Raw genomic sequence first — 112,936 nt, forward strand, 5'->3', positions numbered from 1 at the left:
GTAGGCATAGGCCGCAAACAGCCGGAGGGTTTTATTTTCAAAGTTCTCGTCCTGTTCCAGGATGTAGAACATGCCCTGCTGGGCGTTCACCACCTGGGCCAGTTCGGAGAGGATGCGGCGGGTTACCGTGTTGAGGTCTTTCTGGCCCTGCAGCATCTGGGTAAATTTCGCCAGGTTCGATTTCAGCCAGTCCTGCTGCTGGTTGAGCAGGGTGGTTTCCTTCAGGTTGGCGATCATCTGGTTGATGGTATCTTTCAGCTCTTCCACCTCGCCCTTGGCCGCCACGCGGATCATCTGCGTCAGGTCGCCCTTGGTTACCGCCGAGGCCACTTCCGAGATGGCACGTACCTGGGTGGTGAGGTTTTCCGCCAGCTGGTTCACGTTCTCGGTCAGGTTCTTCCAGGTTCCCGAGGCGCCCGGCACCGAGGCCTGTCCGCCCAGTCGTCCTTCCACACCCACCTCGCGGGCCACCGTGGTTACCTGGTCGGCAAAGGTGGCCAGGGTGTCGATCATTTCGTTGATGGTTTCGGTCAGCTGCGCCACCTCGCCCTGCGAGATGATGGAGAGCTTTTGTTTCAGGTTACCGGTCGCCACCGCGGTCACTACCTTGGCGATGCCCCGCACCTGGTTGGTGAGGTTCGAGGCCATCATGTTCACCGAGTCGGTCAGGTCCTTCCAGGTACCGGCAACGCCCTGTACCTCGGCCTGCCCGCCCAGCTTTCCTTCCGTTCCCACCTCGCGGGCCACGCGGGTCACCTCGAAGGCGAAGGAGTTCAGCTGGTCCACCATGGTGTTGATGGTATATTTAAGGTCAAGGATCTCGCCTTTTACGTCGATGGTCACTTTTTTGGAAAGGTCACCGGAGGCCACCGCCTTGGTCACCTCGGCAATGTTCCGCACCTGCGAGGTCAGGTTACCGGTCATATGGTTTACCGAGTCGGTCAGGTCCTTCCAGGTGCCGGCAACGCCCGGCACGAAGGCCTGGCCACCCAGCTTACCGTCGGTACCCACCTCCCGGGCCACCCTCGTTACTTCCGAGGCGAAGGCACGCAGCTGGTCCACCATCGTGTTGAGGGTTTCTTTCAGCTGCAGGATCTCGCCGCGTACGTCCACCGTAATTTTTTTCGACATGTCGCCGTTGGCCACCGCAATGGCCACCTCGGCGATGTTGCGCACCTGGCCGGTCAGGTTGGAGGCCATCTGGTTTACCGAGTCGGTCAGGTCCTTCCAGGTACCGCCGACACCGGGTACGTTGGCCTGGCCGCCCAGCTTCCCTTCCGTACCCACTTCCCTTGCCACACGGGTTACTTCGGAGGCGAAGGCGCGGAGCTGTTCCACCATCGTGTTGATGGTATTTTTCAGCTCGAGGATCTCGCCTTTTACGTCCACCTCGATTTTACGGGAAAGGTCACCGTTGGCCACCGCGGTGGTTACTTCGGCGATGTTCCGCACCTGGGAGGTCAGGTTCGAGGCCATTTTGTTTACCGAGTCGGTCAGGTCCTTCCAGAGGCCTTCCACGCCCGGTACGTCGGCCTGTCCGCCCAGCTGCCCTTCGGAGCCCACCTCGCGGGCCACCCGGGTTACTTCCGAGCCAAAGGAGTTCAGCTGGTCCACCATCGTGTTGATGGTGTTTTTCAATTCCAAAATTTCGCCTTTTACATCCACGGTAATTTTGCGGGAAAGGTCGCCCTTGGCCACCGCCGTAGTCACCTCGGCAATGTTCCGCACCTGGGCCGTCAGGTTCGATCCCATCTGGTTTACCGATTCGGTCAGGTCCTTCCAGGTACCGCCCACGCCTTTTACCTTGGCCTGGCCACCGAGTTTCCCCTCGGTACCCACTTCCAGGGCCACGCGGGTCACCTCGGAGGCAAAGGAGTTCAGCTGGTCCACCATCGTGTTGATGGTATTTTTCAGCTCGAGGATCTCGCCCTCTACGTTTACCGTAATTTTTTTCGACAGGTCACCGTTGGCTACCGCGGTGGTTACATCGGCGATGTTGCGCACCTGGGCCGTCAGGTTCGAGGCCATCTGGTTCACCGAGTCCGTAAGGTCCTTCCAGGTACCTCCCACACCCTGCACTTTTGCCTGGCCGCCCAGCTTTCCTTCCGTACCTACTTCGAGGGCCACACGGGTCACCTCGGAGGCGAAGGAGTTCAGCTGGTCCACCATCGTATTGATCGTATTCTTTAATTCCAGAATTTCGCCCTGCACGTCCACGGTGATCTTCTTGGAAAGGTCACCCGAGGCCACCGCCGTCGTTACGTCGGCGATGTTGCGCACCTGGGCCGTCAGGTTCGAGGCCATCTGGTTCACCGAGTCCGTAAGGTCCTTCCACACGCCCCCTACGCCTTTTACCGTTGCCTGGCCGCCCAGTTTTCCTTCCGAGCCCACTTCCCGCGCCACGCGGGTCACCTCGGCGGAGAAGGAGTTCAGCTGGTCTACCAGGGTGTTGAGGGTATTCTTCATCTCCAGGATCTCGCCTTTTACGTCCACGGTGATCTTTTTGGAAAGGTCACCGTTGGCGATGGCGGTCGTTACCTCGGCGATGTTGCGCACCTGGCCGGTGAGGTTGGAGGCCATCTGGTTCACCGAGTCGGTCAAATCCTTCCAGGTACCGCCGACGCCCTGCACCTCGGCCTGGCCACCCAGCTTACCCTCGGTACCCACCTCCCGGGCCACACGGGTCACCTCGGAGGAGAAGGAGTTCAGCTGGTCCACCATCGTGTTGATGGTGTTTTTCAGCTCGAGGATCTCGCCCTGCACGTCCACGGTGATCTTTTTGGAAAGGTCGCCCTTAGCCACCGCGGTGGTTACTTCGGCGATGTTCCGCACCTGGGCGGTCAGGTTACTACCCATCTGGTTTACCGAGTCGGTCAGGTCTTTCCACACGCCGGCCACGCCTTTTACGATGGCCTGGCCCCCCAGCTTACCTTCCGATCCCACTTCGCGGGCCACGCGGGTCACCTCGCGGGAGAAGAGGTTCAGCTGCTTCACCATGTCGTTCACCTCCGTGGCGATGCGGGCGAATTCCCCCTGCAGCTGGTGGTTGCCGATCTGGAGGGGCATTTCCTGCGACAGGTTACCCTTGGCCACGGAGTGGATCACCTGGGCGATCTCAATGGTGGGGTGTACGAGGTCGGAAATGAGGCTGTTGATGGAGTCCACGCCGGTGCGCCAGGCGCCGCGGGCGAATTTGGGGATCTCCACCCGGTGGGTGAGCTGCCCTTCCTTGCCGATGATCTTGTTGGCGCTCGTCAGCTCGAGCATCAGGATCTCGTTCAGGGCGATGATCTCGTTCAGGGTATCGCAGATCTTGCCGCTGATGCCCACCCGGTCGATGGGCATGCGCACGCCGAAGTTCCCATTCTTCACTTCGGACAATATGCTGAGCAGCTCACGGCTGTCGATCCCATGATCATAGTCTTCGTCATAGCGGGTAGCAATGACGGTTGGCGGAGCTGGCGCTTTGGCAATCGTCCCACTGGTGGGTTCCTCTATTGCCTGGCTGCCCAAATCGGTTGTCTCTGCAGGAAGCGGTGCTTCCGTTTCGTTGGCACGTCGGTGTTCGGCTTTCATGTAAAGGGTAAATTGAAGAGTTCAAACCTACTGAAAAAGATTCAAAATAAGATTAATCATAATCTAAAAATGATTAATAAGATAGCGGTATGCGGATAACAAGTGTTAAAACAGGCAGGAAGTGCCCCCTGAAACTACGGGAAAACATCAAAAAAAAATTTTCTTAAATATACAATTTGCGGCAACACAGGCAGTTGGGCAATTTCCCAGCGGCGGCTCCGGCAAGAATCTAATCCTTTTTTAATCCGGTCCTGTTTCTTTGTTTCTTCTCTTTGTGCCCAACTTAACTTGCCCATGGGTATTTTTGGTATGCCCGGGCTGCCAACAAATGAAAATTTATCACTATATATTTTTAAGTTTCCTCTTCATCCTGCTGCTGTTTGCCTTTACCACCTACATCAATTTTCGGCAATCGGAGGAGGTGAAAGAGAACGCGGAATTCTTTTCCCGGTCCACCGCCATCGCCCGGAACGCTACGCGGCTGCAGCGCAATACCCTGAACATGTCGAGCGGCCTGCGGGGCTACCTGCTGACGGGCGAGCATGATTTCATCCAGGCCTACGAATCTACGGAACAGGAAAACCAGACCATCCTGCGGGAGTTGTCGGCCCTGGTGCCCGCCGACTCGGAGCAGGGCAGGCTGCTGGCCCAGATCCAGGTGCTGCACAACAGCTGGACGGAGCAGATCGCCGAACCGCTGCGGCAGGCCAAACAACTTTCCGGCGTATCGGACAGCAGCCTGGCGGCCTTTAACAAATTATACCGCGACCGGCTGATCTCGGGCCGCGAACGGGGCATCCACCTGGAACTCCAGGACAAGCTGAAGGAATTCAGCAACAACGAATACGGGGCCCGGGACCAGAACAAGCAACGGCTGGCCCTATCGATCCAGCAAACCCGGAACCTTTCCTTTTACCTGACCTCCTTTTCCATCATCGCGGGCCTGGCGATCGCCGGCATCCTGGCCTTCAGCCTCTCGCACCGGATCACCAAAATGGTGAACATGGCCAACAGCATCGCCCGGGGCAATTACGAGGTACACATGAAGGATACGGGCCGTGACGAATTGAGCCGGCTGGCCCGCTCGCTGAACCACATGGCCAGCGTGCTGAGCGAGAACATCTCGCTGCTGAAACGGAAGAACCAGGAGCTGGACCAGTTTGCCCACGTGGTGTCGCACGACATGAAGGCGCCGCTGCGCGGCATCGGCAACGTGATCTCCTGGATCGAGGAGGACCATGCCGCCGAGATTTCTCCGAAAATGAACGAGTACCTCTCCATGATCAAGGGCCGCCTGTCACGGGGCGAGAACCTGATCCAGGGCCTGCTGTCCTATGCCCGCGTGGACCGGGAGGTAACGCTGAAGGAAGAAGTGGACGTGAATGCCCTGATCCGCGAGATCGCCGAAACCAACGGCCTGAGCCCCCACATCCGCCTGTCGGTGCAAAAGAACCTGCCCGTGCTGTACACCCACCGCTTTCCGCTGCTGCAGGTATTTTCAAACCTCATCAGCAATGCCAGCAAGCACCACGACAAGGCGGAAGGGGAGATAAAAATTTATTACAAACGGTCCGGCCAGCGCCTGGAGTTTTTCGTGGAGGACGACGGACCGGGCATCGACAAGATCTACCACCAGAAGATCTTTACCATTTTCCAGACCCTGCAGGACCGCGACAGCTTTGAAAGCACCGGCGTAGGGCTGGCCATCGTTAAAAAGATCCTCGACGAACGCAAGGAAACCATCCGACTGGAGTCGGAACCGGGCCGGGGATCCATATTTTCATTCACCTGGTCAAACGAAGCATAGCACCATGAAAGTGATTCACATCTTACTCCTCGAAGACGACAGCCTGGACATCATCGACATCCAGCGCACCCTGGACAAAATGAATATCCTCTACCGGCTGACGATCGCCAAGAACGGGGTGGAAGCCCTTGCTATTTTAGAGCGCACCAGCAACACCTATGGCGAGCGGCTGCCCGACGTGGTGCTGATCGACGTCAACATGCCGAAAATGAACGGCCTGGAGTTTTTAAGCGTGCTGCGGAACAACGAGGAGTGGAAGCACCTGAAGTGCTTTATCATCACCACCTCGGACGAAGCGGTGGACCGCACCGCCGCCCGCCAGCTGGGCGTCTCGGGCTATATCGTCAAGCCTTTTAAAATCAACAACCCCGGCTCGATCGACTCGTTCAATTTGATGATCGATTTGATGAACATGAAGGATTAGGGGTGAGGTTATACATAAGGGTAGCCTTTATGGATCAACCCTTTGGCCTTCATTTCATACCAGAATTCGCGGGGAATTTTTGCGGCCGTCAATTGCACGTTTTCGCGTACGCGCTTCGGACGGCTGGTGTTCAGGGCAATGCTTTTGACACCGGGTACCTTATAGGCAAACTGCACGCAGGCCTCGGCGGGCTTGATGCCGTAGGAGCTGCACAACTGGAAAAAATCGGCCCGCCACTGGAACAGCTCCCTGCCGCCGGGCGTATCGGGCACCACGGGCTTGTAATCGTAAAAGCTGCCGCCGACAAGGAAACCCGAATGGAAGACCGCCGCATTAATGACCACTACGCCCTTGCGGTCCAGCTCCCCGATAAAGGCCAGGAGCTCGTTGGGATGGCTCCGGAGGGTCAGGCTGTTGGCCAGCATCACCCAGTCCAGGTCCACGTCGGCCGCCAGGCGCCGGAGCACCCGCCAGTCCCGGGCACTGGCGCCCACGGCCTGCACCTTGCCCAGGCGCTTCAGCTCGTGTAACGCTGCGTATGCATCCAGGATATCATCGTAATAACGGGCGGCCTGCCGTTCGTCGGTGGCGCCGGCCAGGTAGTCGTCGGGGTCGTGCACCGACACCAGGCGGGGCGTGTAGCCGTCCAGCAGCTCGTTGCCCTGCTCGTAGCATTCCATAATGCCCGCATAACTGATCTGCTGAACGGCATCGTGCTTCAGGTCCTTCCACAGGCTGCCCTCCAGGTGCGGCCGGCCGCCTTGCAGCTCGGTACGCAGCCAGCCCAGCTTATTACTGATGACCACCTGCTCCGGCGGTACGCCTAACCGTTTCAGGCACTGCCCCAGCGACTCCAGGGCCAGGCCGGCGCCGTATTTGCCGGCCGAATCAAAAACGGTGGTGGCGTCACCCAGGTGTATGCATTCCTTGACGATGCCAAGTTTTTCGGACGCGCTCAGGGCGACAAATAAATTTCCCAATCCGCTGGTACCGAAAACGACCGGGGGAAGGTGCAACCGGTCCGATAGGGGGGCTTTGTTACTGGTTACAGAGGCTCCTAACATCCTTATCCGATTTAAGTGATGACGTCCGGGCTTAGGCTTGATCCATTCTCCTTACAAGTTAATATTTCCCTTAAAGATGAAGCTCCGCCACGGCTTACTATTTTTTTGCATGCCTGCTTTGCGAAAAATTTTCATTGCTTATTGCCCGTTGCTGATCGCTTATTTTTTCTTTCTTTCCTCAAAGGACAGGTTTTGCGAGAAAAAGCCGAGCATCTTTTGTTCGATGCGCTCCCCCACCCGGTTGATATGGTTGCCTTCGTAGATCTCGAACTGGTGCGGGATGCTGTAGACCGACAGTGAGCTGTCGAGGGCCCGTAGACCGGCGGCAATGGCCACGTCCTGGGTGCCGGCGTCGAAGCCCAGGGCCCGGAGCTGCTTCAGGTTGGGAATGTACTGGTCCAGGGTGGCCAGCGGCATGTTGGCCCACAGCTTTGTCTGCACCAGGGGCTGCAACTGGCCGTTCTGGTAAGGAAGATCGAGATAGAGCGGCGGGTTTTGCGGATTGGGCGCCCAGGCAGCAGCGGTAGCAAAGGCGGCGCGGGTGCCGAAATCGGCCTTTTCAAAGTCGGCGACGGTTTTTACCGAGTCCTGGCGGGCCAGGGCTTCGGGGCGTGGCGGGTTGTTGGGCACAGGCAGCAGGCAGCAGGGGCTTAGCAGGTATACCGAGGAAAACACTTCGGGATGCTTCTGCGCGATGCGCATGCCGCCATAACCGCCCATGGAGTGGCCGCAAAGGCCGCGGCTTTCGGGCCTTGCCAGGGTGCGGTAGCGGGCATCGATAGAGGCGACCAGCTCTTTGGACACAAAGTCCTCCCAGTTGCCGGTAGTGACCGAGTTGGAGTAAAAGCTGCCGTGGAAGCGGTTGTAGGCGTTGGGCGTGACCACGATCATTTCCCGGGCGCCGCCCCAGGCGAATACTTTGTCGAGGATCTGCGGCAGGTTGATCCAGTGTTTTTTGAAACCGTACCACTGGGCATCGTCATCGGTGAATCCGTGCAGGAAGTACACAACGGGATACCGGCGCTTCGGGTCTTTGTTATAGCCGGCGGGCAGGTATACCGACACGTCGCGGTCGGCGGGATCGCCGGCAAGGTTGCCTTCCAGGCCTTTGCCGTGCACCTTGATGCGCTCCACCCGGCCTTTCGGCTCCTGCTGGCCGTAGGTCTTTACCGAAGAAAGAAAAGGCAGGGCCAACAGGGGAAGGAAGAACAGGGAACGAAAAAATCTTTTGCTCATGGCATGCATTTGTTTAAGACCGAATTTAAGAATGAAAAACGCTACACCGTACGGGCACCATGGCGAATGCCTTCCACCAGCACGTCCAGCTCTTTGGTGGTGGTGTACACGTTGGGAGACACCCGTACGCCTTTGATGGTTTCCTGGTCGATGGCCACGGTGTGCACCTTGTAGTGGTCCATCAGGAAAGCCTCCAGCTCGCGGGGGGCTTTGCCGTCCACGCTTACCAGGCCGATGGCGCAGCCGAAGCCCGGTTTGAGGGAGGTGCCCAGCCGCACTTTCGAAAAACCTGCGACCCGCTCCATCCAATAGTTTTTCAGGTACAGCAGCCGCTCCTCCTTTCTTTGTCCGCCGATCATGTCGTGGAAGTCCACCGCCTTGCCGACGGCCTGCTCGATAAAGAAGGGGCGTGTGCCCAGGTGCTCGAACTTGCGGATATCGGTTTCGCCCTGGGCGATAGACGCAAAAAGCGGGTACAGCCTGCCGATCTTTTCCTTTTTCACGTACAGCAGGCCGGTGCCGATGGGGGCGCTGAGCCATTTATGCAGGCTGGCGCCGAAATAGTCGGCCCCGGTATCGGGCACGGCAAACTTCAGGTGGGCAAAGCTCTGGGCGCCATCCACCAGCACCTCGATGCCGCGGGCATGGGCGGCATCGGCAATGCGCTTCACCGGCAGCACCTGCCCGTTCCAGTTCACGAGGTGGGTCACCTGCACCACTTTGGTGCGGGCGGTAAAAGCGCTTGTATAGGCCTTTGCCAGGTAGTCGTTGTCTTCCGAGGGCAGCTGCAGGTTCACCCACACCAGGCGGATGCCGTCGCGTTGTTCCCGTTGCTTCCAGGCGTTGATCATGCTGGGATAATCCTGGCGGGCCAGCACCACCTCGTCGCCCTTTTGGAGGGGCAGGCCGAAGATCACCGTTTCCAGCGCTTCGGTGGCATTGCGCTGGAGAGCGATCTCCTCCGCGCCGACGCCGGCCAGGGCGGCCAGGTTGCGGCGCAGGGGTTCGCGGCCCAGGTCCAGCACGCGGGTCATGAAATAGCTGGGAGCTTCATTGGAAAGATCGTGGTAGCGCTTCATAGCTTCCTGTACCACCTTTGGCGCGGGGGCCATGCCGGCATTGTTCAAATTGACCAGGGCCGCCGACACGGTATATGCCTGTTGCACATAGCGCCAGAAATCCTCGTCGGAGGCCAGCGACGCGGGGGGCGTGTCGGCCGCCTGCTGCAAGGCCCGTTGCAAATCGCGGCTCCAGGCCGGCTGCAGCCAGGGACCGAAAAGGGCGGCCAGTGAAAAGCTTCCGGCCTTCTGAAGAAAGGAACGGCGGGGGAACATGTAAGAAAGTTAGGAAATAGTTTTTTCCTAAAACATCAGTTGTGCATTGCTCTCGGGTTTTATGACGCCTAATATGCGGGTGATCATAAATGATTTGCGGGTTTCCATGAAGTTGGCGCTGTAGGAGTAGGTGGTGCGGAGCAGCACCTGCAGCGAATCGCCGGGGTCGATATCGATCTCGCGGCGGTGGTAGGCTTCCAGCCAGGCCTTTTCCTCGATCTTGATCTCCTCGGTCCGGCCGTTCAGGATGAACTCCCACTTGGAGTCGCCTACGAAGTCCACTTTCTTGGGCTTCACCACTTCACGGGTTTCGCTGCTTTCGGTGCGCTGTCCCAGTTCGGCCAGTATTTTCGGGCGGTTGATGACGATGCCCCCTTTTACCACGGCCTCACCAAAGGCGGAGCGGTAGCGGAAGGCTTCCTTGCGGGGGAGGCGGTTGACCTCCCGGGCGATGTCGTCCAGGGCATTGAGCACGGCATGGGGCGAAACGGTATGCACGATGGAGTGCGACAGGCGGCCCACTTCGGAAATGACTTTGTTGATCTCGCCGGCCAGGGCTTCCACGGGCGCCTTGGAGTCGATGGTGGCGGCGCCGCTCAACTTATACAGCAGCCACAGCTTGCTGCGCAGCAGCAGGGTGTCGAGCAGGGGCGGCACCTCGGGGTACAGGAGCAGGAAGTCGGGTACGCCCTTCAGCACCTGGGTTACACGGGTGCGTATAGGGTCGCAGGCGACGGATTCCAGGCGATATTCGGTCTTCATTTCGGGGTGGATGTTCTGGAGCAGGAAGGCGTCGAAGTCGTGCAGCAGGCGGTAGAAGTTTTTGAGGTTTTCGAAAACGGTAAAAACGTCTTTACCGCCTTCAAAATGGTAGTCGAGGTCGAAGGTAGGATGTTGCGCTGTGCCCATAAGGCGATAAATGTAGAATGTAAAATGTAAAATATGAAATGTAGAATGGCGGACAGCTTTACATTTCATATTTTTCCTTTATGAAGAAAATCTTGCTGTTCCTGCTGGGAATGGGCTTTTTGCTGCCGGGGCGCAGCCAGGACAAACCCGCCTACGTGCTGTACACCGCCAAGGGCAAAAAGGTGCGGTATGCGAAAATGATCAAGGTGCTCCGGGAAAAAGATATCGTGCTTTTCGGCGAGCTGCACAACAACCCCATTGCCCACTGGCTGGAGCTGGAGCTGGCCAAGGACTTCTTCGGCCGCCGCCCGCTGGCACTGGGCGCCGAAATGCTCGAACGCGACAACCAGGAGGCCCTCGAGGAATACCTGCAAGGCAAGATCGACGGGCCTGCCTTTGCTTCCAAAGCCCGCCTCTGGAACAACTTTTCCACCGATTACGCCCCGCTGGTGACCTTTGCCCGCGAACAGCGCCTCTCCTTCGCCGCCACCAACATCCCGCGCCGCTACGCCGCCCTGGTGGCCCGCGGCGGCTTTGAAGCCCTGGACACCCTGCCCGCGGCGGAAAAGGCCTGGATAGCGCCCCTGCCCATCGCCTACGACCCCGAACTCCCGGGCTATAAAAACATGCTGCAGATGATGCCGGGCCACGGCGGCGCCAACTTCCCCAAGGCACAGGCCATCAAAGACGCCACCATGGCGCACTTTATCCTGCACCACTACAAAAGCGGCAGCCTTTTTCTCCACTACAGCGGCGCCTACCACATCGAGAACTACGAGGGCATCCTGTGGTACCTGAAAAAAAGCCGGCCCGACCTCAAATATGCCACCATCACCACCGTCTCCCAGAAAGACCCCGGCAAGCTGCTCCCCGAAAACCGCCGCAAAGCCGACTTCATTATTTGCGTGGATGAGGATATGACCACGACTTTTTAGAGTTCCTGAGTTCTTACCGGAGTTACGACAACTCAGGAACTCAGGAACTTTATTTCACCCGGAAATAATCAAAATCCGCAAACGCCCTTGTTCCTGTAAGATTAGGACTGAGGCAGAAGATGCCGGTTTTGGCGCCGATCCAGGTGCCTTTTTCTATTTTGTAGCGGTCGCCGATGTGGGTGAAGGTGGCGCCACCGTCGAGGCTGTAGGCGTAGGAGCAGGTGGCATTGTCGTAGACCTGGACCTTGAAGGTGGCGGTGGTAGCCGATACTTCCTGGTGGAGCAGCTCACGGGGAGGCAGGTAGGTGCGGCCTTCGCGTTTTCCTTCGTACAGCACCAGGCGGTGACCGGCGGCGGTTTTTTCCAGGCAGAGGCAGGTGTAGTAGTTGCCCATGGTCACCAGGCCGGCCCGCTCGCCCGGAAGGGAGGCGTGCAGCGTTAGCTGCGTGGTGGCGGTAAAAGCCGGGGCCGCAAACTTTTGCAGCAGCAGGTTGCCGGCATAAAAAAGGCTGCCGCCGTCGGTGGGTGCTACCACTGCCTGCAGGCGAATGGTTCCGTCCTTCAGTCGGTACCAGTCCTTTTGGGGGGCGGCGTGCCACTGCCACTGGAGGCCCAGGGCGGAGGCGGTGAATTCGTCGGAGGTTTGCGGAACGGTGACGGGGTATACCTTTCCTACATCCGGCTTTTTGTAGGTAAGGACAGGTTCGCCGGTACCGTCGCCGTCCTCGTCCACGCCCATAACGGGCCAGCCGTCCTTCCAGCGCACGGGCTGCAGGTGCACGATGCGGCCGTAGGCATCCTTGTCCTGGAAGTGCAGGAACCACCATTCGCCCTTTTGGGTTTGCACCAGCCCGCCCTGGTGGGGACCGTTGACGGGGGTCTTTCCCTGCTGCAGCACGACTTTATCCTCGTAGGGGCCGTAAATATTTTTGGAGCGGAAGACCGACTGCCAGCCCACGGGCACGCCGCCGGCAGGAGCAGAGAAATAATAGTAGCCGTCCCGCTTTTCCATAAACTTGAAACCTTCCAGCACGGGCTGGCGCTTGTCGTCCTGGAAGATGACGGTACCGTTGTCGAGCAGCCGTTTGCCGTCGGGCGACATTTTGTGCAGCACGGCCGGGCCGGCGCCGACTTTGCCGCGGAGCAGGTAGGCCTGGCCGTCCTCATCCCAGAAAGGGCAGGGGTCTTCCCAGTTGGCTACGTTCTGCACCAGGTGCAGGTCCCATTTGCCCCCGGGATCGGTAGCGGAGGCCATGAACAGGCCGTCTTCGGGGGTACAGAAGTACACGTAGAAGCGGCCATTGTGGTAGCGGATCGAAGGGGCCCAGGAGCCCTGGCCGTGCTGGGGCTTTTTGTAGCGCTCCAGCGGCAACGAGGTGTACACGTGGTTGATAAGAGTCCAGTTGACCAGGTCTTTGGAATGCAGCACGGGCACGCCCGGCTGGCAGGTAAAGGAGGAAGCGACCATGTAGTAGTCGTCGCCCTGGCGAATGACGTCGGGATCGGAATAATCGGCATAGAGCACCGGGTTCTTGTAGGTGCCGTCGCCGTTATCAGCCACCCAGCCCTGGGCCGGGGCTATTTGGAAAAAAAGGGTGCCCAGCAAAGCGGCAAGCAATCTTCTCATGCTTTTCCCCTAAAAATAGGGCAATGAGCTTTGATAGTTTGCAAAGCTTACATTAACTTCGTTGCTCATCTGTTATTGAAAGGGTTTCAATAACAAAACCAAAACAACTATACCTTATGAAGCGTTCTCCCGCCCGTACGCAGCCGGCTGCTTTCCGCCTGCGTCTTTCCCCGATGACCACCTCCGTGCTGCTCCTGTTCGTGCTGTTCACCGCCAGCAGTTGCTATACTGCCAAGAAAATGGACAAATGGATCGACAAGCAATACGGCGAAGTACCCCAAAAGATCAAAAGCAACGACTATATTCATATCAATACCGGCAGCCTGCCGGTCAGCGACCGCCTGTCGGATACGCGTAAAGGGGACCGGAAACTGATTCCCGCCCTGGTTTACTACAAATGGGATTATTCCACCGTTTCTACCCTGAACCCGCAAATTCCCGCCAGCCACCTGAGTGCGGCCCTGCTGCCTTATGCCAACACCAAGGGATTGCGGAAAAAGCTGAACGGGCAAACGCTGGAACTCACCCTGGAAAAAATGCCTTCTGTATTTTCCTTCAGGGACAAGGGGGTGATGATCTTCCTGCTGCTGGCGTACACCGGTTGGGAGCAGATCTCCATTGAACCGAAACAGGAGGAAATGGTAGTTTCCTACCGGCTGTTGAAGGACGGTAAAGAAACCCGCAAGGGCACGATCAGCATTCCCAACAGGGACCGGCCCGTGACGCAACGGGTGCTGCAATCGACCCGGAAGATGACCGGCCTATACCTGGAGCAGTACAACAACAACATCCGCTCCATGAGCAAGGAACTGGTGGACCGCCTGCTCCTCGAAGTACAGCTTCAGGAAAACTATGCTTCCCAATAAACCAGGAAACCTTTAAAACCCATCCTCCCAACTCAGGAACTCAGGAACGAACGCGTAAACTTGTAAACCCGTAAACTCCGGAACGCTCACACTCCGTAATGGAACAGCGTCACTTCCGCCCGTGCACCGAAGCGGAAGGGAAGGGCGGTGGTGCCGAAACCCCGGGAGACATACAGGTAGGGAGCCTGGCGGTTGTACCAGCCATTGACATAATTGCCCGAATATTTGGGCAATACGGGCACGTAACCGGGCAGCCGCACCTGGCCGCCGTGGTTGTGGCCGGCAAAGATGTAGCCGATGTTCAGGCGCCGGTCGGCGCTCCGGGTCTCATTGATCCGCCGGAGTTCCTTTAGTACGCCTTCCTGTTGCAGCGGGCTGTGCACCAGCAGGATATGATGGTCTTCGCAGACCACCTCTTTGACCGCCTCGGTAAAGGAAGGACAGCCCTCGATAAAGTCATCGACGCCGGTCACGGTCAGGCGTACGCCGTCGATTTCGAAGCATTTGGAGTCGTTGACCAGCAGGTGGCAGTTATGCTTGTGAAAGACGCTTTTCAATCGCTCCAGGCTGTCCGGCTCCAGGTGGTCGTGGTTGCCCAGGATGGCGGCTTTTGGCAGGTGGGGATGCAGCAGCCCGAAAAAACGGTCGGCGGTGGCGGCCTTGCCGGTGGTGTCCACGGTATCGCCGGAGATGAGGATCAGGTCGGGCGCCAGCTGGTTGATCTTCCGGGCCAGGCGGGAATGGAAGGGCCAGACGGAATCTTTTAAATGCAGGTCCGTCAGCAACAGCAGCCGCAGCTTCCTGCGGCTTTCTTTGTTGCCGATGTGAATCTTCTTGAGCTGGAAAAAATACCGCTCCAATACCAGGGCATCCAGCAGCGCCGCTCCCACAACCGCAGCCCCTGCGGCTGCACCCCACTTCCAGTATACAGGCTTCATAACATACAGATTTTACGCACGCTTTTTTCTGCAAAGAGGCTGCCAGTTACGGCAGCGGCCACAGCAACGAACATGATGCCTGCGCTTATATGCATTTTATTACTAACATTATTCTAATCCTTGTGGCCGGCCGCTTCCTGCCGATCTGCGTATCTTGGCGGCCATGAACCGTGTATTTTGCTTTCTGGCGGCCGTTGTCTTTTCCCTTACCTGTTCGGCCCAGGTGGTGGTCAACATCGAATCGCAGCGCATGCCCTCCGATACCACGGGCTGGAAGGGCGGCATGGGCACCTCCTTTTCCTTTACCCGCAACATCCAGCAGATCCTCAACATCAACGCCAATGCGCATCTGCAATATAAAAGGGAAAAAGACCTGTACCTGCTGGTAGCCAACTACAACCTGCTGAAAACCTTTAACCAAAAACTGTCGAACAACATGTTCTACCACCTGCGCTACAACCGCAAGGTCAACGAATGGCTGCGGTGGGAGGCCTTCAACCAGTGGCAGCAGGACGTGCTGGCCAACATCAACCTGCGGGTGCTGGCCGGTACCGGGCCCCGTTTCAAGGTGCACGACAAGCCCCGCCTGAAGCTTTATGCCGCCACCCTGGCCATGTTCGAGCACGAAAAGGAAAAGACCAAGCCCCCGGTGGTCCACAACGATATCCGCAGCAGCAGCTACCTCTCCCTTACCTGGAAGCCTACGGAGCAGATCCAGGTGGTGAGCACCGCCTTTTACCAGCCCCTGTTCCGGCAGCTCAGCGACTTCCGGTTCCTGCACCAGCTGAACCTGAACGTAAAAGCCACGAAGCATTTTTCCATTACCACCGCCTGGAATTACCTCTACGATGCCGCCCCCGCCGCCGGCGCCCCCAACATAAACCTGAGCATCAGCAACGGCTTTGCCTATAATTTTTAAGGAGGGGCAGGACAGTACAGGAAGGTAAGAGCATCTACCTAACGATAATACAAACCATTATGTATTTATAAGATTTATAATTTAATAGCCTTTACCATTTGTACTGCCGGGCTTAATTTTGCGCATCGTTTTTCCCGAAGGGCTTAAAACGATCACCCTTTACCATACGCAGACCAAGAATTATCCTATAAATCCTATCCATGAAAATCCCAAAAACCCTATGGGCCGCCGCCGCCTTGCTGTGCCTGGCCGCCTGCTCCAAATCGTCCGACAACCTTGAAACCGGCACCGGCACTACCGCCACCCGCGTGGATTCAGTAGTGAGCACCACCACTACGGATACCAGCAGGACTACTGACCCTACAGATACCAGCAGAACTACCGCTACGGATACGGTTGCAGCAACTACGACCACAGCCACCCCTGCTACCGGCACGACCACGTACACCGCTCCTGCCGTAGCTACCGGCTATACGCTGTACACCATCAAGGCCGGGCAGCACTATTGCGATAAGAACAGCTTTAAGCCCGTTACCCTGGCGGAACAAAAGTTCTCCGTCCGCTTCGACAGCTCCGGCATTTATAAAACCATCGACCCCGTCAACCAGTACGACATCAATAAGCTGTACGGCTTTTCCGAAGGGCTGAACCACGAATACAACAGCGCCCGTATCGGCTGGTCCTGGACCAACGGTGCGATGCGCCTGTATGCCTATTCTTATAAAAATAGCGTACGCCAGTCAAAAGAGATCACGGCGGTTCCCCTGAACCAGGAGATCGCCTGCAGCATCAAGGTGTCGGGTTATAACTACATCTTTACGGTAAACGGTGTTTCGGTAACCCTCTCCCGGGCGAAAAATACCGCTACCGCCAGCGGCTACCAGCTGTTCCCCTACTTCGGGGGCGATGAGGCAGCGCCACACGACGTTTTCATCCAGATCAAGAGCCTCTAAAGAAGAAAACGGAAACCCTTTTCAGCAACAAGCCCCCGCACAAACGGGGGCTTGTTGCTGAAAAACCGTTCAGGCAAGCAGCCAGTAAGCCGTACGCAGCGAGCAGGGTTTTTGAATGGGGCAGGCCGCCGACACCGGAACAGGGGATGCGGGGCCGTTTCGGGACAGGGAGCGGCGGCAATAGAAGGCAAACGGCCTGGCTTAACTTTTATGCATCGTTCTTTCAGAAGGGAGCTGAACGGCTGCCCTTTATCCAACGTCCACCCGATATTATCCTAAAAACCAATTACCATGAAAAGCCGCAACATCCTATGGGGAGCATCTGCCCTGTTTTTCCTGGCTGCCTGTACCAAGCAAGCCGACTATAGAGAAATCATCACTGCCAGCGCCGTCGCCAGCAAAGCCAACATCGCTTCCGCTACCACCCGGGCCACCGGCACCACCACTTCCACCGCCCCTGTCGTAGCCGCCGGCTATACGCTGTACACCATCCTGGCGGGCCAGCATTATTGCGATAAAAGCACCTTCAAGTTCCTGACCCTGTCGACACAAAAGTTCTCCGTTCGCTTCGACAGCTCCGGTGTCTATAAGACCATCGACCCCGTCAACCAGTACGATATCAATAAGTTGTACGGCTTTTCGGAGGGACTCAATCACGAATACAACAGCGCCCGCATTGGCTGGGCGTACAACAACGGCGCCCTGCGCCTGTATGCTTACGCCTACAAAAACGGCCTGCGCCAGTCGAAAGAGATCACGACGGTCCCGCTGAACCAGGAGATCGCCTGCAGCATCAAGGTCTCCGGCTACAGCTACATCTTCACCGCAAAGGGCGTTTCGGTTACCCTGCCCCGGGCAAAAAATACCGCCACCGCCAGCGGTTACCAGCTCTATCCTTATTTCGGGGGGGATGAAGTAGCGCCAAAGACTATTTTTATCCAGATTAAACCCCTGTAATAAAAAGCCCTCCCGCTGCTGCAGGAGGGCTTTTGCTATTGAATCATCATACTTCTATTTTTCTTTGCCGGCTCCCTGCAGCAGCCGTTCTTCGATCACCTGCTTGAAGGCCGATTTCGGCAGCGCCCCGCGTTGCAGCATCGGCGCTCCCTCCACGGGAATGAACAGGAAGGTGGGGATGCTGCTGATGGCAAAAAGGCTGGAAAGCTCCTCCTCCTTGTCGGTGTCGATCTTGTAAATATCCAGGCGGCCTTCGTACTCTTTGGAAAGCTCATCCAGTACGGGAGCCACTGCTTTGCAGGGACCGCACCAGTCGGCGTAAAAATCAATAATGGCAGGCACCTGTCCTTTGAATTGCCATTCCTCGCCCTCCGTATAATCGAAGATCTTGTCTTTAAAATCCTGTGCGGTCATTTGAATCGTTGCCATAACATGCTGATTTTGTGGAAAATTAGGAGCAGGGGAACGGAAAGAAATGAAGGGGCGAAGAATATGCCAAAAAGGCGGCGGCTATGCCCCTCCCTGCGAATGGCTGGAGCCGATTCCCCCGATCTTGATCTCGTTCGTATTCCCCGGCCGCAGGGGCACAATATACATCCCCTTTTGGGCATCCCAGGTGCCGGCATGACGCCCGTTCAGCAATACCGACCGGGGGCGGGAGGTGAGCTTGATATGAAAGGCCGCATTGCCCGCAATGGGCGGCACCAGCAGCAGGAGCTGCCCGTCGGCTATGGTGGCGTGGATGGGCTTTTCCTTGTTGCCGTCGCGGGCATCCACATAGTCAAAGGAGGCGTCGCCCGTGCCGGTGGAGCCGGGGAAATAATAGAACACCAGGTTGCCGGGCCGGTTGTCCCACTGGGCCGAGCTGCCTTTTTCCAGCAGGCCCTCCGCCCAGATGGCATTGGCCCGCACAAAGACGGGGATCTCGTCCAGGGGTTTTTGCACCTGGATGGTGCGGCCGCCCTCGTAGCGCTGGTCGGGATGGTAATAGTCGAACCACTCGCCGGCCGGCAGGTACACGCTGCGGCTGCCGGTGGAATCGAGCATCGGCGCCACCAGGAAGGCGTCGGTAAACAGGTACTGGTCCCAGAGGCCGTAGGTGGCGGTGTCGGTGGGATAGGTGTAGGCCAGGGGCTTCATCACCACGCCGTTGCGGTACGAGGTGTTGGCCGCCGAGAACACCGTGGGCAGCAGCCGCAGGCGCTGGTTGGTGTATTTGCGGAAAATGCTTTGCAGGGCCTCGCTGTACTTCCAGGGCGCCCGGTCCTCGCCGCGGCCGCCGGCATCGTCGATCTTGATCTCGTACAGGCCGTTCCAGGCGCCCCACTGCAGCCAGCGGGCATAAAGCTTTTCGGAAATCCGACCGCCCAGGTAGCCGCCTACGTCGGAGCCCCAGACGGGGAAGCCCATAAAGCCGCAGCGCACGGCGTTGGCCAGGTTGGCCGCCATGCCGTCCCACGAGCTGCGCGAGTCGCCGCCCCAGACCGCCGACAGGTAGGGCTGGCAGCGGTGGTAGGCCCCGCGGGCAAAGTTGAACTGGGCGTCCTTGTAGGCGCTGCGCAAAAAGCTGTCGGTTACTTTCGAGTAGAGGTACAGGTACTTGGCCCGCCGCTGGGGCCAGGGGGTACCGTCGGCCCAGGGTGACATGGCGGGAAAGTCTTCCTCCGCCCGGTCCATCTTGTGCCCGCGTACGTTAGCGCTGTACTGGTGGGCCGCCAGGCGGCGGCCGAACTCCCGCACGCCGGCGGAGTCGGACAGGTCGATGTAGCCTTTGAAGTTGGGCAGCAGGCCGGGAAAGGCCGTATCGCCGAAGGTCATCGGGCCGATCCAGGTGATAAACTGCGCCCCATAGCGGGTATTGAGCTCTTTGATCCAGGCCGCCGGGTTGGCAAAGCGCTGGCTGAAATTCATTTTGGACCACTCGTGGGTGCCTTCGCTGTAGGGGCGGTCCACCATCCAGCCAGTAAAGGGGATTTTGAGGTCGGTCATTTTGCGGGCGTCGGCCAGGATCTCGTCCTTGCCGCCCTTGTTCTCGTCGCGCCAGATGATGGGTCCGCAGGCCCAGAGCGGCACGAACTTCGGCCGGCCGATAATGGAAAAGTAGTCTTTCAGCACCGCATCGCCGTTGGGGCCCGTGATCAGGTACCAGTCGAGCGAGCCGGTCTGGTGGTACAGTTCGGTGCTGCCGTTGATGCCCAGCCGGTATTTGCCCTTGGCCCAGCTGTCAAAAAAAGAAGCGTAGCCTTTATTGGTCATGAAGAAGGCCGACCATACGGAAGCGTAGTTTTCGTGGTACTGGCTGCCGGTACCCACGGGGTCTACGTCCACCACCTCGCCGCGCAGGTCGGGGCTTTTGCGGTTGGCGGGGTAGAGGCCCTCCACGAGGCCGAAAAAGTGTTCGCCGTTGTCGGCCAGCCGGATGGAGGTATGCTCGGCCCAGTCGGGCTTCCCGGAAAAATGCACCGAATTGCCGCTGACGGTAACGGCGATGTCGGCGGAGAGGGGACCGGTTTCATTGCCGTAGCGGGCGAAGGCGGGGTACCGCATCCGCAGCAGGAAGGTATCGGGCGTGTTCTTCACCACCGATACCGACAGGGGCTCCTGGAAGTTGAAGGAGATGGCGGCGATCCGCAGCATGGGCTGGGCGTTGCGGGCAACCACCAGCTCTTTGCCGGAAAGCTGCACCGTCAGCAGTTGTTTCGTCCATGATAAAGCCTCCTGCGCCAGCGCGGAAACGGACAACATGCAGGCAAGCGCCAGGGAGAAAAGGGTCTTTTTTCTTTTCATGAAGAAATAGGTTAGGCGTCTAAGATAGGAAGTCTGCCCGGGGATTCGGGTGGACAAGCAGGATTAACGGGAAATTAGGGAAATGCAGGAGGGACGCCGCCCGCCGCCGTTCTATTCTATTAAAAAAACTTTTATGGAATCGCTGACGGCCGTCCGCGTTATGGACCGCGGTTTGTAACTTGCAGGCATGACCCACCAAAACAGCATTGCCATATCCAGCGACGACCTGGACTTTTTGTTGGACGGTAACTGGGCAGCCTTCAACCAACTAACGAAAAACTGCTCCTGCACTTATTGCAGCCCCGACTTCAACTGCACCCTCACCCAATATTCCATCCGCCTGAACGAATCCTACGACCTGGAGCTGAACGGGCTTTGCGCCGCCAGCGGGCACAAGATCACCCGCTATTTGGAAATGAGTGCCGACGAGGCGTTCGTGGGCCGGGCCCAGGCGCTGTTCTCCACCCGTTCCGTCCTGTTGCAGTCGAGCATCCGGAAGCCGGTAATAGCCGAACGCTCGGACAACCTGAGCCGCAAGGACAAGAAAATCCTCCGCCAGGCCATCGACAAGGGCCTCCAGAAAGAATACGGCAATGCCATTGCGCAACTGCACGACATCATCGGCCAGTGGAAGGAGGGCACCCTCGACAACCGCGACGCCTACCTGCACCTCTACCAGTCGCTGCGCCGCTCCGACAAGCAGATCGCCCACCGCTACGACAACCAAAGCGGCTCCGAATACATCTTCATCGTCGCCGCCCAGTTGCGCGACGGCCTGGTATCGGCCGAGGACCTGCAGGAGCTGTCCGAAGACGTGCTGCGGCGGATCCTTTTTTTGCAGGGGCTTTAAAGAATAGTTTACGAGTTTACAAGTTTACGGGTTTACGAGTTGCTGGCGCCCGTCCGGAAGAAACTACAAAAGTCTTCAAGAATTTTGTAGTTTGTCGTTCTGCCAGAATGTTCCTGCCGGAGTTACGCCAACTCGTAAACTTGTAAACCCGTAAACTCGTAAACTTGCCCGTTAGAACAGCCGCGAATACATGCGCTGTACTTCAATGAACTCTTTCAGCTCCGCCGGTGTGCGGATCATTTTAATCTCCTGTTCGATTTCTTTCAGTTCGCGTTTGATCTCCCGCAGCTCCCGCTTTACGTCTGCTTCGGGGTCCAAATGCTTTTCTTTTCCGCCCACGTCGCCAAAGAGCATGAATTCCAGGTTTTCCATGGAAAACTTGTACTGCTTTTCGTCGAGCCTTTCCTTTAGTTCCTTGTTGTAGCGCTTTAGTTGTTCCAGCGTATAGGTGGCGTCCTTCGGCTCCTGTCCGGAGGCAGTCCGGAAGCGCTGCGCTTTGGAGCGGATCAGCAGCAGGGCATGCAGGTCGCGGTTGTTGCGGGCCTGCACCAGCTCTTTCATCAGGTGCTCTTTTTCGGTGCGGATCGTTTCGTCCTGTTCCAGGTCGGGGTGCAGCAGCTTGGCCAGCTCGCGGTAGAGGGCGTTGATGTCGGCATGCTCGAGGGCCGCCTTTTTACTTTCCAGGTGGGCTTCCTTTCGTTCCTCGAACGCCTCTTCATGCGCCCGGGCAAAACGTTCTTCGAATTGCTGCTTTCCCTCTTCCCATTTTTTCCGGCTGTCGAAGCCTTTGGTAAACCCGGGCCCGAAGCCTTCTTCCTCCATCAGGCGGTCGAGTTGTTCCTTTTCCCTTTTGGGCATCAGCTGCACCTTCAGGTTCGTGTAGTGGTGCAGCAGCTCGGTGGCTTCGGGCAGGTATTCCACGATCTCCTGGAGCATCGTTGCGGCCACGTGCACAAAGGCCCGCTGCTCGTCCTTGGTGAACTTGCCTTCTTTGAAGATGGGATGGGCGGTTTGCAAAAAACGGTACTTGGCCGCCGCCAGCCTGGCCAGCTCGGGCACCACCTTTTGCCGGTACAGCTGTTCGTAGCGCTCCTCGGCTTCCTTTTCCCGGGCCGCGGCGGCTTCCTGCTCCTGAAGTTGTTTTACCAGGCGGTTGAAGCGCCGGATCTCCTTTTCCAGGGGCGAATCGGCCTTCGACGCTTTTTTGCTGGCCAGCGGGATCAGGGGCAAGGCCGACTCATCGATTTCGGGTGGCGTTTCCTTCTTCGGCTTTGCCGCCTTTACCGTCGCTTTCCTTTTCTGTGCTTTTGCCATACGCTGAATTTGGGGGTCAATGAAAATCGAAAATAAGGAACGGTGGATAACGGGCCAACTCCCGGGTTCTTTATTCCTGTCTCAGGGGATGCCCTCACTCCCGGAAGCCTTTTGTAGAAAAAAATCCTAGCAGGCTGCTGAGCTGGTGCTTTCCCTGCGGGTAGTTTTTACGTACGTACCCGGCCCTTTAAAAGCGCTGAAAGTCAAGCCCATCAAAGCCGCCGGCTCCTTATGGCCCTGCTTTCCCCGGCGCTGGCAAGAATATTGAACACCCGTCGAAGGTTCGTAAACTGTTTTTCACCGCTGAAGTGCACGCCGGCAGGGGGTTTATACAGGCCGCCTCAGCTCCTCGCCTCCAAGGTGCGCCGGCAACCCGCTTCAGCATTTTCTAAAAACCATTTTTGATGAATACTACCGTGTATCCGGGCTCGCCCTTCCCCCTTGGAGCCACCTGGGATGGCTATGGCGTCAACTTTTCGCTGTATGCCGAGAACGCCCGGGGCGTTGACCTCTGCCTGTTCACTTCCCAGGAAGATGAAATCGAAGACGTAAAGATCCGCATCAACGAAGTGTCGCACCACGTATGGCACGTGTACGTGCCCGACCTGCAGCCCGGCCAGCTGTACGGCTACCGCGTCTATGGCGACTATGACCCGCAGAACGGGCACCGCTTCAACCCCAACAAGCTCCTGATCGACCCCTACGCTAAAGCCATCGCCGGCACCATCCAGTGGCACGACTCGCTCTTCGGCTACGAGATCGGCCATCCCGAGGGCGACCTGAGCTTCAGCGACCTGGACAGCGCCCCCTATATTCCCAAATCGGTAGTTATTGACCACCGCTTCGACTGGCAGGGCACCCGGCCGCCCAAGATCCCTTATCACCAAAGCATTATCTACGAAGCCCACGTCAAGGGCTTTACCCAGCAGCATCCCGACATTCCCGAAAAGCTCCGGGGCACTTATGCCGGCATCGCCCACCCCGTCACCATCAGCTACCTCAAGGAACTGGGCGTGACCGCCATCGAGCTCATGCCCGTCCACCACTTCGTGGCCGACCGGCACCTGAAGGAACGCGGCCTGACCAACTACTGGGGCTACAACACCATCGGCTTTTTCGCCCCCGATGCGCGCCTCGCCTCCAGCGGCGTCATGGGAGAGCAGGTGATCGAGTTCAAGACCATGGTGCGCGAGCTGCACCGCGCCGGCATCGAAGTGATCCTCGACGTGGTGTACAACCATACCGCCGAAGGCAACCATATGGGCCCCACCCTTTCGTTCCGCGGCGTGGACAACAGCACCTACTACCGCCTGACCGGCGAAGGCGATAAACGCTACTACATGGACTATACCGGCACGGGCAATACCCTCAACGCCCAGATGCCGGCCGTGCTGCGCCTGGTCATGGACAGCCTGCGCTACTGGATCGTGGACATGCAGGTCGACGGCTTCCGCTTCGACCTGGCCTCGGCCCTGGCCCGCGAGCTCCACGAGGTGGACCGCCTGGGCTCGTTCTTCGACATCATCCACCAGGACCCCACCATCTCGCAGGTAAAGCTCATCGCCGAACCCTGGGACATCGGCGAGGGCGGCTACCAGGTGGGCAAGTTCCCGCCCGGCTGGGCCGAATGGAACGGCAAGTACCGCGACTGCCTCCGCGACTTCTGGCGGGGCGCCGACAGCATGCTGGGCGAATTCGCCGAACGCTTTACCGGCTCCTCCGACCTGTATAAGAACGACTACCGCCGCCCCACCGCCAGCATCAACTTCATTACCGCCCACGACGGCTTTACCCTGCACGACCTGGTGTCGTACAACGAAAAGCACAACGAGGCCAACGGCGAGAACAACCAGGACGGCGAAAGCCACAACCGCTCCTGGAACTGCGGCGTGGAAGGCCCCTCCGAAGACCCGCTGGTAGTGGAGCTGCGCCAGCGCCAGAAACGCAACTTCCTCACCACCCTCTTCCTGTCGCAGGGCGTGCCCATGCTGCTGGCCGGCGACGAGCTGGGCCGCACCCAGCAGGGCAACAACAACGCCTACTGCCAGGACAACGAGGTTTCCTGGATCGACTGGGCCAACGCCGACCAGGACCTGCTGGCGTTCACCCGCAAGCTCATTCACTTCTATAAAAACCACCCGGTATTCAGCCGGCGCCGCTGGTTCCAGGGACTGCCCATCAAAGGCATCGGCCTGGAAGACATCGCCTGGTTCCTGCCCGACGGCAGCGAAATGTCGGAAGAACACTGGCAGGTGGACTTCGCCAAATCGCTGGCCGTCTTTCTCAACGGCCAGGGCATCCGCTCTTCGGGCCCCATGGGCGAGCACATTGTGGATGATAGTTTCTACATCATCTTCAATGCTTCCCACCTGCCCCTTACCTATACGCTGCCCCCCAAAAAGTACGGCAGCTACTGGGTGAAAGTGCTGGATACCATCGAGAACGGCGAAGTGGCCGACAAAACCTATAAACCCCGCGAAGCCGTCAAGGTGGAAGGCCGCTCCATCCTGCTGCTGAAGAGCCCCCTGCAGCAGGCGCCGCCCGCCGTGCCGGAAAAGAAACGGGGATAACAAATTGGCAATAAGCAATGGGCAACAGGCAATAAAAAAAAGATCAATTGCCCATTGCATATTGCTTATTGCTTATTGACTCCTGACGAACAAACAACCATCATGAACGTTGTAGATATTCACCGCAGAAGAATAGGCCTTTCCTTCGCCGGCAGCGGCAGCGCCGAGGTGCTGTTGTGGGCGCCGGGGGCGCAAAAAGTGCAGGTGGCCCTGCCCGGTAACGAGCTGGTGCCGCTGGAGAAAAAAGAAGGGGGCTACTGGAAAGCCACCACCGGGAAAATAAAACCCGGCGACCGCTACGGCTTCCTGCTGAACGACGGACCGCCCCGGCCCGACCCGGCCTCCCTGTCGCAACCCGACGGGGTCCACGGGCCGTCGCAGGCGCTCGACCTCACGGCCTTCCCCTGGACCGACGGCGGCTGGAACAACCTGCCCCTGGAAGAATATATCCTGTACGAGCTGCATACCGGCACCTTTACCCCCGAAGGCACCTTTGCCGCCATCGAGGAAAAGCTGGACCACCTGGTCGAGCTGGGCGTCAACGCCATCGAGATCATGCCCGTGGCCCAGTTCCCGGGCGACCGCAACTGGGGCTACGACGGCGTGCTGCCCTTTGCCGTGCAGCACTCCTATGGCGGGGCCGCCGCCCTGCAGCAGCTGGTGAATGCCTGCCACCGCAAAGGACTGGCCGTGGTGCTCGACGTGGTGTACAACCACTTTGGTCCCGAGGGCGCCTACTTTGGCGACTTCGGCCCTTATTATACCGATAAATACCACACCCCCTGGGGCAACGCCCTCAACTTCGACGACGCCTGGTGCGACGGGGTGCGGCAATACTTTATCGAAAACGCCCTCATGTGGTTCCGCGACTTCCATATCGACGCCCTGCGCCTCGATGCCGTCCACGCCATCAAGGACTTCAGCCCCGTGCACATCCTGCGGGAGATCCGCGGATACGTAGACCAGCTGATGGCCGAAACCGGCCGCCGCCACTACCTGGTGGTGGAAATGGACCTGAACGACACCCGCTTTATCGGCTCCCCCGAAAAAGGAGGCTACGGCATGGACGCCCAATGGATCGACGAGTTCCACCATGCCCTGCGGGTAACGGCAGGGGGTGACCGCAGCGGCTACTATTCCGACTTCGAAGGCATCAGCCACCTGGCCAAGGCCTATAAGGACGCCTACGTGTACGACGGGCAGTTTTCGCCCCACCGCAAAAAGCGGTTCGGCCAGAAGGCCAGGCCCGAGGAGTTCAGCGGCCGCCAGTTCGTGGCCTTTTCGCAAAACCACGACCAGGTGGGCAACCGCATGCTGGGCGAACGCACCAGCCAGCTGGTGTCTTTCGAAATGCAAAAACTGCTGGCCGGCGCCGTGCTGGTGAGCCCCTTCCTGCCGATGCTGTTCATGGGCGAGGAATGGGCCGAGCCCCATCCCTTCCTGTATTTCGTCAGCCATACCGACCCCGAACTCGCCGAAGCGGTGCGCAAGGGCCGCAAGGCGGAATTCGCCGCCTTCCATGCCGAAGGCGAAGCCCCCGACCCGGTGGCGGAGGAAACTTTTCTGGAGTCGAAGCTGCAATGGCAGCTGCCGCAGCAGGAACCCCATGCCACGATGCTCCGCTACTACCAGGCGCTGATCCGCCTGCGCCAGGAGTACCCGGCCCTGCACCAGCTGGACCGCAAGCTGCTGGAGGCCACCGCCGACGAAGGCCGCCGCCTGCTGCTGCTGCACCGCTGGCACGGGGCGCAGCACCTGCTGTGCTACCTCAACTTCTCGGACGCGCTTCAGCCCGTGACCCTGCCCCCCGGCAGCCGCTCCTGGGAAAAGCTGTTCGACTCGGCCGACCCCTTCTGGAACGGCCCCGCCGCCGCCCCGGCCACGCTGCCCGCCGCCTCCGGCTTTGTTCTCCAACCCCAGTCGATCACGATCTATACCAACAACCATGTATAATCCCATTGCCACCTATCGCCTGCAATTTCATAAAGAATTCACCTTCGCCGATTTCGAGCAGATCATTCCCTACCTGCAGCAACTGGGGATCGGCACCGTCTATGCCTCGCCGATCTTCGAATCGACGGCCGGCAGCACCCATGGCTATGACGGGCTGAACCCGGACCGCATCGACCCGGAGATCGGCACCGAAGAACAGCTGAAGGAACTGAGCCGCCGCCTGAAGGAGGCCGGCATCGGCTGGCTGCAGGATATCGTGCCCAACCACATGGCCTTCCATCCCGGCAACACCTGGCTGATGGACGTGCTGGAAAAAGGACCCCAGTCGGTCTATGCCCGCTTTTTCGACATCGCCTGGACCAGCACCCTGCACCAGGGACGGCTGATGGTGCCTTTCCTCGGCGCCCCCCTGGACGAAGTGATCGCCAACGGCGAGCTGAAACTGGCCTTCCGCGACGGCCGGCTGGTGCTGGCCTACTTCGACAACGCCTATCCCCTGATGCCCCGGTCCTATGTCGGCATCCTGGAGGCGCCTACCGGCAGGCCGCCCCAGGCCATCGAACAGTTGCTGGAGCAGATGGCTGCCCTCAAGGAAGTGGAGGAGGCTAAAATGTATTCCGAACAATGGCACGAACTGCTGCTGCAGCTGACCAGCCTGATGAAGAACGAAAAAGTACGCGCCTATGTGGAGGCCGCCCTCGAAGCCATCAACAACAGCCCCGAAAGCCTCCGCGCCCTGGCCGATGAACAGTCGTACAACCTGTGTCCCTGGCAGGAAACCGACAAGCGGATCAACTACCGCCGCTTTTTCACCGTCAACGGCCTTATCTGCCTCAACATCCAGGACGAAGAAGTTTTTCGCGAACACCACCGCTACCTGAAGTCGCTGGTGGACGAAGGCGTGTTCCAGGGACTGCGGGTAGACCATATCGACGGCCTGTACGACCCCACCGGCTACCTCGAACGCCTGCGCGAGCTGGCGGGACCCGAAGCCTACCTGGGCGTGGAGAAGATCCTCGAAGCCGGCGAGCGGCTGCCCTCCCGGTGGCCGGTGCAGGGCAATACCGGCTACGACTTTATCACCCTCACCAACAACCTGCTCACCCGCCGGGAAAGCGAAGAGGCGTTCACGGATTTTTACGAGGAGCTGATACAGGCGGGCACGAACATCCCCTACGACATCCGCCAGAAGAAGGCCCATATCCTGTACCAGCACATGGGCGGCGAGCTGGAAAACCTCTACCGCCTGTTCATGGAGCTGAACCTGGTGGAAAAACGGGCCTTCGCCTCCTTCCGCAAAGACGACCTGAAGGCCGCCATCGGTGAATTCCTGATCCAGTGCCCGGTTTACCGGTATTATGCCGGCAGTTTCCCGCTGCAGGAGGCCGAAGCCGCCGCCGTCCAGGAAATCTTCCACCGCATCCGCCGCACCGACCGCGACCTGGGCGCCGCCGTGGGCCTGCTGGAGACCGCCCTGCTGCGCCGCCCGCAGCCCGGGGCCGACGACTACAACAGCCGGGCCCTCCGCTTTTACCGGCGCTGCATGCAGTTTACCGGTCCCCTGATGGCCAAGGGACTGGAAGACACCATGATGTACACCTTTAACCGCTGTATCGGCCTCAACGAAGTCGGCGGCTCGCCGGAAATGTTCGGCCTGAGCGTCGAGGAATTCCACCAGAAGATGCAGGAACGGCAGGAGCAGTGGCCGCTTTCGCTCAATGCCACCGCCACCCACGATACCAAGAGGGGGGAAGATGCCCGCGCCCGCCTGGCTGTGCTTACCGACCTGCCCGACGAATGGATCGCCCTCGTACGGCAGTGGCGGGAGCTGAACGCCCCGCACAAGCAGGGCGGCTTCCCCGACGCCAACGACGAATATTTTATCTACCAGTCCCTGGTGGGCGCCTACCCCATGCCCGGGGAAAAGGAAGAAGACTTTGCCGGTCGCCTGGAGGCTTATCTGGAAAAAGCCCTGCGCGAAGCCAAGCGCTTTTCCAACTGGTCGCAGCCCAACGAGGCCTACGAGACGGCCACCAAGGCGTTTGCCCACCACCTGCTGAGCAAACGGTCGAAATTCTGGAAAAGCTTCCAGCCCTTTTTCGAAAAAGTGGCCGACTTCGGCATCCTCAACTCGCTGACGCAGGTGGTGCTGAAAGCCACCTGCCCCGGCGTACCCGATATTTACCAGGGCACCGAGCTCTGGGACCTGAGCTTTGTGGATCCCGACAACCGCCGCCCCGTCGACTATGCCCAGCGGCAGCGCTGGCTGGAGCAGCTGGCCGAAGGCGACGAATTCCGGGAAGGCCAGATGCAGGAACTCTGGGAGCACCGCCACGACGGCCGCATCAAGCTGTGGCTGCAGACCACCCTGCTTCACCTGTCCCGCCAGGTGCCGGAGGTCTTTGCCCAGGGCGAGTACCATCCCCTGAAGGTGGAAGGGGCCTGCAAGGACCATGTGCTGGCCTTTGGCCGCAAGTACCGCCGCCTGGTGTACATCGTGGCCGTGCCCCTGCACCTGGCCCGGCTGTGCGCCGAACAGGGAAAGGGTGTTACCGCACTGGACTGGAAAGACACCCGCATTATCCTGCCCAACGACGCCCGGGGCGAGTGGGAGCACCAGCTGCTGCGCACCCGGGGTACGGCAGACAGGGATATTTTGCTGAAAAACATATTCGGGCCGCTGCCCTTTGCGGTGATCCGGGGCAAACGCGAGATCAATGTCCGCGGCGCCGGCCTCCTGCTGCACCTGACCTCGCTTCCGTCGCGCTTCGGCATCGGCGACATGGGTCCTGAAGCCTATGCCTTTGCCCACTTCCTGGAGCGCAGCCGCCAGAAGTTCTGGCAGCTGCTGCCGCTGAACCCCACCGAAGGCGGGCAGGGCCACTCGCCCTACAGCGCCATCTCGAGCCGGGCGGGCAACGTGCTGCTGATCAGTCCCGAGATCCTGGCCAAAGAAGGCCTGCTCGACCCCCATAGCCTGTCGCAATCCTACCTGCCGCCCGAAAGCCTGGTGAATTACGAGGCCGTGGAAAAAATCAAAGGCGAGCTGTACCGCAAAGCCTATGACGCTTTCTGCAAAGGAGAACATGAAGGGCTCCGCCAGCAGTTCGAACAATTCTGCGAAAAAGAAGCCGACTGGCTCCACGACTTCGCCCTGTACCTGGCGCTGAAAAAAATGCACGGCGGCAAGCCCTGGTACGAATGGCCCGAGCCCTACAAGCAACGCACGCCCGAAGCCCTCGGGAGCCTGGAAGAGCAGCATGCCGCCGAACTGGAACAGATCAAGTGGCTGCAGTTCATTTTCGACCGGCAATACTCCGCCCTGAAGACCTACTGCAACGCACACGACATCCAGCTGCTCGGCGACCTGCCCATCTACGTGAGCTATGATTCGGCCGACGTATGGTCGCACCGCGACATCTTCAGCCTGGACGAAGAGGGGGCCCGCCTGGGCATCGCCGGCGTGCCGCCCGACGCCTTCAGCGACGACGGCCAGCTCTGGGGCATGCCGGTCTACTGCTGGGACGTGCTGAAGCAACGGAACTACGACTGGTGGGTGGAGCGCTTCCGCCGCAACCGCGAGCTGTTCGACCTGGTGCGCCTCGACCACTTCCGCGCTTTTGCCGACTACTGGGAAGTGCCCGCCCACGAGCAGACCGCCCGCCACGGCCAGTGGAAACGGGGACCGGGAGAGGACTTCTTCCGCTCCATCGAGGAGCAGCTGGGCGAGCTGCCCTTTGTGGCCGAGGACCTGGGCGAGATCAACGACGACGTGTTCCACCTGCGCGACGCCTTCCGCCTGCCGGGCATGAAGGTGCTGCAGTTCGCCTTCGATGAAAACATTTCGAAGAACGACTACATCCCCCACAACTATACCCGCAACTTCATTGCCTATACCGGCACCCACGACAACAATACCACCCGGGGCTGGTACCGCCAGGACATCGGCGAGGTGCAACGCCGCAACATCAACCGCTACGTGGGCCGCGAGGTGCGCGAGGACGAGGTGCACCTGGTGCTGGGACGCCTGGCCTATGCCTCGGTGGCGGACATTGCCATCCTGCCGGTGCAGGACCTGCTGGGCCTCGACGAATCGGCCCGCATGAATACGCCGGCCTCCGGCGATAACAACTGGCGCTGGCGCCTGCTGCCCGGACAACTGAACACGCAGGCGGAGCATGTACTGCAGGAGTGGACGTGGCTGTACAACCGGCAATAGTTTACGAGTTCGGGGAGGAGGGGCTTAGGTGTTTAAAAGCGTGAATGAATAGTTGTTTCTCTTTAAGTTGGGTGACGGGTCTTCCGGTAAGGAAGGCCCATCGCTTTCTCGCAGGCATCATCAATAAATTTTAAATACATGTGGAAAAAAATTCATACCGACGAGCAATCAGTACTTCTGAAGATCGGCACCATAGTGATTGAATACCCGGTATCGGGGAGCCCGGTGGAGGAAATCGATTTTCACGATGTCAACAACCTCAACTCTTACCAGGTGGTTTTGGTAAACCCCATGACCGGCGAGATCGACCTGTCCATACCGGCCATGTCCGACTCCAGCCAGGCGTTGATGACGGAGGGGCTGAATGCCGGCGGGCTTACGGAAAACCCGCCCATTATCCATAAGTTTTTCGGGGACCTGAAAGAGGAAGGCGTCTGGTGGATTGAAGAAGAGGAACCGGGCAGGAGGCAGGAGGAGGAAGCCATGGATCCCGAGCGGAGCGAACGGGATGCAATAGACAATATGTAACAGGCATGGGGCCGCCAGGTCCGGGCGCCACACAATTCTATGCCGGCAGCAGCACCTGGAAGCTGGCCCCTTTTCCCAATTCGCTTTTAGCCAGAACAGAGCCATGGTGGTTCGCCACCACCTTTTGCACAATGGCAAGCCCCACTCCGGTCCCCTCGTAATCCAGGCGTCCGTGCAGCCGCTGGAAGATCTGGAAGATCTTTTGGGCATATTCCTGCTCGAAGCCGATGCCGTTGTCCGTCACCTCTATCAGGTAATAAGAGCCGCCACCGTCCGCGGCAAACTCCCGGAGCGTCGCTTCCCCTTCCCGGACCACCTTGCTGCGCACCCAGATTTCCGGGGTCGTGTCCTCCCTTCGGTACTTGAGTGCATTACTGATCAGGTTTTGAAATAACAGCCGCAGTTGCGTCGGGTCTCCCAGGATTCTGGGCAGTTGCTCCACGTGTACCTCGGCCGCTGAGTGGTGGAGGGAATCCTTAAGATCTTCCAGCACCTCCTGCACCACAGCTTGCAAACGAACCCTTACCCGCAGTTGGGGTGGTTCGCTCACTTTTGAGTACATCAACAGGTCGTCGATCACTTTTCGCATCCAGCTGGCCGCGCTTACCATGCGCTCGAGCATCCGGATGCTTTCCGCGACCGGAGTGGTGGTCAGCCCCTTTTTCAGGCGCTCTGAAAAGTACTGGATCTTCCGCAGGGGCTCATGAAGGTCGTGCGAGGCGGCATAGGTAAACTCCTCCAGGCTGGTGTTGGAACGTTTCAGCGCCTGCACCGAATGCTCCAGGTCGAGTTGGGCTTCTTTAAGCGAGGTAATGTCCGTTAGCACGGCAATCAACTGGCCGGGGTCCAACCGGAAAAGGGAAACCTCCAGCCACTTTCCGGTGGGTTCGCAGAAGAGCTCCGTATGCCTGGGTTTACCGGTCTGCAACACCCGGATACACCACTGTAAATAGGAGGGCTTCCAGTATAGGGGGACCAGCAGGGTGAGGGGCCGTGACAGGTACACTTCTTTGGGAATGCCCGTCAGCGTTACGGCGGCATCGTTGACCACCAGGGTTTCCACATCTGTTATCCTGCCTTGCCGGTCCAGGATCGCTTCACTCACCGAAATGCCGCTGTAAGAATGCTTCAGGATATTCTCCAGCAGGCTTAGTTGCTCCGCGATGGTGCGGGCGGAACGTTTTTGCTGGCTAATGTCGGTAAAAGTGGCCAGGAGGCCATCGTCCAGCTTTACAAAGGAAACCTGGATCCAGGTGTCGCGGTGCCCTTCCCGGTAGTGGACTTCCATGCGGTCCGGGATACCGGTTTGAAAAACACGGCGGTGCACGTCCAGGGCCCTGGCTTGCATCTCGGCGGGGAAAATGCCGAAAGAGGACGTTTGAAGGACCTGCTCTTCCGACAGCGGGAACATCCGGAAAAAAGCCGGGTTGACCCGCTCGACGAGGAAGTCCATCACCCTGCCTTCCTGGTCGTGCACGGCACGGGCAATCAATAGAGCGTTTGGGGAAGCCGACAGGAGGCTGTCGGCCAGTACCCTTTGGCGGTCCAGTTCCCTGAGGGGGGAGGCCTCTTCTGCGACCTCCGCAAATACGTTTAATACGCCGCCCCGGAAGCGGGTAAACCGGGCCTGAAATCGCCGGTTGCTCCCGGTATGGAAGATCGAGGTTTGGGACTCTTCCCCGGTTTGATATACCCGGATCATATCCTGAAGGATCGTATCCTTCAGCTCCCCGGCCAGGGCAGGGATGTTGGAAATGCAGCGGCCCGCGAGCTCCTGCTGTGATAAAAGGAAGGGCTTGCAGCCTGCTTTGTTGCAGTAAACCAACTGAAAATCGACAGGAGCCCCGTTCCTGTCGGTAAAAATGGGCCGCGCCCAAAAAAGGCCCTGGGACTGAGCATCGAAGAGCTCGGAAAAGAATTGCGGATCGTACAGGATGTCTTCCATTTTCTTTGGATTGCTACAATTTACGATGTTTGTCTAATCAGCCTTTCCTTATTTCAAAAGGGCATGCGTCCCACTTTCCCGTCCCGTTATTTTTCCTTGGCCCTCCCGGTTCGAAGTTTATGGAGGATACGATTCCAGCGTTTTTGCCACACCACCCCAATATGCTCTGCCGGCACTTCATCTCCCAACAGCAGGCCCCAGGGCTTCAATCCATCGATGCGGTCAAAAACTATTTTCAGCACTGCAATAAAAGGTATGGAAAGAAACATGCCGAACAACCCCCACAAAGCACTACCCAGCAGTATGGTGATCAATGAAATAAGCGCATTGATCTGTACTTTGGAGGATACGATCCGGGGAACCAACAGGTTGTTATCAATGAGCTGGATGAAAACATAGGAAGCGATAATTATCAGTTGCGTGGAAAACCCGGTGCTATTCAAGGTACCAGCCAGTATAGACAGCAGCATGGCTATCAAACCACCTATATAGGGCAGTATGTTTAATATGCCGCCGATCACACCAATGACGATGGCATAGGGCACCCCTATGATTAACAGCGCAATGCTGTACAGCACACATACGATTACCGTTTCCGTAAACAACCCGATCATATAACTTTGTATGGCGCTTTTTACCTGGCTCAATATTTCGGCAACACGCAGCGAGTATTTTTCCAGGAACACCAGGAACAAAAAATTCAGGATCAAAGGTTTGTAATACAAAAGAAGGACGACATATACCGGGATCAGCACAACGATGCCCAGCGTCCCCAATATGGTGCCCAGCGTATTGGTCAACAAGCGCTGGCTGTTATTCACGGCATTTTTTACTACATGAACCTGGCTTTCTATGGACAATCCGAAATGCCGCAGTACCCATTGCTGTAAATCGGCAAGCAGGATGGCAAACCTCTGCTGGAGCAGCGGAAGGCTTTTGCTGAACATATAGATCTGCGAAGAAAGAAAGTAAAGCATACCCCCAATGGCAAGAAAGGCCAGCAACATAGTGATCAGTATGGACACCATCCTGGGGAGCCTGCGCTGCAGCCTGTTGTTTAACGGGTTGAGCAGGATAGCGATCAATGCGGCCATGGCTAAGGGCACCAGCACAGCTGCCAACACGTCTAAAATATATACAAAAAGGATCAGCCCAAATAAAACAACGGTAATTCTAATGTAAAAGGGATGACCGTTTACATCACTCTTTTGTTCCATTCCCTGCTATTTTACCAAAGTTCCGGCAATTTTCCGGTTCCTTAAGTGCCCCTGCTGCATAGTGCATAGACATAACTAACCGGGAAGCAGCTTCAAGGGAAACGTTCCTCATTTTCCTTCACCCCAATCAGGTGCCGGCGACTCAGCGGGAACCCCGCAGGAAATATTAATGGCAGGCTATTGAAAAAAGTCGTACATTACAGTTATTCAAAAAGCATCTTGTATTCATTCCTCCCCGCTGCTGCTGCCCGGTTTCAATCCTTACATCTGCTTTTCATTGGACACTTTCGCTTTTAAAAAAATGATTATGAAAAGATCTTTCATGTTAGGCGCCTGCCTGTTATGCGCCGGATTTGTTTTTGGCCAGGCAGAAGACGGCACGGTAGTCTATAATAAGACAGCCCAGCCGGCGGCGGTTCTCTCCTTACCTTATTCCGCGGAGCTGGTAAATGCGGCTATGGAGGATTACCTTTCCAAAAAAGGTTCCAGGGCAGGTGACCTGAAAGGATTCAAAACCTTTAGAAACACACAACTGGCCCAGGGAGACTCCCTGAATGCGGACCTGTATTTTAAAGTAACGCGGAAAAGCAGAAGCGAAAAGGACGCCTCCACGGTGTACTTATTGGTGGGCATCCCTCCTGAAGCCACGGCAACACCCATGCGCGAAACGTACCTTACCCGCGAGCAGGCGAAGACGTTTCTGAACGGCCTGGTTCCCGTTATAGAAGCCTATAACCTGGAAACCCTGATCCGGGCGCAAAACGAGGTGGTGATTAAAGAAGAAAAAAAATACAGGAGCTTACAGGAAGAAGGCAATGACCTGGAAAAAAGAAAAACGGATATGGAGCGGAAAATAACGGCCAACAAACAGGACCAGGAGGCGCAAAATACGGAAGTGGAAAGACAAAAACAGGCATTGGCCCAATTGGCAGGTCAACGAAAGCCCTGATCGCAACTGAAAAAAGCATTAAAAAACTAAAAAACAAATATATGATACCCCTGCAGGAATTAAGAATCGGCAACTGGATCCTGGATGATACTTCCGGCGAAGTCTATCAGATAAGAAAAGGCATGGACATCGACAGCCATTCCAATGGTTTTTCCCCTATTCCTATTACGCCCGAACTGCTGGCAAAATGCGGTTTTACCTTTCATGATTACTTTAAAATCTGGCAGAAAAACAAGCCGGAACCCGGCACCGGTCCCGATATGGAACTGGACCCGGACTTCTGGGTGCTTGATTTTTCCAAACACCGCATCGGCGTGGAGTTAAAAGGATTGCATCAGTTACAAAACCTGTATTTCTTATTGAAAGGCAGCGAACTGAAGATAGCGGAATAATCGATCCCTCATTTTGGTGCGGCAGGGCCCGCCATTAAACTGACTTTAGGGTGAAAATTTCGGTCGCCTGGTTTTTTGTTTCTTCCTTAAAGACGGCGGCAGGCTATATGCGGCTACATATGAAACGTCTTGTGGAGGCTGCGGCCTTTCCGTAACCGGAAATGCACGAACAGCAGCACCAGAACAACGGGAAAAAGGCAGGCCATCACAATAAGGCTCCACCACAAATGAAACGAACCGTTTTTAAATAAGGACAGGAGGCCTTCGATGCAGGTACAGAGAAATGCTGCCGCAATAAAAGCATAGGCAATGAGGTTCATCCCCTTGTATCTCGCTGCCCTGAAAACGGCAAGCAGCAGTATCAGCACCAGGTTAACGGCAAAAAGCAAGGGAATACCCAATCCTATTGCCCAATTCATTCCGTCTTTGAGCGCATCGATGAGCAATAAAAAAGCCGAAGAAAGGAGAAAGCCGGCCGCTATATCCACTATGGTCCTTTGATTCCAGAAGGCAAAACAGGAAACATAGGAAAAGATGATCAGGCAGATGGCTATTGGGTATTCCGACCAGGTAATGTGCCTGTTCATGGCAAAGTCGATAATAAAGGAGGTGGTGATGCCGGAAAAAAGAATAAGGGAAATAATCTCCCAGGTAAGCCTTTTCTGTGGCCGGTCCATTTTTCCGTGCCCGTAAGGAGCAATCCCCGGATCAGCCGGGACCGTCCCGTGCTCCTGTTCCACCCGGGGGTTCGCCGAAGCAGCTTCGCCGCATAAAGGGCAATGCCTCATGTCCTCCTCCAGCTCTACGCCGCAACGATTACAATAAACCATGATCCTGAGTTTTAGTTCTTGATAAGTTTTACCGGGATGCCCTGCCTGGTTAAAAAACTGAAAAACCTTCGTTCCAGCTCCGTGGAGCCGGTAATATTGCCGAAAGTCAGCACTAATTGATTGCCAAATCCGACCGCTCCGCAATTGACCTTTAAGGTCTTATTGGGCGGCGGGGGAATAAAGGCGAACCTGTTGATCAGTCCGTCGGTTTCCGGGCCAAAACTTATTTTTCCCAGGTTGGTCACGACCCCGCTGTATTGCCTGGTTCCAAGGGCGTAGAGCCGGGACAGGACCAATGATTTGAAAAAGAGCGGGATGCCTCTCAGGAAAGGATTTTTTTCACCGCTGACATTGCGGGAGAGCATTTTTCCGATCAGCTTTTTGTCGGTTTCCAACTGCATCAGGTGGTAAACCGTCTTCACGACCTCCTCAAACGTATAGTGGCCCAGCCGCAGGTCTATGCCGGGGATTACATAAAGGGAAAAGTTTCTCATGGATTGGGTCGGATATATTTTCCGCAGGTTAACCGGCACTTCTATCCGGATGATTTTGTTGCTGCTGCGTTTTCGAAACGGCGGCAGTTGCTCATAGATACCCTGGAGCGCATACAGGTAAACCGCGGTAAGGTATTCCGTCAGGCTCACCTCGTGCTCTTTTGCCTTTTTCAGAATCACATCCAGCGGAATAACGGCGGTCAATACATGGAACCCGAGCGGCTTCTGCACCGGGAACGGCAGATGAAAAGCCCTGGGTAGCTTTACCAGCGCCGCCTTCTGTCGTTTGAAATACCTGCTATAGGCATCTTCAAACTCCTCCGCTGCAGGCGTTTCGCCGGGATGAAAGAAAGGAACGCCGGCAGGCGCCGGTATACCGCACTTTTCAAAATAGGTAAACACAAGGGTTTTCAAAAACTCGAATGCCCCTGTGGCGTCGGTTAAAATATGGGAGAATTCCACGCTGATTTTCTTTTCCCTGACCAGTACCCTGAACATGAGCTCGTTCTTTTCAAACGCCCTGCAGGGCAGTTCCTCATCCACTTCCACGGCAATCGGCCAGTCACGAGGTTCCAGGTAGTACCAGAAGAACCCTGCGTTCAGCTTTACTTTGTAGTAGGGAAACCGGTTTTCCACGAAATGAACGGCTTCCAGGAATTGTTTTGCCTTTACACGTTCCTTTAATGCCACCTCCACCCTGAAAACAGAAGTCAGTTGCCGGTCTTGTACGGCCGGGTAAATTTTGGCGGCATTATCCAGGCGCAGCCAAAACTCACCGGCAGGCTTGCTGTCTTGACTATTTTTCTTCATTGCCTTACAATTTAAGGGTTAAACGCCAGGTAGTGTCATGGACCGGTAAAGGTAATTTATAAAGGAGGTACGGGTTTATCGCTTGGTTACAGCTAACTTTGCCGCGGTTCGAACTTGCTGCCGGCAAGCGGGCTGCAACACTTTCCGCTTGCCTGAAAGCCGCATCCGCATAGATCATTGAGGGTTCCTGCTTTTTTTCAGCAGACAGGATCATCGTTTTCTTTACCATTCTAAAATTTAGATAGTGGCAAGCAACCGGAGCAAGTTATTCTATTTCTTCCTGAGGCTGATTAACAAGAAGCGCTTCCTGAAGCGGCAGTTTTCCCTGGGCAGGTTTGACTTTTTTACCTGTCCAAAGCCCCCTTCGGAAGTTTTCGCTTCCTGCAGGGTCACCGAAACCCGGCTCAACGGCCAAAGCGTTTTTACCTTAACTCCCCAACAGAACGGCAGCGACAAGCATATCCTGTATTTACACGGCGGGGCCTACGTGATGGGCTTTGTGAAACAGCACTGGAGGTTTTTGGCCCTGCTGGTGGAACAACTGAAATGCACCATAACCGCCCCGGATTACCCGCTGGCGCCAAAATTCACCTACAGCGAATCGTTCGCCATGGTCGTTCCGCTGTACAAGGAACTGGTGGCAAAGGTGGGGACCGGCAACTTTATTCTCATGGGCGATTCGGCGGGAGGAGGCTTTGCGCTGGCACTGGCCCAGAAAATGAGGGAGGAACGGGTGGCCCAGCCGGACCAGGTCATTTTACTTTCGCCCTGGCTCGACATTACTTTGACCAACCCGGACATCAACGCTATTGATCCCCTGGATCCATTTTTAGGAATAGAAGGCCTGCAGCGGGCCGGAAAAGCATATGCCGGAAGTGCACAACCGGATCACTATTTACTGAGCCCGGTTAACGGGCCGTTGGAAGGACTGGGAAAAATATCCCTGTTCATCGGCTCCCGGGAAATCCTGGCAGCAGATGCACGGAAGCTGAAACAGCGGGCCGAATCACAGGGAATTCACCTGAACTATTACGAGTATGAAGAAATGTTCCATGTATGGATGCTGTTAAACCTTCCGGAATCAAGGAAAGCCCGGCGGCAGATCATGGAATTGATCCGGGGAGGGTCTATTCCTTAGCTTTTTCCACCAAAACATTCAGCCGCATTTCCTCCACGTCTAATTCCCGTTCTATTTTTCTTATGGCCGTATCGCTAAAGCGGCCTTCCTTGTGCAGCTTTATCAGCAGGTGCCGTTGGAACCGCGCTATCTCCCTTTGTGCCGACAGCAGCTGGCTGAGCGGCGAGAATAACAGGGGGCCTTCCTCGTTACCGCTTTTTTTCAAATGGATTATTTCCCTGGAAAGCTGGTCCGCTATCTGTTCATACCGGCTTTTCATTTGCCCCTTTAACTTATCGTCCAATGGCCCGGGGAAGTCCTGCTCGATAAAATGGATGACGCTGGTGACGATCACCAATAACAATTCCTTGCTTTCCTGGTCCGTATCCTCTTTCGGCTTTACGCCCAACAGCCGGATGAGCAGGGGCAGGGAAACCCCCTGCACCACCAGGGTGACAAAAATGACCACAAAACCCAGGAATAAAATAATCCCCCTTTGGGGAAAGGCACTCCCGTCCTGTAACGTTAACGGCAGCGCCATCGCTGTTGCCAGGGACACCACGCCCCTGGTGCCCACCCAGGCGATGATCATAACATTTTTCCAGGCAATTTCCGGCTCCTCCTGGGCTGCCGGCAGGCCGGATGCCAGCTTTTTTGTGGTGAACAGCAGCGGGTAATACGCTCCGGAAAACACCCAGGCAATGCGGATGGCTATGGTTACCGCGCTGATCATGGCTCCATAGCCGATCAGTTCTGCCGGCGTGTAGGCCACCAGGCCCTTTAAGATGGCTGGCAGCTGAAGGCCTATGAGGATAAAGACAAACCCATTGAGCAAAAAGATGAGCGTGTCCCAAACCGCCCGGTTGCGCATCCGGGTCTGGTAGGTAAACACCTCGGTGGCATGCCTCGAAACCAGCAAGCCGGCACTGACCACCGCCAGTACCCCGGAGGTATGCACATGCTCGGCCGACAGGTAGGAAACAAAAGGGGTTAACAGCGATAAGCTGGTCTCCACCAGGGAATTGTGCTTGATTTGTTTATGGATCAATACGAACACCTGGCCAATCAGCAGGCCCACGATGATGCCACCGCCGGCTACGTATAAAAACTGCAACCCGGCCTGCCAGAAAATAAAAGCCCCTGTGGAGACCGCCGCCAGGGCATAGCGATAGGCGATGAGGGCGGACGCATCATTGACCAGGCTTTCGCCTTCCAGGATGGTAAGAATCTTTTTGTTCAGGCCAAGATTCTTGATGATGCTGGTGGCCGCTACGGCATCGGGAGGGGAAACGATAGCGCCCAACAAAAAAGACAAGGGCCAGCTAAAGCCGGGGATAACGTAATGGGCCGCCACGGCAACGGCCGTAGCCGTAAAAAAGACCAGGGTAATGGCCAGCGCCGATATCGGCTTTATCGAGGTCTTGAAATCCTGCCAGGAAGTTTTGGACGCTGCATCATAGAGCAGCGGGGGAAGAAACATCAGGAAAACGATGTCCGGATCCAAGGCAAGGTCGGGCAGAAAGGGGACAAACCCAATGAACAATCCTACCGACACCAGCAGTATGGGATAAGGCAGCTTAAGCTTATCAGCAATTGCCGACAGGCTGATAAGAATTACCATTAAAAAAATAACAATTTCAAAGTTGCCCATACGCTTCATTCTGTACGAACCGGGGCACCGGCCGCCCCCGGCAAACATAGACAGACTCCTTACCATTCGCAAAACAAATACCGGTGAACCGGCAGGCGGACCTCCGAACCGCCTGAATTTACCGGGGCGGCCTGGGCAAGGAAACGTTTTTTCAATGGCCGTGTACGCGGTTTCCATTGGCAGGATGCCGCCAAATTTGGCCCGGTATTCCCTTTCATTGTAGAAGCAAGGCCTGGGTTCGTTTGCCGGCAGCCCGATGCAGTTGCGGCGCACGCTGCCCCGGCCGGGCAAAATACCATAGCGTATGGCATACAAATTCATGGCAATGATGCTGCTTTCCGCGCTGCTGGCAGCCTGCGGCAAATGGAAGGTGTTTAAAACACCGAGCAACCCCGACAACAAGGAAACCCGGCATGCGGCCTGCTACATTTACCTAAACAGCCCCGACAGCATCCACCTCCAAATTATTTTTGCCGACAACGGGATTAAAGGCACCCTGCTGTACGGCACCCCCGGCAGGGAAGGCCAGGGGGGCTTTTTCAGCGGTTACATAAAGGGAGACACCCTGTTTGCCGAATACACCTTTAAAGCAAACGGGCGTACAGGCGTACGCGAAGTGGCTTTCCTCCGAACGATGAACGGCCTGCTGGAAGGCACGGGGCCTACCGAAACCAGGGATGGGAAAACAGTGTATTCCCATCCCTCCGCCCTTACCTTCCCGGAAGAGCGCCTCCTGAAAGTAGTAACCTGCCCGGGAACAAATAGGAAATAGTCCCTGGATGGCCCTGAAGCCAGGAGGTATAAAGCTTTCAAAACCATTAAGACCGTCCTCCGGATTCCTGCCGGCAAACCGGGCTTCGCTACCATACCCTTGTTTTACCCACCCATTTTTATCAAGAACCTTATTTTTCTATTCCTTGCCGGATAAAATTTGGAAGGAATTAAAAACAATTAATATCTTTCTAGCTCATCAAAATGGTGAAATAAAGTAATAAATGCCGCGCAAGAAATTCCGGGCAGTAGATCAGCATTACCGGTCAGGGGAGGTAATGCCCGGGAGAGCCAGGAGGGAAGGACTACTTTATTGCCGCGAAACCGCCTAAAACAAGGAGAAACATATCATGGCAATGCAAACTGTGGAATTCCACTTTATCACCGGCTTAAGACGACCCCTCTTCCAAAACGCCCGCTTACGGGGCAGTTGGGACAACGAAGGCCGGTTTTCCAATGACTGGACCGAGCACCCGATGCAGGAAACTACCGGCGAGGACGGCTGCCCGGTTTTCACGGCCTCCGTGTCCCTGGACCTGGCCGACGAAGGAAAGTTCTTCAAGTGGGGCGTGGTGATCGACGGACCGCAGTTCACCAACTTCTGGGGCATTCCCACCGAACTGCAGGATACCCGCAACACCGACCGCTACCGGCAATTCCAGCTCATTGCCGACGGACCCGCCCCCCGCGTGGAGCGGTATTTTCTTACTTATTGCCGGCGGCTGGGCGCCAACAAGCGCTATCGCCCCGACAGCCCCGTCCCCAGCCTGCACTTTGCCGTCTGGGCGCCCAATGCACAACAGGTGGACGTGGTCTTCGGCGAGCGCAACAACGGCTACATCTCCGATACCGGCGAAGGGATCGATCCCACCATGCCCGTCATCCCCCTGAGCCTCCGGCTGGATGGCATCTGGGAAGGCGATGCGCCGGGAACGTTTGCCACCTACATGAGCCTTCCGTACATGTACCGCATCCTGACCGCCCAGGGCCAGACCGTTTACCGCACCGATATCTTTTCCCGCCACCAGATCGGCGAGGGCTGCATCAACCCCAATGACCCCAATACCGGCACCTGGACCGGCACCGTGGAAACCCTGGACGGCACCGTTAGCTGCAGCGTGGTGACCGACCCCGATGTGGTGCGCCGCAAATTTGCCTCCACCCGGCCGGGACTCACCCCGGACCTGATCCCCGCCGAAGAATTCTGGGCCACCGAATTCACCGCCGGCCTGCCGGTGCCCACCCGCATCGAAGACCTGGTCATTTACGAGCTGCACGTCGGATCGCTGGGATTCGGCAAGGAAACCGCCGGCGACCTGGGCGACGCCATCGCGTTCCTCGACCACCTGGTGGAGCTGGGCGTCAATGCGGTGGAACTGCTGCCCATGGCCGAATTTTCGGGCAACGTGTCCTGGGGCTACGGCGACAGCCACCATTTCTGCGTGGAAGGCAGCGCCGGGGGAAGGGACAAGTACCGCCATTTTGTGCGGGAGTGCCACCGCAGAGGCATCGCCGTCATCCAGGACGTGGTGTACAACCATTACGACCCCAATGCCGCCCGGGCGCAATGGAAGTACGACTCGGACAACGACGAACAAAATATCTACTACTGGTTCGAAGGCCACCCGTCCGACTACCGGTTCCCCGACGGCAGGCCCTTCCCGACCGGGGGCTACATCGACAACGGCTCCACGGGCTATACGCCCCGGTTCTGGGAAGAAGCGGTGCGCCAGCAGTTTATCAGCAGCGCCGCTTTCCTCCTGGAAGAAATGCATGTGGACGGCCTGCGGGTGGACCTTACCCAGGCCATCCACCGCGACAACGTGCTGCATGCCGACGGCCGCCCGGTGGGCAGCGCCAACATCTTCGGCCAGAAGTTTTTACGCGAGTGGAGCCGTACCCTGAACATGATCCATCCTACGGTGATGCTGTTCGCGGAGGACCATACCGGCTGGGAAGGCGTCACCCGACCGCCGGCACAGGGCGGGCTGGGCTTTGATTATACCTGGGATGCCGAATTCTACCACAACCTGGTCGGCGACGCCGATGCGGCCGGCGGCAAGGCGCGCCTGCTGAAACAGGCCGGCACGGGCGGCAACGAACCCCTGCCGATGGACCGCTTCTCCGGCTCCCTTTTCGCCAGCCAGTTCAACCGGGTGGTCTTTCACGAGTCGCACGACGAGGCGGGCAATGCCCAGGGCTCGGTCCGCACCCTGGTAGTGGCCGCTAATTATGCCCCCCTGGTAGGCGCCACCCGCATCGCGGCGGAAAACCGCGCCCGCCTGGCGGCCGGCCTCTCGCTGCTTTCCGCCGGCACGCCCATGTTCTTCATGGGTGAGGAGGTGGGGGCGCAGAAGCCCTACACCTTCGACAAATTCATTTACAACCGCGAGGATATCCTGGTCGAAAAGCAGGAAAGCGGCAAAACCCTTTTTCGCTTTTACCAGGATATCATCAGCCTCAGTCGCCGCCTTCCCTCCATCCGCACGCAGAATATCGACATCCTGCATGTTTCCAATACCAACAGGGTGCTGGTGTTCAAACGCTGGAAGGGAGCGGAGGAGGTGATCATTGCGGCCAGCTTCAACAACACGCCTTTCGCCAACGGCTATGTGGTTCAAAAGGATTTTTTGGGCATTCCCAATGCCGGCTGGAAGGAAGTATTCAACAGCGATGCCGCCCTTTATGGCGGCCGCAATATCGGCAATGGAGGCGGCACGCTCTTTTCCTCCCAGGCCCGCCTGAACGTGGTGATCCCCGCCAACGGCTTCGTGGTGCTGGTAAAGCAATAGGCGGCCAGCCTCCCCCTCCGGTGGAGGGGGAGGCGCCGTTATTCTTCCTCCTCCACGATTTCACCTTCCGGCAGTAAGGCTTTAGCTTCACTGTCGCTGAGGGCTTCTACGCTTTTGAGCTTGCGCTGGATGGCGCGGGTACGGACGCCGACGACGTCTTCCAGCTGGTTGAGGCCCGTTTGAATGTTGTGCTGTGCCTTTTGCAGCAGGCCGGCGAAATTCTGGAATTCCTTCTTCACGGCGCCCAGGGTGGACCATACCTCGCTGCTGCGCCGCTGGATGGCCAGGGTGCGGAAGCCCATTTGCAGGCTGTTGAGGATGGCGGCCAGGGTGGTGGGACCGGTAATGACCACCTTGCACTGGCGCTGGATCTCTTCGAGCAGGCTGGCCTTGCGAACTACTTCGGCATAGATGCCTTCGAAGGGCAGGAACATGATGGCGAAGTCGGTGGTATTCGGCGGGTCGAGGTATTTATCGCAAATGTCGCGGGCCATTTTGCGGATGGCCGCCTCCAGCAGCTTTTGGGCGGCCTCCACGGCCACGGGGTCGCCGGCCTCGTAGGCGTTTTGCAGGTATTCGTAGGGCTCGCGGGGGAACTTGGCATCGATGGGCAGCCATACATACTGCCGGTCGCCGTCGCGGTTGGGGAACTTGATGGCGAACTCCACGTTGTCGCTGCTGCCGGCCTTTGTCTTCACGTTCGCTTCGTACTGGTCGGGCGCCAGCACGTTCTCCAGCAGCATTTCCAGCTGCACCTCACCGAAGCCGCCACGCATCTTGACGTTGCTCAGCACCCTTTTCAGTCCGCCCACGTCCTGCGCCAGCGTCTGCATTTCGCCCAGGCCCTTCTGCACTTTTTCCAGTTGGTTGCTCACCAGCTCGAACGACTGGCCCAGCCGCTCGTTGAGGGTTTTCTGCAGCTTCTCGTCCACTGTTTCGCGCATTTTTTCCAGCTTTTCCTCGGTCTTCTGCACCAGCTCGGCCTGGCGGGCCTCCAGTTGGCCGAACTTCTCGCGCTGCAGGCCGTTCATGGATTCCACGCTCTGGGTGAAGGTCTCACGGAAACCCTTGAACGAAGCTTCCAGCGTTTGCCGCATCAGGTGGCCGTCGGTTTTCGCCTGTTCGTTCATGTGGGTAAGGCGTTCTTCCACCTTGGCGGTGATCTTTTCCAGCTGCAGCAGGGTGCGGGTGGCCAGTTCCTTTTGTTCGGCCTTCAGTTCGTCGAACTTCAGGCGCTGGTCCAGGGAGAATTCTTTGAGGCTGGCGGTGATGGTATCGCGGTTGGCGCGGTTGTTCGCCTCCACCTTGTCCACCAGGGCGGAGATCTTTTCCTCCAGGGTGCGGTTCACCAGTTCCGCCGCCCGGGCGTTCTGTTCGGTGATGGCCCGCAGGGTGCCCGCCATTTCGGATTTGAAGACCAGGAGCGTATCGTTCAGCTCGCGCCGGTTCTCCTTGGCCAGGGCGGCGCTTTCCTCACGGTTTGCCTTAAAATCCTCGCGGAGGTTGGCGCTGATCTTGTCCAGGGCCCCGAACAGCGTGTCGAGCTTGGTGGAAAGCACAAAGAGGTTGTTGTTCGGCCGCGGCCGGAACTGGTAGATCAGCGCGATGGCGACCAGCACGAGTCCGCACAGCACCAGGAGGATTACCTGCATAGTGATTGATTTTGGTGTTGAAGGGGGCTAACATAGCAAAAAAGCCAATATCCTTAGGCAAAGTTTGCTAAAAATATTTGCAACGGGGCTATGGAAGGGGCAATTGCGCGTTATTTCCTATTTTGCTTGCAGGCGTCTTTACCAAAACCCACCTCCATGCTACCCGATTTTGACCAGGAAGGCCACCGCGGCTGCCGGGGCCTGATGCCCGAAAATACGCTCCCTGCTTTTTTGCATGCCCTCCAGCTGGGCGTTACCACCCTGGAGATGGATGCGGTGATTACCCGGGACGGGCAGGTGGTGCTGTCGCACGAACCCTTCTTGAGCCATGAGATTACCACCAAACCCGGCGGCGGGTTTATTCCTGAAGCCGAAGAAAGGCAGTACAACATTTACCGCATGACCTACGACGAGGTCAGCCGCTACGATGTAGGCCTGAAGCCGCATCCCCGTTTTCCGGGGCAGCAGAAGCTCGCGGCTGTAAAACCCCTGCTGGCCACCGTGATCGACAACGTGGAAGCCCGGCTGCAGCTGAGCGGCGGAACGGTCGGATACAACATCGAAACCAAGTGCACGCCGGCAGGCGACGGCCTGTTTCATCCTGGCCCGGCCATCTTTACCGACCTGCTCATGCAGGTGATCGAAGCAAAAGGGATTACCGATAGGGTCATTATCCAGTCGTTTGACGGGCGTACGCTGCAACACCTGCACCGGCAGTATCCCTCGGTAAAAACGTCTTTGCTGGTGGAAGAACCCGACCGGGCTACACCAGAGGAGCAGTTTAAAAAGCTGGGCTTTGTTCCCCACATTTACAGCCCCGAATACACGCTGGTGGACGGGTCGGTGGTGGCCGCCTGCCACCGGATGGGTGTTCGCGTACTTCCCTGGACGGTGAACGAGCTGCCGCAAATGAGGGCCCTGAAAAAGATGGGCGTGGATGGGCTGATCACGGACTACCCCGACCTATTTGCGGCCCTGGAACAGGAAGACGAACCATAAATCTGGAGCTGTACCGCCCCATACATGGCCGGAAATTAGTATATTTTATATGGAACAATCCTATGCCAACATGATACTGCAACAACCCTTCCCGCTGACCTTGCCGGCCGCCCGCTGGCGGTTTCCGCTGATTGCGGGGTTCATTGTTTTCCTGATCATCTACCTCTACCGGCCTTTTGAACTGAGTACCGTAAAGACGCCTTACTTTTTCCTGCATGCCTTGTGTTACGGGCTGGGCACCTTTGCCACCGCCGCCCTGAACGCCTACCTGCTGCCGGTGGTCTTTCCCAGGTGGTTCGTGGAGGAGCGCTGGACCCTGGGCCGGGAGCTGCTGCTGATGGCCTGGCAGGTTTTCTCCATCAGCTTTACCAACATGGCCATCACCTACCTGCTGTACCGCGGCAATATGTCTTTCCTGACCATTTTTGACTTTTTGTATGATACCACGGTCGTCGGCCTCTTCCCGGTAACGATCATCGTGCTGATTAAATATATCCTGCTCCTGCGCCGCAACCAGACCGATGCCCTGGTGATGGACCTGGACCTGAAGGACGCACCGCCGGTGGCGGCACAGGAAGGAACCTTCGTCACCCTCACCGGCGACAACCAGAACGACGTGCTGAAGGTGCCCGTGGACAGCATCTACTTTATTTCCTCGGCCGACAACTATATTAAGGTGTTTTTCGAGGTCCATGACCGGCTGGCATCAAAGGTGTTGAGGGGTACGTTGAAGAAAGCAAAGGAGGCCCTGGACGACTACCCGCAGTTTTTCCGGTGCCACCGCTCGTACCTGGTGAACCTGAAACGGGTGGAACGTGTCAGCGGCAATGCGCAGGGCCTGAAGCTGCACCTTCAGCATGCCGAAGAAACGGTGCCGGTTTCGCGCAACCTGAACGACGCCCTCCGCTTTCACCTGCAGCAGCAGAAGAGCCCTGCCGTACAGCCCGGGGCCCTGTAAACGGTCCCTTTGCCCTGCCATTCGCCCCTTGGGCGGGCAGTTCGTCCCTTCTGTTTGGAGCAGGCCTGCTGCCATCGGCATCTTTGTGCGGACACCCATATTTTGTTTTCTCCGCACAAAAAATCGATCATGGCCACCCTTACCTCCACCCTGCTGCTGCTCCATATTGTTTCGGGCTTCCTGGCCCTGGTTACCGGCTTCCTGTCTATGGGGAACCGCAAAGGCGGCCGCCGGCACCGCCTGACCGGCAAACTGTTTTTCGCCGGTATGACCGGCGTATTCCTGACGGCTACCGCTCTTTCGCTGGTCAAACAAATTCCTTTCCTGTTCATGGTAGGCTTTTTCAGCTACTTCCTGGCGTGCTCGGGTTACCGGGCGCTCTACCGCAAGCAGGCGCACCTGGGACAAAAGGCCAAAGGCCTCGACTGGCTGATCAGCGGCTCGGGCGTGCTGTTCGGGCTGGGCTTGCTCCTCTTCAGCCTCGGCTGGTTTCAGCAGCGGGGCGCCTGGGGCCTGGTGCCGTTCACTTTCGGCTCCGTCTGCCTGGCCCACGGGCTGATGGACATCTGGGGCTATTTTGTACGCCCGGGGGACAAACAGCATTGGCTGCTGACCCATGGCGCCCGCATGGGCGGGTCCTTTGCCGCTGCGCTGACGGCCTTTATCGTCGTAAATTTTTCCCTGGGCAGCTTTACGTGGGTGCTGTGGATCCTTCCCGGCCTGCTGGTGGGCGTGTGGATCGGGCGGCTGCTGAAGCCTTACAAAAGGAAAAAGAAACAGGAAACACCGGCGCTTCCTGCAGAAGCAATCAGGTGATGTAATGCGCCGCCACCCCGGCAAAAGCGGTTACCTGTGCCTGTTGCCAGTCGGGAGGACGTTCCAGTTCGGCCGCCATGAGCGCCGCCACCCGGGGCGCCGCTTCCAGGGCGGCACGGGCGTCGAGGAACAGCAGGCGCAGGCGGCGGGCCAGCACATCCTCTACCGTGCGGGCCATTTCGTGGCGCACCGCCCATATCACTTCGGCTTCCGTATACGGCAGGCGCTCCACCAGGCGCCGGCGCAGCGGGGGCTGTATTTCCATTAAGGCCTGCACGGCAGTGGCATCGCTCCCGTAAAGCTCCAGGTGGCCTTCGGCCGGGGCGGCAGCAGCGCCGTGTAGCCGCAATTTCTGGGTGGTGCACTTCCGTGGGGGAAGGGCGCCGGTTTTCGCCACCACGTCCACCGCGTCCTGGGCCATGCGCCGGTAGGTGGTCCATTTGCCTCCGGTGATGGTGACGAGTCCCGAAGGGCTGAGGCTGATGCGGTGCTCCCGCGAAATATTTTTGGTCACATCCTTTCCTTTTTGGGGGGAGGCCAGGGGGCGCAGGCCGGCAAACACGCTGAGGATATCGGTGCGGCAGGGCCGCCGTTCCAGGTAGGGGGCCACCGTTTCCAGGATAAAGTCGATCTCTTCGGGCAGGGCCACGGGCTCGCTGGAAAAGTGCAGCAGCGGCGTATCGGTGGTGCCCACCAGCAGCCGGCCGTGCCAGGGAACGGCAAATACCACGCGGCCGTCGGGGGTTTTGGGAATGAGCAGGGCGTCCTGTTCGCCCAGGAACGAAAGGGGAAGCACCAGGTGCACGCCCTGGCTGGGCTTTACCAGCGGGGCGCGGCCCGGCTCGTCCAGCTCCAGCAGGTCGCCGGCAAACACGCCGGTGGCATTGATCACCACCCGGGCCTTTATTTCATATTCCCTTTCTTCTTCACGGTCGCGGGCTACCACGCCGGAGACCTTGCCCACGCTGTCTTTCAGCAGGCGCTGTACGGGGCAGTAGTTGAGCAGGACGCCGCCCCGGTCGGCGCAGGTCTGCGCCAGGCTGATGGCCAGGCGGGCATCGTCGAACTGCGCGTCGTAATACACCACGCCGCCCCGGAGGCCGGCGGCGCTGATGTTGGGCAGGCGCCGCTTTACTTCCCTTTTTCCGATATAGTGCGAGGCCCCCAGGCTGCGGCGGCCCGACAGCCAGTCGTACAGCTTTAAGCCGGCATAATATTGCACTACGTCCCACCGGCGGTAACAGGGGATGATGAACCGCTGCCGCCGCACCAGGTGGGGGGCATTGTGCAGCAGCAGGCCTCTTTCGGACAGGGCTTCGTATACCAGGGGGATATTGCCCTGGGCGAGGTAGCGTACGCCGCCATGAATGAGCTTGGTGCTGCGGCTGGAGGTGCCCTTGGCAAAGTCCTCGGCTTCCAGCAGCAGGGTGGCGTACCCCCGGGCGGCCGCATCCACGGCGATGCCCAGGCCGGTGGCCCCGCCGCCAATGACCAGCACATCCCAGGCTTTCTCCTGGGAAAGGCGCTCAAGAAAGGCGTGACGCTGGAAGGTGGCTGGGCTGTTCATAAAGATTAGCCGCTCTGGAGCAGCTCTTCAGAAATAAGAAAAATATCAGGCCAGAAAATACCGATATCCTGTTTCCCGTCTTCCTAAAGCTTTTGATTGAATAAAAAAGGTATTTACCGGTAACAGACGTTGGCGTGTTCTGATATACTTTCATAAGCGCTTCCTCATACTTTATCCGTCCCCATTGATCCTCAGGACGCCCGGTAAACGCCTGCGCCATTGACGGCCGGCAGCCCATGTGTCCCCTTCCGTTGTCAACCAACCCTTCTTCCCATTTTCCATCAATGTTTAAATCATAGGCTATGTCTAAAAGCATCTTCCGCATTTTCAGCTTTGACGAATTCAACAGGTACCTCCGCCAGACCGCCTTCCGGCGTAGGATCACCTTCGTGCAGAACCACCACACCTGGAGGCCCGACTACACCCATTTTAACCATAAGGCTCCCCAGTACATGACCCTGCTGGAAAACATGCGTCATGCGCATATACATACCCGTGGCTGGCAGGATATCGGGCAGAACATTACCATATTTCCCGATGGAATGGTCGGACTTTGCCGGGCCCTGGACCTCACGCCTGCCGGCATATACGGAGCCAATACAGGTGCCATCTGTATCGAGAGCCTGGGAAACTTCGACGAAGGCGGCGACCAGATGACCCCTGAACAAAAAGACGCGATCGTTAAAACCAATGCCGCTTTATGCATCAAGTTCGGGTTACAACCGGTTCCCCACCAGGTGGTCTATCACCATTGGTACGATACCAAAGGCAGGCGTTTTTCACCTGTGGACATTGACAACGGCAGGGTGCTACGTCATAATTTACAGAAAACCTGTCCCGGAACGAATTTCTTCAGGGGTGCGGGTGCGCCGCGAGGCAATACCATTCAATCTGCCACCACCTATTTTTATCCCCTCATCACCCAGGCAATGCAGGCGCTGCAGCGCAGTCCCGTCTCCCCGGTGCAGCCGCAGCGAAAAAGAGTAACCGCCGACAAACTGAACGTACGCGCCGGAAGCGGCGCCAACTTCCGGGTAGTACGACAGCTGTTCCAGGGCACGGAAGTGCAAGTATTCGATACCGCCAGCAACTGGTCGCGTATCAGCCTGAATGCCGAGGAGTGGGTCAGCACCAAGTTCATCGCCTAACCATTTTCCCAACCTAAAACCTCTGTTTATGAACCACGAAACTAAACCCGTTGCACCAGCAGCTTTCATGGAATTTAAAAAATACCGGGAACACGAATGGTTCCGGCTCCTGTTTATTTTTCTCACGGCCCTTGGCCTTCTTTACATTTATTCGCATGTAGTGATCCATAAGGATGCCGGTTATGAATACGAACGGCTGGACAAAGGGCAACTGCAACACATCAACACCATCTACCTGGACTCGGTGAACCAGGCGGAAGAAGCCCCCGACGGCATCCTGCGCCGGAAAAGCGAAAAGGTGATTTCCTATATTCAAAACCAATTCAACAACAAGGTTGATCCACTGCAGATAAGCAGAATACGTCCTGACTTGTACGCCGCCCGACAGCTGGAGGCTATCAGCTACCTGGGCACCCTTCGTTTGAGGGTACAGTCGTACTTCTGGCTCGTTGGCCCCGAGGTGTATTTCGAGATCATCTTCTGGTCGCTATTTGGCGTGCTGGCCAGCATTTTATTCAACCTGGGAATGGTAGGGCGCAACAGTACTACGGAGCCGGGAAATGCCCGTACCATTTTCGACAGCAGCGAGATTCCTTACCAGTTTGCCAAGCTTCTGTATGCACCGCTCTGCACCCTTTCCATCGTGCTGGGATACAACTTTTTTAATGATCAGAACATTGTGGACATCAGTTCCAGCAAGGGGGTGATCGTTTTTGCCTTTCTCGGCGGCTTTTACTCTTCCCGGCTGATCGCCTTCATGGACCGCCTCAAGGAAGTGATCCTCCCGGTCAGCGGCACCACCGATCTGCAGGTGAACAAACAGACCGCGCCTGTATTGCTACGAAATATCACCCTGGACCTCCAGCCCGATCCGGCCACACTGCCGGCAGAACAACTCAGCAGCATTGCCGAAATAGGGCTTGGCAGCGCCACCGTTGTTTTGGAGCATGAAGAAACCGGGGAAGTGGTACCGGCAGAAAGAGCAGGTGAAGACCAGGCAGCGATCTTTTCGGTGACCAGCCTGAAGCCGGGGAAATATACCATCAAAGCCTCCTGGTCAAAAGAAGTGGACGAAGAGCCCCTGACCCTGGAGGCAGAACAGCGGGAAGAAATCAAAAACGGGGATATGACCCTGGTAGTCCTCATGAAGAGAGCCCCCGGCGAAGGATAGTAGCCGCGCCCGGGGCCACCTGTATCCCGGCAACCTTCCTAAAGCCCCCGATCCTGGGAAAAGGCGAAAGGTCTTCTGCTTTCTTTTCCTCATTCATCAAACCTTTTATTATGACCAGAATATTTTTATTTATTGCTTTTGCACTGTGGAGCACCTACGCCCAAGGCCAGGGTCACCTGGCTCCTGACTCCGCAGGACTTAAAAACGCTGATAATGATCCGGCCAAAGAAGAAATCCGCGAATTATATTACGAGGTATTGCCTCTTTCCGGTAAATTACCCGTGCAGCTGAAGGTCTTCCGGAATACAAATGGCTACTTTAACATTCACCTGGCCTATACCCACCCCGCAGGTGAATTCCCCGACTCCACCTATACCGTAAAATCGGTCATCAACCTGAACGAGCATTTCAGCTTCGCGGAATTTGACGTTATTGTAAAGCAACTGGTGGCCGGCATCCCTGCGGCACAGGACCAAAAACAGATCGCCGATTATAGGCTGTCGGATCTGTATATGAGCATTATGCAAAAAATAAAGAACAAAAACAGCCCTGAGCTCATTGATTTGCGCAGCCGGCTGGACGCCTATGAACAAATGGATGAACGGCAGGCCATCGGCGGGGTATTCAAATTGAAAAACGACACGGTGAGCACCTACAGGACCCTGCAAGCGATCCGGCCGCTCCGGAACATTTGGCTGAAAGCACGCCGGCAAATGATTCGGGGCACCCTGCGTCCGGATACGGCGGCACCCGCCGGCTGGATTGCACAACCGGGCCGGAAGGAAGAAAACTACGAACGCGTACGAAATGAAGTGGTCCGCTACCAGAAAAGGCTGAATCCGGCCGCTGACAGCAACGCCGGGGAAACCCGTAGAACCGCTTTACTTGCCGTATCGGCGCACCTACCTACGGCACTTTCCAACCGCCTGGCGGGGCCATCTGCAGTGCCCGACGCCAACAGCTCCGATCCGGATCAGATCCGCCGGCAACCTGTGCAGCCGCTTACGCTACGGGACAGCCTGATCCATATGGTCGCCGAAAAAGACCCCTACCTGATCGCCTGGCGAAAAAGAAGGTCATTCAAAAAACTGGTCATGGCCCATTTAACGGAAAAAACAAAAGGGGCCTTTATACTCGACTCCGCGTTTTTTAAATTTTTCAACAATGCTGTGGATAAAATGGCCATCTACGGCACCTATTACAGCGATACCGCCAACGGAAAAAGGCCCGGACGCAGAATAGCACACAATCATCCCATTCGGGCGCATAACAACAGCTTTGGGCTGAGGGCGCTGAACGTCCGGACCAACCAGCATTTCGTGGTCAATTCCGGTTCGGTCAACCAGTATTCCATCCGGCTGTCAGATCTTTTTGAATACGTGCCCCAGAACGAAAACTTCAGCTACATCGTCAAAGACCAGTCCTTTATGCTACGGGCCGGGGGGCCGCAACAAAACCAGGCCCAGGCATTGCGACGCCGGTCGCTGTACGACTACCTGACGGCAATTACCTTCCTGGACTTCCTGGGCCTGAACAACAACCTGAACAACAATTTCATCCAGCTGGAGGGAAGAAGCCGCTTTCCCCTGCGGTTGTCCACGGCCGAGCGGCCCGCCTGGATGGCCAACACCATCTGGTTGCCGATGTTTGAAGCCTACCTGAACGCCTCTTTTGTAAACGGGAACAACATCAACGGAGCCAAGTCGCAGGTATTCGCCCAGAATAAGGATACGCTTTTTTACGACTATTTCGACCTGGTGCGGAATTACAATATAAAGACGGGTTTCAGCCTCGGGCTGGCCGCCTTCCAGTTCAAATCCATCCATTCGAGGATTTACGTCAACTGGGAAGGGAAAATGTACCGGACCGCCTTTTCCTATACCAGCATTTCGGAGCGCGCCGACAGCATTTATGACACCAACATTTTTTCCTTATCACAGGGCTTGTCGCTGCTGTTTGAATACCGGCCCGACTTTAACATAGGAGCGGACCTGCGCCTGTCCTGGGAGCCGGGGGTAAGGCCGCTTTCCAATAAAAACAACACACTGAAATACATTGCCGGGCAAGGGCCCGTATTTAAGGATGCCGCCTATAAGTTCCAGCCGCTGGGAAGAAAGGAAAAGGGCGTGCTCGGCCTCGAACTGAACGCCTACACCTTCATCAATCCATTAAAGGAAAAGAATGACGGCCTGTTTTTCCGCCTGGCAGCTTATACCAATAGGAGCCTGACCCAGATCAGCCCTTACCTGCTCATTGGTTATGCTACCAGCCTGAAAGGCCTGGTCAAGAAAAACAGCGAAGCGGGTAAAATTCCATAAACCGGGATCTTGCATAAATACCCATCAGGCGGCTCATGGAAATATGGAAGAAAATCAGGATATTGACCACCGGAAAAGGATGAGGCCGTCCTTTTCCGGTTCCAATCGTTCCAGGAGCAACCCGGGGGGGTGCGGCTTTTCGGTGAAGAAGGGAGCTCCGGAGGAAAAATGGACGCTTTTGGTTTCCCTGGTACCGCCAAAAGCCGACTATATACAGGGAAGTTCCCGGAATTCAATCGCGCAAAACAACCCCATATGAATACCTCCTCTCTCAACCCCAAAACCCTGCTCCTGCCGGAGTACGACAAGGAAACCTCGCAGCATGCCGTCGGCTGGGTAAAGCACAATACCGCCATCATGGTCGTCCACGGCATCGGCCACCAGCAACCCCTGGAAACCCTCGACCAGTTTGCCCGCGGCCTCGTGGAAAGCTACCAGCAGCTGTTCCCGGGCTGCATCTCCACCGCCCATAAGGTGCAGACCATCGAGCGGGACGGCGAGGTAGCCTTCCAGAACGTGCTGCAGATAAGCCATTCTGACTATCCCGGCCGCACCATCGACCTTTACGAATACTACTGGGCCTACTGCACCCAGGACAAGGCCGGCCTGACCGACATCAACCTCTGGCTGCAGGGAGTGGCAAAAGGTGCCAAGAAACACTACCGCCACCTCAACGAAGACCTGGGTATCCGCTTCCAGGACGAAAGCCTGTTTTTTAAAAACGGCAAGTTCGTGGCCTGGAAATACGACCTGTTCCTGAACTTCGTGGTGAAAGCCGCTATCCTGCTCAACTTCATCATCGAGCTGGTGCTGAAAGTGATCGGCCTGGTCCCCTTCGTGGGCAACATCGCCCAGTCGCTGCTGAAAAAGCACTTTGAAAACCGGATCCACAAATTATCGAACCTGGTGGGAGATATCGTGATCTATAACGTCACGGATGAAAAATCCAGGTTCTTCCCGGTACGGAAAAAGATCCTGGACGGCGCCACCCAAACGCTGCAGGAGCTGCTGGAAAGAACCGAGGACAACGAGCTTTGCTATCCTTCGGTGGTGGTGGCCGGCCACTCGCTGGGCAGCGAGATCGCCTACGACGCCATCAACCGCCTGAACCTGCTGGCCAATACCGGCAAGCTGAAATACTATGACCAGGACGGATTGGCCAAACAGGGCTTTTTGGAAAAAGGCGTTCCCGCCTGCCTGTCGGAGCAATTGAACGGCTTTATCACCTTCGGCAGCCCGCTGGATAAGATCGCCTTCTTCCTGCGGCAGGTGGTGCCGGAAAATTTCTATCTCTGGCAGCAGATCGTCGACCATTACCACTGCTTCAAGCAGGGCGCCTGGACCCAGACCGCTGCGGCGCATAAGCTGACCGGCTCGTCCATCAAACGCCTGTTGGACGATATCCGGTGGAACAACTATTACGACAGCGACGATATGGTCAGCGGCCGGCTGGATTACTACGTCAACCTGACCAACGTGGAATGCCGCTTCAACTGCCTCAGCCAGTTCTCTCCCAAACCCTCGAAGTTTACCCACAGCCACTACTGGCAGTGCGCCTACTTTTACGAGGACATTATCCGGAACTTTTTATCACCTAAAAACAGGGAATCTGAAAATATACAGGCAGCCTAACGCCTGGCATCCGTCACCGTACATCAACACCCGGGTAGCCGGCAGCCCTTACCAAACGGGGGCGCCGGCCTGCCTGCACGCTTTCCAAAGACGTCTAAAAAACTAACGCTATGCCGAAAAGTATCTTCCGCCTCTTTACGTTCGATGACTTCAACAGGTATCTTCGCCAGACTACCTTTCAACGCAAGGTTACCTTTATCCAGAACCACCACACCTGGAGGCCCAACTACACCCACTTCAACCGGGAAAACCCACGACATATGGATCTGCTGGAAAACATGAGGAACGACCATATGAATGCACGGAAGTGGAACGATATCGGCCAGAACATTACCATCTTCCCCGATGGCCTCATTGGCCTGTGCCGCAACCTGGACACCACGCCGGCCGGGATACTCGGAGCCAATACAGGAGCTATTTGCATAGAAAGCCTGGGCAACTTCGACGAAGGCGGAGACGCGATGACCCCGGAACAAAAAGACGCCATCGTAAACACCAATGCAGCCTTATGCATCAAATTCGGGCTGAAGCCCATTGCCCAGCAGGTGGTGTATCACCATTGGTATGATTCCGCAGGCAAGCGTTTTCGCCATACTGACATAGACTCAGGCAAGGTGCTGCGCAGCAAATTGCAGAAAACCTGTCCCGGAACGAATTTTTTTAAAGCCCCCGGTTTGCAGGGCAATTCCGTCCAATCTGCCACCACCCATTTTTACCCGCTCATTACCGCAGCCATGAACCACCTGCAACAGGGTCCGGCCGCCCCGCAGCCACACTTCAAAACAGTGATTGCCGATACACTAAATGTGCGTGCCGGCAGAGCTATTAGCTTCCGGGTCGTCCGGCAGCTTTCCCGGGGCGAGCAGGTAGAGGTATACGATAGCCGGGACAACTGGTCGCGTATCAGTCCGGCCGCAGAAGAATGGGTGCGCTCCAAATTTCTTGCCTGATCCTTTCATTCCCTGAGTCCCCTGGATGAACCAGGAGGCGGCAGGTATTTTTTATTTCACCACAGTTGCTTTACTTTATCCACTCAAAAAAACGTTCAACCGAAACTTTAGTCATGCTCCCGTTCGACTTTTCCATTGATCTTCATTGCCATCCCACGTACAAGCCTTTAGGCAAATCCTTCAACCGCCAGCCGGGTGCCCCTTCGTCCGACCCCGGCGACCGTACCAGCATGTGGCATTACAACCCGCCCACGGTCGGCGACAAGCTGTTCAACTTCCTGGGCGGCCTGACCAAGTTCTCGCAGGCCAACCTCACCGCCGCCGCCCATGGCCGCGTGTGGGTGCTGGTGACTTCGCTGGGCAGCATCGAAAAATGGTTTTTCAACAACAAGATGGGGACGAAGTTTTTCAGCGACCTGGCCCAGAACTTCGCCACCGGCCTGGGCGACAAGCGGGTGGACGCCATCCAGGGCATGAACGACTACTTTGCCGACCTCGACCTGGAGTACCGCTTCCTGGAGGCCCGGGACAACCACCCGGTAACCATCGACCGGAAAACCTATACTTACCGCATCGTCCACAATTTTTCGGAACTCAAAGAAGTGATGGTGGCCAACGAAAAGGTGGTCAACGACCCGGAGGAAGGCGACGATCCCATCACCCTGGCGCTGATCCCCTCCATCGAGGGCCTGCATGTGCTGAACTGCGGCCTGTCGGGCGACTGCACGCCCCAGGACATTATCAACAACGTGCACCGGCTGAAGCAGCACCGCCACCGTCCCTGGTTCGTCACCTTTTCGCACCATTTTTATAATGAGCTGTGCGGACACTCCAGGAGCCTGGGCGGAGTAACCGCCAAAAATTGCGACCAGAGCCACGGGCTGAGCACCGGCTTTACGGAATTGGGTAAAAAGGTGCTGGATCTTTTGCTGGACAACAAGGACGGTAAGCGGATCTTCATCGACGTAAAGCACCTGAGTCCCCAGGCCCGCAACGAGTTTTACCAGCAGCGCCGCACCCGCTACGGCAATGTGCCGGTGATCATCAGCCATGGCGCCTGCAATGGCCTGCCGCACTTCGGGGCCGAGAAGTCTGCCTTCCCGCTCCTGGGCGACACCATGAGCCGGGGCGAGATCAATTTTTACGACAACGAGATCATCGAGATGGTGCGATCGCAGGGCATCCTGGGCCTGCAGCTCGACGAGCGACGGATCGCCAGCGAGGAAAAGCTGAAGCAAACCAAGAATTCGGTGTTTCGCAACCGCATCATGCACTACCGCAGCGAGCTGCTGTGGAACCAGGTACAGTACATCGCCGAGTTGCTCGACCACCACGGCCTGCCCGCCTGGGACAACCTGGCCATGGGATCGGACTACGACGGCATTGTAGACCCGCTGAATGCCTTCTGGACCCTGGAGGAATACAGTGACCTGAAGCAATACCTCGAACGCCACGCCCATAATTACATGAAGGAAAAAGGCCACCTGCTCAAAAACGCCTTCAATAAAGTGGAAGCCGATGTGATCGTGCAGAATATTTTCCAGAACAACGCCTGGAGGTTTTTCGAACGCTGGTTTTAAAATAAGCATTCCCTTGCCCGTGTACTTACGGGCAAGGGAGTATTTTTAGACAGCTGGAACCGTTTTAAAAAATTTTACAATCGCTTATCCGCTTATGAAAACCAGCTTGCTACTTATCGCAGGGTTCCTTCCGACCTTATGCATGGGACAAATTAATAGGATGGATATCGATTCATTTGAACGGATCAGATCCTCCAAACAAATAGGCGTAAAACAACTGAAGCGCGATGATAGCGTGATCCACAGGAACCTTATTGGAGCCTGGCGGGATCAGAATTCTTCCTTTACGTTTGATAAGAAAGGCATCATGACCACGTATTTTGATGACCCGAAAGAAAGTACCCGCCACAAATGGACCGTAAAAAACCGGGTACTTTACCTGAACCCGTCAGGAATTGAGCCGGGATCCCTGTTCGCCTACAAAATGAAATACTTCATTATTTACAGTTCCCCCAAAGATTTAGAGTTCAGGTACATTGATAAAAAAGCCGACTCTACTGTCTGGATCGCACGGAAACAACCGTTACAAAAAAGATGAGGCCGCACCTGCAGGTGCTACGGATGCATCATCAGCTACCAACCCCCTAAAGCTCAAAAACCGGTGCGACAAATTTTTACCTTATTTACGGCTCTTTTCTGCTCGACAACTGTAATTGCTCAAAAGGTTTCTGTAACCTCGGAATTACTTACACTTAAACAGGTGGCCGAATTGTTCCCGGACAGCGTTCGTAAGCGCCTGGACATTCCTTTTCCGGTTCTTCGGGTTTATAAGTATGCTGACAAGACGGGACAATACTATTGCCTACTGACCGAAAGCAGGAACGAAACTACGGCAAACAAAGACGCTCAGGGTCACAAGATCAGAGCAGTCAACGTAACGACCGACAAGAAGGGTTCATTTATCAAAGTTTGGGAAATCAACGACCATATTGTTAAGAACGACAATGGTGAAAACTCTATTTGGTTCTGGACAAAGTACATTGACTTCAAAGATTATGACGAGGACGGATTAGCTGATCCTATTATCGTTTATGGGACGTCTGGAATAAATAATTATGATGACGGAAGAATAAAACTTATCATTTACTACAAACGACAAAAAACTGCGATCAGACATCAAAATGGCGTACTGGACTATGACCGGGAAACACAAGTTGACAAGGCCTTTTACGACTTGCCGCAATCATTGCAAGCTGGCATCCATCAAAAAATGGAATTGATGATGAAGAACAACCAGGCAATCTTTCCGTCAGGTTGGCAGACCGCAATGAAAAACAAGAAGGCTGTATTCAATGAAAGACGACAATGAGCCGCCTATTCACCTTTGAGCATTTTAATTAAATAGGCACAGCGCCGCGAGCCGGCGATGATGTGGTCCACCCTTTCTACGGAGACGCCCTCGCCAAAAATTTCGCGAAAGGTGTTCATCTCGGCGTCGCAAAGGTCGGGGCAGCGCTGGGCCGCCGCGCAGATGGGGCAGTGGTTTTCTACCAGGACGAAGCCTTCGAGGGTCTTGTCCCACTCGGCCAGGTAGCCGTCGCTGTTGCGCAGCTCGGCCAGGCGGCGGATCTTTTCTTCGAGGTTAGGAATGTCTTTGAGGGCGGAAATGTATTTACTGGCAGCCTTGCGCTCCCGCACGGCAATCACCTGGTCCAGGGTTTCCTGGCCCAGCACTTCCTTAATGGATTCGATCAGCTGGGTGCTGAACTCGCCGTGGTTGTCGGGGAAACGGCCGTTGCCCTGCTCGGTCAGGCGCCAGACCTGCGCCGGCCGGCCCACCCCCCGGGATTCGGAAGCGGCCTGCACCAACCCCTCCTCCGCCAGTTTTAACAACTGCAAACGGGCACCCTCGCCGGTCATTCCCAACTCCTTGGCAATGACGGACGTAGACAGGGGTCCGCGCACTTTCAGCAGCCGCAAAAACTTATCGACAGTGGCCGTTACAGGTTTCTTATAATTTTCCAAGTATTTACTTGCTTTATACAAATATCGTAACTTTGCCCCGCTTTCCGGGCTGTCGGAGATATTTTTGCAAAATGTTGTTGAACAGAGGGGCAATAAAATCCGGCGCATCCACTGCCTATAAAGTAATTTTGCACGGCCGTTGGAGCTTCGAAAGCCTTTTCTACACAAAAAATTATATATAAAAAAGTAATTACTATGATTACTGTTTCCGAAAAAGCAAAGGACTACATTTCCCAACTGATGCAGGATCAGAACGAAGCCCCCGGCTCCTTCGTACGCGTAGGCGTCAAAGGCGGCGGCTGCTCCGGCCTGGAATACCAGATGAAATTCGACAGCGAAATCAAACAGGGCGACGAGGTGTACGAAGACAAGGGAATCAAGATTGTAGTGGACTTCAAAAGCCTGCTGTACCTCTATGGAACCGAGCTCGACTACTCGGGCGGTCTCAACGGCAAGGGCCTGACCTTCAACAACCCCAACGCCACCAAAACCTGTAGCTGCGGCGAAAGTTTTTCCGTTTAACCACCGGCCCCACTTTCCTGCAACACAGAAACTATAAAATAGCGCAAAACGATATTGTAATCATGGAAAATCAAAGCAACGAAATCATTGAACAGATAGCCGAAAAGGAGTACGAGTTTGGCTTTGTGACCGACATTGAGATGGATGTGGTACCTCCCGGCCTCAATGAGGACGTCATCCGGTTCATTTCCCAGAAGAAAAACGAACCGGAATGGATGCTGGAATGGCGCCTTAAAGGCTACAACGCCTTCCTGAAGGAGCCTACCCCCACCTGGCAGAACTTCGAAATGCCGGAGATCGACTACCAGGCCATCTCTTATTATGCGGCCCCCAAGACCAAAAAGAAACTCGAAAGCCTCGACGAGGTGGACCCCGAGCTGCTGGCGACCTTCGAAAAACTGGGCATCCCCCTGAACGAACAGAAGGCCCTGGCCGGCGTGGCCGTGGACGCCGTCTTCGACTCCGTTTCCGTAGCCACTACCTATAAAGAGAAATTAAAGGAACTGGGCATCATCTTCTGCTCCTTCTCCGAAGCGGTGCAGGAACACCCCGAGCTGGTACGCAAGTACGTAGGCTCCGTGGTACCCCATTCCGACAACATATTCGCGGCCCTGAACACCGCTGCCTTCTCCGACGGCTCGTTCGTGTACGTTCCCAAAGGCGTTCGCTGCCCCATGGAACTGTCCACCTACTTCCGCATCAACACCCAGGGTACCGGCCAGTTCGAGCGCACCCTGATCATTGCCGACGAAGGCGCTTACGTGAGCTACCTCGAAGGCTGTACCGCTCCCCAGCGTGACGAGAACCAGCTCCACGCCGCCGTGGTGGAAATCATCGCGCTGAAAGACGCCGAAGTGAAATACTCCACGGTACAGAACTGGTACCCCGGCGACAAGGACGGCAAGGGCGGTATCTACAACTTCGTAACCAAGCGCGGTGTCTGCCGCGGCGCCAACGCCAAGATCTCCTGGACCCAGGTGGAAACCGGCTCGGCCATCACCTGGAAATACCCCAGCGTCATCCTGCAGGGCGATAACTCTACCGGCGAATTCTACTCCGTAGCCGTTACCCGCAACAAGCAGATCGCCGATACCGGCACCAAGATGTACCACCTGGGCAAAAACACCCGGAGCCGGATCATCTCCAAGGGGATTTCTGCCGGCCGCAGCCACAACAGCTACCGCGGCCTGGTGCACGTAGGCGCGAAGGCCGACAACGCCCGCAACTTTACCCAGTGCGACTCGCTGCTGATCGGCGACCGCTGCGGCGCCCATACCTTCCCCTACATCGAGACGAAGAACAACAGCGCCATGGTAGAGCACGAAGCCACTACCTCCAAGATCGGCGAAGACCAGATCTTTTACCTCAACCAGCGCGGCCTGGATACCGAAAAAGCGGTGGCCCTGATCGTGAACGGTTATGTGAAGGAAGTACTGAACCAGCTGCCCATGGAATTTGCCGTGGAAGCTCAAAAATTATTATCCATTACCCTTGAAGGTAGTGTTGGTTAAAACTTAAACTAGTATAGAGAATGCTGACTATCAAAAATTTGCATGCAGGAGTAGAAGATAAACAAATCCTCAAAGGTATCAACCTGGAGGTGAAAGCCGGCGAAGTACACGCCATCATGGGTCCCAACGGATCGGGCAAAAGCTCCCTTTCCGCCGTGCTGGCCGGCCGCGAAAACTACGAAGTGACCGACGGCTCCGTAGACTTCGACGGTAAAGACCTGCTGGAAATGTCGCCCGAAGACCGCGCCCGCGAAGGCCTGTTCCTGGCCTTCCAATACCCCGTAGAGATCCCCGGTGTTTCCAACATCAACTTCCTGCGCACGGCCCTGAACGAGATCCGCGCCTACCGCAACCTGGCCCCCCTGGACGCCAAGGAGTTTTTGAAACTGAGCAAAGAGCGCCAGAAACTGGTGGAATTCGACGCCAAGCTGGTGAACCGCTCCCTGAACGAAGGTTTCTCCGGCGGTGAGAAAAAACGCAACGAGATCTTCCAGCTGGCCATGCTCGAACCGAAGCTGTCCATCCTCGACGAAACAGATTCCGGCCTGGACATCGACGCCCTGCGCATCGTTTCCAACGGCGTGAACAAGCTGCGCTCCGAAAACAACGCCTTCATCCTCATCACCCACTACCAGCGCCTGCTCGATTACATCGTGCCCGACTTCGTACACGTACTGTACAACGGCCGCATCGTGAAATCCGGCACCAAGGAACTGGCCCTGGAACTGGAAGAAAAAGGCTACGACTGGCTGAAAGAGCTGCACGTTGAAGAATCTGTTTAGTTTAATTAAAAACAACAATGGCGAATCAAGTTTCCATACCATTATACGAAGAATTAGTCGGCAGCTTTGAAGAAGTGCTGGCCACGGCCGAACAAAGCACCGCCGTGCAACAGGCCAGAAGGCAGGGCATCGAAAACTTCAAAAAGATGGGTTTTCCCAGCCGCCGCAACGAAGAATGGAAGTACACCAACCTCCTCCCTTTTTTGCAGGAAGGCTACAGCACCGACGGCCGCACCTCCGTGGCCGCTGATGCCGAACTGATCGCGGAGGCCCAGGTGCCGCACCTCGACAGCTACCAGCTGGTGTTCGTCAACGGCGAACTGCAGCCCGCTACGGAGGCCGTTCCGGCCTTTATCCGCGTGATGCCTTTCGAAGACGCGCTGACCGACGAGCAGTTCGCGGCCCATTTTTCCAAAAATACCGACATCGACCAGTTCCCCATGGCGGCCCTGAACACCGCCCTGTTCTCGCACGGCCTGTTCATCGAGATCAGCCCGAACGCGGTGCTGGACAAGCCGCTGCACATCGTGCATACGTACACCGCCACGGCCAACCTGTTTGTGCAGCCGCGCCTGCTGGTGGTGGCCCGCCGCGGCGCCAACCTGAGCATCATTGAAACCATCGTTTCCAAAAGCACCGACAACAAGCTGTTCATCAACAGCCTGACCGAGGTGTTCGTGGAAGAAAACGCGATCTGCGACCACTACGTGCTGCAGACCGCCAAGGCCGGCACCCGCCTGGTCACCAATACCGAGGTAAGCCAGCTGCGCGACAGCGTTTATAGCAACTACACCTTTTCGCTGCCGGGAGCCGAGCTGATCCGCAACAACCTCCACCTGTCGCTGGACGAGTCGAATACCGAAAGCCACCTGTACGGCCTGTACCTGGGCGCCGACAACCAGCTGATCGACAACCACTCGCTGGTGAACCACCGCATGCCCCATTGCCAGAGCAATGAAATTTACAAGGGCGTGCTGCTGGACAACGCCACCGGCGTGTTCAACGGGAAGATCTTCGTACAGGAAGACGCCCAGAAGACCAACGCGTTCCAGCAGAACAACAACCTGCTGCTGAGCGATAAGGCCACCATCAACTCCAAGCCGCAGCTGGAGATCTTCGCCGACGACGTAAAATGCAGCCACGGCTCCACCGTAGGCCAGCTGAGCAAGGAAGCGATGTTCTACCTGCAATCCAGGGGTATCGGCGAACAAAAGGCCCGGGCGCTGCTCGTCAACGCCTTTGCCTTCGACGTAACCGAAAAGATCAAGCTCGAAGAGCTGGAAGACCACATCAACCACCTCATCCAGAGCCACATCCCCCTGAGCGAATCTGTTATTGACGAAACCGTTATAGACGAAACTGTTATCGATGCTGAATAGTGCCACCATATCCCGTGTAGGTGAGCTGAACATAGAACAGGTACGAAGCGAGTTCCCGTTACTCCAACAAAAGGTGTACGGGAACCCGCTGGTTTACCTCGACAATGCCGCCACCACCCAAAAGCCCGAATCCGTGATCCGGGCGATGGACGATTATTACCGCCAGTACAACGCCAACGTACACCGCGGCGTGCACCACCTGAGCCAGGTGGCCACCGATGCGTACGAAGTGGTGCGGAAGAAAGTGGCGGCCTACATCAACGCCGCCCACGAGCATGAAGTAATTTTCACCCGGGGCACCACCGACGGGATCAACCTGGTAGCACACAGTTTTGGCAAAAAGTTTATCAAGGAAGGCGACACCATCATCATCTCGGCGCTGGAGCACCACTCCAACATCGTTCCCTGGCAGATCGTCTGCGAGGACAAAGGCGCCACCCTGAAGGTCATCCCCATGAACGAAAAGGGCGAGCTGCTGATGGACGAATTCGACAAGTTGCTGGACGAAACGGTAAAACTGGTGTCGGTGACCTATGTGTCCAACGCCCTGGGTACCGTGAACCCGGTCCGCGAGATCATCGCCAGGGCCCATGCCGTGGGCGCCGCCGTGCTCATCGACGCGGCCCAGGCCATCCAGCACCTCCCCCTCGACGTGCAGGAGCTGGACGCCGACTTCGTGGCCTGCTCGGGCCACAAGATGTACGGCCCTACCGGTATCGGCTTCCTCTACGGCAAGGAAGACTGGCTCAACGCCATGCCTCCCTACCAGGGCGGCGGCGACATGATCAAAACCGTGACGTTCAAAAAGACGATGTACAACGACCTGCCCTTCAAGTTTGAAGCAGGCACGCCCAGCATTACCGAGACCATCGGCCTGGGCGAAGCGGTGGAGTATATCAACCGCATCGGCATCCACAACATCGAGCGCCGCGAACAGGAGCTGTTTGCCTACGCGGTGGCCGCCCTGCAAACGGTGGAAGGGCTGCGCTTTATCGGCGAAGCCGGGAACCGGGCGGCCTCCCTGTCGTTCCTGATCGGCGACCTGCACCCCTTCGACGTGGGCGAGCTGCTGGACAAGCAAAGCATTGCCGTCCGTACCGGCCACCACTGCACCCAGCCCATCATGGATTTCTTCAACATCCCCGGTACCGTAAGGGCTTCGCTGGCTTTTTACAATACCGAAGAAGAGATCGACAAGCTGGTAAAAGGCCTCAAAAAGGCCATCACCTTATTAAGCTAGGTAGTATGACGATTCATGAAAAACAACAAGCGATCGTCGAAGACTTCGAGTTGTTCGGCGACTGGATGGAGAAATACGAATACATCATCCAGCTGGGCAAGGACCTGCCGCTGATCGACGAGCAGTACAAGAAGGATGAAAACCTCATCCGCGGCTGCCAGTCGAAAGTATGGCTGCATGCCGACTACAAGGACGGCATCCTGTCCTTTACCGCCGACAGCGACGCCCTGATCACCAAAGGACTGGTGAGCATGGTGGTGCAGGTGCTCTCAGGCCATGCGCCCAAGGACATCGCCGAGGCCGACGTGTATTTTATCGACGCCATCGGCCTGCGCAACCACCTGTCGCCCACCCGCTCCAACGGGCTGTTGTCGATGCTGAAGCAGATCAAGCTCTACGCCGTAGCCTATCTTTCCAAAACCCTTCAACAAAATTGATTATGGAGCTGAGAGACCAGATTGAAGAAGTGCTGCGTACCGTACACGACCCCGAGATCCCGGTGAACATCATGGAGCTGGGACTGGTGTACGAGATCAAGATCGACGCCGCTACCGGCAAGGTAAAGATCGTGATGACGCTGACAGCCCCTGCCTGTCCCGTGGCCGGCGACATCATCAACGAGGTGGAAACCAAGGTGCGCGCCCTCGAAGGCGTGACCGACGTGCATGTGCACCTGACCTTCGACCCGCCCTGGAACCGGGAAATGATGAGCGAAGAAGCCAAGCTCGAGCTGGGTTTCCTGTAGCTAAGAGATAAAGAGGGAAAGAAGAAAAGTTTTCTTTCCTCCAAGAAACAACAAAGGCGATCGTGGTAAGTTACCCGGATCGCCTTTGTTGTTTTTGGGCTGGCCGTGGAGGCCGGCTTTACTGGCTTATTTTAACCGTTAAGGGAAGGAAGCCGTTGTCATAAATGGCGATCAGGCCCCGGAAGGTTTCGCCCACCTGGATCTCACGTTCCAGCAGGGAATGATCGATCAGCTCCTGCCGGAAGCGTTTATTGGCGGTGGCTGCAACGGCCATGTTGCCGGCGGCGATGGCGGGCCCGATGACCAGCCCGATGGGCGTGGAGCTGGACTTGGTTTCGGTGCTGATGTTGAGGCGCAGGGGCGTCAGCAGCAGGTACAGCAGGTAAGAGGGCACGGATTGTTTTATCGAAGCCGCGGCAGTTGCTGGGTCCAGCAGGGTCACTTCCGAGCTGCCGGAATAAATGCGGAAGTTCTGCTGGTATTTCAGGGGCCTGCCGGTATTATTGATCAGCTGCACGGCCACGATCTGCATATTACGCTTTACTTCTTTCTTCGCCAGCTTCCGGTTACCCGCCGCCTTCAGCACGTTGTACTTGTAGGAAAAGTTGCTTTTCTCGATAACGGGATAGGAAAGGGAAGAAGGATTGATCTTTTTGTAGGTGGCGGCGCAGGAGGCCATCAAAAAAAGGATACCCAGGCACAGTACCAGGTTCAGTACGGATCTCATTACAGGGAGTTTTGGTGAAAAATAAAGCGCAAATATAGGAAGGGTACCCCTATTTTCTGCGCCCGTCAAAGCCGCTCATCACGGAGATGGCGGTCAACCGGCCCTGCCGGCCGGCCACGGGCGCCAAAAAATAATCATCCTACAGGTCTCTTTTTTCATTCTTCGGTTCTCCCTGCTGCCGCTTCGGTTCTGCCGCCTGCGGGCAGGGATCCTCTTCACCGGTTCCGGCCGCCTGCCACTGGTAGATATTCCCTTTTCCACCGCTGCCGCAGCGCCTAATTTGGTCCTCAGACAAACCATAAAACCATCGCATATGAAAAAGATCCTGTTTGCCCTTGCCCTGATGATCGGTACCAGCACCTTCGCCGCCGACCTCCCTGTCAATGAAAAGGTAGCGAAGATGTTTAGCGAAACCTTTCCCCAGGCCGAAAAAGTAAAATGGTACGAAAAGGACCAAGCCTACGAAGTACTTTTTGAGAACAACGGCATTACCTGCCGGGCCACCTACGAAGCCGACGGCAGCATGACCACCCTGAGAAGGGATTATTCCGGCAAAGACCTGCCGGTCTATATCAAAGCCAAACTGAAGGAAAAGCACCCCGATAAAATGGTGTTCGGCGTTACCGAAATGAATTCCTCCGACGGCGTCTCCTACACCATCACCCTCGAAAACGATAAAAACTGGGTGACCGTAAAGGCCACCGATGCCGGCGACATGACCGTCCTTCAAAAGTTGAAGAAGGCATCCTGAGAAAGTTTACAAGTTTACGGGGTTACCAATTTACGGGTTCAGAGAGTGGCAGGTTCGTTGTTGATTTGCCACTTTTTTTTGTGGATAACTGCCTGTATAACGCTGAAAGAGACGTGTACCGAATGGAAGAAAATTTTGCGGCAAATGTCCGCCTCTTCCCGGTTGTGAAATCGTCCACAGTTATCCCACCGGTATTCACATTTACTATTTCGGCATCTTTGGAAAGAGTTATTCGTGGCCGGATATCCACATTTATGTGGAAAAACACCCAACGCTACCAATATTCAATCCCCCGATGGTGAAAAAACGGGGATATCGTGTGCATAAACCCCAAGTGAATTCACCGCTCTATCCCCGCCGGAATTTTTTTCCACCAGTCCACACCCGTAATAGTAATAGGTTTTTTCTAAAAATTTAGATACTACTAGTACTATTATGCGTGTGGATTGCTGTTAGTAACTTTCAAAAACGCATTTTTTTGCGATAAGGGGCGGCAGAGGCAATAGGCGGCAACAGGGTTCGGAACCCTTTCCCGGGGCGGCCGTTTTCAGATGACTGGCGTCCCGGCTTCTGAACTGCTTCTGACAAGCAGGGAAAGTCGCTGCAATCAAGTTGTCATGCCGAACGCAGTGAGGCATCCCCTCGGGGCACGAAAAGTCTTTTTCAGAGACAGGAAAGCCCTCCTTCGAATAGAAGCCTTCCTTCCCTCCCGAGGGGATGCCTCACTGCGTTCGGCATGACAGTCTCAAAGGTTGCCATCAGCAATAATTCATTGAGTGGCGTTCACAGCTCCGCCATCCACTTTTTGAATTCGGGGGCGGTTTCCTGGCTGATAATGAGGAAGGTGTCGGGGAGGGCCAGCTCCACTTTCAGTTTTACCCGCTCGTAGGTTTTATAGGATTTGATGTAGGCGATGTTGACAATGTGCTGGCGGTTGGCACGGAAAAAGGTTTTGGGGTCCAGCTCCGCCTCCAGGTCCGAAAGGTTTTTGTCGGTGAGCAGGCGGCGGCCGCTTTTGTCCAGCGCATAGACCACCTTGTTTTCCGAAAGAAAAAGCGCTACGTCCTCCAGCGGCAGCGAAATATGCTCCTGCCCCTTCTTCACCACCAGGCGGGTGCGCTTCGGCCGGGCCGTCTCCTGCAGGAAATTGCGGAAAAACGCATGCTGCCCCGTAAAATGCTGTTCCAGCTTTTTGTACTTCACCAGCGCCTTTTGCAGGTCTTCGCGGCAAACGGGCTTTAGCAGGTAATCGATGCTGTTGTACTCAAAAGCCCGGATCATGAACTGGTCGAAACCCGTTATAAACACAATGGGCGTGGACAGGTTCAGCCCGCCGAAAATTTCGAACGACAGGCCGTCGGTCAGCTGGACATCGCTGAAGATGATATCCGCGGAAGGAGCGTCCTTAAAATACGTCCGGCCTTCCTCCACGCTGGTCAGCACCGCCTTTATTTCCAGGGAGGGGTGCAGCTCCAGGAGGAGGCCAACCAGGGAGGCGGCAGCCGCCTTTTCGTCTTCGATGATTATGGCCGTTTTCATAAGCTGTTTTGCCTGATTAAGGGAAGTTGTACCCGGAACATATCGTCGTTGCGGTGCACATTAATGTTCTTGTTGCTGTACACCCGGTAGCGGTCATTGAGGTTGGCCAGCCCTGTTTTGGTGGATTCAAGGGCGTAGGGCTTCGGGCGAACATTGTTCTCCACGCTCACGTAATCGCCGGTAACCATGATGCTGATGTGCAATGGGTCGTTTTCGGTAAACCGGTTGTGTTTTACGGCGTTCTCGATCAACAGCTGCAGGGTGCAGGGCAAGACCATGGCCGTATCTTTCAGGCTGTGCACGCGGAAGGTAAGCTGCAGCTTCTCTTCATACCTTATCCGCAACAGGTAGAAATAATCCTCCACGAACTGGAATTCCTCTTCCAAAGAAATCAGCTCGCGGTCTTTGTTGATTAAAAAATACCGGAATACGCGGGCCAGTTTTTGGGTAAACACCTGCGCCTTGTCGGGATCGGCAGCGATCAGGTGCGAAACGGTGGTGAGGGAATTGAACAGGAAGTGCGGGTCGAGCTCCCGTTTGAGCGCCTTCATTTCGGCGCCGGCGCGCTCATGATCCAGCTGGTCCACGATCTTTTCATCCAGTTCCCGCTCCTTGGAAAGAAAAAGGGTCTCGTACAGAAGCGTCAGGAACAGGACGAAGGCGGCGCTCAGGAGGCCGCAGGTGAGAATAGTGCCCGGCTGCAGGCTGCCGGTAAAAATCTTCTGCCACAGGAAGGCGGACGTGCCGGTAAGGGCAAAGCCATAAGCAGCGGTGCAGGTACACAGTACGAACATTTTCAGAAAAACCCGTTGCCGAAAGGGCTTCCAGCGCCGCACGCCCAGCACGATTTTGACGGCTCCCTGCCACACCAGGTAAGAGGCAGTGATAAAGAAGACATTGGCGGCCAGCACCTCCACGGCGCTGAACTGCCCATACCGGGCCAGGCCCGAAAGCAAAGGAATGATGATGCCCAGCAGGGGGATGCAAAAAGCCTTGAATAGGGTGTCCTTGATCATTGATTCCGCTTTTCCGGTGAGTGCCACGATGTTCTTCGTAATTCAAATCTATCCACTACCGGCCGCTATCGCCACCCATTTATGTCCGGTGGACGTATGCTTTTATGAAAGGCATCCGGGAAATCCAGGGAATTGGTTAATTGGTTAATTTGGATATTAGGAAGGGAGCGGCTCGGTCCTATAACTTCTAACTCAGGAACATAGGAACTTAGAAACTCAGAAACTAACTGGTAAACTTGTAAACCCGTAAACTCGTAAACTCAACGAAATGACCTGGGCTGAAAACCTGTATCGTTATTATTCGGAGCTGGAGCCGCCGAAGGAGCTGCCAAACAATATCCAGTGGCTGTTTCCGCAGCAGGATAAGGCCGTTCTGGACGTGGTCCGGCGGTTCCTGGACAAGTATTACAACGATTCCGAAAGGCGGACCCTGCTGTTGGGGATCAATCCCGGCCGGTTCGGGGCCGGCATTACCGGGGTGAACTTTACTGCTTCCCGCCAACTGGAGGAGGTGCTGCAGATGGACCATCCGTTTAAAAAAGGTACGGAGCTGTCCGCCGAGTTCATTTATCGCGTGATAGAGGCTTACGGGGGCCCCGGGCCCTTTTACCAAAATTTCTTTATCGGCTCGGTCTGCCCCCTGGGCTTTGTTCAAAATGGGAAAAACCTGAATTATTATGACGACAAGGAACTGCTGCGCACCATTGAGCCCTTCCTGGTGCAAAGCATTTCCCGCCTGGTGTCGTTTGGCGTGGACCAGCGCCGCTGCCTGGTGATCGGCGGGGCGGAAAACTTCCGCTACCTGTCGGCCCTGAACGGGCGCTACCGGTGGTTCGAACACCTGGAGCCCCTGCCGCACCCCCGCTTCGTGATGCAATACAAGCGCAAAAGCCTGCCCGCCTACGTGGACCTTTACCTGGAAAAACTATCCGCTGCCGGCGACGCCTCCTAAGCCTGCTGCGGACAAATGGTACAAAATTTATACAGGTAAGGTTTTCCCCCAACGGGCAGAGCACCAGTATGACCAACAATACCATTGATTCAAACCTTTTACGGCAGATTTTCTTTATCCTCCTGATTCTTTTCCTGGGTGTGATCCTGTTCCGGGAGCTGCGCTTTTTTTTCCCTGCCTTCCTGGGGTCGGTGACCTTTTATGTCATCATGCGGAACCGTATGTTTTACCTGGCGGAGGTGCGGGGATGGAAACGCCCCGCTGCCGCCTGGATCCTGATGCTGCTGTCCTTTTTCGTTATCCTGGTGCCGATCGGGCTGCTGGCCAATATCCTTTATTCGCGGATCAGCTATATCGTCCTGCACTCCACGGAGCTGGTGGTATCGCTGCGAAAGGCCGCCACCAATGTCCGGGAACGCCTCGGCGTTGAGATCATTAAGCCCGAAGACATCCAGGACCTGGGCCTCTATTTGTCGCAGCTGTTGCCGCGGATCCTGGATATTACCTTCAATACCGTAACACTGATCGTGGCCATGTACTTTATCCTGTACTTCATGCTGGTGAACGGTCGCCGGATGGAGAATATTCTTTACGAATACATTCCCCTGGACAATACCAACGTGGACCGGATCGGCGACGAGATCACCCGGATCGTGCGGGCCAGCGCCATCGGCATTCCCCTGATCGCCCTGATCCAGGGGATCGTGGGCCTGGTCGGCTACCTCGTTATCGGCGTTTCCGACCCCTTTCTCTGGTTCATTGCCACCTGCCTGACGTCGATGATCCCGCTGGTGGGGGCGTCGCTGGTGTACGTGCCGCTGACGGTAATGCTGCTGGTGCAGGGCGAGATCGGGAAAGGCATTGCCATGGCGGTCTGGGGCTTCGGGCTGATCGGGCTCGTGGACAACCTGTTCCGGTTTATCCTCAACCGGCGGCTGGGCCAGATCCACCCGATGATCACGGCGTTTGGGGTGATTGCGGGCATCCAGCTGTTCGGGTTTATCGGCCTCATCTTCGGCCCCCTGCTTATTTCCATGTTCATCCTGCTGCTGCGGATCTATTTTTCGGAATTCCTGGTAAAAAAAAGGGAGCCCAAGCGGCTCCCGTAATGATTTAAGGCATTCGTACTGCTCACTTCCTTTACATCACCCAATAGGCCACCAATTGGGCGATAATGCCCAGCACCAGGCCCAGGTATACTTCAAAAGTGCTGTGGTCGTCGTTGATCAGGCGGGCGGTGCACACGAGGCCGGCCAGCAGGAAGGCGGCCGAAATGTAAAAGCCGAAGTTGACATCGGTCATGAAGGCAAACAGCAGCAGGAAGGTACACGCCACGCCCATGGAAATGGTGTGCATGCTGACCTTGACGAAGCTGTTGACCGTCAGGCCCGCCGAGGAGGCCAGGAAGATGGCCAGGCTCAGCATCACCAGGTGGCGCGGGAACTCGGGCTGGTTCTTCAGCACGTACCACATCCAGAAGTAATACAGGCCGCAGGCGACGTAGGGAATGATGCGGTCGCGCTGGGTTTTCAGTAAAATGGAATCGATAAAGCCGAGACCCTTGGCGATCAGCACGGTCACCAGCGGGAAAATGGTGTACATGACCAGGAAGCGAATCAGCAGCAGCAGCTTGGCGCCCGCGCTAAAGGCCGGGAACAGGGGGTTCACATAGATCAGGAACCACGACAGGTAAACCGGGATAAAGAGCGGGTGAAAGAGAATGGAGAGGACGCGGGCTGCGATGCGGATAACAGAAGGGAAAGGCGCCCCGTGGTCCGAAGCGCCTTCCAAAGATGGTTTGGACACGTTCATAATAATGCTTATAGTTCCTTCCGCAGCCGGGCGACAGGAATATTCAACTGTTCGCGGTATTTGGCCACGGTTCGGCGTGCAATATTATAACCTTTTTCCTGAAGCAGCTCCGTTAATCGCTCGTCGCTCAGGGGTTTCTTCTTGTTTTCGTACTCGATCAGGTCGCTCAGGATCTTTTTCACTTCGCGGGTGGATACTTCCTCGCCCGTATCGGTGGTCAGCGATTCGCTGAAGAAGAACTTCAGGCGGTAGGTACCGAACTCGGTTTGTACGAACTTGCTGTTGGCCACCCGGCTGACGGTGGAGATGTCCAGGCCGGTTTTTTCGGCGATGTCCTTCAGGATCATGGGCTTCAGCGTGGTTTCGTCGCCGGTGAGGAAGAAGTCGTACTGGTGGTTCATGATGGCCGTCATGGTGCTGAGCAGGGTATGCTGGCGCTGCTTGATGGCGTCGATGAACCACTTGGCGGCGTCGATCTTTTGCTTGATGAACAGCACCGCCTCTTTCTGCCGCCGGTCCTTTTTGGAACCGCGGTCGTATTCCTTCAGCATGTCGCGATAGCCTTCGCTAATGCGCAGCTCCGGGGCGTTCTTGGAGTTCAGGGTCAGTTCGAGCTTGCCGCCGTTGTTGAGGATGAAGAAGTCGGGCACTACGTAGCTTTCGGCTTTGTTCAGCTCGCCGATATTGCCGCCCGGCTTGGGGTTGAGGCGGGTGATCTGGTGCATCACCTCGCGCAGCTCGTCGTCGGTCAGGTTCAGGCCACGCTGGATCTTTTCGTAATGCTTTTTGGTAAATTCGTCGAAGTAGCGGGAGAGGGCGGCAATGGCCACTTCCACCTCCTTGCCTTCTTCCTTCTGGCGAAAGAGCTGCAGCAGGAGGCATTCCTGGAGGTTGCGGGCGGCGACGCCGCAGGGGTCGAAGCGCTGGATGCGCTTGATGATCCGTTCCACGTCCTCTTCGGAGGTAAAGACGTTCTGGCGGAAGGCCAGGTCGTCCACGATAGCGCCGGTATCGCGGCGCAGGTAGCCGTCCTCGTCGATGCTGCCGATGATCTGTTCGGCGATCTTGGACTCGGTCTCATCGAGGTTGAGCATGCCCAGCTGGCTTTCCAGGATTTCGTAAAAGCTGGTTTCCACTTTATAAGGCATGGTCTGCTTTTCTTCCTGGTCGCCGTAATTATCGTCCCGCAGCTTATAGTCTGCTATCTCGTCATCGCCTTCGTGTACGTACTCCGATATATCGATGTTCTCGTAGGCGTCCTCCGCACTGTCCTCGCTGCTTTCCTCGTAATCAGAGTCTTTTTCGGCAAACTCGTCTTTCATTTCATCGCCGAAGTTCTCGTCGAACCCTTCTTCGGTCAGTTCCAAAGCCGGGTTTTCCTCGAGTTCTTCTTTGATGCGCTCTTCCAGGTTAGCCGTAGGAACCTGCAGCAACTTCATGAGCTGGATTTGCTGGGGCGATAGCTTTTGAAGGAGTTTCTGTTGTAAACTTTGGTTAAGGGTCATTTAGGGATTTCCTTTTTTTTACGGCAAAAAGCCGCGGTTTGCACAAAAATCGAGCCGTAAATTTACATCAAATATCAAACCTATGCACATTAAGCGCACATGTTTTGGTCTTTTTCTGGCACTGGGTAGCCTGAAAGCCGCGTCACAGCTCAGTTTCCCCAAAAAGGCCGACAGCCTGCGAACAGCAAGCTTAACAAAGCTTTTGCCGTCAAACTTCTACAATCAGCACAAAGGGTTCTTCTGTAAAAAAGAAGACCAGTTGCAGAAACGCACTGGTCTTCCGCTCTTTATCCGGTTGGGCAATAAAGAGTATGTGGATAAAATGGAAAAAAGGCGGTGAGCGGGGCGTGCCCCGACGCACCCCTGACTATGCTTTTTGCATCGAGCCTTGCAGCACGCGGCGCACGACGGCCACGATCTTTTCGCCTTTTTCTTTGATCTGTTCTTCGGTCCACAGCAGGCTGATGGAAGTGCAGATGCAGCGGCTCAGCACGGCATCGCTGGCCGAAAAATCCTGGTGGTTCAGCCGCTCCAGGGCCTGCTGCTGGTCGGCCGCCAGGCGGTGCAGCGAAAGGGCGCCCTTCAGGTGGTCCCACTTGCGGATGTAGTGCCAGTTGTTGTTGAACCAGTAAAAGTTGCCGCCCAGGATGCCTTCGGCCCGCAGGCCTTCCACCACGCTTTCTGCCAGGGTGGCATCGGGCAGGAACCAGCACAGGAAGCTGCCACTGTCGCCCGAAGGGTCGGGCAGGGAGCGGAAGCTGATCTCCGGAACGGCGGACAGGATCTCCTTGAGGGCTGCATGGTTCTTTTTCTGGGTGGCCAGGAACTCGTGCACGCGGCGCACCTGGGCCAGGCCCACGGCGGCATGCAGTTCGGAAATGCGGTAGTTGTAGCCCAGGAAGGGGTGCAGGTCGGCGCCGCGGTCTACGCCTTTATGGTCGTGGCCGTGGTCGGTATAGGCATCGCATTTAATATAGGTATCCTCGCTGTTGGTGAGCACCACGCCGCCTTCGCCGCAGGTGATGGTTTTGACGAAGTCGAACGAAAAGGTGCCCGCATCGCCGATGGTGCCCAGGTATTTGCCCTTGTAGGTGGCGCCGATGCTCTGGCAGGCGTCCTCGAGCAGCAGCAGGTTGTGCTCGCGGCAGATGGCCACCAGCGCATCCATGTCGGCCATGCTGCCGCACATGTGCACCGGCATGATGCATTTGGTCTTGGGAGTAAGGGCTTTGCGCACGGCCTCGGGATTCAGGGTGAGGGTGTCGTCCACGTCCACCAGCACCGGCAGGGCGCCGACGCTGAGCACGGCTTCAAAGGAGGCGACAAACGTAAAGGCGGGCATGATCACTTCGTCGCCGGCGCCGATCCCCAGCGCGGCCATCGCCGTGGTCAGGGCGGCCGTGCCGCTGGAGGCCAGCTGGGCGTAGCCCGAACCAAAGGTGTGGCAAATGGCTTCTTCCAGTTCTTTGGCTTTCCAGATCCCTTTGCGGGCTCCGTCGAAGCCGTAACGCATCAGGATACCGGTTTCCAGTACGTCGGACACCTCCTTGCGTTCGGCATCGCTCCACAATTCAAATCCAGGCATGATTCAATAAATTATTAGTGATGAATATGAGTTTACAGTTGACAGGGCGCAAAGGTCGGGAAAGAATAGGCAACGGGCAATAGGCAATAAGCAAGGGGAATTAGGAAATTGGGATATTAGAAGATTAGGGTTCCGGTATCAGGGGCACCCTGGAAAACGGGCATAAAAAAAAGCCCCGTTCGGGGAAGAACGGGGCAGTTGATATTCAGAAACAGGAAATTCTGTCAGATTAATACGGCCAGGCTCCGGATCACGGCGCCCAGGCGCACGGCATCCAGGATGCGCTGCTTGGCGGTGCCCTGACCGACCAGGGTCTTTTCGTGCGAGGTGACGCACAGCTCGCAGCCGTTGAGGGCGCTGACCACCAGGCTCACCAGCTCGAAGAATTCCTTGCCCAGGATGGGGTTGGCCATAATGCTCATGCGGATGCCCGCCTGCGCATTGTCGTAGAATTCGTCGTGCATGAAGTGACGGAAGCGGTAATAAACGTTGTTGGCGTTCAGCAGGCTCATACAGCTCAGCACCTCGGCCACTTCCTTGTCGGTAGCGCCTTCCTTTTCGGCAAACTGCCCGAAAGCTTCCTGCAGCACGGTATTCTTTTCGTTGGCGGCTACGGCCAGGGCCAGCAGGTACGCTTCTTTGCGGGTCAGCGAAGCGGCGCCCAGCACATTGCCCACATTGATCTTCAGGTCGCGCAGGTACCGGGCATCGGCGGCAGCCAGGGCCTTCAAATTAGCCGACAACTGCTCTTCGCCCAGGCCCAGGTCCTTCAGCAGGGCCAGTGCACTATTGCTTTCGTTTACGATTCCAAACATGGTTGATTCATTTAATAGGTGATGGAAAACGTGCCTCGATTAGGCAACCAGGGTAGCTTCGCCTTTCTGCCAGTTGCAGGGGCACAGCTCGTCGGTCTGCAGGGCGTCCAGCACACGCAGCACTTCTTTCACATTGCGGCCTACGTTCAGGTCGTAGAGCGATACCCAGCGGATCACGCCCTGGGGGTCAACGATAAAGGTAGCGCGGTAGGCCACTTTCTCGTTTTGCTCCAGGATGCCCAGCTCTTCGGCCAGCGACTTGGAGGTATCCGCCAGCATGGGGAACTGCAGGTGACGCAGGTCGTCGTGGTTCCTTCTCCAGGCAGCGTGAACAAACTCGCTGTCGGTAGAGGCACCGATCAGGATGGCTTCGCGGTCGGAGAAATCCTGGAAATGGGTATTGAACTCGGCGATCTCGGTGGGACATACGAAGGTGAAATCTTTCGGCCACCAGAACATCACCATCCACTTGCCGCTGGATTTGATCTCTTCGTACGACAGGTCATAGAATTCTTTTCCTTTTTCGGTAGAAACAACTGCCTTTTTCTGAAACTCGGGGAATTGGGCTCCCAGGGATAACGTCTTATTGCTCATATCTTCTTTTATTTTTATTTTTTTTGACGGGGCAAAAGTCGGTCGGAATGCCTTATCAAATTCATTGATTGTTTCTATGCCTTCATAGACAATCCCTATAATACAGGCCCTGCGGCCATGGCGCAGTTTTGGATGCGGTTTTATTGCCGGGCTTTGTCCGGACGTACCCGGGCACGGGTGTTGTATTCCTTACTCCAATCTTATCGCATATGAAACAGCTCCTGCTTTCCATAGCCGCCATCAGCGCCACTACGTTTGCCGTCTACCTGCAGTCGGCCGGGGAGCCCGGCAGTGCCCGGGGGTATAAAATGGAGAAAGCCGTACCGGTGCATGCGGTCCGAACCATCGTCCTGGACACGGTGCTGACCCTGCCTTCCACCGGTGAGCGCATCCGCTTCCGGGGTACCGGCGCTTACGAGACCAACGGCACGTTAAAGAAAAACCAGGTGACCACCCTGAGCCGGCTGGAGATGAAGGGCATTTCGGGCGTGGGCACCCGCACCGGTCACACGTATGCCGGCAACGGACATGTCGTGGACTGGTCGCAGGCGGCGCTCCAAGGCGGCACCGCTGCGTGGACGGAACAGCAGGAATTTCGGATGCAACCCAACGGCGGGGGCGCCCCGTTCACCCTGGTGGCTACCGTGCGCGTATCGGTGGTAGCGGGCGAACCGGAAGGCATGGCCCTGGAGTCGTTCCGGATAAAAAAGTAGCGGGAGGTGGGACTATTTTAGAAATTACCGGCGCTGATCGGGGCATCGGCAGGTTGGGCGCCTTCTGCTCCGAGGGCGGGAGTTTCGGGGCAGGAAGGCGGGCACCGGAGCTTGTCCAGCAAATTGCTTAACAGCCGGGCCTCTTCATCGGTAAGGTTGCTCATCATCTCGTCCATCTGGTCCAGCACTTTTTCCAACACCTTCAGCAGGGCCACGCCTTTGGGGGTGATGGTCACATCCACCAGGCGGCGGTCTTTGGCGGAAACTTCTTTCCGCACCAGCTCCTTGGCCACCAGGCGGTCCACGATACGGCTGGTATCGCTCATTTTATCGATCATCCGCTCCCGGATCCGCATGGTGGACAGGGGTTCGGGCAGGCTGCGGCTCAGGATGCGCAGGATGTTGAATTGCTGCGGGGTGATGTCCTCGTGCGCCAGGAAGTTCTTGATCCGCTCCATGATCCAGCCATACGAAAACAGCACGTTGATCATGGCCTTCTGGTGAATGCTTACAAACGTATCCTGATGAATGTCTTTTTCTATACCCATACCAGCTTGTTTACCCTTTGATGTAAGAGGTTTAAGCTACAAACGATTTGCAACAAACCAAAATTTAAGAAAGGGAAGCGCTTATCCCCAAACCTTGACACCTTCCGAGCAGTTGGCGCAGATGTCTATATTTTTTCTACCCCGCAAAATCTTCGCCCGGAATTCGCGATACGCCTGGTTATTCCAGATTTCTTTAAAACTTTGGTCCCTCAGGTTGCCCATTTGGTGCTGCGCATCCTTATCGAAGCAGCAGGGGACCACCGCCCCGTCCCAGGTGATCACGGGATCGTGGTGCAGGCGCCAGCAATGATCGTGGCCGCTGCCGCCCTTGAAGCGCATGATCCCCTCCTTATCCTTTTTGTAGCGGCTGTATTTTCCATTAACGGGGATCAGGCCGTTGGGATCGTTCTCGAAGTCGTACACCTGCGCGGTCTTCAGCCGCACATCGTCCACGCCGATCTCGCGGGCCAGCCGCCGGACGTCGTCGACCTGGTGCTCGTTGTGGCGCACCACCAGGAACTGGAAGATAACATAAGGCGTTTTACTGCCCAATTCCCTTTTCCACTTCACGATGTTGGCGGCGCCCTCCAGCACTTTCGACAGCTTGCCGCCCACGCGGTACTGCTGGTAGGTTTCCTGGGTGGTGCCGTCGATGGAAATGATCAGGCGGTCCAGGCCGCTTTCCACGGTCTTGCGGGCATTCGCCTCGGTGAGGTAGTGCCCGTTGGTGGAAGTGGCCGTATAGATCTTCCGGTCGGCGGCATACCGCACCATCTCCAAAAAGGCCGGGTTGAGGTAAGGCTCGCCCTGGAAGTAAAAGATCAGGTACAGCAGCTCGCGGGACAACTGGTCGATGGTCTGGCGGAAAAAATCCTTTTGCAGCATGCCGGTAGGCCGCGAGAAGGCCCGCAGGCCGCTGGGGCATTCGGGGCAGCGCAGGTTGCAGGAGGTGGTAGGCTCGAAGGAAACCGAAACCGGCAGCCCCCACTGCACGCTTCTTTTCAGCCACCGCGTCAACCGGTAGCTGCTGTACACCCGGACCATATTCCACAGCCGGGGTGCGGTGAGCTTGGAAAGGAAATTGACGCTGTCGTTCCAGTTAAATGCAGGCATGAGAACAAAAAAAGTTTACAAGTTTACAAGTTTACGGGTTTATGAGTTGGTTCCTGAGTTCCTGAGTTCAGTAAAGCCGGTTAAAACCATCAAAACTATAATATAAAACGTTATATAGGGAGCGCTGCCTCCACCCAAACAACTCGTAAACCCGTAAACTTGTAAACTTGTGAACTATTTTTGCGCCCATGCCGCCGAAAATAAAGAAGAACGGGACCGGGAACGGGAAAGGAACCGGGACGGGTAGAGGTGCCGGGACCGTTAAAAAAGGGAAGGGAAAAGGGAATCCTGCCCTGAAACCCTTTCTGTATGTGATGCTGGCTGCTTCCGCAGCCTTCCTGGGCTACCTGGCCTTTTTGTGGTGGCAAAGCCGGCAGCTGCATTTTGTGCGCTACCGCGAGTTCGGCATCCCCATGCCGGTGAACTACGAGATCCACGGCATCGATGTCTCGCGCTACCAGCAGCGCATTTCCTGGGAGGCGGTCAAGGCCATGCAGGTAAAGGATATCCGGCTGGGCTTTGCCTTCATCAAGGCCACGGAGGGCAACGGCAATCTGGACCCCTACTTCCGGCGCAACTGGAAAAAAGCCAAGGAGGCCGGCATCGTCCGCGGCGCCTACCACTTTTTTATTGCCTCCAAGGACGGCCACCGGCAGGCCCAGAACTTTATCAGCAAGGTCGAGCTCGAAAGCGGCGACCTCCCACCCGTGCTGGATGTGGAGCAGACCCACCGGGCCTCCGCCGAAGAGATCCGGCGGGAAGTGAAAAAATGGCTCGAGGCCCTGGAAGAGCACTACAACATAAAGCCCATCATCTATACCAACGTGGTTTTTTACGACACTTACCTCAAAGGCTATTTCGACGATTACCCCCTCTGGGTGGCGCATTACCTGCAGCCCCAGCGCCCGCGCATCCGGCGCGACTGGGTGTTCTGGCAGCACAGCGAAGCCGGCAGGGTCAACGGCATCCTGTCGCGGGTCGATTTCAATGTTTTTAATGGAGATTCCGCCGCCTTCAAATCATTATTGGTACCTTAAAGCGTTCTAATTATAAAGAGCGAAATGGACCCTGAAGTACTCAAATATTTCAAGAAGATCGTCTTCTCCTTCAGCCTGGGCTTCTTTTGGCTGTTCAGCATGGCCACCCTGGGCATTTACTTCCAATTGGGCCTGCCCGAAGGCGGCCTGCACTGGTACAACCTGCTGTTTTACGGCTGCGTGGTGTTCAGCCTGCTGGCGCTGCTTTTTTATTATGTGCGGCTTTGGCGGAGCTGAAAAGGGTTTGTAGCTTGTGGTTTGTAGTTTGTGGTTGGCGTAACTCCGGCGGAGATAGTCGGAACAGGGAACCTTTATAATTCGTTAAGACCATTGCGCCTTTCACGACAACTACGAACCACAAACCACAAACTACAAACCGAATCAATAACTTTGCGGCTTATGTCACGCAAGCGTATTTTTTATATTATATTTTTTACTATCCTTACTATTGGCTTCTTTATGGGCCTTTCCGCGGTGATCCCGGGCTTTGGCAATCCTACCCTTCCGCCCATCGGCCATGTGGCTTCGTTTTCATTTACCAACCAGGACGGCAATACGGTAACGGAAAAGAACATCGAAGGCAAAGTGGTGGCCGCCGAATACTTTTTTACCACCTGCAAGGGCATCTGCCCCCGCCTGAACAAAAACATGCGGACCGTGTACGACGAGTTCCAGGGCGAAAACAACTTCCTGATCCTGTCGCATACCAGCGATCCCGAAACCGATTCGGCCGCCCGCCTGAAGCGCTATGCCGACTCCATGGGGGTCAACACCGCCCGCTGGATCTTCCTGACCGGCCGCAAGGACAGCCTGTACCGGATGGCCCGCCAGAGCTATAAGATCGACGACCCCGCCAATAACCTGCAAAAAATAGAGGACGACTTTTTGCATACCCAGTTCATTGCCCTGGTCAATAAAAAGGGCGAGGTGGTGAAGATCTACGATGGCCTGAAACCCAGTGAAATGAAGGAGATGTCGAAAGAGATCAAAAAGCTTTTAACCGACTAATGCCGTTGACGCTATGGACCTGACCAAATCAATCGAAAAAAGAGCGGGCGATCTCCTGCGCCGCAAGCACCTGAGTATTACGGACAGCCGGAAGAGGATCCTGTTCCTGTTCCTGAGCCAGAAGGATGCCCTTACCCATAGCGACATCGAGAAAAAGGCCGGCGAAAAATTCGACCGCGTAACGGTTTACCGCACCCTGCAAACTTTTGTGGAAAAGGGCATCGTCCATACCATTCCCACCGCCGACAACACCATCCTGTACGCCCTTTGCCGCGACTGCAGCGAAGAGCACCACCACGACAACCACGTGCACTTCGTCTGCCGCAACTGCAACACCACCACCTGCCTGGACGACGTGCTGCTGCCCGACATCCAGTTGCCCGAGGGCTATAAAGCCGAAGACGTGCAGGTGCTGATCAACGGCATCTGCCCCGACTGCTCGCCGGAATCCGCCGAGGGCAAGGCCAAATAACATCCGCTCACCAACGTGGCTTAAAATTCGCTGACCCATAAGGAGAGACAGAAAATGAACCTTATGGAAGAATTCATGCATCCCAATTATGGCCTTTCCAAAAGCAGGGACGAGGCCGTGGCCGAAGAAACGTTTACCAACCCCCTGCCCCGGGCCGTCATCCGCTCCAACACTTTTGTGCTGCTGGACGGCGAATGGAACTTCTCGCTCGACCTCGACGACCGGGGGCTGCAGGAGGCCTGGCACCTGGGCCACCCTTACGAAAAAACGGCCCAATGGCCGGGCTCCATCGAAGAGCACATGGCCGAAGCCCGCGAACAACAGCACCACAGCTACTGGACCGATAAAGTGATTGCCTGGTACGAACGGGAATTTCCCCTGCCGCAGATGGACGGCCATCCGCACTCCATGCTCCAGCTTACCTTCGGCGCCTGCGGCTACGAAACCCAGGTATGGCTGAACGGCTTCCTGCTGCGGACCATCGAGGGCGAGGACGTGCACGTGGGCGAATACACCTCCTTTTCCTACGAGCTGGATACAAAGATCCTCCGCGAGGTCAACCGGCTGACGGTGCGGGTGGCCGACACCATGGACGCCGACCAGCCCCGGGGCAAGCAGGAGTCGCACGTGTACAAACGCGGCGGCATCTGGTACCAGACCTATACCGGGGCGGTGCGCAGCGTATGGCTGGAGATGGTGGAACGCAACCGCCTGCGTTCGCGCCTGGGCGTCATCAGCATCGTGGAGGACCAGCTCGTACGGTTTAACGTCACTACCCGCATCCACGATCCCGGCTCATACACCCTGCGGCTGAAGGTGTACGAACGCAAGCAGCAGTCGTCCGAACCCCTTGCCGTCTCCGACTACCCCCTGCGGCTGGCGGCCGGCCAGAAGCAGCAGCGCGTGACCCTGGAAGTACCCGGCGCCCAGCTCTGGTCGCCGGAATCGCCGCACCTCTACCGGCTGGTGGCCCAGCTGATCGACAGCGAGGGCTATATCTCCGAGATCGAGGCCCAGTTCGGCCTGCGGAAAATCGAAGCCCGCGGCTCCTGGGTGTACCTGAACAACAAACCGGTTTACCTCGACGGCATCCTGTACCAGCCCGGCACCTCCAGCTACGAACAGATCAAGAAGCATATGCATGCCATGAAGGAGCTGGGCTGCAACCTGGTACGCATCCACATTGCCGGGGTGGACCCGCGCATCTACAACCTGGCCGACAAGCTGGGCCTGCTGCTGTGGGTGGAAGTGCCCAGCCCGCACCGGTCGAGCTATCGCAGCCGTCTCAACCACCGCGAGGAGCTGATGCGCATGCTGGCCCTGATCGAGACGCACCCCTCGGTAGTGATCTGGAGCCTGTACAACGAGGATTGGGGCGCCCAGGATATCGCCACCAACGTGGAAACCCGCAACTACATTACCGACATGTACCACTACATGCACATCAACCACCCGCAGTTCCTGGTGGTGGACAACGACGGCTGGCAGCATATTTCGCTGGAAGGCCGCCTGAGGTCCGACCTGATGACCGCCCACCTGTACACCCCCGACCTCGAGCGGTGGCGCCAGGTACTGGACAGCCTGGTTCGGGGCGATCTGGAGGGGGTAGCTGCCTTCCCGCTGGTAGTGGGCGATCCCTTCTTTTACCGGCGGCAGGTACCCCTGGTCGTAAGCGAGTGGGGCGGCTTTGGTTTCCCCGACTATGGCGGTCCCGTAGATGCCGAAAGCAGGGCGCAGCAGATCGCCCTGTACAAGCAGGAGCTGCGCAACCGGTCCATTGCCGGTGATGTATATACGCAGGCCACCAACATTGAAGACGAGCGCAACGGCCTGATCGACGCCGAAACCGGCGAACTGAAAGTGCCTGCCGGCCTGCTCAATTCGCATACGCTGCAAAAGCTGGAACCGAAAGGAAAAACAGAAGAAAACCAGGAGGGATAGATAAGTGAAGATAATAGGGGCTCCCATGGGAGCCCCTATTTATAGAAAAGTTACAGTTATCATCGCTTATCCCTTACCGGCAGGCAATCAGCAGGCCGCGGCTGGAGAGGTTGACCAGGCGGTCGAGGTTACGCACAAAGGCGTCGGACAGGAACGACAGGTCGCGCAGCTTCCACAGCACCTGCGCATTCACGAAGGCCGTATCGCGGGCTTTGGTAATGCTCCACAGCGCTGCATTGTCGTCCAGCATTTCGAGACCTTCATCCATGGCGCCGATGATGCCGGTGGACAGGAACAGCTTTACGGTTTCGAATATGCCTTGCAGAATGGTGTTCACCAGGCGGAAGTCGTGGTGCTCCTTGCTGCCCTGCATGGGAACAATCGCAAACTCCTCGCAGGTCTTTACCAGCGCCAGCGACAGGTCGTGGTTGATATGGGCGTTCATGCCCGCGAGGGCGAACTGCACCCGGAAAATATTTTCCCTGGTCCGTACGGCAAACAGCGGGGCCCAGGAGCGGGAGAGGCTTTTAGGGTCTTTCTGCCAGTCCAGGATGGCGCTGAAGTAGTAGCCGGCAAAGATGACGGTCAGCCGCTCCAGGAATTTTTTGCTTTGCCAGGCGCCGTCTGCAGGCCCGGCCTGTACCGCTTCCGTGGTACGGAGGTACATGAGGTTGAACCACTTCAGACCGTCGTTTTCGGGCAGAAGTGCGTCGAGGCCCTGCATCACATGGACCACGTCGGCCACGGTTTCCCTTTTCGAAGAGGAGATCAGTACGGCCATTCCTTTGTCGATCGCCGCCAGGGAAGAAGTCTTTTGCATCATCGCTACACTTTGGCTAAAAGTAGGACTTTTCGCAAAATCACCTCTTTTTTTAGCTTTAATAACCGTAAAATGCCGGCCGCGCCCCCACCGACAATTCCCAATGAACCAATGAACAAATTCCTATTTCACCGCTTTCGGCTGCTCCCTTCTTTCCCCTACCTGCTGGCGCCACATGGCGTAATAAAGTCCTTTCTGTTCCAGCAGGCCGGCATGCGTGCCCGTTTCCACGATGCGGCCGCGCTCCAGCACGTAGATGGTGTCGGCATGCAGGATGGTGGACAGCCGGTGGGCAATCAGGATGGTGATCTGCTCACGGGTAGCCGAAATATCGCGGATGGTGGCCGAAATGGCCTCCTCGGTCAGCGAGTCGAGGGCCGAAGTGGCCTCGTCGAAGATCAGCAGGCGGGGGTGCCGCAGCAGGGCCCGGGCAATGGAGATGCGCTGCTTTTCGCCTCCCGACAGCTTCATGCCCCCTTCGCCCAGCACCGTGTACAGGCCATGGTCCGAGCGGGCCAGCAGGGGCTGGCAGGCCGCCTTGTGCAGGGCCTCGGTGATCTCCTCGTTGGTGGCCTCGGGCTTTACAAACAGCAGGTTGTCGCGGATGGTACCGGCAAACAACTGGGTATCCTGGGTCACAAACCCCAGTTGCCGGCGCAGCTGGTTGTAGCGGATCTGGCTGCTTTTCTGTTCGTTGAAATAAATGCAGCCGCTGTTGGGCTTGTACAGGCCCACCAGCAGCTTTACCAGGGTGGACTTGCCCGAGCCCGAAGGCCCCACGAAGGCAATGGTCTCGCCGGTCCTGACACCGAAGGAAATGCCGTCGATGGCATTGTGCAGGGAGGTTTTGTGGTGAAAGACCACGTTTTCGAACCGCAGGTTCTGCAGGTCGCCAATGTCCACCGGCGTTTCGGGACGCTGCTCTATGGGCTGGTGCATCAACGTATCGAAGGCATGGATGGAGGCATCCACCTCGCGGTACTGTACAATGATGTTGCCCACATCCTGCAGGGGACCGAAGATGGAGGTGGAAATGAACTGCATGGTGATGAGCTCGCCGGTGGTGAGCACGTGCCGGAAGATCAGCCACAGCAGGATAAACAGGATGGACTGCCGCAGCAGGTTGAGGGTGACGCCCTGCAAAAACCCCAGGGTGCGCACCTTCTTTACCTTCAGCATTTCCAGCTCGTAGATCTTTTTGGTCTGGTCGCGCAGGCGCTGCACTTCCTGGAAGGTGAGGCCGAGGCTTTTTACCAGCTCGATGTTGCGCAGGCTTTCGGTAATAACGCCGGACAGCTTGTTGGTTTCGCGGTTGATGGTGCGCTGCACCGTCTTTATTTTTTTGGAAAGCATGCCCGTAAGACCGCCGAGCACCAGGATGCCCACCACGAAAACAGGGATCAGCATCCAGTTCTTGGTGACCGAATACCACACCAGGAAGCCGACGCCCACTACCGAGGAAAACAGCACGTTGATGAAGGAATTGATAAAGCGTTCGGTGTCGGTTTTTACCTTTTGCAGCACCGACAGGGTTTCGCCGCTGCGCTGGTCTTCGAACTCCTGGAAGTTCAGGCGCAGGGTTTGTTTGAGCCCGTCGTTGAAGATCTGCATGCCGAAGCGGGCCACCGCCAGGCGGGTGGTATAGTCCTGGAAGGCTTTGGCCAGCCGTGCGGCCACGGCCACGATGATGGCGATGCCCAGCCACTGCAGCACGCCGCGGATCAGCTCCTGCTCGGGGCGGCTGCCCGGGGCGGTCGCATAATCATCAATGATGATCCCGAAGATCAGCGGGTCGATCAGGGAAAGCAATTGCGCCACTGCGGCCAGGAAAAGGGAAAAAAGCACCCACCAGCGCTGGGGCTTCAGGTATTTCCAAAGAATCTGCATGGTTTGCACGAGGCAAAAAGCAGACCTAAAGAAAATAGGCAATGAGCAATGGGCAATGGGCAAAATTGCAATCAGTAATAGCCCGGTGTGAAGCGACAGGGAACAGGAGTTAAGGGATTGGGATAATGGGAATCAGGAATTGGGGCCTTGATTTTTGATGTTGCCTATCGCCTATTGATTTTTTTCCTTGCCAATTGCTTCTTGTCCATTGCCTCTTGTCTATTGCCCATTGCCTATTCCCGCCTCGTACCTGCTCCCTGCCTTCACTGCTATGACAGAAAGAATTAATGGCCGGTGCCGCCGCCGGCAGAGGTATCGGTGGTCGGACGGTTGGAGGTGGTATCCATGCCGGTGGAGGGATCCATGTTCAGCGAGGTATCGCCGACAGGGGCAGAACTCTGTTCCACAGGAGTGCTGAAGTTCGTGGTATCGGTAGTGGCGTCGCCGTCATTGGCGCCACCACAACTATAAAGTGCGATCGTCAGGGCCGCTGCAAAAACTATTTTTTTCATAGTGGATGCTTTTAGGATTTAATGGGAAAGTTTCATTCAATACAAATCACCGGCCAATAAAAAGGCGGTATCTCTACATTTGTACCTTAATTTTTTCCACTATGCGCTTACCGTTCACGTTGCTCTGCCTGTTTTCCGGCGCCTGCCTTTATGCACAGCAAACCACCGATACGCTGCACCTGCCGGAGCAGGAAATGGAAGAGGTAACGGTCACCTCTACCCGCAGTAAGCGCCACATCGACGATATTCCCACCCGGGTGGAGGTGGTGAGTGGTGAAGAGCTTGCCGAAAAGGCCGTGATGCAGCCCGGCAACGTACGCATGCTGCTGTCGGAGACCACCGGTATCCAAACCCAGCAGACCTCCGCAACCTCGGCCGCCAGCTCCATCCGCATCCATGGCCTCGACGGCCGGTACACCCTGCTGCTGAAAGACGGCTTCCCCCTCTACAGCGGCTTTTCCGGAGGCCTGAGCGTACTGCAGGTGCCGCCCCTCGACCTGAAGCGGGTAGAGCTGATCAAAGGCTCCTCTTCCACGCTCTACGGCGGCGGCGCCATCGCCGGCCTAGTCAACTTTATCTCCAAAGAGCCCGGAGCCAAGCCCGAAAATTCCGTTCTGTTCAATACCAACCAGACCGGCGCCCTGGATGCCAGCGCCTTTCACAGCCACCGCTCCGGCCGTTGGGGCACCACGGTTTATGCCGCCTACAACGGGCAACGGGAATACGACAACAACGACGACGGCCTTTCCGACATCCCTCACTTCCGCCGCTTCTCGCTGAACCCCAAAATTTTTTACTATGCGCCGCACACCACCTGGCAGCTGGGCGTCAACGGCACCATCGAGGACCGCAAGGGCGGCGACCTGCAGGTGCTGCGGGGAAAAGCCGACGCGGCGCACCAGTATTTCGAAGAAAATGACAGCCGGCGGTGGTCCTCGCAGTTCAAGGTGGAGCGGAGCTTTGGCAAAAATTTCCTTACGGTGAAGAACAGTGTCGCTTCTTTTTCCCGCCGCCTGCAGCAGCCGGGCTATCGGTTCGAAGGCGACCAGTTGAGCACCTTTACCGAGGTGGCCCTGCAGTTGCCGCGCCCCCTGGCGGAGTGGACCGGCGGGCTCAACCTGTATTCGGACAACTTCCGGCAGCGCCGGTCGCCTGCGCCCCTAGACGAAAAGCAACTCATCGCCGGCGCCTTTGTCCAGAACAACCTCAAATTCGCCAAAAAGCTTTCCGCCGAGGCGGGCCTCCGGGGCGACTATGCCGACGGCCACGGCTGGCTGGTGCTGCCGCGGCTGTCGCTGCTCTACAAGCTGTCGCCGGCGGTCACCTCGCGGCTGGGTGGCGGGCTGGGCTACAAGCTGCCGACGGTGTTTACGGAAAACGCAGAGGAACGGGGCCTCCGCAACCTGGCGCCCATCGGCGGCAGTGTGCGGGCCGAAACCTCCGAAGGCCTGACCTGGGACGTCAACTACCGTACCTCCCTAAGCGAAGAAGTAAAGCTGTCGGTGAACCAGCTGTTTTTCATTACCCGCCTGCACCGGCCCGTGGTGCTGCTGGAAGGGGCGGGCGGGGCGCCGGCTTTTTACGCCAATGCCCCCGGCCGTTTTTTGTCCCGGGGCATGGAAAGCAACCTGCGGCTGTCCGTCGAGCCCCTTTCGTTTTCCATCGGCTATTCCCTTATCGACGCCCGCATGGACACCGCCGGGCTAACGACGCAGGCATTGCTGACGGCCCGCCATCGTATTTATTTTACCAGCATGTACGAAGTGGAAGAAAAGCTGCGCATTGCCTTCGAAGCGTTTTATACCGGCCGGCAGTACACCACGCCTGCGGACCGCAAGCCCGCTTACTGGGTCATGGGCCTGTCGGCCGAAAGGAGGTGGGAACATTTCAGCCTGTTTGCCAATGCCGAAAACTTTACCGACCGGCGGCAGTCGCGCTCCGAAAGCCTTTACACCGGCAACCTCCTGCGTCCCGAATTCAAACCCATCTGGGCGCCCACCGAAGGCATTATCTTTAACGGCGGATTCAGGATCTTTTTCTAAGTACGAGGTGTGAGGTAAGGAATCCGATACCATCAATTAAACAACCATTCATCCATGTTCGACGACGAATATTTTATGAAGCAGGCGCTGCGGCAGGCACAGCAGGCCTTTGACGAGGACGAGGTGCCGGTGGGCGCCGTAGTGGTATTGAACAATAAGATCATCTCCCGCGGCTACAACCAGGTGGAGAAGCTGAACGACCCCACGGCCCATGCGGAGGTGATTGCCCTTACCTCGGCCTTTAATTACCTGGGCAGCAAGTACCTGCCCGAAGCGACCCTGTATGTAACCGTTGAACCCTGCGTCATGTGCGCCGGCGCCCTGTACTGGAGCAAGATCGGCCGGGTGGTGTACGGCGCCTCCGACGAAAAGAACGGCTTCAGCCGCCTCAGGCCCGCCGTTTCGCCCTTCCACCCCAAAACGGAAGTGGTGACCGGCGTGCTCCAGGAACAGTGCGCCGAGCTGATGAAGAACTTTTTCCGCAGCAAAAGGAACTTCTGATGCCGCTTGTAAGAACTACCAACACCTAACGACAAACCACAAACTCCTTTCCCCGTTATTAACAGCTTTCAATACATTTGTGTCCCCTTAAGGATATATTGAATATAAAACGTAAAATTTAAATTGTAAATCGTTATGGCATTTACTCTTCCCGCGTTACCGTATGCACACGATGCATTGGAACCCAACATTGATTCGCAGACGATGCAGATCCACCACGGCAAGCACCACCAGGCTTATGTTGACAACCTGAACAAAGCCATTGCCGGTACCGAGCACGAAAACAAGAGCCTGGAAGAACTCGTTGCCAATGCCGGCAAGATTTCTCCCGCCGTGCGCAACAATGGCGGTGGTCACTGGAACCACTCCTTCTTTTGGGAGATCCTCGGCCCCAACGCCGGCGGACAGCCTACCGGCGCTATCGCCGATGCCATCAACCAGACTTTCGGTTCTTTCGATGCCTTCAAAGAGAAGTTCAACGCCGCCGGCGCTACCCGTTTCGGCAGCGGCTGGGCATGGCTGATCGTTCGCGACGGCAAACTGGAAGTAACTTCCACCCCCAACCAGGACAACCCCCTGATGGACGTGGCTGAAGTGAAAGGTACCCCGGTACTGGGCGTTGACGTTTGGGAACACGCTTACTACCTGAAATACCAGAATCGCCGCCCCGAATACCTGGGCGCCGTATGGAACGCCATCAACTGGAGCAAGGTGAACGAGCGCTACGCAGCTGCTATCAAATAACCTTCCCGGTAACTATAAAAGAAAAAGCGGTGCCTTTGCGCCGCTTTTTCTTTTTAAAAGATTATCCCTTCCCAATATCCCAATTAACCAATTCCTTCCCCTCACGGAACCGGGTCATAGCCGTGACCACCCCAGGGATGGCAGCGGCTGATGCGTTTGACGGTCAGCCAGAAGCCTTTGATCAGGCCGTACTTTTTAAAGGCCTCCAGCCCGTAATGCGAGCAGGAGGGCGTATACCGGCACTTGGGCCCCAGCCAGGGCGAGAGCACCAACTGGTAGATCCTGATCAGGAGAATGAACGGCAGCGCCAGGAGCTTAAGAAGGGTTTTCATGCGTTTGCTGTGCTTTTTTTTGAAGGGTTCTCAGGCATTTGCCCATAGTTTGAAATACGGTCGCATAGGGTGGAAGGGTTTTATCGACGTACAGGAAAAAGACAAAACCTTTCAATCCCTCCTTTTCCAGGTGCGCCAGCAGGTCCTTTTTTTGCAGCCGGTAGGCTTCGCGCAGCAGCCGCTTGATGCGGTTGCGGTCCACCGCCCGCTTGAAATTCCGCTTGCTGGCCGACACGCCTACCTGCAGGCCGGCCCTCTCGCCTTCGCCCACGGGCAGGAACCGGTACGATACCCGGATGGGGAAGACCCCCACACTTTTTCCATTTGCAAAGAGGATACCGACCTCTTTGCGGCTCTTCAGCTTCTCTTCCTTGCCCAACGAGAATTCCTTCATAGCGAACCTAAATTAGCATACATACAAAAAAGCCCCGGTAAACCAGGGCTTAAATAATCTTTAATCTTCTTCGGATAAATCCTATTTCAATTTCCGCTCGTCAGATACAGTCAGTTTCTTGCGGCCTTTAGCACGACGGCTTGCCAGCACTTTTCTTCCATTAGCCGTTTCCATGCGCTTACGGAAACCGTGTACGGTTTTACGACGTCTGCGGTGGGGTTGAAATGTACGTTTCATTTTAAATTAAGTTTTTTTTCACATTTTACGAAAGAGCCTGTGGAGAGCCAGGCCGGTTTCAAACATAACCACAGGTCACCACACCCGTTGGTTTTGTGAAAGGACCGCAAAGGTAAGGGAAAAGAAAAAATGTAAAATGTAAAATGCAAAATATAAAATGTAAAATATGGAAGGAGGCCAGTAAAACAGGTCGTAAACGCTACTCTTTCAGCTTCTGAAAAAGGGTTTGAAGGGTTTCATTGCGTACGGGCCGGCTGTTTTTGCAGTCGGGGCTGGCCTGGATGTTCCGGATCCGCTTGTCCAGGTCGGGGTGGCTGCTCATCCACTCGGCCGTTTTGGGGCCGGCAGTTTCCTTTTGCAGCGCCCGGAACAGGCGCACAAAGCCGATGCAGTCGATCCCGTGCCGGGTCATCAGGCGGGCGCCTTCCTCGTCGGCCTCCTTCTCCAGGCTGCGGCTGTAGGAAAGGTTCTTCAGCCGGTCGGCATTGCCCAGCAGAATGGCGCTGACCGCGTCGACATCGCCGATCAGGAACACCAGCAGCAGGTGGGCGCCCGCCTTTCGGAACAGGCTGCGCAGGGTGTGGCGGTGCTCCACGTGGATCAGCTCGTGGGCCAGCAGGGCGGCCAGCTCCTCGTAGGAACCGATGCCCTCCAGGATCTTGTCGTGCACTACGATGCGGCCGCCGGGAAGGGCAAAGGCATTGGGCTCCTCGTTTTTGATGACCGTAATGCGGATATTGTACTGGTGCGGGAAATGGAGTTCCCGGAAAAAGTCGTTGATATAAGCCGATTTGCGCCCGTCGACCTCGAAGCCGCCCTTCATGGAGGCATAGGCGCCTTCGCCCAGGTCTTTTTCGTACTTCACCGGGAAGCTGCCCACCAGGGCGGCCGCCAGCCAGGGGATCAGCACAAAATAAGACAGCAGCAAAAACAGCAGGAAGCCAAGCAGCAATTTGACAAAAGGCACCGACTTGCTGCCGATCACCTTTTGTTTGCTTCTTTCCACCTTTTCTGTTATTGCTGCTGCCAGCTCGCGGTCGAGCACCGTCAGCGACTGGAGGGGGTAGCCGGGATAATAGAACATGCTGCTGCCCGGCTCCTTCCGCACCTGGTCGAAATACCAGTAGACTTCGCTGGCGCCTTCATTGATGACAATGGACAGCCTTTGCTTCTGCAGGGATACCCGGGCAGGCGACTCGCTGGCATTGTAATAATATGTGGCGTTGTAGGAACTCATTAAATCATTTCACCTCCGAAATAGGGATGCAGGGCCGGCGGCAGTAAGATGCCGTTTTCCGTCTGGTTGTTTTCCAGCAGGCAGGCCAGGATCCGGGGCAGGGCCAGGGAGCTGCCGTTGAGCGAATGCACCAGCTGGGCTTTGCCGCCGTCCTTGAAGCGAATCTTCATGCGGTTGGTCTGGAAGGTTTCGAAGTTGGAAACCGAGCTCACCTCCAGCCAGCGGTCCTGGGCGGCGCTGTACACTTCAAAGTCGTAGGTCAGGGCCGAGGCGAAGCTCATGTCGCCGCCGCACAGGCGCAGGATGCGGTAGGGCAGGCCCAGGGACTGTACCAGCTTTTCTACATGCAGCACCATTTCTTCCAGGGCTTCGTAGCTTTTGTCGGGGTGTACCAGCTGCACGATCTCCACCTTGTCGAACTGGTGCAGGCGGTTGAGGCCGCGTACATCCTTGCCGTAGCTGCCGGCCTCGCGGCGGAAGCAGGGGGTGTAGGCCGTCATGCGTACCGGCAGCTCACTGCCCGGCAGCACCTCGTCGCGGTAAATATTGGTCACTGGCACCTCGGCGGTGGGGATCAGGTACAGGTCGTCGGCCGGGGCGTAATACATCTGGCCTTCCTTGTCGGGCAGCTGTCCGGTACCGTAACCGCTGGCGGCATTGACCATCAGCGGCGGCATATACTCGGTATAGCCCGCGGCGGTATTGTAGTCGAGAAAATACTGGATGAGGGCCCGCTGCAGTTTGGCGCCGTTGTTTTTATACACGGGGAAACCGCTGCCGGTGATCTTGTTGCCCAGCTCAAAATCAATGAGGTTGTATTTTTTGGCCAGGTCCCAGTGGGGAACCGAGCCTGCGGGCAGTTCGGGCTTGGAGCCGCCGGTGCGTACCACTTCGTTGTCGGCGGGTGTTTTGCCGGCCGGCACTTTATCGGAAGGCAGGTTGGGCAGGCGTACCAGCAGGTCGTTCAACTGCTTTTCGGTGGCATCCAATTGCTGCTGGATGGGTGAAAGCTGATCTTTAAGCGTTTCTACATCCCTTTTCTTCGCTTCGGCATCGGCCTTGGCGCCTTTGCCCATCAGCATGCCGATTTCCTTGGAGGCGGCATTGATGCGGGCTTTGGTTTCGTCAAACTGGTAGTTCAGCTTTTTGCGTTCGTCGTCCAGGGAAATGATTTCGTCCACCAATTGGAGGTCGCTAAAATGCTTTATGGCTAATCGTCTTTTTACGTCTTCTGCGTTTTGCTTGATCAGGTTCACTTGCAGCATTGAAAAAATTTTGCCCAAAGATAGCAGTTGAGGGAAAGTTCCTGAGTTCCTAAGTTCCTAAGTTCCTGAGTTCATTATAACAGACAGATTATCAAACAACAGGAACAAACTTATAAAGAACGTAACTGCCCACAGATAAACTCAGGAACTTAGGAACTCAGAAACTCAGGAACTAGTTTATCCTACCTCGGACTCGCCCGGCGCTACCAAAAACTCGGCCTGGGTGCCGGGGTTCTCGATATCCAGCTGGGGAGCTTTGCGGGGCGGCTTTTCTTCGTGCCGGTGCCTGTTTTTCAGGAGCACGACAGCGGTGGCGGCAATTGCCAGCAGTCCGCTGATGCCGATCAGCCATTTGCGTTTATTTTCCATAACAACAGATTGAATAATGAGCGTTTTTAAAGTGTTTGTTTTTGAAACCCTTCCTTATAAAGGTAATCAACAATAAACAGAGGGTTGCATTATTCGTGCCTGTGGACAGGAAAGCGGGCCCTAACTTTATAAGATGAAGGAAAATCTCCCCACCCTTTGCGTCTGCGGCGCCGGCACGATGGGCAGCGGCATTGCCCAGGTGGCGGCCACCGCCGGCTGTCCCACGATCCTGTACGACGTGGCCGAAGAACGGCTGCAACAAGCGAAAGCCCGGATCGAAAATGACCTGGGAAAGCTCGTGGCCAAACAAAAAATGACGGAAGAAGAAAAGGAGGCTGCCCTGCAGCGCCTGGTATATACTACCGATATGGAGCAGTGCGTGGCCCAGGTGGTGATCGAAGCCATCGTGGAGGAGCTGGAGGCAAAGGTGTCGCTTTTGGCCCGGCTGGCCCAGATCAATGGTGTGCAGACCCTCCTGGCCAGCAATACCTCTTCCCTTTCTCTTTTACAGATCGCCCGGCAGGTACCGAATTCCCAGCGGGTGGTGGGCCTGCATTTTTTCAACCCCGCCCCGCTGATGAAGCTGGTGGAAGTGGTCTATACGGAATTTACCACCACCGGCATTCTTGAACAAGCTACGGACCTGGTGCGGCTGCTCCAAAAAACGCCGGTGGTGTGTAAAGACGCCCCGGGCTTTATCGTCAACCGGGTGGCGCGGCCCTACTACCTTGAAGCCCTGCGGCTGGCCGAGGAGGGGGTGGGGGACTACGAGACGATTGACCGGCTGCTGGAGGGCGCCGGCTTTAAAATGGGACCCTTCCGGCTGATGGACCTGATCGGCAACGACATCAATTATACCGTTAGCTGCTCGGTTTACGAGCAACTGCGGCGGCCCGGCCGGCTCCGGCCCTCGGCCCTGCAGCAGCAGAAGGTGGAAAAGGGCGAGCTGGGCCGCAAGAGCGGCAGGGGTTATTATCATTATGAATAACGATTTTAGCCCTACTTTTGGGCCGCAATCGAAAAAGCTGTTGCTCACTCAAAAATCGAAACGCGCACTTTGTAAATGATCTTGATAACGGGAGGAACTGGTTTTATTGGCGCCTACATCATTAAAAACCTGGTAGGGAAAGGACATGCGGTCCGTGCCCTCCGGCGTTCTGCCAAAACCCCTTTTTTCCTTCCGAAGCCCGTGCTGGACAAGGTGGAATGGGTGGAAGGCGAAGTGCTCGACGTGGTGTCGCTCTGCGATGCCATGCAGGGCGTTACCGGTGTGATCCATGCCGCTGCCGTCGTTTCCTTTTCCCAGTCCAACCGCCAGCAGATGTACCAGACCAACATCGAAGGCACGGCCAACGTGGTCAATGCCGCCCTGGAAGCGGGCGTGGAGCGGCTGGTGCACGTGAGCTCGGTGGCGGCCCTGGGCCGGAGCGGCGGCTCCGAACTGCTGTCCGAGCAGAAAAAATGGGAGGAAAACGGCCACAACACCCATTATGCCATCACCAAGCACAAAGCGGAGCTGGAAGTATGGCGCGGCTTTGCCGAAGGCCTGCCCGGGGCGATCATCAACCCCAGCACCGTACTGGGCTATGGCGACTGGCACCAGTCGTCCTGCGCTATTTTTAAAAATGTTTACCGCGAGTTTCCCTGGTACACCCAGGGTATTAATGGTTTTGTAGGGGTGGAAGACGTGGCCGAAGCGGCTGTGCAGCTGCTGCTGTCGAACATTACCGAAAAACGCTTCGTGGTCAATGCCGACAATATTCCCTTCCGGCAGCTCTTCAACACTATTGCCGACGGGTTCGGCAAGCGCCCGCCCCACCGCGAAGCCACGCCCCTGCTGGGCGAGCTTGCCTGGCGTGTGGAAGCCGTCAAAACCTTTTTCACGCGGCAAAAGCCCCTGCTGACCCGCGAGACGGCCAAAGTAGCCCACAGCCTCAACCGCTTCGACAATTCCGCTTTGCTCAAGGCCCTGCCTGGCTTTTCCTATACTCCCCTGGACAACGTGATCCGCTGCGCCTGCTCCCAATACCTGGAAGGAATTAAAAGCGGCCAACTGGTTCCGTAAGCTTATACGCCTTCCTGCAGCAGGCTGCTGTAGACATCCAGGTAGGCACGGGCCGCGGCCGGCCATTTGAATTGGGCAGACCATTGGCGGATGGCGGCGGCATGGGTTTCCGTATGTTCTGAAAGGGCTTTTTGGGCTACCGCATGGATGTGCTCCGGCTCAAAATGGTCAAAGTAATGGGCATGGCGGCCGCCGATCTCGGGCAGGGAAGTGGCGTTGGCCAGCAGCAGCGGCTTGCCGAAATGCATGGCCTCCACCACCGGCAGGCCAAACCCCTCCGAAATAGACGGGAAGGCAAAGGCTGTACAGTTTTTCAGGTACCACTGCTTGTCGTTTTCGCTGATGCTGCCCGTAAACAGCACCCGCTCCTCCACACCCAGCCTTTTAGCCTCATGGATGATCTTGTTTTTATAGTCCTCGCTCTGCGTAATGCCCGCAATCACCAGCTGCAGGTCGTTTTGCAGCAGCAGGGCCGGCAATACGTGAAAGTTTTTCTTGGCCACGATGGTGCCGATAGTGAAAAAGAAAGGGGCCGATGGCTGCAACTGGGGCGGCTGCAGGCTGGTAATCTCTTCAATGTTGCTGCCGTTATGAATGACACTGCAGGGCTTATCGCCCAGGTCAATATGCCGCCGGAGGTCGTTGAGAGTGAATTGCGAGATGGCGACCACATGATCCGCCCGGTCAATCCTGGCTTTCAGGCCGGAGAGGTAGCGCTGTTTTTTGGCGTCCGTCTTCGAGCGGTCGTACAGCCAGTTCAGGTCATGGACCGTCAGCAGCACTTTCATCTTTCTGCGCCAGGGGTAGTAATCGCTGGCCTGGTGGGTACTGTGCCACAGCTGGAAATGCGGCTTGCGGGGCAGGAGGAACTTGTGCAGGCTGCGTTGCGGCACATAGCAGGCCTGCGGGCCAAAGGCCGGTCCGGCCGAAGGGGGCAAATAAAAGCACAGGTCCAGGCCGGGACGGGCCTCCTGCAGCAGGCTTTTGCCCAGGTGCTGGCAGTAATAATACAATCCCGTAAAAGGATATTTCATCCGTTCGCAGTCGAACAATACACGATGGGGAGAGGTGCTCATGGTGGGTTTCCGGGGATTGCCTTTGTTATTGGGAAAAAGTATGAATAAACTGGTACAGGTTAAAGGGGCCGTCCAGGGCCGCCTGTTGAATGGCCTCTTTCAACCGGGCTTTGCTGACGTCCTGCATCCGGGCTTTCTGGATCAGCTGGTAGGCCCTTTCGGCCAGCAGCCAGAAGTGGCGGTCGTTTTGCCGGCCGGCCTGCAGCTGCCCGCGGATGGCGGCGAACAATTCCGGCAGGCCCTGACCTTCGGAGGCTACCGTTTTGATCACCGGGATATCGGCCCGGTGGCCCTGGAAGGCCGGCGCCAGCATCAGGCGCAGGTTACCCACATAGGCATCGGCCCCCGGCCGGTCGCTTTTGTTCACTACGAAAATGTTTCCGATCTCCATGAGTCCCGCCTTCATGGTCTGCACTTCGTCGCCTCCTTCGGGCACCAGCGCCACCACCGTCACATCGGCCAGGCCGGCAATTTCCACTTCGCTCTGCCCCACGCCTACCGTTTCCACTAAAATATAGTCGAAGGCGGCGGCCTGCAGCAGGCCGGTGAGCTCCAGGATCTTCGGGTGCAGCCCGCCCAGGGCGCCGCGGCTGGCCAGCGAACGGATAAATACCTGCGGGTGGGTGTACCATTGACTCATCCGGATGCGGTCGCCCAGGACGGCACCCAGGTGAAAGGGAGAGGAAGGGTCCACGCACAGCACGGCCACCGTTTTGCCCTCTTTCGTAATTTGAGCAATCAAACCATCTACGATGGTGCTTTTACCGGCGCCGGGAGGTCCCGTAAGACCGATAACGGGAGCGGTCTTCAGGGGCAGGGACGCCAGGAACTGCAGGTATCCTTCCCGCTCGTTCTCCACCAGGGAAATACTCCTGGCCAGCGCTTTCCGGTTCCCGGCCGTTAACTCCCGGAGCAGTTCCTGCCACATTGCTGTTTCTTTGATGGGGTGCAAAAATAGCAGGAATCGCAGACAAAAATTTTTCCCCGCCCGCCTGTGACCGGCAAAAAACAAAGGAGCCTGAAAATCAATAAAGAGCAGGAAACCTGGCGCTTCATTTTTAACAACGGTTACTCATGGTTTGTGCACCAAATTTGCATGAGATTAGCTTATGACCAACTTCATCCCGATATTTCCTTTAGGCATCGTCGTGTACCCCGGCGAAAATCTGAACATGCATATTTTCGAACCCCGGTACAAGCAACTGATCACCGAATGCCAGGAAACGGGCAAGCTGTTTGGCATTCCTTCGGTGATCAATAACCGGCTGCAGGAATTTGGCACCCTTATCCGGGTCAATGAGATCACTACGGTCCATCCCAATGGCGAAATGGACATCAAAACCAGGGGAGAAAAGATCTTCCGCATCCTCGAAGTGATCACAGAGATCCCTGAAAAGCTGTACAGCGGCGCCATCGTCACCTACCCTGAAAACTACGAGCGGGGCAACCCCGAGGTCATGCGCCGCATGATCAACAGCATCCGCGAGCTCCACAAACTGCTGAACGTTCAAAAGGACTTTAAGAAACACGATACTGAGCTGAACAGTTACGACCTGGCCCACCACATCGGCCTGTCACTGGAAGAAGAATACGAGCTGCTGCACCTGATGGACGAGCGCCAGCGGCAGGAATACCTGAAGCGCCACCTGACGAAGGTTATCCCCATGGTGGCCGAAATGGAGCAGCTGAAAGAAAAGATCAAACTGAACGGCCACTTCCGCAACCTCTCCAGCTTCAACTTCGATAAGTAGGAGGATCCATGGTGAAGGGTCAAAAAGCCCTGATGGCTGGTAAAGCCCTATTTTCGCACCGGCATTCAGCTTTATTCACCATGCACCATTTACCATGACCCCCACCCTCTGCCTCGATTTCGGCAATACCCGCCTGAAGGGGGCTGTATTTTACGGCGACCGGCTGGAACAGACGATCCTGTTCCCGGAAGAGGTGTTACCGGCACTGGAAGAGGTGTTGCAGCAATACCGTCCCGCCCGGTCCATCCTGGCCTCCGTGGTTGACCATCCCGCCGAAGTGGAACGCCTCCTCTCCGGCAGCACGCAATTCCATAAGCTGACCCACGAATCGAAGCTCCCCTTCCGGCTGGGCGTATCGAAGCCCCAGAGTACGGGCACCGACCGGCTGGCCCTTGTGGCCGCGGCCGTGCAGCTCTTCCCGGGCCAGCACAACCTGGCCATCGGCCTGGGCTCGTGCATCACCTACAACTTTGTCAATAAATACAATGAGTACCTGGGCGGGGCCATTTCGCCCGGCATGGAAATGCGCCTGAAGGCCCTTAACCATTATACGGCAAAGCTGCCGCTGGTGCCGGCCGATTGGAATGTACCGCTTATCGGTTACGATACCCCTACCAATATCCAGTCGGGTGTGGTGCTGGGCATGGCCAAAGAAATCGACGGAATTATAAGTGAATACCGGGAAAGGTATGGGAACTTTAACGCCCTTTTAACCGGGGGGGATATAGCCTTTTTTGGCCCCCATTTGAAAAGTAAGATATTTGCAAACCCTGATTTAATTTTTAATGGATTGTATGCGATCAGCAAAGTCAACAATGTGTAAGAAAAATTGGATTTCCACCGCTAAAACCCTTTGTACAGTTCTTCTTCTCTCCTCTGTTCAAGCTGTTTTCGCTCAAGACAATTCACCTTATTCCCGCTATGGCCTCGGCAACGTGGTGCCCAATACCAATATCGTTAACCGCGGTATGGGCGGGGTATCGGCCGCTTATTCGGACGTGTTGTCCATCAACTTTGCCAACCCGGCCTCTTATTCCCGCTTCCAGACTTTTTTGGAAGAAAAATCCAAAAAGGTAAGCTCGGGCCGTGTGCTGCTGGACGCCGGCATCAACTTCGACAGCCGGACCCTGAGCAACCCCAACCAGCCCGAAAAATTCAACTCGCCTAACCTGGGCTTTTCGTACCTGCAGATCGGCATGCCACTCACCCGCAACTGGGGTCTGAGCTTCGGCCTGCGCCCGGTGACCCGCATCCGCTACAAGATCAACCAGTCCAGCGCGCTGCATAACCCGAACGGCAGCCGCATCGACAGCATCATGGACCAGTACGAGGGCAGCGGCGGTGCCTTCCTGCCCACCATCGGCAGCGGCATTGCGCTGAAGAACTTCAGCATCGGCGCCAACATTGGCTACCTGTTCGGCAAAAAAGAATACAACTCCACCCGCAACTTCCTGAACGATAGCATCGGGTACAGCGATACCCGCTATACCACCAACTCTTCCTTCGGCGGCCTGTTCTTCAACGCCGGGGCGCAATACCGCATCAAGCTGAAGGATGCCAGCTCCAAACGCACCTACCTGAACCTGGGCGTTTCGGGCAACTGGGAACAAAAGATCAGCGCACAACAGGATGTGCTCCGCCTGAGCTTCGATCCGAGCGGCACTACCGATACCATCAGCAAAAACCTGGGGGCCGAGGGCAAAATGGTCTACCCGGCTTCTTATACCGCCGGCCTGGCCCTGGAGCATACCGGCGCTAAAGGCAACGGCTGGATGCTGGGCACCGACCTGGTACAAACCAAATGGAACAACTACCGCTTCTTTAACGCCGTCGACTCCGTACAGGACAACTGGGAGCTGCGGGTGGGCGGTAACTTCCGGCCCCAATCGGGACGCAACTACTTCAGCAACGTTATTTACCGGGCCGGCTTTTTCCTCGGCTCCGATTACATCCGGCATTCGCAGGAGCTGCCCGTGTTCGGCGTAAGCCTGGGCCTGGGCCTTCCCATCGCCAACTTCAACCGCCTGAGCCCCGGCCAGTTTACAGTGATCAACCTGGGCCTGGAATATGCGCGCCGTGGCAACGACGACAACCTGCTCCGCGAAAATATTTTCCGCCTTGCACTGGGTTTGAACTTCAGCGATCTTTGGTTTTCGAAACGCAAATATGACTAATCAGTTTTTCCTTCATAACCGCATTTTCCTTCAAGCAGCTATCTTAGGTAGCTGCTTGTTTGTTTGGGGCTGCGAAAACGACCCGGCCGAAGTAAATGCCTGGAACGAGAAAAAGGTCATGCTCGAGGAGGCGAAAAAAGTAGAAGCCATCTTCAGCCAGGAGGGTAACCTGAAGGCACAGCTGACGGCTCCCCGCATGCTGCGCTACCAGGCCGATACGGTCTACGTGGAATTTCCCAACACGCTCCATGTGAACTTCTACGACAGCTCGGGCAAGCTCGAAAGCCAGCTCGACGCCCGCTACGGCAAGTATTTTGAAAGCCGCAACCGGGTGTTCCTCCGCGATAGCGTAGTGGCCTATAACATCAAAGGCGACACGGTGCGCAGCCCCGAGCTCTGGTGGGACCAGAACACCAAAAAGTTTTATACCGACAAAACCGTACGCATCACCCAGGCCGACAAGCGCATCGTCGGTGGCAAAGGTTTTGAAGCCGAGCAGGACATGAGCGCTTATGACATCATGGAGCCGACAGGTACGGTAGTGGCCCCGGAAGGCTTTGCGCCCTAGGGGCAGGGAATTAGGAATTAGTGAATTGGGAATTAGGAGAGAAACACTCAATATTCAATACGCAATGCTCAAGGGAAAACAGCCTATGACTAATGACGATTGACCATTGTTTAATGACCTACGAACCGTAAATAAAATTGAACCATGGAATACAGGAGAATGGGAAAGAGCGGGCTGCAGCTGAGCGTGCTTTCTTTTGGCAGCTGGGTCACCTTTCACAAGCAAATAGACGATTCGATAGCCGACGAGCTGATGGGCATTGCCTACGACAGCGGCATCAACTTTTTCGACAATGCCGAAGTGTACGCCCGGGGCGAGAGCGAAAGGCTTATGGGACGGGTGCTGAAAAAGAAGGACTGGGACCGTACCTCTTATACCCTCAGCAGCAAGGCCTACTTCGGCTCGCGGGGACCGGCCAATAAACCCAACCAGACGGGCCTGAGCCGCAAACACCTCATCGAAGCCTGCCACGAAGCCCTCCAGCGCCTGCAAACCGACTACCTCGACCTGTACTTCTGCCACCGCCCCGACAAGAACGTACCCATCGAAGAAGTGGTCTGGACCATGAACCTGCTGATCCAGCAGGGAAAAGTGCTGTACTGGGGCACCAGCGAATGGAGCGCCCCGGAGATCATGGAAGCCCATGCTGTTGCCCGGGAATACCGCCTCATCGGCCCTTCGGTGGAGCAGCCGCAATACAACCTGCTGGAACGCCGCAAAATGGAAACCGAGTTTCCCCACGTGTTCCAGGCTACCGGCATCGGCACCACCATCTGGAGCCCCCTGGCCTCCGGCCTGCTGACGGGCAAATACAACGACGGTATCCCGATGGACAGCCGCTTTGCCCTCGAAGGCTTCGACTGGCTGAAAGACCAGTGGATGACCCAGGAAAAGCTGGACCGTGTCCGGAACCTGACGGCCTTTGCCGGTGAGCTGGGCGTTTCCCTAGCTACCCTGGCCATCGCCTGGACCCTGAAAAATCCCCACGTAACCACGGCCATTCTCGGCGCTACCCGGAAGGAACAGTTGGAAGAAAACCTCAAAACTCTGGAGGTACTGCCCCTGCTCACCCCCGAGGTGCTGCAAAAGATCGAAGAGATCATGAACGCGCCTGCGGCCGGCTAAACCGGATTCCGTATCTTAAGGCTAAAAGCGTATATGAGCCATAGCCAAACACGATTGTTCGATAAGGCGTCCGGCCGTACTCCCACGGTCTTCATTACCGGCGCCAGCCGCGGCATCGGCAAAGCCATTGCCCTGCGGCTGGCGGCGGAAGGCGCCAACATCGCCCTGGCCGCCAAAACGGCCGAGCCGCACCCCCGGCTCGAAGGCACCATCTACTCCGCCGCGGAAGAAATGGAAGCCCTTGGCGCCAAAGCGCTGCCGCTGCAAACCGACATCCGCTTCGAAGAGCAGGTCAAAGCCGCCGTGGAAGAAACGGTAAAGACCTTTGGCGGCATCGACATCCTGATCAACAATGCCAGCGCCATCAGCCTTACCGATACCGAACATACCTCCGCCAAACAGTTCGACCTGATGCACGGCATCAATGTACGGGGCACCTTCCTGGTGTGCCAGCAGTGCATTCCGTACCTGAAGCAGGCGCCGAACCCCCACATCCTCAACCTCTCCCCCCCGCTGAACCTCTCGCCCAACTGGTTTGCCCCGCACCTGGCCTATACCATGAGCAAATACGGCATGAGCATGATCGTGCTGGGACTGGCCGGGGAACTGAAGGCGCACAACATTGCCGTCAACGCCCTCTGGCCCCGGACCACTATTGCCACCGCCGCCGTCAGGAACCTGCTGGGCGGCGATTTCCTGATGCAGAAAAGCCGCACCCCGGAGATCGTGGCCGAGGCGGCCTTCCACATCCTGCGCCGGCCGTCCGCCGACTGCACCGGCAACTTCTTTATCGACGAGGAGGTGCTGCGGCAGGAAGGCATTACCGACCTGGATAAATATGCCGTCAACCCGCAGCAATCGCTGATGCCGGATCTTTTCCTGGAATAAAAAAAGGGCGGTGATCACACCGCCCTTTTTTTTATTCGGGGTTATACGACAATATAATTCTTGTAATCGAAAAACCGCCGGCCAGTTAGTTTTTCCAGCAGGTTCTTCAGGCGGTCCTTCAGGGTAAATTTATTGTACGACAGGTCGTAATCGAACTTCCAGTTCATGCGGCGGATCCACGCCTGCATGACGGCGGGATGGGTGCCGGTGAATTTTTCCAGGGCATCCACCTGGCCGTAATCGTACGTGCCGGTGTACACCTTAGCCTCCGCTCCATAGAACTGCCGCTCGAAATCGCCTTTCTTTTTCTCCATCACCTCCGGTTCGCGCACCCAGCCATAATGGTGGATATAGGCGTTGAGCGGCTTCACCCGCAGCTTTTCATTCTTTCCTTTACGGAAGCCCTGGGCATCGCGGTAGGAGTAAATGTTCTTATCGTTCTTCACCACCCGGATCTCGTTGCGGTACCAGCCGGAGGAGGCCCCCAGGTAGTCGAATGAGCCGTAAAAGTGCCGGTAGCGGAACAGCAGGCCGTCCACGCCCTTGTCGTCCTTCCAGCGCTCCATGGCGGCCCGCACTTCGGCATGGCCGTCCTCGTGCATCACCTCGTCGCCCTGGATGTAAATGCACCAGTCGCTGTCGGCGCCGATGGCCCGGAGGGCCTTGTCGGTTTCCAGGGCCAGCACGCGGCCGCCTTCCTTCTGGCTGTCGTCCCAAACGGTGTCGATGATGCGGATCTTCGGGTCGAGGGCGGCTACCAGCTCCCGGGTGTTGTCGTCCGAATGACCAACGGCCACCACCACCTCGTCGCAAAGCGGCAGGATCGAGCGCAGCGCTTCCTCGATGGGGTACTGGTACGTTACCGCGTTCCGGATAAAAGAGAATCCCGTTACTTTCATGCCTGCTTATTCGTTCACCTCGTAGATGGTCTTGTCTTCGGCGGTGGCTTCGAACTTCTCGGGGCGCATTTGCGGGAACAGCAGCACGTCCTGAATGGAAGGCTGGTTGGTCAGCAGCATGCACAGGCGGTCGATACCGAAGCCGATACCCGAGGTGGGGGGCATACCGTATTCCAGGGAACGCAGGAAGTCGTAGTCGATGAACATGGCTTCCTCGTCGCCGCGCTCCATCAGTTTTACCTGGTCTTCGAAGCGTTCGCGCTGGTCGATCGGGTCGTTCAGCTCGGTGTAGGCGTTGGCGATCTCCTTGCCGTTGACGATCAGCTCGAAGCGTTCCACCAGTCCGGGTTTGCTGCGGTGCTTCTTGGTCAGCGGGCTCATTTCCACGGGGTAGTCCGTAATGAAGGTGGGCTGCACGTAGTGGTGCTCGCACTTTTCGCCGAAAAGCTCGTCGATCAGTTTGCCCTTACCCATGGAAGGCTCTACCTCGATGTGCAGCTTGCGGCAGACGTCGCGCAGGCCGTCTTCGTCCAGGGCGCTTACGTCGAAGCCGGTATGTTCTTTAATGGCATCGTAAATGCTGACGCGTTGGTACGGAGCTTTGAAGCTGATGGTTTGGGCTCCTGCCTGCACGTCGGTAGTGCCGTTCACGGCCAGGGCGGCGCCTTCCAGCAGTTGCTCGGTGGTTTCCATCATCCAGATATAATCCTTATAGGCCACATAGAACTCCAGGACGGTGAACTCGGGGTTGTGGGTCCGGTCCATGCCTTCGTTGCGGAAGTTGCGGCTGAACTCGTATACCCAGTCGAAGCCGCCGACGATCAGGCGCTTCAGGTACAGCTCGTTGGCAATGCGCAGGTAAAACGGCACATCCAGGGCGTTGTGGTGCGTAATGAAGGGGCGGGCGGCCGCACCGCCGGGAATGCTCTGCAGCACCGGCGTATCCACTTCCAGGGCGCCCTGCTGGTTCAGGAAATCGCGGATGGAGGTGATCAGCTTCGACCGCTTCACGAAGGTTTCCTTCAGGGCCGGGTTGATCACCAGGTCGGCATAGCGCTGACGATATTTAAATTCGGGGTCGGTAACGGCATCGTAGGTAACGCCTTCGGCTTCTTTCACCACCGGCAGCGGGCGCAGCGACTTGGCCAGCACGGTCAGCTCTTTCACGTGGATCGAGATCTCGCCGGTCTTGGTACGGAACACAAAGCCTTTGATGCCGATAAAGTCGCCGATGTCCAGGAGCTTTTTCCAAACCTGGTCGTACAGGCTGGCGTCCTCGCCCTGGAGCAGGTCGTTGCGGCGGACGTACACCTGGATACGGCCCTTGCTGTCCTGCAGAACGGCAAAGGAGGCTTTTCCCATGTCGCGGACGCTCATGATGCGGCCGGCGAGGCATACTTCGGAAAATTCTTCGGCGGCTTCGTCGCGGAAGGAGCTTTTAATATCTGCGGAATAATGACTTACCGGATATAAAGCGGCAGGATAGGGATCGATACCCAACTTTTGCAGTTCGGCCAATTTTTCCCGCCGAACTACTTCCTGCTCAGATAAATGCGGTGCATGCATAACTTAAAAAAAATATTGCGCAAAAGTAAGGACACGAAAGGGACGAATGGCAAGAAGAAACCGGATTACCCAAATTTGGCTTGGATTTTTTGCCCGGAGGGCTTTTCTTCGCGGCGGTTTTCCGCGGAAGCGCTTCCGGAGGAGCTTTGTCTTTGGCAGCAATTTTGACAAAAGAAAACCGACTAAAAGCTAAACAATAATGAAAAAATATATCCTGGCCGTGCTCCTGGGGACGGTTCTTGTTTCCTGCGATACCTTATCCAACCTGCCTACGGGCATTACCATTCCCACGGGCATTACCCAAACCGAAGCGGCCCAGGGCATCCGCGAGGCCCTGGACCAGGGCGTGGGCCGGGGCATTACCTTACTGAATAAAAAGGACGGCTTTTTCGGCAACGAGGCGTATAAGCTGTTCCTGCCCCCCGATGCCCAGCGCATCGAAACCACCCTGCGCCAGCTGGGCATGGGCGGCATGGTGGACCGGGCCATCCAGCAGATCAACCTGGCCGCCGAAGACGCGGTAGGTCATGCCCGCCCGATCTTTGCCGACGCCATCCGCGAAATGACCATCGCCGACGCCCTGTCCATCATCAAGGGCCCAAACGACGCAGCCACCCAGTATTTCCGCCAGAAGACCACTACCAAGCTGACCGCCGCCTTCTCGCCGGTGATCAAAAGCTCGCTGGACAAGTTCTCGGCGACAAAATATTATACCGACGTGGTGAGCACCTACAACAACTTTCCCACCACCATCAAAAAGATCAATCCCGACCTGCCCTCCTACGTGGTGGATAAGGCCGTGAGCGCCCTGTTCGACCAGATCGCCCAGGAAGAAGCCAACATCCGCGCCAACCCGAAGGCCCGTGCCACCGAGATCCTCAAAAAGGTCTTTGGCTATGCCTCGGTGAACAGGAATTAGGCCATTGGGAATTGGTTAATTGGTTAATTTGTTCATTGGGAGGGGCAGCTTTACAGGGCTGCCCTTCCTGTTTTTAGCTCCATATATCCTGGAACAGCAGGTCGAAAGAGCAGGAGGAGAGGGAAAATGAAAAGGGCACTGACTGGTTCAGTTCCTGGAGTTCATATTCACTATGTTTCAGACGGTACACTTCTACGCTTCTTTTTTCCGTATCCACAATAATGTAGTAAGGTATACCTTCAGACTGGTAAATGTCGTACTTGGTATGGCGATCCTTGAGGGCAGTAGACGGCGATAATATTTCGGCTACAATATCCGGTGGAAAATCCAAGTACTGGCCAGTTATGGGCCTGCACACAACCAGAACGTCCGGGTTCAGGACGGTATCCTCCGAAACCTTGTAATCAATGGGCTGGTAAACAGTACAGCCACACCCGGCCTTCTTTTGTGCCATTCTGAGTTCTGAAGCCAAATTTGTGGCAACAGCCTGGTATTCCGGTCGGGGCATTGGGCTCATGGCATAAGGAATCCCTTCGATGATTTCCCATTTGCCTTCCCAATGGCAGTAATCATCATACGTGTAGTGCGGTAATATCTTAAAAGCTGAACGCATCACCTAAATTACGCTATATTTTCCGATGCCAGGAGTACCTGCCAGGCCTCGTGGACGGCGCCGCGGTCCAATAGTTGGGCGGCATAGCGGTGCACTTCCTTTTCCATTTCTTCGGGGTTGATGGAAAAATACTGGACAATATTCTTTAAATGCTCGTCGTCGAAGGAGGGCTGCACCAGGGGCATCTCGGATACGTTGGCGAGCTGCGCCAGTTGGTTGCCCGTAAGGATGCGGCTGTGGCGTACGCCCTGCGGCAGGGCATCCATGCCGATCCCCAGCTGCGTGTTGGGCTTGGCCACCCGGAACAGGTTTTCCGGCCCTACCTTGCAGTACCAGTCGCCGCCCAGGCGGGCCGCCAGGTTCAGCCGCTGCTGGTCGAACTTCTTGTCCTCCGTCAGCAGCGAATCGTCCAGGTGCAGGCAGAGCACCTCGCAGATCACCAGGTTGCCGGCCCCGCCCTCGATGCCCAGGTGCTTTACCTCCAGCACCCTGCATTCCAGCTTTACCTTGCTTTCTTTTACCATGGGCGGACGTACCAGCGTAGCCGGCTCCTTCGTAAACCCCGCCTTGTAAAACTCATCCACTCCCTTAGGATACTCGCAGCTGGCAAGTGATACCTGTTGCACCAGGTCATACGTCACAATATTGATTACCACCTCGGGCACTTCCAGCACATTTTCCAAAGTATGCTTGGTGGTATTGTCGCGTACCCGCCTCGAGGGCGAAAAGATCACCACCGGCGGCTGGGACGAAAACATATTGAAAAAGCTGAACGGGCTCAAATTCACCTTCCCTTCCTTATCGACAGTAGAGGCAAAGCAAATGGGCCGGGGCGCCACCACGTGTTGCAAGTAATATTGCTTTTCTACGGTGGTCAGTTCGTTTAAATGCAGCAGCATGCGTTTTTAGGAGTTTACGAGTTTACAAGTTTACGAGTTTACGAGTTGCTGGCGCCCGAAAGGAACTCGTAAACTTGTAAACCCGTAAACTCCTAAACTATTTATTGAGGAGACTCCAATCCGAAGATTCGGCCTCAACCGTATTGGAAAGAACGCCAAGCTGGTCGATTTCGAGTTCGATAAGGTCGCCGGCCCGGAGCCATTGTTCGGGGTATGAGGGGTTGGTGAGTTTGCCCGTACCGTTCAGCTCGAGGAAGCAGCCGGTGCCGACGGTGCCGCTGCCGATAACGTCGCCGGGGTAGAGGTCCACGCCGTAGGAGGCCCGCTCGATCAGTTCGGCAAAGCTCCAGTCCATGTCGGCCAGGCTGCCTTCGCTGACCTGGATGCCGTTGACACGGGCCGTCATTTTAAGGTTCCAGTTGCTGCCGGCATGGCCTTCCTTGGCGGCGGTTTCAAAGGCTTCCAGCTCGTCCAGGGTCACCAGCCAGGGGCCTATGGCGGTGGCAAAGTCCTTGCCCTTGGCGGGTCCCAGGTTCAGCAGCATTTCATCCATCTGGAGCTTGCGGGCGCTAAAATCATTCATGATCATCAGTCCGCCGATATAGTCGCGGGCATCTGCGGCCCGGATATTCCGTCCCTGGCGGCAAATGACGATGGCGGCTTCCAGCTCGAAGTCGAGTTTTTCCAGGTGGTCGGGCATGCACCGCACCGGGCCCGGGCCTTTAATGGTTTGGTGGTTGGTGAAATAAAATACGGGGTACTCGTCGAACTGGGGGATCATTTCCACTTTGCGGTTGCGGCGGGCGGCGGCCACGTGCTGGCGGAAGGCGTAGCCGTCGCGGCAGGAAGTGGGGTAGGGCACCGGGGCCAGCAGGTGCAGGGATTCCAGGGGCACCCCTTTTTCGGGCCGGATCTTGCCTTCGCTGATCAGCTTTACCCCAGCAGACGCCACCGGGAAAGCCTCTTCCCAATACGCTAAAAACAGGCCCATGGTCGTAGGCAGATCGGGATGGAGCGTTTCCATGTCATACACCTTTCCCTCATACAGCACGCCCAGGGAATCATGCTCATCTTTCAAGTAGGAAACCAGTTTCATGATGTGCTAATTTAGATTCAAATGTAAGCAGCGCTGCCGCTTTATGGCCTACCCGTTAGCCATAAGCGTAATCTTTGGAATTCCGGCACCATCTTTTCAACAAGCTCAGGGATATGGTGACAGAACCCCGCCGGGAATTTCTTTCAAACCGTACTTTTGTCCTGTAAAAGATTCCATTATGAAATTTGAAAAAATACATAACAAGGGACAGGCACAGTTGTTTCAGAACCCGCTTCTGGAAATGCTGACTAAAACCCACCCTCTTGTTATCTGGGGACTTTATCTTCCGGTGATCACCGGCTTTCCTTATTTTGCGGCGCAGCGGTTCGAATTCACCCTGCTGCGCATGGCCCTGTTGTTTATTGGCGGCGGCTTCTTCTGGACCTTTTTCGAATACTTGATGCACCGCTGGGTCTTTCACATGGCTGCCGAAAGCGAAAGGGCCCGGAAATTTATTTATATCCTGCACGGCAACCACCACCATTTTCCCCGCGACAAGGAACGGCTGTTCATGCCGCCGGTGCCGAGCCTGATCCTGGCATCCGCCATCTTTGCCCTGCAATACCTGGCGCTGGGCGCAAATGCCTTTTTGTTCTTCCCGGGCTTCCTGCTGGGATACCTGATGTATGGCACCATGCACTATGCCATCCATGCCTGGAACCCGCCCTTTAAATGGATGAAGGGCCTCTGGCGCAATCACCACCTGCATCATTACAAAGACGACCATAAAGGCTTTGGCGTTTCTTCCACCTTCTGGGACCATGTATTCGGAACCATGTTCGACCTGAACAAGGAAAAGGAAGACAAGGAAAAGGTCAAGGACCTTATGTTCAAAAGCTAATCTTCCTATTTTACGGTCAATTCATTTATAACCTGATTTGCTGCCTGTGGAAGGCAGCAGGGTTCGGAACCCTGGAAGGTCGATGGTAACAGAAAATTCTTTTCCAGGGTTCCGAACCCTTTTTATTTTTTCCTCTTTATCTCTTAGCTTATGGGTCAGAAAAAATTACAGCGCTTTGCCGAACTGCTTACGTTTTCGAATGTGTTGCAGTACCCCGAAAACATGAAAGGGGCCTGGAACGGCTTTTTTAAAAACGACCATCCCATCGTCCTGGAGCTGGCCTGCGGTAAAGGCGAGTATGCCGTGGGGCTGGCGCAAC

General features: G+C 56.4%; 106 protein-coding genes (2 of these 106 only partly in view). 59 read left to right on the plus strand and 47 right to left on the minus strand.

The features are described from left to right. Both V9K67_RS09240 and V9K67_RS09245 read right to left on the minus strand, forming a co-directional pair. Positions 1 to 3,576: the 5' portion of a HAMP domain-containing protein gene (locus V9K67_RS09240; protein ID WP_336721709.1), read on the minus strand. Its footprint begins 2,577 nt before the window's first position; 3,576 of the gene's 6,153 nt are visible here — the first part of the coding sequence; the start codon lies at positions 3,574 to 3,576; its stop codon lies beyond the left edge, outside the window. A 134-nt stretch (positions 3,577 to 3,710) separates the two neighbouring features. After that, complete coding sequence (locus tag V9K67_RS09245) at positions 3,711 to 3,872, minus strand: hypothetical protein (RefSeq protein WP_336721711.1); 162 nt, start codon at positions 3,870 to 3,872, stop codon at positions 3,711 to 3,713. 32 nt (positions 3,873 to 3,904) lie between these two features. On the opposite strand from V9K67_RS09245, the gene V9K67_RS09250 reads away from it, so the two are divergent. Further along, a complete protein-coding gene (locus tag V9K67_RS09250) occupies positions 3,905 to 5,383 on the plus strand; it encodes a sensor histidine kinase (RefSeq protein WP_336721712.1) in 1,479 nt (492 codons plus the stop codon). A 4-nt stretch (positions 5,384 to 5,387) separates the two neighbouring features. Beyond that, a complete protein-coding gene (locus tag V9K67_RS09255) occupies positions 5,388 to 5,807 on the plus strand; it encodes a response regulator (RefSeq protein ID WP_336721713.1) in 420 nt (139 codons plus the stop codon). 8 nt (positions 5,808 to 5,815) lie between these two features. Here the strand turns inward: V9K67_RS09255 and V9K67_RS09260 are convergent, their stop codons facing one another. The 4 genes from V9K67_RS09260 to V9K67_RS09275 all read right to left on the minus strand — a co-directional run bounded on the left by V9K67_RS09260 (position 5,816) and on the right by V9K67_RS09275 (position 10,350). Beyond that, positions 5,816 to 6,871, minus strand: a complete 1,056-nt coding sequence (locus tag V9K67_RS09260) for an aldo/keto reductase (RefSeq protein ID WP_336721714.1) — start codon at positions 6,869 to 6,871, stop codon at positions 5,816 to 5,818. A gap of 159 nt (positions 6,872 to 7,030) precedes the next feature. Continuing rightward, the gene (locus V9K67_RS09265) at positions 7,031 to 8,107 is read right to left on the minus strand and encodes an alpha/beta hydrolase (RefSeq protein WP_336721715.1); all 1,077 of its coding nucleotides are present in this window, start codon (positions 8,105 to 8,107) and stop codon (positions 7,031 to 7,033) included. Between the two features lie 41 nt (positions 8,108 to 8,148). After that, complete coding sequence (locus V9K67_RS09270; RefSeq protein WP_336721716.1) at positions 8,149 to 9,441, minus strand: aminotransferase class V-fold PLP-dependent enzyme; 1,293 nt, start codon at positions 9,439 to 9,441, stop codon at positions 8,149 to 8,151. Between the two features lie 27 nt (positions 9,442 to 9,468). Further along, a complete protein-coding gene (locus tag V9K67_RS09275) occupies positions 9,469 to 10,350 on the minus strand; it encodes a hypothetical protein (protein WP_336721718.1) in 882 nt (293 codons plus the stop codon). Positions 10,351 to 10,430: 80 nt separating this feature from the next. Here V9K67_RS09275 and V9K67_RS09280 point away from each other — a divergent pair, with 80 nt between their 5' ends. Continuing rightward, positions 10,431 to 11,285 carry a ChaN family lipoprotein gene (locus V9K67_RS09280; protein WP_336721720.1) on the plus strand — a complete coding sequence of 285 codons (855 nt, stop codon included), beginning with the start codon at positions 10,431 to 10,433 and terminating at the stop codon, positions 11,283 to 11,285. A 49-nt stretch (positions 11,286 to 11,334) separates the two neighbouring features. On the opposite strand, the gene V9K67_RS09285 is transcribed toward V9K67_RS09280, so the two are convergent. Further along, positions 11,335 to 12,912, minus strand: a complete 1,578-nt coding sequence (locus V9K67_RS09285) for a glycoside hydrolase family 43 protein (protein ID WP_336721721.1) — start codon at positions 12,910 to 12,912, stop codon at positions 11,335 to 11,337. 116 nt (positions 12,913 to 13,028) lie between these two features. Here V9K67_RS09285 and V9K67_RS09290 point away from each other — a divergent pair, with 116 nt between their 5' ends. Further along, positions 13,029 to 13,778, plus strand: a complete 750-nt coding sequence (locus V9K67_RS09290; protein ID WP_336721722.1) for a hypothetical protein — start codon at positions 13,029 to 13,031, stop codon at positions 13,776 to 13,778. A gap of 86 nt (positions 13,779 to 13,864) precedes the next feature. Here V9K67_RS09290 and V9K67_RS09295 read toward each other — a convergent pair whose 3' ends face one another. Further along, a complete protein-coding gene (locus V9K67_RS09295; protein WP_336721723.1) occupies positions 13,865 to 14,716 on the minus strand; it encodes a metallophosphoesterase in 852 nt (283 codons plus the stop codon). 163 nt (positions 14,717 to 14,879) lie between these two features. Here V9K67_RS09295 and V9K67_RS09300 point away from each other — a divergent pair, with 163 nt between their 5' ends. The 3 genes from V9K67_RS09300 to V9K67_RS09310 all read left to right on the plus strand — a co-directional run bounded on the left by V9K67_RS09300 (position 14,880) and on the right by V9K67_RS09310 (position 17,545). Then, complete coding sequence (locus V9K67_RS09300; protein WP_336721724.1) at positions 14,880 to 15,635, plus strand: DUF481 domain-containing protein; 756 nt, start codon at positions 14,880 to 14,882, stop codon at positions 15,633 to 15,635. A 200-nt stretch (positions 15,636 to 15,835) separates the two neighbouring features. Then, a complete protein-coding gene (locus V9K67_RS09305) occupies positions 15,836 to 16,588 on the plus strand; it encodes a hypothetical protein (protein WP_336721725.1) in 753 nt (250 codons plus the stop codon). Between the two features lie 291 nt (positions 16,589 to 16,879). Then, the gene (locus V9K67_RS09310; RefSeq protein WP_336721727.1) at positions 16,880 to 17,545 is read left to right on the plus strand and encodes a hypothetical protein; all 666 of its coding nucleotides are present in this window, start codon (positions 16,880 to 16,882) and stop codon (positions 17,543 to 17,545) included. Positions 17,546 to 17,599: 54 nt separating this feature from the next. On the opposite strand, the gene trxA is transcribed toward V9K67_RS09310, so the two are convergent. Together trxA and V9K67_RS09320 are read right to left on the minus strand one after the other, a co-directional pair. Next, a complete protein-coding gene (trxA, locus tag V9K67_RS09315; RefSeq protein ID WP_336721728.1) occupies positions 17,600 to 17,974 on the minus strand; it encodes a thioredoxin in 375 nt (124 codons plus the stop codon). 81 nt (positions 17,975 to 18,055) lie between these two features. Beyond that, positions 18,056 to 20,332, minus strand: coding sequence for a TIM-barrel domain-containing protein (locus tag V9K67_RS09320; protein ID WP_336721729.1), 2,277 nt, complete (start codon positions 20,330 to 20,332; stop codon positions 18,056 to 18,058). 187 nt (positions 20,333 to 20,519) lie between these two features. Between V9K67_RS09320 and V9K67_RS09325 the strand changes: the two genes are divergently transcribed. Beyond that, entirely contained in the window at positions 20,520 to 21,182 is a 663-nt protein-coding gene (locus tag V9K67_RS09325; RefSeq protein ID WP_336721730.1) for a hypothetical protein, read from the plus strand. 171 nt (positions 21,183 to 21,353) lie between these two features. Here V9K67_RS09325 and V9K67_RS09330 read toward each other — a convergent pair whose 3' ends face one another. After that, the gene (locus V9K67_RS09330; protein WP_336721732.1) at positions 21,354 to 22,496 is read right to left on the minus strand and encodes a V-type ATP synthase subunit I domain-containing protein; all 1,143 of its coding nucleotides are present in this window, start codon (positions 22,494 to 22,496) and stop codon (positions 21,354 to 21,356) included. 404 nt (positions 22,497 to 22,900) lie between these two features. On the opposite strand from V9K67_RS09330, the gene glgX reads away from it, so the two are divergent. The 4 genes from glgX (at position 22,901) to V9K67_RS09350 (ending at position 31,766) form a co-directional block, all read left to right on the plus strand. Beyond that, on the plus strand, positions 22,901 to 25,066 hold the full coding sequence (gene glgX / locus V9K67_RS09335) for a glycogen debranching protein GlgX (protein WP_336721734.1): 2,166 nt from the start codon (positions 22,901 to 22,903) through the stop codon (positions 25,064 to 25,066). A 102-nt stretch (positions 25,067 to 25,168) separates the two neighbouring features. Further along, entirely contained in the window at positions 25,169 to 27,019 is a 1,851-nt protein-coding gene (gene treZ / locus V9K67_RS09340; RefSeq protein ID WP_336721736.1) for a malto-oligosyltrehalose trehalohydrolase, read from the plus strand. Next, on the plus strand, positions 27,012 to 31,238 hold the full coding sequence (gene treY / locus V9K67_RS09345; protein ID WP_336721737.1) for a malto-oligosyltrehalose synthase: 4,227 nt from the start codon (positions 27,012 to 27,014) through the stop codon (positions 31,236 to 31,238). The genes treZ and treY overlap by 8 nt, the downstream gene beginning before the upstream one ends. Before the next feature lie 138 nt (positions 31,239 to 31,376). Then, positions 31,377 to 31,766, plus strand: a complete 390-nt coding sequence (locus V9K67_RS09350) for a hypothetical protein (RefSeq protein ID WP_336721739.1) — start codon at positions 31,377 to 31,379, stop codon at positions 31,764 to 31,766. A gap of 37 nt (positions 31,767 to 31,803) precedes the next feature. On the opposite strand, the gene V9K67_RS09355 is transcribed toward V9K67_RS09350, so the two are convergent. Both V9K67_RS09355 and V9K67_RS09360 read right to left on the minus strand, forming a co-directional pair. Beyond that, complete coding sequence (locus tag V9K67_RS09355) at positions 31,804 to 33,711, minus strand: sensor histidine kinase (protein ID WP_336721741.1); 1,908 nt, start codon at positions 33,709 to 33,711, stop codon at positions 31,804 to 31,806. Between the two features lie 86 nt (positions 33,712 to 33,797). Next, positions 33,798 to 34,928, minus strand: coding sequence for an AI-2E family transporter (locus tag V9K67_RS09360; protein ID WP_336721743.1), 1,131 nt, complete (start codon positions 34,926 to 34,928; stop codon positions 33,798 to 33,800). Between the two features lie 307 nt (positions 34,929 to 35,235). On the opposite strand from V9K67_RS09360, the gene V9K67_RS09365 reads away from it, so the two are divergent. After that, entirely contained in the window at positions 35,236 to 35,877 is a 642-nt protein-coding gene (locus V9K67_RS09365) for a hypothetical protein (protein ID WP_336721745.1), read from the plus strand. 41 nt (positions 35,878 to 35,918) lie between these two features. Then, positions 35,919 to 36,269 carry a hypothetical protein gene (locus tag V9K67_RS09370; protein ID WP_336721746.1) on the plus strand — a complete coding sequence of 117 codons (351 nt, stop codon included), beginning with the start codon at positions 35,919 to 35,921 and terminating at the stop codon, positions 36,267 to 36,269. A 113-nt stretch (positions 36,270 to 36,382) separates the two neighbouring features. Here the strand turns inward: V9K67_RS09370 and V9K67_RS09375 are convergent, their stop codons facing one another. Genes V9K67_RS09375 through V9K67_RS09385 form a run of 3 tightly spaced genes read right to left on the minus strand, consistent with a single transcriptional unit; the run spans position 36,383 to position 38,632 of the window. After that, positions 36,383 to 37,099 carry a DUF6320 domain-containing protein gene (locus V9K67_RS09375; protein ID WP_336721747.1) on the minus strand — a complete coding sequence of 239 codons (717 nt, stop codon included), beginning with the start codon at positions 37,097 to 37,099 and terminating at the stop codon, positions 36,383 to 36,385. Positions 37,100 to 37,110: 11 nt separating this feature from the next. Further along, positions 37,111 to 38,403 (minus strand): hypothetical protein, encoded by a 1,293-nt coding sequence (locus V9K67_RS09380; protein WP_336721749.1) that lies wholly within the window; start codon positions 38,401 to 38,403, stop codon positions 37,111 to 37,113. Between the two features lie 4 nt (positions 38,404 to 38,407). Further along, the gene (locus tag V9K67_RS09385) at positions 38,408 to 38,632 is read right to left on the minus strand and encodes a hypothetical protein (RefSeq protein WP_336721751.1); all 225 of its coding nucleotides are present in this window, start codon (positions 38,630 to 38,632) and stop codon (positions 38,408 to 38,410) included. Between the two features lie 15 nt (positions 38,633 to 38,647). Between V9K67_RS09385 and V9K67_RS09390 the strand changes: the two genes are divergently transcribed. Then, a complete protein-coding gene (locus tag V9K67_RS09390) occupies positions 38,648 to 39,541 on the plus strand; it encodes an alpha/beta hydrolase fold domain-containing protein (protein ID WP_336721753.1) in 894 nt (297 codons plus the stop codon). Here the strand turns inward: V9K67_RS09390 and V9K67_RS09395 are convergent. Beyond that, on the minus strand, positions 39,531 to 41,141 hold the full coding sequence (locus V9K67_RS09395) for a Na+/H+ antiporter (protein ID WP_336721755.1): 1,611 nt from the start codon (positions 41,139 to 41,141) through the stop codon (positions 39,531 to 39,533). The genes V9K67_RS09390 and V9K67_RS09395 overlap by 11 nt on opposite strands. Before the next feature lie 355 nt (positions 41,142 to 41,496). Here V9K67_RS09395 and V9K67_RS09400 point away from each other — a divergent pair, with 355 nt between their 5' ends. Beyond that, positions 41,497 to 41,943 (plus strand): hypothetical protein, encoded by a 447-nt coding sequence (locus tag V9K67_RS09400; RefSeq protein ID WP_336721757.1) that lies wholly within the window; start codon positions 41,497 to 41,499, stop codon positions 41,941 to 41,943. A 349-nt stretch (positions 41,944 to 42,292) separates the two neighbouring features. Beyond that, positions 42,293 to 44,734, plus strand: a complete 2,442-nt coding sequence (locus tag V9K67_RS09405; protein ID WP_336721758.1) for an alpha-amylase family glycosyl hydrolase — start codon at positions 42,293 to 42,295, stop codon at positions 44,732 to 44,734. Between the two features lie 38 nt (positions 44,735 to 44,772). Here the strand turns inward: V9K67_RS09405 and V9K67_RS09410 are convergent, their stop codons facing one another. Further along, positions 44,773 to 46,386 (minus strand): DNA recombination protein RmuC, encoded by a 1,614-nt coding sequence (locus tag V9K67_RS09410; RefSeq protein ID WP_336721759.1) that lies wholly within the window; start codon positions 46,384 to 46,386, stop codon positions 44,773 to 44,775. 156 nt (positions 46,387 to 46,542) lie between these two features. Between V9K67_RS09410 and V9K67_RS09415 the strand changes: the two genes are divergently transcribed. The 3 genes from V9K67_RS09415 (at position 46,543) to V9K67_RS09425 (ending at position 49,159) form a co-directional block, all read left to right on the plus strand. Continuing rightward, the gene (locus tag V9K67_RS09415) at positions 46,543 to 47,385 is read left to right on the plus strand and encodes a glycerophosphodiester phosphodiesterase (protein WP_336721761.1); all 843 of its coding nucleotides are present in this window, start codon (positions 46,543 to 46,545) and stop codon (positions 47,383 to 47,385) included. A gap of 49 nt (positions 47,386 to 47,434) precedes the next feature. Then, positions 47,435 to 48,343, plus strand: a complete 909-nt coding sequence (locus tag V9K67_RS09420; protein WP_336721763.1) for a LytTR family DNA-binding domain-containing protein — start codon at positions 47,435 to 47,437, stop codon at positions 48,341 to 48,343. Between the two features lie 129 nt (positions 48,344 to 48,472). After that, positions 48,473 to 49,159 carry a cytochrome c-type biogenesis protein gene (locus tag V9K67_RS09425; RefSeq protein ID WP_336721765.1) on the plus strand — a complete coding sequence of 229 codons (687 nt, stop codon included), beginning with the start codon at positions 48,473 to 48,475 and terminating at the stop codon, positions 49,157 to 49,159. Here V9K67_RS09425 and V9K67_RS09430 read toward each other — a convergent pair. Beyond that, positions 49,152 to 50,726, minus strand: coding sequence for a glycerol-3-phosphate dehydrogenase/oxidase (locus tag V9K67_RS09430; RefSeq protein WP_336721766.1), 1,575 nt, complete (start codon positions 50,724 to 50,726; stop codon positions 49,152 to 49,154). The genes V9K67_RS09425 and V9K67_RS09430 overlap by 8 nt on opposite strands. Next, positions 50,686 to 51,042: a hypothetical protein gene (locus V9K67_RS09435; protein WP_336721767.1), complete on the minus strand. Its 357-nt coding sequence runs from the start codon at positions 51,040 to 51,042 to the stop codon at positions 50,686 to 50,688. The genes V9K67_RS09430 and V9K67_RS09435 overlap by 41 nt, the downstream gene beginning before the upstream one ends. On the opposite strand from V9K67_RS09435, the gene V9K67_RS09440 reads away from it, so the two are divergent. The 8 genes from V9K67_RS09440 to V9K67_RS09475 all read left to right on the plus strand — a co-directional run bounded on the left by V9K67_RS09440 (position 51,029) and on the right by V9K67_RS09475 (position 60,834). Continuing rightward, a complete protein-coding gene (locus tag V9K67_RS09440; protein ID WP_336721770.1) occupies positions 51,029 to 51,874 on the plus strand; it encodes an N-acetylmuramoyl-L-alanine amidase in 846 nt (281 codons plus the stop codon). The genes V9K67_RS09435 and V9K67_RS09440 overlap by 14 nt on opposite strands. 28 nt (positions 51,875 to 51,902) lie before the next feature. After that, positions 51,903 to 53,045: a hypothetical protein gene (locus tag V9K67_RS09445; RefSeq protein WP_336721771.1), complete on the plus strand. Its 1,143-nt coding sequence runs from the start codon at positions 51,903 to 51,905 to the stop codon at positions 53,043 to 53,045. A gap of 110 nt (positions 53,046 to 53,155) precedes the next feature. Beyond that, positions 53,156 to 55,363, plus strand: coding sequence for a hypothetical protein (locus V9K67_RS09450; RefSeq protein WP_336721774.1), 2,208 nt, complete (start codon positions 53,156 to 53,158; stop codon positions 55,361 to 55,363). A 255-nt stretch (positions 55,364 to 55,618) separates the two neighbouring features. Then, entirely contained in the window at positions 55,619 to 56,995 is a 1,377-nt protein-coding gene (locus V9K67_RS09455) for a hypothetical protein (RefSeq protein ID WP_336721776.1), read from the plus strand. A gap of 110 nt (positions 56,996 to 57,105) precedes the next feature. Further along, on the plus strand, positions 57,106 to 57,945 hold the full coding sequence (locus V9K67_RS09460; RefSeq protein WP_336721778.1) for an N-acetylmuramoyl-L-alanine amidase: 840 nt from the start codon (positions 57,106 to 57,108) through the stop codon (positions 57,943 to 57,945). A gap of 113 nt (positions 57,946 to 58,058) precedes the next feature. Further along, positions 58,059 to 59,525 carry a hypothetical protein gene (locus V9K67_RS09465; RefSeq protein WP_336721780.1) on the plus strand — a complete coding sequence of 489 codons (1,467 nt, stop codon included), beginning with the start codon at positions 58,059 to 58,061 and terminating at the stop codon, positions 59,523 to 59,525. Between the two features lie 94 nt (positions 59,526 to 59,619). Further along, on the plus strand, positions 59,620 to 60,063 hold the full coding sequence (locus V9K67_RS09470; protein ID WP_336721782.1) for a hypothetical protein: 444 nt from the start codon (positions 59,620 to 59,622) through the stop codon (positions 60,061 to 60,063). Positions 60,064 to 60,126: 63 nt separating this feature from the next. After that, on the plus strand, positions 60,127 to 60,834 hold the full coding sequence (locus V9K67_RS09475) for a M949_RS01915 family surface polysaccharide biosynthesis protein (RefSeq protein ID WP_336721783.1): 708 nt from the start codon (positions 60,127 to 60,129) through the stop codon (positions 60,832 to 60,834). 5 nt (positions 60,835 to 60,839) lie between these two features. Here the strand turns inward: V9K67_RS09475 and V9K67_RS09480 are convergent, their stop codons facing one another. Then, positions 60,840 to 61,490, minus strand: a complete 651-nt coding sequence (locus V9K67_RS09480) for a helix-turn-helix transcriptional regulator (protein ID WP_336721785.1) — start codon at positions 61,488 to 61,490, stop codon at positions 60,840 to 60,842. Between the two features lie 195 nt (positions 61,491 to 61,685). Here V9K67_RS09480 and V9K67_RS09485 point away from each other — a divergent pair, with 195 nt between their 5' ends. From V9K67_RS09485 to V9K67_RS09515, 7 genes are all read left to right on the plus strand, one after another. Then, entirely contained in the window at positions 61,686 to 62,012 is a 327-nt protein-coding gene (locus V9K67_RS09485) for a HesB/IscA family protein (protein ID WP_336721786.1), read from the plus strand. Positions 62,013 to 62,074: 62 nt separating this feature from the next. Next, positions 62,075 to 63,523, plus strand: coding sequence for a Fe-S cluster assembly protein SufB (gene sufB, locus V9K67_RS09490; RefSeq protein ID WP_336721787.1), 1,449 nt, complete (start codon positions 62,075 to 62,077; stop codon positions 63,521 to 63,523). A 20-nt stretch (positions 63,524 to 63,543) separates the two neighbouring features. Beyond that, positions 63,544 to 64,305: a Fe-S cluster assembly ATPase SufC gene (sufC, locus tag V9K67_RS09495; RefSeq protein ID WP_336721788.1), complete on the plus strand. Its 762-nt coding sequence runs from the start codon at positions 63,544 to 63,546 to the stop codon at positions 64,303 to 64,305. 17 nt (positions 64,306 to 64,322) lie between these two features. Next, positions 64,323 to 65,684: a Fe-S cluster assembly protein SufD gene (gene sufD / locus V9K67_RS09500; protein ID WP_336721790.1), complete on the plus strand. Its 1,362-nt coding sequence runs from the start codon at positions 64,323 to 64,325 to the stop codon at positions 65,682 to 65,684. After that, positions 65,674 to 66,924: an aminotransferase class V-fold PLP-dependent enzyme gene (locus V9K67_RS09505; protein ID WP_336721793.1), complete on the plus strand. Its 1,251-nt coding sequence runs from the start codon at positions 65,674 to 65,676 to the stop codon at positions 66,922 to 66,924. Before sufD ends, V9K67_RS09505 begins: the two co-directional genes overlap by 11 nt. A 5-nt stretch (positions 66,925 to 66,929) precedes the next feature. Then, positions 66,930 to 67,361, plus strand: coding sequence for a SufE family protein (locus V9K67_RS09510; protein WP_336721795.1), 432 nt, complete (start codon positions 66,930 to 66,932; stop codon positions 67,359 to 67,361). A gap of 2 nt (positions 67,362 to 67,363) precedes the next feature. Then, positions 67,364 to 67,669, plus strand: coding sequence for an iron-sulfur cluster assembly protein (locus V9K67_RS09515; RefSeq protein WP_336721797.1), 306 nt, complete (start codon positions 67,364 to 67,366; stop codon positions 67,667 to 67,669). 118 nt (positions 67,670 to 67,787) lie between these two features. Here the strand turns inward: V9K67_RS09515 and V9K67_RS09520 are convergent, their stop codons facing one another. Then, the gene (locus V9K67_RS09520) at positions 67,788 to 68,396 is read right to left on the minus strand and encodes a hypothetical protein (protein WP_336721799.1); all 609 of its coding nucleotides are present in this window, start codon (positions 68,394 to 68,396) and stop codon (positions 67,788 to 67,790) included. A gap of 313 nt (positions 68,397 to 68,709) precedes the next feature. On the opposite strand from V9K67_RS09520, the gene V9K67_RS09525 reads away from it, so the two are divergent. Beyond that, complete coding sequence (locus tag V9K67_RS09525) at positions 68,710 to 69,147, plus strand: hypothetical protein (RefSeq protein ID WP_336721800.1); 438 nt, start codon at positions 68,710 to 68,712, stop codon at positions 69,145 to 69,147. 783 nt (positions 69,148 to 69,930) lie between these two features. Here V9K67_RS09525 and V9K67_RS09530 read toward each other — a convergent pair. Both V9K67_RS09530 and V9K67_RS09535 read right to left on the minus strand, forming a co-directional pair. Next, the gene (locus V9K67_RS09530) at positions 69,931 to 70,686 is read right to left on the minus strand and encodes a LytR/AlgR family response regulator transcription factor (protein ID WP_336721802.1); all 756 of its coding nucleotides are present in this window, start codon (positions 70,684 to 70,686) and stop codon (positions 69,931 to 69,933) included. Next, entirely contained in the window at positions 70,683 to 71,702 is a 1,020-nt protein-coding gene (locus tag V9K67_RS09535; protein ID WP_336721804.1) for a sensor histidine kinase, read from the minus strand. The genes V9K67_RS09530 and V9K67_RS09535 overlap by 4 nt, the downstream gene beginning before the upstream one ends. A gap of 268 nt (positions 71,703 to 71,970) precedes the next feature. Here V9K67_RS09535 and V9K67_RS09540 point away from each other — a divergent pair, with 268 nt between their 5' ends. Both V9K67_RS09540 and V9K67_RS09545 read left to right on the plus strand, forming a co-directional pair. Continuing rightward, positions 71,971 to 72,654 carry a uracil-DNA glycosylase family protein gene (locus tag V9K67_RS09540; protein WP_336721805.1) on the plus strand — a complete coding sequence of 228 codons (684 nt, stop codon included), beginning with the start codon at positions 71,971 to 71,973 and terminating at the stop codon, positions 72,652 to 72,654. Between the two features lie 68 nt (positions 72,655 to 72,722). Further along, positions 72,723 to 73,763, plus strand: a complete 1,041-nt coding sequence (locus V9K67_RS09545) for an AI-2E family transporter (protein ID WP_336721806.1) — start codon at positions 72,723 to 72,725, stop codon at positions 73,761 to 73,763. A gap of 31 nt (positions 73,764 to 73,794) precedes the next feature. On the opposite strand, the gene V9K67_RS09550 is transcribed toward V9K67_RS09545, so the two are convergent. Together V9K67_RS09550 and rpoN are read right to left on the minus strand one after the other, a co-directional pair. Next, on the minus strand, positions 73,795 to 74,466 hold the full coding sequence (locus V9K67_RS09550) for a hypothetical protein (protein ID WP_336721808.1): 672 nt from the start codon (positions 74,464 to 74,466) through the stop codon (positions 73,795 to 73,797). A gap of 8 nt (positions 74,467 to 74,474) precedes the next feature. Then, positions 74,475 to 75,905, minus strand: a complete 1,431-nt coding sequence (gene rpoN, locus V9K67_RS09555; RefSeq protein ID WP_414696766.1) for an RNA polymerase factor sigma-54 — start codon at positions 75,903 to 75,905, stop codon at positions 74,475 to 74,477. A 148-nt stretch (positions 75,906 to 76,053) separates the two neighbouring features. Here rpoN and V9K67_RS09560 point away from each other — a divergent pair, with 148 nt between their 5' ends. Then, positions 76,054 to 76,311: a hypothetical protein gene (locus V9K67_RS09560; protein WP_336721811.1), complete on the plus strand. Its 258-nt coding sequence runs from the start codon at positions 76,054 to 76,056 to the stop codon at positions 76,309 to 76,311. 27 nt (positions 76,312 to 76,338) lie between these two features. Here the strand turns inward: V9K67_RS09560 and V9K67_RS09565 are convergent, their stop codons facing one another. From V9K67_RS09565 to V9K67_RS09575, 3 genes are all read right to left on the minus strand, one after another. Beyond that, entirely contained in the window at positions 76,339 to 77,556 is a 1,218-nt protein-coding gene (locus V9K67_RS09565; RefSeq protein ID WP_336721814.1) for a DegT/DnrJ/EryC1/StrS family aminotransferase, read from the minus strand. Positions 77,557 to 77,780: 224 nt separating this feature from the next. Then, a complete protein-coding gene (locus tag V9K67_RS09570; RefSeq protein WP_336721817.1) occupies positions 77,781 to 78,371 on the minus strand; it encodes a carboxymuconolactone decarboxylase family protein in 591 nt (196 codons plus the stop codon). Positions 78,372 to 78,410: 39 nt separating this feature from the next. Then, positions 78,411 to 78,965, minus strand: coding sequence for a peroxiredoxin (locus tag V9K67_RS09575; protein WP_336721820.1), 555 nt, complete (start codon positions 78,963 to 78,965; stop codon positions 78,411 to 78,413). Positions 78,966 to 79,174: 209 nt separating this feature from the next. On the opposite strand from V9K67_RS09575, the gene V9K67_RS09580 reads away from it, so the two are divergent. After that, positions 79,175 to 79,678 carry a hypothetical protein gene (locus V9K67_RS09580; RefSeq protein ID WP_336721822.1) on the plus strand — a complete coding sequence of 168 codons (504 nt, stop codon included), beginning with the start codon at positions 79,175 to 79,177 and terminating at the stop codon, positions 79,676 to 79,678. A 17-nt stretch (positions 79,679 to 79,695) separates the two neighbouring features. On the opposite strand, the gene V9K67_RS09585 is transcribed toward V9K67_RS09580, so the two are convergent. Then, complete coding sequence (locus tag V9K67_RS09585) at positions 79,696 to 80,226, minus strand: MarR family winged helix-turn-helix transcriptional regulator (protein WP_336721824.1); 531 nt, start codon at positions 80,224 to 80,226, stop codon at positions 79,696 to 79,698. An 81-nt stretch (positions 80,227 to 80,307) separates the two neighbouring features. Continuing rightward, on the minus strand, positions 80,308 to 81,339 hold the full coding sequence (locus V9K67_RS09590) for a radical SAM/SPASM domain-containing protein (protein WP_336721826.1): 1,032 nt from the start codon (positions 81,337 to 81,339) through the stop codon (positions 80,308 to 80,310). A gap of 314 nt (positions 81,340 to 81,653) precedes the next feature. On the opposite strand from V9K67_RS09590, the gene V9K67_RS09595 reads away from it, so the two are divergent. The 5 genes from V9K67_RS09595 to V9K67_RS09615 all read left to right on the plus strand — a co-directional run bounded on the left by V9K67_RS09595 (position 81,654) and on the right by V9K67_RS09615 (position 85,797). Further along, complete coding sequence (locus V9K67_RS09595; RefSeq protein WP_336722110.1) at positions 81,654 to 82,376, plus strand: glycoside hydrolase family 25 protein; 723 nt, start codon at positions 81,654 to 81,656, stop codon at positions 82,374 to 82,376. A 24-nt stretch (positions 82,377 to 82,400) separates the two neighbouring features. Beyond that, entirely contained in the window at positions 82,401 to 82,613 is a 213-nt protein-coding gene (locus tag V9K67_RS09600; RefSeq protein WP_336721828.1) for a hypothetical protein, read from the plus strand. A 222-nt stretch (positions 82,614 to 82,835) separates the two neighbouring features. After that, complete coding sequence (locus tag V9K67_RS09605) at positions 82,836 to 83,384, plus strand: SCO family protein (protein WP_336721829.1); 549 nt, start codon at positions 82,836 to 82,838, stop codon at positions 83,382 to 83,384. Between the two features lie 13 nt (positions 83,385 to 83,397). Beyond that, complete coding sequence (locus tag V9K67_RS09610; RefSeq protein WP_336721830.1) at positions 83,398 to 83,856, plus strand: Fur family transcriptional regulator; 459 nt, start codon at positions 83,398 to 83,400, stop codon at positions 83,854 to 83,856. A gap of 63 nt (positions 83,857 to 83,919) precedes the next feature. Beyond that, entirely contained in the window at positions 83,920 to 85,797 is a 1,878-nt protein-coding gene (locus V9K67_RS09615) for a glycoside hydrolase family 2 protein (RefSeq protein WP_336721832.1), read from the plus strand. 73 nt (positions 85,798 to 85,870) lie between these two features. On the opposite strand, the gene V9K67_RS09620 is transcribed toward V9K67_RS09615, so the two are convergent. The 3 genes from V9K67_RS09620 to V9K67_RS09630 all read right to left on the minus strand — a co-directional run bounded on the left by V9K67_RS09620 (position 85,871) and on the right by V9K67_RS09630 (position 89,016). Then, positions 85,871 to 86,617, minus strand: a complete 747-nt coding sequence (locus tag V9K67_RS09620; RefSeq protein ID WP_336721835.1) for a DUF5995 family protein — start codon at positions 86,615 to 86,617, stop codon at positions 85,871 to 85,873. Between the two features lie 123 nt (positions 86,618 to 86,740). Next, positions 86,741 to 88,504, minus strand: coding sequence for an ABC transporter ATP-binding protein (locus tag V9K67_RS09625; RefSeq protein ID WP_336721837.1), 1,764 nt, complete (start codon positions 88,502 to 88,504; stop codon positions 86,741 to 86,743). A 284-nt stretch (positions 88,505 to 88,788) separates the two neighbouring features. After that, the gene (locus V9K67_RS09630) at positions 88,789 to 89,016 is read right to left on the minus strand and encodes a hypothetical protein (protein WP_336721839.1); all 228 of its coding nucleotides are present in this window, start codon (positions 89,014 to 89,016) and stop codon (positions 88,789 to 88,791) included. Between the two features lie 101 nt (positions 89,017 to 89,117). On the opposite strand from V9K67_RS09630, the gene V9K67_RS09635 reads away from it, so the two are divergent. The 3 genes from V9K67_RS09635 to V9K67_RS09645 all read left to right on the plus strand — a co-directional run bounded on the left by V9K67_RS09635 (position 89,118) and on the right by V9K67_RS09645 (position 92,303). Next, a complete protein-coding gene (locus V9K67_RS09635) occupies positions 89,118 to 91,058 on the plus strand; it encodes a TonB-dependent receptor plug domain-containing protein (protein ID WP_336721841.1) in 1,941 nt (646 codons plus the stop codon). A 54-nt stretch (positions 91,059 to 91,112) separates the two neighbouring features. Next, entirely contained in the window at positions 91,113 to 91,559 is a 447-nt protein-coding gene (gene tadA, locus V9K67_RS09640; RefSeq protein ID WP_336721843.1) for a tRNA adenosine(34) deaminase TadA, read from the plus strand. 135 nt (positions 91,560 to 91,694) lie between these two features. Continuing rightward, positions 91,695 to 92,303, plus strand: a complete 609-nt coding sequence (locus tag V9K67_RS09645) for a superoxide dismutase (protein ID WP_336721845.1) — start codon at positions 91,695 to 91,697, stop codon at positions 92,301 to 92,303. Positions 92,304 to 92,404: 101 nt separating this feature from the next. Here V9K67_RS09645 and yidD read toward each other — a convergent pair whose 3' ends face one another. The 6 genes from yidD to V9K67_RS09675 form a co-directional block, all read right to left on the minus strand. After that, positions 92,405 to 92,635 (minus strand): membrane protein insertion efficiency factor YidD, encoded by a 231-nt coding sequence (yidD, locus tag V9K67_RS09650; protein WP_336721847.1) that lies wholly within the window; start codon positions 92,633 to 92,635, stop codon positions 92,405 to 92,407. Further along, positions 92,619 to 93,029, minus strand: coding sequence for a ribonuclease P protein component (locus tag V9K67_RS09655; protein WP_336721850.1), 411 nt, complete (start codon positions 93,027 to 93,029; stop codon positions 92,619 to 92,621). The genes yidD and V9K67_RS09655 overlap by 17 nt, the downstream gene beginning before the upstream one ends. Before the next feature lie 81 nt (positions 93,030 to 93,110). Further along, the gene (gene rpmH / locus V9K67_RS09660; protein WP_073045100.1) at positions 93,111 to 93,266 is read right to left on the minus strand and encodes a 50S ribosomal protein L34; all 156 of its coding nucleotides are present in this window, start codon (positions 93,264 to 93,266) and stop codon (positions 93,111 to 93,113) included. A 199-nt stretch (positions 93,267 to 93,465) separates the two neighbouring features. Then, positions 93,466 to 94,503 (minus strand): M48 family metallopeptidase, encoded by a 1,038-nt coding sequence (locus V9K67_RS09665; RefSeq protein ID WP_336721854.1) that lies wholly within the window; start codon positions 94,501 to 94,503, stop codon positions 93,466 to 93,468. Next, the gene (gene serS, locus V9K67_RS09670; protein ID WP_336721855.1) at positions 94,503 to 95,768 is read right to left on the minus strand and encodes a serine--tRNA ligase; all 1,266 of its coding nucleotides are present in this window, start codon (positions 95,766 to 95,768) and stop codon (positions 94,503 to 94,505) included. The genes V9K67_RS09665 and serS overlap by 1 nt, the downstream gene beginning before the upstream one ends. A gap of 177 nt (positions 95,769 to 95,945) precedes the next feature. After that, positions 95,946 to 96,137 (minus strand): hypothetical protein, encoded by a 192-nt coding sequence (locus V9K67_RS09675; RefSeq protein ID WP_336721857.1) that lies wholly within the window; start codon positions 96,135 to 96,137, stop codon positions 95,946 to 95,948. A gap of 133 nt (positions 96,138 to 96,270) precedes the next feature. Between V9K67_RS09675 and V9K67_RS09680 the strand changes: the two genes are divergently transcribed. Both V9K67_RS09680 and V9K67_RS09685 read left to right on the plus strand, forming a co-directional pair. Beyond that, on the plus strand, positions 96,271 to 97,125 hold the full coding sequence (locus V9K67_RS09680) for a 3-hydroxyacyl-CoA dehydrogenase family protein (RefSeq protein WP_336721859.1): 855 nt from the start codon (positions 96,271 to 96,273) through the stop codon (positions 97,123 to 97,125). A gap of 75 nt (positions 97,126 to 97,200) precedes the next feature. Continuing rightward, positions 97,201 to 98,202, plus strand: coding sequence for an NAD-dependent epimerase/dehydratase family protein (locus V9K67_RS09685; RefSeq protein ID WP_336721860.1), 1,002 nt, complete (start codon positions 97,201 to 97,203; stop codon positions 98,200 to 98,202). 2 nt (positions 98,203 to 98,204) lie between these two features. On the opposite strand, the gene V9K67_RS09690 is transcribed toward V9K67_RS09685, so the two are convergent. Together V9K67_RS09690 and meaB are read right to left on the minus strand one after the other, a co-directional pair. After that, a complete protein-coding gene (locus tag V9K67_RS09690; RefSeq protein WP_336721863.1) occupies positions 98,205 to 99,278 on the minus strand; it encodes a glycosyltransferase family 4 protein in 1,074 nt (357 codons plus the stop codon). 25 nt (positions 99,279 to 99,303) lie between these two features. Then, positions 99,304 to 100,206 carry a methylmalonyl Co-A mutase-associated GTPase MeaB gene (meaB, locus tag V9K67_RS09695; RefSeq protein ID WP_336721865.1) on the minus strand — a complete coding sequence of 301 codons (903 nt, stop codon included), beginning with the start codon at positions 100,204 to 100,206 and terminating at the stop codon, positions 99,304 to 99,306. A 181-nt stretch (positions 100,207 to 100,387) separates the two neighbouring features. Here meaB and V9K67_RS09700 point away from each other — a divergent pair, with 181 nt between their 5' ends. The 6 genes from V9K67_RS09700 to V9K67_RS09725 all read left to right on the plus strand — a co-directional run bounded on the left by V9K67_RS09700 (position 100,388) and on the right by V9K67_RS09725 (position 105,784). Continuing rightward, the gene (locus V9K67_RS09700) at positions 100,388 to 101,029 is read left to right on the plus strand and encodes an LON peptidase substrate-binding domain-containing protein (RefSeq protein WP_336721867.1); all 642 of its coding nucleotides are present in this window, start codon (positions 100,388 to 100,390) and stop codon (positions 101,027 to 101,029) included. 94 nt (positions 101,030 to 101,123) lie between these two features. Then, entirely contained in the window at positions 101,124 to 101,852 is a 729-nt protein-coding gene (locus V9K67_RS09705) for a type III pantothenate kinase (protein WP_336721870.1), read from the plus strand. Beyond that, positions 101,845 to 103,203, plus strand: a complete 1,359-nt coding sequence (bamG, locus tag V9K67_RS09710; protein ID WP_336721873.1) for a BamG family beta-barrel-assembly machinery protein — start codon at positions 101,845 to 101,847, stop codon at positions 103,201 to 103,203. The genes V9K67_RS09705 and bamG overlap by 8 nt, the downstream gene beginning before the upstream one ends. Next, positions 103,196 to 103,771 (plus strand): LPS export ABC transporter periplasmic protein LptC, encoded by a 576-nt coding sequence (gene lptC, locus V9K67_RS09715; protein WP_336721876.1) that lies wholly within the window; start codon positions 103,196 to 103,198, stop codon positions 103,769 to 103,771. The genes bamG and lptC overlap by 8 nt, the downstream gene beginning before the upstream one ends. Before the next feature lie 144 nt (positions 103,772 to 103,915). Then, entirely contained in the window at positions 103,916 to 104,896 is a 981-nt protein-coding gene (locus V9K67_RS09720) for a potassium channel beta subunit family protein (RefSeq protein ID WP_336721878.1), read from the plus strand. A 33-nt stretch (positions 104,897 to 104,929) separates the two neighbouring features. Continuing rightward, positions 104,930 to 105,784: an SDR family oxidoreductase gene (locus V9K67_RS09725; protein WP_336721881.1), complete on the plus strand. Its 855-nt coding sequence runs from the start codon at positions 104,930 to 104,932 to the stop codon at positions 105,782 to 105,784. A 41-nt stretch (positions 105,785 to 105,825) separates the two neighbouring features. Here V9K67_RS09725 and V9K67_RS09730 read toward each other — a convergent pair whose 3' ends face one another. Both V9K67_RS09730 and lysS read right to left on the minus strand, forming a co-directional pair. Next, positions 105,826 to 106,683 (minus strand): glycosyltransferase family protein, encoded by an 858-nt coding sequence (locus V9K67_RS09730; protein WP_336721883.1) that lies wholly within the window; start codon positions 106,681 to 106,683, stop codon positions 105,826 to 105,828. Between the two features lie 6 nt (positions 106,684 to 106,689). Then, a complete protein-coding gene (gene lysS / locus V9K67_RS09735; protein WP_336721884.1) occupies positions 106,690 to 108,249 on the minus strand; it encodes a lysine--tRNA ligase in 1,560 nt (519 codons plus the stop codon). A 199-nt stretch (positions 108,250 to 108,448) separates the two neighbouring features. Here lysS and V9K67_RS09740 point away from each other — a divergent pair, with 199 nt between their 5' ends. Then, a complete protein-coding gene (locus V9K67_RS09740; protein WP_336721885.1) occupies positions 108,449 to 109,168 on the plus strand; it encodes a DUF4197 domain-containing protein in 720 nt (239 codons plus the stop codon). A 73-nt stretch (positions 109,169 to 109,241) separates the two neighbouring features. On the opposite strand, the gene V9K67_RS09745 is transcribed toward V9K67_RS09740, so the two are convergent. The 3 genes from V9K67_RS09745 to V9K67_RS09755 form a co-directional block, all read right to left on the minus strand. Further along, positions 109,242 to 109,781 carry a Uma2 family endonuclease gene (locus V9K67_RS09745; protein ID WP_336721886.1) on the minus strand — a complete coding sequence of 180 codons (540 nt, stop codon included), beginning with the start codon at positions 109,779 to 109,781 and terminating at the stop codon, positions 109,242 to 109,244. 8 nt (positions 109,782 to 109,789) lie between these two features. Continuing rightward, complete coding sequence (locus V9K67_RS09750; RefSeq protein ID WP_336721888.1) at positions 109,790 to 110,680, minus strand: flavin reductase family protein; 891 nt, start codon at positions 110,678 to 110,680, stop codon at positions 109,790 to 109,792. 97 nt (positions 110,681 to 110,777) lie between these two features. Next, on the minus strand, positions 110,778 to 111,776 hold the full coding sequence (locus V9K67_RS09755) for a fumarylacetoacetate hydrolase family protein (protein ID WP_336721891.1): 999 nt from the start codon (positions 111,774 to 111,776) through the stop codon (positions 110,778 to 110,780). A gap of 178 nt (positions 111,777 to 111,954) precedes the next feature. On the opposite strand from V9K67_RS09755, the gene V9K67_RS09760 reads away from it, so the two are divergent. Next, positions 111,955 to 112,617, plus strand: a complete 663-nt coding sequence (locus V9K67_RS09760) for a sterol desaturase family protein (RefSeq protein ID WP_336721893.1) — start codon at positions 111,955 to 111,957, stop codon at positions 112,615 to 112,617. A 150-nt stretch (positions 112,618 to 112,767) separates the two neighbouring features. Further along, a protein-coding gene (trmB, locus tag V9K67_RS09765) for a tRNA (guanosine(46)-N7)-methyltransferase TrmB (RefSeq protein WP_336721895.1) crosses the window boundary here: on the plus strand, positions 112,768 to 112,936 show its 5' end (the start). 551 nt of this gene lie beyond the right edge of the window; only the first 169 of its 720 coding nucleotides appear in the window; its start codon is at positions 112,768 to 112,770; its stop codon lies off the right edge, out of view.

Source organism: Huijunlia imazamoxiresistens, from assembly GCF_037132455.1.
GTDB lineage: Bacteria > Bacteroidota > Bacteroidia > Chitinophagales > Chitinophagaceae > Flavisolibacter > Flavisolibacter imazamoxiresistens.

Bases quoted from the DNA above. Each gene is read 5' to 3' on its own strand.
- V9K67_RS09485 (WP_336721786.1), top strand. From the start codon at position 61,686: ATGATTACTGTTTCCGAAAAAGCAAAGGACTACATTTCCCAACTGATG.
- V9K67_RS09355 (WP_336721741.1), bottom strand. From the start codon at position 33,711: ATGGAAGACATCCTGTACGATCCGCAATTCTTTTCCGAGCTCTTCGAT.
- V9K67_RS09455 (WP_336721776.1), top strand. From the start codon at position 55,619: ATGAATACCTCCTCTCTCAACCCCAAAACCCTGCTCCTGCCGGAGTAC.
- V9K67_RS09730 (WP_336721883.1), bottom strand. From the start codon at position 106,683: ATGAAAGTAACGGGATTCTCTTTTATCCGGAACGCGGTAACGTACCAG.
- treZ (WP_336721736.1), top strand. From the start codon at position 25,169: ATGAACGTTGTAGATATTCACCGCAGAAGAATAGGCCTTTCCTTCGCC.
- yidD (WP_336721847.1), bottom strand. From the start codon at position 92,635: ATGAAAACCCTTCTTAAGCTCCTGGCGCTGCCGTTCATTCTCCTGATC.
- V9K67_RS09380 (WP_336721749.1), bottom strand. From the start codon at position 38,403: ATGAAGAAAAATAGTCAAGACAGCAAGCCTGCCGGTGAGTTTTGGCTG.
- V9K67_RS09760 (WP_336721893.1), top strand. From the start codon at position 111,955: ATGAAATTTGAAAAAATACATAACAAGGGACAGGCACAGTTGTTTCAG.
- V9K67_RS09370 (WP_336721746.1), top strand. From the start codon at position 35,919: ATGATACCCCTGCAGGAATTAAGAATCGGCAACTGGATCCTGGATGAT.
- bamG (WP_336721873.1), top strand. From the start codon at position 101,845: ATGTGTAAGAAAAATTGGATTTCCACCGCTAAAACCCTTTGTACAGTT.
- V9K67_RS09625 (WP_336721837.1), bottom strand. From the start codon at position 88,504: ATGCAGATTCTTTGGAAATACCTGAAGCCCCAGCGCTGGTGGGTGCTT.
- V9K67_RS09740 (WP_336721885.1), top strand. From the start codon at position 108,449: ATGAAAAAATATATCCTGGCCGTGCTCCTGGGGACGGTTCTTGTTTCC.
- V9K67_RS09590 (WP_336721826.1), bottom strand. From the start codon at position 81,339: ATGCCTGCATTTAACTGGAACGACAGCGTCAATTTCCTTTCCAAGCTC.
- V9K67_RS09320 (WP_336721729.1), bottom strand. From the start codon at position 20,332: ATGAAAAGAAAAAAGACCCTTTTCTCCCTGGCGCTTGCCTGCATGTTG.
- sufC (WP_336721788.1), top strand. From the start codon at position 63,544: ATGCTGACTATCAAAAATTTGCATGCAGGAGTAGAAGATAAACAAATC.
- V9K67_RS09285 (WP_336721721.1), bottom strand. From the start codon at position 12,912: ATGAGAAGATTGCTTGCCGCTTTGCTGGGCACCCTTTTTTTCCAAATA.
- V9K67_RS09255 (WP_336721713.1), top strand. From the start codon at position 5,388: ATGAAAGTGATTCACATCTTACTCCTCGAAGACGACAGCCTGGACATC.
- V9K67_RS09560 (WP_336721811.1), top strand. From the start codon at position 76,054: ATGCACATTAAGCGCACATGTTTTGGTCTTTTTCTGGCACTGGGTAGC.
- V9K67_RS09245 (WP_336721711.1), bottom strand. From the start codon at position 3,872: ATGGGCAAGTTAAGTTGGGCACAAAGAGAAGAAACAAAGAAACAGGAC.
- V9K67_RS09700 (WP_336721867.1), top strand. From the start codon at position 100,388: ATGACCAACTTCATCCCGATATTTCCTTTAGGCATCGTCGTGTACCCC.
- V9K67_RS09330 (WP_336721732.1), bottom strand. From the start codon at position 22,496: ATGGCAAAAGCACAGAAAAGGAAAGCGACGGTAAAGGCGGCAAAGCCG.
- serS (WP_336721855.1), bottom strand. From the start codon at position 95,768: ATGCTGCAAGTGAACCTGATCAAGCAAAACGCAGAAGACGTAAAAAGA.
- lysS (WP_336721884.1), bottom strand. From the start codon at position 108,249: ATGCATGCACCGCATTTATCTGAGCAGGAAGTAGTTCGGCGGGAAAAA.
- V9K67_RS09530 (WP_336721802.1), bottom strand. From the start codon at position 70,686: ATGAAAACGGCCATAATCATCGAAGACGAAAAGGCGGCTGCCGCCTCC.
- V9K67_RS09470 (WP_336721782.1), top strand. From the start codon at position 59,620: ATGAAAACCAGCTTGCTACTTATCGCAGGGTTCCTTCCGACCTTATGC.
- V9K67_RS09425 (WP_336721765.1), top strand. From the start codon at position 48,473: ATGGCCACCCTTACCTCCACCCTGCTGCTGCTCCATATTGTTTCGGGC.
- trxA (WP_336721728.1), bottom strand. From the start codon at position 17,974: ATGGCAACGATTCAAATGACCGCACAGGATTTTAAAGACAAGATCTTC.
- V9K67_RS09630 (WP_336721839.1), bottom strand. From the start codon at position 89,016: ATGAAAAAAATAGTTTTTGCAGCGGCCCTGACGATCGCACTTTATAGT.
- V9K67_RS09280 (WP_336721720.1), top strand. From the start codon at position 10,431: ATGAAGAAAATCTTGCTGTTCCTGCTGGGAATGGGCTTTTTGCTGCCG.
- V9K67_RS09675 (WP_336721857.1), bottom strand. From the start codon at position 96,137: ATGGAAAATAAACGCAAATGGCTGATCGGCATCAGCGGACTGCTGGCA.
- V9K67_RS09250 (WP_336721712.1), top strand. From the start codon at position 3,905: ATGAAAATTTATCACTATATATTTTTAAGTTTCCTCTTCATCCTGCTG.
- V9K67_RS09445 (WP_336721771.1), top strand. From the start codon at position 51,903: ATGAACCACGAAACTAAACCCGTTGCACCAGCAGCTTTCATGGAATTT.
- rpoN (WP_414696766.1), bottom strand. From the start codon at position 75,905: ATGAAGTTGCTGCAGGTTCCTACGGCTAACCTGGAAGAGCGCATCAAA.
- V9K67_RS09525 (WP_336721800.1), top strand. From the start codon at position 68,710: ATGAAAAAGATCCTGTTTGCCCTTGCCCTGATGATCGGTACCAGCACC.
- V9K67_RS09265 (WP_336721715.1), bottom strand. From the start codon at position 8,107: ATGAGCAAAAGATTTTTTCGTTCCCTGTTCTTCCTTCCCCTGTTGGCC.
- V9K67_RS09410 (WP_336721759.1), bottom strand. From the start codon at position 46,386: ATGCAGGTAATCCTCCTGGTGCTGTGCGGACTCGTGCTGGTCGCCATC.
- V9K67_RS09655 (WP_336721850.1), bottom strand. From the start codon at position 93,029: ATGAAGGAATTCTCGTTGGGCAAGGAAGAGAAGCTGAAGAGCCGCAAA.
- V9K67_RS09360 (WP_336721743.1), bottom strand. From the start codon at position 34,928: ATGGAACAAAAGAGTGATGTAAACGGTCATCCCTTTTACATTAGAATT.
- V9K67_RS09450 (WP_336721774.1), top strand. From the start codon at position 53,156: ATGACCAGAATATTTTTATTTATTGCTTTTGCACTGTGGAGCACCTAC.
- V9K67_RS09575 (WP_336721820.1), bottom strand. From the start codon at position 78,965: ATGAGCAATAAGACGTTATCCCTGGGAGCCCAATTCCCCGAGTTTCAG.
- V9K67_RS09435 (WP_336721767.1), bottom strand. From the start codon at position 51,042: ATGCTTTTAGACATAGCCTATGATTTAAACATTGATGGAAAATGGGAA.
- V9K67_RS09665 (WP_336721854.1), bottom strand. From the start codon at position 94,503: ATGAGTTCCTACAACGCCACATATTATTACAATGCCAGCGAGTCGCCT.
- glgX (WP_336721734.1), top strand. From the start codon at position 22,901: ATGAATACTACCGTGTATCCGGGCTCGCCCTTCCCCCTTGGAGCCACC.
- V9K67_RS09440 (WP_336721770.1), top strand. From the start codon at position 51,029: ATGTCTAAAAGCATCTTCCGCATTTTCAGCTTTGACGAATTCAACAGG.
- sufD (WP_336721790.1), top strand. From the start codon at position 64,323: ATGGCGAATCAAGTTTCCATACCATTATACGAAGAATTAGTCGGCAGC.
- V9K67_RS09620 (WP_336721835.1), bottom strand. From the start codon at position 86,617: ATGCAAAAGACTTCTTCCCTGGCGGCGATCGACAAAGGAATGGCCGTA.
- V9K67_RS09505 (WP_336721793.1), top strand. From the start codon at position 65,674: ATGCTGAATAGTGCCACCATATCCCGTGTAGGTGAGCTGAACATAGAA.
- V9K67_RS09350 (WP_336721739.1), top strand. From the start codon at position 31,377: ATGTGGAAAAAAATTCATACCGACGAGCAATCAGTACTTCTGAAGATC.
- V9K67_RS09375 (WP_336721747.1), bottom strand. From the start codon at position 37,099: ATGGTTTATTGTAATCGTTGCGGCGTAGAGCTGGAGGAGGACATGAGG.
- V9K67_RS09750 (WP_336721888.1), bottom strand. From the start codon at position 110,680: ATGCTGCTGCATTTAAACGAACTGACCACCGTAGAAAAGCAATATTAC.
- V9K67_RS09295 (WP_336721723.1), bottom strand. From the start codon at position 14,716: ATGAAGCCTGTATACTGGAAGTGGGGTGCAGCCGCAGGGGCTGCGGTT.
- V9K67_RS09745 (WP_336721886.1), bottom strand. From the start codon at position 109,781: ATGCGTTCAGCTTTTAAGATATTACCGCACTACACGTATGATGATTAC.
- V9K67_RS09580 (WP_336721822.1), top strand. From the start codon at position 79,175: ATGAAACAGCTCCTGCTTTCCATAGCCGCCATCAGCGCCACTACGTTT.
- V9K67_RS09405 (WP_336721758.1), top strand. From the start codon at position 42,293: ATGGCAATGCAAACTGTGGAATTCCACTTTATCACCGGCTTAAGACGA.
- V9K67_RS09460 (WP_336721778.1), top strand. From the start codon at position 57,106: ATGCCGAAAAGTATCTTCCGCCTCTTTACGTTCGATGACTTCAACAGG.
- V9K67_RS09465 (WP_336721780.1), top strand. From the start codon at position 58,059: ATGCTCCCGTTCGACTTTTCCATTGATCTTCATTGCCATCCCACGTAC.
- V9K67_RS09420 (WP_336721763.1), top strand. From the start codon at position 47,435: ATGGAACAATCCTATGCCAACATGATACTGCAACAACCCTTCCCGCTG.
- V9K67_RS09705 (WP_336721870.1), top strand. From the start codon at position 101,124: ATGACCCCCACCCTCTGCCTCGATTTCGGCAATACCCGCCTGAAGGGG.
- meaB (WP_336721865.1), bottom strand. From the start codon at position 100,206: ATGTGGCAGGAACTGCTCCGGGAGTTAACGGCCGGGAACCGGAAAGCG.
- V9K67_RS09565 (WP_336721814.1), bottom strand. From the start codon at position 77,556: ATGCCTGGATTTGAATTGTGGAGCGATGCCGAACGCAAGGAGGTGTCC.
- V9K67_RS09605 (WP_336721829.1), top strand. From the start codon at position 82,836: ATGGGCCTTTCCGCGGTGATCCCGGGCTTTGGCAATCCTACCCTTCCG.
- V9K67_RS09570 (WP_336721817.1), bottom strand. From the start codon at position 78,371: ATGTTTGGAATCGTAAACGAAAGCAATAGTGCACTGGCCCTGCTGAAG.
- V9K67_RS09430 (WP_336721766.1), bottom strand. From the start codon at position 50,726: ATGAACAGCCCAGCCACCTTCCAGCGTCACGCCTTTCTTGAGCGCCTT.
- V9K67_RS09400 (WP_336721757.1), top strand. From the start codon at position 41,497: ATGATGCTGCTTTCCGCGCTGCTGGCAGCCTGCGGCAAATGGAAGGTG.
- V9K67_RS09720 (WP_336721878.1), top strand. From the start codon at position 103,916: ATGGAATACAGGAGAATGGGAAAGAGCGGGCTGCAGCTGAGCGTGCTT.
- sufB (WP_336721787.1), top strand. From the start codon at position 62,075: ATGGAAAATCAAAGCAACGAAATCATTGAACAGATAGCCGAAAAGGAG.
- V9K67_RS09540 (WP_336721805.1), top strand. From the start codon at position 71,971: ATGACCTGGGCTGAAAACCTGTATCGTTATTATTCGGAGCTGGAGCCG.
- V9K67_RS09545 (WP_336721806.1), top strand. From the start codon at position 72,723: ATGACCAACAATACCATTGATTCAAACCTTTTACGGCAGATTTTCTTT.
- V9K67_RS09585 (WP_336721824.1), bottom strand. From the start codon at position 80,226: ATGGGTATAGAAAAAGACATTCATCAGGATACGTTTGTAAGCATTCAC.
- V9K67_RS09755 (WP_336721891.1), bottom strand. From the start codon at position 111,776: ATGAAACTGGTTTCCTACTTGAAAGATGAGCATGATTCCCTGGGCGTG.
- V9K67_RS09645 (WP_336721845.1), top strand. From the start codon at position 91,695: ATGGCATTTACTCTTCCCGCGTTACCGTATGCACACGATGCATTGGAA.
- V9K67_RS09595 (WP_336722110.1), top strand. From the start codon at position 81,654: ATGCTGGCTGCTTCCGCAGCCTTCCTGGGCTACCTGGCCTTTTTGTGG.
- V9K67_RS09520 (WP_336721799.1), bottom strand. From the start codon at position 68,396: ATGAGATCCGTACTGAACCTGGTACTGTGCCTGGGTATCCTTTTTTTG.
- V9K67_RS09550 (WP_336721808.1), bottom strand. From the start codon at position 74,466: ATGAACGTGTCCAAACCATCTTTGGAAGGCGCTTCGGACCACGGGGCG.
- V9K67_RS09690 (WP_336721863.1), bottom strand. From the start codon at position 99,278: ATGAGCACCTCTCCCCATCGTGTATTGTTCGACTGCGAACGGATGAAA.
- V9K67_RS09510 (WP_336721795.1), top strand. From the start codon at position 66,930: ATGACGATTCATGAAAAACAACAAGCGATCGTCGAAGACTTCGAGTTG.
- V9K67_RS09415 (WP_336721761.1), top strand. From the start codon at position 46,543: ATGCTACCCGATTTTGACCAGGAAGGCCACCGCGGCTGCCGGGGCCTG.
- V9K67_RS09365 (WP_336721745.1), top strand. From the start codon at position 35,236: ATGAAAAGATCTTTCATGTTAGGCGCCTGCCTGTTATGCGCCGGATTT.
- V9K67_RS09680 (WP_336721859.1), top strand. From the start codon at position 96,271: ATGAAGGAAAATCTCCCCACCCTTTGCGTCTGCGGCGCCGGCACGATG.
- V9K67_RS09600 (WP_336721828.1), top strand. From the start codon at position 82,401: ATGGACCCTGAAGTACTCAAATATTTCAAGAAGATCGTCTTCTCCTTC.
- V9K67_RS09260 (WP_336721714.1), bottom strand. From the start codon at position 6,871: ATGTTAGGAGCCTCTGTAACCAGTAACAAAGCCCCCCTATCGGACCGG.
- V9K67_RS09385 (WP_336721751.1), bottom strand. From the start codon at position 38,632: ATGGTAAAGAAAACGATGATCCTGTCTGCTGAAAAAAAGCAGGAACCC.
- V9K67_RS09275 (WP_336721718.1), bottom strand. From the start codon at position 10,350: ATGGGCACAGCGCAACATCCTACCTTCGACCTCGACTACCATTTTGAA.
- V9K67_RS09395 (WP_336721755.1), bottom strand. From the start codon at position 41,141: ATGGTAATTCTTATCAGCCTGTCGGCAATTGCTGATAAGCTTAAGCTG.
- V9K67_RS09305 (WP_336721725.1), top strand. From the start codon at position 15,836: ATGAAAATCCCAAAAACCCTATGGGCCGCCGCCGCCTTGCTGTGCCTG.
- V9K67_RS09290 (WP_336721722.1), top strand. From the start codon at position 13,029: ATGAAGCGTTCTCCCGCCCGTACGCAGCCGGCTGCTTTCCGCCTGCGT.
- V9K67_RS09610 (WP_336721830.1), top strand. From the start codon at position 83,398: ATGGACCTGACCAAATCAATCGAAAAAAGAGCGGGCGATCTCCTGCGC.
- V9K67_RS09615 (WP_336721832.1), top strand. From the start codon at position 83,920: ATGGAAGAATTCATGCATCCCAATTATGGCCTTTCCAAAAGCAGGGAC.
- treY (WP_336721737.1), top strand. From the start codon at position 27,012: ATGTATAATCCCATTGCCACCTATCGCCTGCAATTTCATAAAGAATTC.
- rpmH (WP_073045100.1), bottom strand. From the start codon at position 93,266: ATGAAACGTACATTTCAACCCCACCGCAGACGTCGTAAAACCGTACAC.
- V9K67_RS09515 (WP_336721797.1), top strand. From the start codon at position 67,364: ATGGAGCTGAGAGACCAGATTGAAGAAGTGCTGCGTACCGTACACGAC.
- V9K67_RS09635 (WP_336721841.1), top strand. From the start codon at position 89,118: ATGCGCTTACCGTTCACGTTGCTCTGCCTGTTTTCCGGCGCCTGCCTT.
- V9K67_RS09300 (WP_336721724.1), top strand. From the start codon at position 14,880: ATGAACCGTGTATTTTGCTTTCTGGCGGCCGTTGTCTTTTCCCTTACC.
- V9K67_RS09325 (WP_336721730.1), top strand. From the start codon at position 20,520: ATGACCCACCAAAACAGCATTGCCATATCCAGCGACGACCTGGACTTT.
- V9K67_RS09310 (WP_336721727.1), top strand. From the start codon at position 16,880: ATGAAAAGCCGCAACATCCTATGGGGAGCATCTGCCCTGTTTTTCCTG.
- tadA (WP_336721843.1), top strand. From the start codon at position 91,113: ATGTTCGACGACGAATATTTTATGAAGCAGGCGCTGCGGCAGGCACAG.
- lptC (WP_336721876.1), top strand. From the start codon at position 103,196: ATGACTAATCAGTTTTTCCTTCATAACCGCATTTTCCTTCAAGCAGCT.
- V9K67_RS09685 (WP_336721860.1), top strand. From the start codon at position 97,201: ATGATCTTGATAACGGGAGGAACTGGTTTTATTGGCGCCTACATCATT.
- V9K67_RS09270 (WP_336721716.1), bottom strand. From the start codon at position 9,441: ATGTTCCCCCGCCGTTCCTTTCTTCAGAAGGCCGGAAGCTTTTCACTG.
- V9K67_RS09535 (WP_336721804.1), bottom strand. From the start codon at position 71,702: ATGATCAAGGACACCCTATTCAAGGCTTTTTGCATCCCCCTGCTGGGC.
- V9K67_RS09725 (WP_336721881.1), top strand. From the start codon at position 104,930: ATGAGCCATAGCCAAACACGATTGTTCGATAAGGCGTCCGGCCGTACT.